The sequence below is a fragment of the Kitasatospora sp. NPDC088391 genome, from assembly GCF_044753345.1.
Classification (GTDB): Bacteria; Actinomycetota; Actinomycetes; order Streptomycetales; family Streptomycetaceae; genus Kitasatospora.
Map to the genome: position 1 here is coordinate 111332 of NZ_JBIVNB010000011.1, position 97635 is coordinate 208966.

At 74.0% G+C, this 97635-nt stretch carries 91 protein-coding genes and 1 tRNA gene; 36 read left to right on the forward strand and 56 right to left on the reverse strand.

The features are described 5' to 3' along the window. Positions 1 to 17: 17 nt before the first annotated feature. Together ACIQBJ_RS28290 and ACIQBJ_RS28295 are read right to left on the reverse strand one after the other, a co-directional pair. Positions 18 to 1325 carry an MFS transporter gene (locus ACIQBJ_RS28290; RefSeq protein ID WP_400716049.1) on the reverse strand — a complete coding sequence of 436 codons (1308 nt, stop codon included), beginning with the start codon at positions 1323 to 1325 and terminating at the stop codon, positions 18 to 20. Between the two features lie 6 nt (positions 1326 to 1331). After that, positions 1332 to 2225, reverse strand: coding sequence for an alkaline phosphatase family protein (locus tag ACIQBJ_RS28295; RefSeq protein WP_400716051.1), 894 nt, complete (start codon positions 2223 to 2225; stop codon positions 1332 to 1334). A 266-nt stretch (positions 2226 to 2491) separates the two neighbouring features. Between ACIQBJ_RS28295 and ACIQBJ_RS28300 the strand changes: the two genes are divergently transcribed. Both ACIQBJ_RS28300 and cobC read left to right on the forward strand, forming a co-directional pair. Continuing rightward, positions 2492 to 2923, forward strand: coding sequence for a cobalamin biosynthesis protein (locus ACIQBJ_RS28300; RefSeq protein WP_400716053.1), 432 nt, complete (start codon positions 2492 to 2494; stop codon positions 2921 to 2923). A 134-nt stretch (positions 2924 to 3057) separates the two neighbouring features. Continuing rightward, positions 3058 to 4080, forward strand: a complete 1023-nt coding sequence (cobC, locus tag ACIQBJ_RS28305) for an Rv2231c family pyridoxal phosphate-dependent protein CobC (protein WP_400716325.1) — start codon at positions 3058 to 3060, stop codon at positions 4078 to 4080. 160 nt (positions 4081 to 4240) lie between these two features. On the opposite strand, the gene ACIQBJ_RS28310 is transcribed toward cobC, so the two are convergent. The 5 genes from ACIQBJ_RS28310 to ACIQBJ_RS28330 form a co-directional block, all read right to left on the reverse strand. Then, a complete protein-coding gene (locus tag ACIQBJ_RS28310; RefSeq protein ID WP_400716055.1) occupies positions 4241 to 5023 on the reverse strand; it encodes an MOSC domain-containing protein in 783 nt (260 codons plus the stop codon). Next, positions 5020 to 5427: a hypothetical protein gene (locus ACIQBJ_RS28315; protein WP_400716057.1), complete on the reverse strand. Its 408-nt coding sequence runs from the start codon at positions 5425 to 5427 to the stop codon at positions 5020 to 5022. The genes ACIQBJ_RS28310 and ACIQBJ_RS28315 overlap by 4 nt, the downstream gene beginning before the upstream one ends. A gap of 79 nt (positions 5428 to 5506) precedes the next feature. Next, the gene (locus ACIQBJ_RS28320) at positions 5507 to 6022 is read right to left on the reverse strand and encodes a hypothetical protein (protein WP_400716326.1); all 516 of its coding nucleotides are present in this window, start codon (positions 6020 to 6022) and stop codon (positions 5507 to 5509) included. A 17-nt stretch (positions 6023 to 6039) separates the two neighbouring features. After that, positions 6040 to 7188, reverse strand: coding sequence for a M48 family metalloprotease (locus ACIQBJ_RS28325; RefSeq protein ID WP_400716059.1), 1149 nt, complete (start codon positions 7186 to 7188; stop codon positions 6040 to 6042). A gap of 111 nt (positions 7189 to 7299) precedes the next feature. After that, complete coding sequence (locus tag ACIQBJ_RS28330; protein WP_400716061.1) at positions 7300 to 8241, reverse strand: MerR family transcriptional regulator; 942 nt, start codon at positions 8239 to 8241, stop codon at positions 7300 to 7302. A 126-nt stretch (positions 8242 to 8367) separates the two neighbouring features. Here ACIQBJ_RS28330 and ACIQBJ_RS28335 point away from each other — a divergent pair, with 126 nt between their 5' ends. Further along, a complete protein-coding gene (locus ACIQBJ_RS28335) occupies positions 8368 to 9129 on the forward strand; it encodes a GNAT family N-acetyltransferase (RefSeq protein WP_400716063.1) in 762 nt (253 codons plus the stop codon). A 94-nt stretch (positions 9130 to 9223) separates the two neighbouring features. On the opposite strand, the gene glnII is transcribed toward ACIQBJ_RS28335, so the two are convergent. The 5 genes from glnII to ACIQBJ_RS28360 all read right to left on the reverse strand — a co-directional run bounded on the left by glnII (position 9224) and on the right by ACIQBJ_RS28360 (position 14262). Further along, positions 9224 to 10246: a glutamine synthetase gene (glnII, locus tag ACIQBJ_RS28340; protein WP_400716328.1), complete on the reverse strand. Its 1023-nt coding sequence runs from the start codon at positions 10244 to 10246 to the stop codon at positions 9224 to 9226. A 228-nt stretch (positions 10247 to 10474) separates the two neighbouring features. Further along, positions 10475 to 11425, reverse strand: coding sequence for an SCO1860 family LAETG-anchored protein (locus tag ACIQBJ_RS28345; RefSeq protein ID WP_400716065.1), 951 nt, complete (start codon positions 11423 to 11425; stop codon positions 10475 to 10477). Positions 11426 to 11718: 293 nt separating this feature from the next. Further along, positions 11719 to 12261 carry a GNAT family N-acetyltransferase gene (locus ACIQBJ_RS28350; protein ID WP_400716067.1) on the reverse strand — a complete coding sequence of 181 codons (543 nt, stop codon included), beginning with the start codon at positions 12259 to 12261 and terminating at the stop codon, positions 11719 to 11721. Positions 12262 to 12417: 156 nt separating this feature from the next. Further along, on the reverse strand, positions 12418 to 13098 hold the full coding sequence (locus ACIQBJ_RS28355; RefSeq protein WP_400716069.1) for a uracil-DNA glycosylase: 681 nt from the start codon (positions 13096 to 13098) through the stop codon (positions 12418 to 12420). Positions 13099 to 13173: 75 nt separating this feature from the next. Beyond that, entirely contained in the window at positions 13174 to 14262 is a 1089-nt protein-coding gene (locus ACIQBJ_RS28360) for an amidohydrolase family protein (protein WP_400716071.1), read from the reverse strand. 94 nt (positions 14263 to 14356) lie between these two features. Here ACIQBJ_RS28360 and ACIQBJ_RS28365 point away from each other — a divergent pair, with 94 nt between their 5' ends. After that, a complete protein-coding gene (locus ACIQBJ_RS28365; protein ID WP_400716073.1) occupies positions 14357 to 15448 on the forward strand; it encodes a pyridoxal-phosphate-dependent aminotransferase family protein in 1092 nt (363 codons plus the stop codon). 7 nt (positions 15449 to 15455) lie between these two features. Here ACIQBJ_RS28365 and ACIQBJ_RS28370 read toward each other — a convergent pair whose 3' ends face one another. After that, positions 15456 to 16130 (reverse strand): SMI1/KNR4 family protein, encoded by a 675-nt coding sequence (locus ACIQBJ_RS28370; protein WP_400716075.1) that lies wholly within the window; start codon positions 16128 to 16130, stop codon positions 15456 to 15458. A gap of 139 nt (positions 16131 to 16269) precedes the next feature. Here ACIQBJ_RS28370 and ACIQBJ_RS28375 point away from each other — a divergent pair, with 139 nt between their 5' ends. From ACIQBJ_RS28375 to ACIQBJ_RS28390, 4 genes are all read left to right on the forward strand, one after another. Further along, complete coding sequence (locus ACIQBJ_RS28375) at positions 16270 to 17847, forward strand: TauD/TfdA family dioxygenase (RefSeq protein ID WP_400716077.1); 1578 nt, start codon at positions 16270 to 16272, stop codon at positions 17845 to 17847. Positions 17848 to 17942: 95 nt separating this feature from the next. Then, positions 17943 to 18013 (forward strand) — tRNA-Gly (locus ACIQBJ_RS28380). A 204-nt stretch (positions 18014 to 18217) separates the two neighbouring features. Then, entirely contained in the window at positions 18218 to 19357 is a 1140-nt protein-coding gene (locus ACIQBJ_RS28385) for an NUDIX hydrolase (protein ID WP_400716080.1), read from the forward strand. A 64-nt stretch (positions 19358 to 19421) separates the two neighbouring features. Then, positions 19422 to 19925, forward strand: a complete 504-nt coding sequence (locus ACIQBJ_RS28390) for a hypothetical protein (RefSeq protein ID WP_400716082.1) — start codon at positions 19422 to 19424, stop codon at positions 19923 to 19925. Between the two features lie 14 nt (positions 19926 to 19939). Here ACIQBJ_RS28390 and ACIQBJ_RS28395 read toward each other — a convergent pair whose 3' ends face one another. After that, on the reverse strand, positions 19940 to 20707 hold the full coding sequence (locus tag ACIQBJ_RS28395; RefSeq protein WP_400716084.1) for a GntR family transcriptional regulator: 768 nt from the start codon (positions 20705 to 20707) through the stop codon (positions 19940 to 19942). Between the two features lie 289 nt (positions 20708 to 20996). Between ACIQBJ_RS28395 and ACIQBJ_RS28400 the strand changes: the two genes are divergently transcribed. From ACIQBJ_RS28400 to ACIQBJ_RS28430, 7 genes are all read left to right on the forward strand, one after another. Beyond that, the gene (locus tag ACIQBJ_RS28400; RefSeq protein ID WP_400716086.1) at positions 20997 to 22163 is read left to right on the forward strand and encodes an ABC transporter substrate-binding protein; all 1167 of its coding nucleotides are present in this window, start codon (positions 20997 to 20999) and stop codon (positions 22161 to 22163) included. Positions 22164 to 22171: 8 nt separating this feature from the next. After that, positions 22172 to 23149 carry an ABC transporter permease gene (locus tag ACIQBJ_RS28405; protein WP_400716088.1) on the forward strand — a complete coding sequence of 326 codons (978 nt, stop codon included), beginning with the start codon at positions 22172 to 22174 and terminating at the stop codon, positions 23147 to 23149. Then, on the forward strand, positions 23137 to 23964 hold the full coding sequence (locus ACIQBJ_RS28410) for an ABC transporter permease (RefSeq protein ID WP_400716090.1): 828 nt from the start codon (positions 23137 to 23139) through the stop codon (positions 23962 to 23964). Before ACIQBJ_RS28405 ends, ACIQBJ_RS28410 begins: the two co-directional genes overlap by 13 nt. Positions 23965 to 23985: 21 nt before the next feature. After that, the gene (locus ACIQBJ_RS28415; RefSeq protein ID WP_400716092.1) at positions 23986 to 25080 is read left to right on the forward strand and encodes an ABC transporter ATP-binding protein; all 1095 of its coding nucleotides are present in this window, start codon (positions 23986 to 23988) and stop codon (positions 25078 to 25080) included. Positions 25081 to 25237: 157 nt separating this feature from the next. Continuing rightward, positions 25238 to 25900: an HAD family hydrolase gene (locus ACIQBJ_RS28420; protein ID WP_400716094.1), complete on the forward strand. Its 663-nt coding sequence runs from the start codon at positions 25238 to 25240 to the stop codon at positions 25898 to 25900. Next, a complete protein-coding gene (locus tag ACIQBJ_RS28425; RefSeq protein WP_400716096.1) occupies positions 25900 to 26220 on the forward strand; it encodes a DMT family transporter in 321 nt (106 codons plus the stop codon). Before ACIQBJ_RS28420 ends, ACIQBJ_RS28425 begins: the two co-directional genes overlap by 1 nt. A 55-nt stretch (positions 26221 to 26275) precedes the next feature. After that, complete coding sequence (locus tag ACIQBJ_RS28430) at positions 26276 to 26896, forward strand: DUF6584 family protein (protein WP_400716098.1); 621 nt, start codon at positions 26276 to 26278, stop codon at positions 26894 to 26896. Positions 26897 to 26921: 25 nt separating this feature from the next. On the opposite strand, the gene ACIQBJ_RS28435 is transcribed toward ACIQBJ_RS28430, so the two are convergent. The 5 genes from ACIQBJ_RS28435 to ACIQBJ_RS28455 all read right to left on the reverse strand — a co-directional run bounded on the left by ACIQBJ_RS28435 (position 26922) and on the right by ACIQBJ_RS28455 (position 31821). Then, positions 26922 to 28178: a glycoside hydrolase family 3 N-terminal domain-containing protein gene (locus ACIQBJ_RS28435; protein WP_400716100.1), complete on the reverse strand. Its 1257-nt coding sequence runs from the start codon at positions 28176 to 28178 to the stop codon at positions 26922 to 26924. Positions 28179 to 28269: 91 nt separating this feature from the next. Beyond that, the gene (locus ACIQBJ_RS28440; RefSeq protein WP_400716102.1) at positions 28270 to 28953 is read right to left on the reverse strand and encodes a phosphonatase-like hydrolase; all 684 of its coding nucleotides are present in this window, start codon (positions 28951 to 28953) and stop codon (positions 28270 to 28272) included. 345 nt (positions 28954 to 29298) lie between these two features. After that, complete coding sequence (locus ACIQBJ_RS28445) at positions 29299 to 30420, reverse strand: TIGR03364 family FAD-dependent oxidoreductase (protein WP_400716104.1); 1122 nt, start codon at positions 30418 to 30420, stop codon at positions 29299 to 29301. 111 nt (positions 30421 to 30531) lie between these two features. Beyond that, on the reverse strand, positions 30532 to 31044 hold the full coding sequence (locus tag ACIQBJ_RS28450; protein WP_400716106.1) for a pyridoxamine 5'-phosphate oxidase family protein: 513 nt from the start codon (positions 31042 to 31044) through the stop codon (positions 30532 to 30534). A gap of 129 nt (positions 31045 to 31173) precedes the next feature. Next, positions 31174 to 31821 carry a phosphatase PAP2 family protein gene (locus ACIQBJ_RS28455; RefSeq protein WP_400716108.1) on the reverse strand — a complete coding sequence of 216 codons (648 nt, stop codon included), beginning with the start codon at positions 31819 to 31821 and terminating at the stop codon, positions 31174 to 31176. Positions 31822 to 32003: 182 nt separating this feature from the next. Between ACIQBJ_RS28455 and ACIQBJ_RS28460 the strand changes: the two genes are divergently transcribed. From ACIQBJ_RS28460 to ACIQBJ_RS28470, 3 genes are all read left to right on the forward strand, one after another. Beyond that, positions 32004 to 32426: a BlaI/MecI/CopY family transcriptional regulator gene (locus ACIQBJ_RS28460; protein WP_400716110.1), complete on the forward strand. Its 423-nt coding sequence runs from the start codon at positions 32004 to 32006 to the stop codon at positions 32424 to 32426. After that, complete coding sequence (locus tag ACIQBJ_RS28465; RefSeq protein ID WP_400716112.1) at positions 32423 to 33412, forward strand: M56 family metallopeptidase; 990 nt, start codon at positions 32423 to 32425, stop codon at positions 33410 to 33412. Before ACIQBJ_RS28460 ends, ACIQBJ_RS28465 begins: the two co-directional genes overlap by 4 nt. A 180-nt stretch (positions 33413 to 33592) precedes the next feature. Continuing rightward, positions 33593 to 35038, forward strand: a complete 1446-nt coding sequence (locus tag ACIQBJ_RS28470; RefSeq protein ID WP_400716114.1) for a GAF domain-containing protein — start codon at positions 33593 to 33595, stop codon at positions 35036 to 35038. Here ACIQBJ_RS28470 and ACIQBJ_RS28475 read toward each other — a convergent pair. Then, complete coding sequence (locus tag ACIQBJ_RS28475; protein WP_400716116.1) at positions 34957 to 35460, reverse strand: SsgA family sporulation/cell division regulator; 504 nt, start codon at positions 35458 to 35460, stop codon at positions 34957 to 34959. The genes ACIQBJ_RS28470 and ACIQBJ_RS28475 overlap by 82 nt on opposite strands. A gap of 256 nt (positions 35461 to 35716) precedes the next feature. Here ACIQBJ_RS28475 and ACIQBJ_RS28480 point away from each other — a divergent pair, with 256 nt between their 5' ends. Beyond that, entirely contained in the window at positions 35717 to 36640 is a 924-nt protein-coding gene (locus ACIQBJ_RS28480) for a hypothetical protein (protein WP_400716118.1), read from the forward strand. A gap of 98 nt (positions 36641 to 36738) precedes the next feature. Here the strand turns inward: ACIQBJ_RS28480 and pepN are convergent, their stop codons facing one another. Further along, the gene (gene pepN / locus ACIQBJ_RS28485; protein ID WP_400716120.1) at positions 36739 to 39234 is read right to left on the reverse strand and encodes an aminopeptidase N; all 2496 of its coding nucleotides are present in this window, start codon (positions 39232 to 39234) and stop codon (positions 36739 to 36741) included. 147 nt (positions 39235 to 39381) lie between these two features. Here pepN and ACIQBJ_RS28490 point away from each other — a divergent pair, with 147 nt between their 5' ends. After that, a complete protein-coding gene (locus ACIQBJ_RS28490) occupies positions 39382 to 40587 on the forward strand; it encodes a TerD family protein (RefSeq protein WP_400716330.1) in 1206 nt (401 codons plus the stop codon). Positions 40588 to 40657: 70 nt separating this feature from the next. On the opposite strand, the gene ACIQBJ_RS28495 is transcribed toward ACIQBJ_RS28490, so the two are convergent. Together ACIQBJ_RS28495 and pruA are read right to left on the reverse strand one after the other, a co-directional pair. Next, a complete protein-coding gene (locus ACIQBJ_RS28495) occupies positions 40658 to 41587 on the reverse strand; it encodes a proline dehydrogenase family protein (protein ID WP_400716122.1) in 930 nt (309 codons plus the stop codon). A 97-nt stretch (positions 41588 to 41684) separates the two neighbouring features. After that, on the reverse strand, positions 41685 to 43313 hold the full coding sequence (gene pruA / locus ACIQBJ_RS28500) for an L-glutamate gamma-semialdehyde dehydrogenase (protein ID WP_400716124.1): 1629 nt from the start codon (positions 43311 to 43313) through the stop codon (positions 41685 to 41687). 390 nt (positions 43314 to 43703) lie between these two features. Here pruA and ACIQBJ_RS28505 point away from each other — a divergent pair, with 390 nt between their 5' ends. Continuing rightward, entirely contained in the window at positions 43704 to 45299 is a 1596-nt protein-coding gene (locus tag ACIQBJ_RS28505) for a PucR family transcriptional regulator (protein WP_400716125.1), read from the forward strand. Between the two features lie 63 nt (positions 45300 to 45362). On the opposite strand, the gene ACIQBJ_RS28510 is transcribed toward ACIQBJ_RS28505, so the two are convergent. From ACIQBJ_RS28510 to ACIQBJ_RS28520, 3 genes are all read right to left on the reverse strand, one after another. Then, the gene (locus ACIQBJ_RS28510) at positions 45363 to 46862 is read right to left on the reverse strand and encodes an alkaline phosphatase PhoX (RefSeq protein ID WP_400716127.1); all 1500 of its coding nucleotides are present in this window, start codon (positions 46860 to 46862) and stop codon (positions 45363 to 45365) included. A gap of 132 nt (positions 46863 to 46994) precedes the next feature. Next, positions 46995 to 48086, reverse strand: a complete 1092-nt coding sequence (locus ACIQBJ_RS28515) for a hypothetical protein (protein ID WP_400716129.1) — start codon at positions 48084 to 48086, stop codon at positions 46995 to 46997. Positions 48087 to 48233: 147 nt separating this feature from the next. Then, positions 48234 to 49811 carry a hypothetical protein gene (locus ACIQBJ_RS28520; protein WP_400716131.1) on the reverse strand — a complete coding sequence of 526 codons (1578 nt, stop codon included), beginning with the start codon at positions 49809 to 49811 and terminating at the stop codon, positions 48234 to 48236. A 380-nt stretch (positions 49812 to 50191) separates the two neighbouring features. Here ACIQBJ_RS28520 and ACIQBJ_RS28525 point away from each other — a divergent pair, with 380 nt between their 5' ends. Further along, positions 50192 to 51517, forward strand: a complete 1326-nt coding sequence (locus tag ACIQBJ_RS28525; protein ID WP_400716133.1) for an MFS transporter — start codon at positions 50192 to 50194, stop codon at positions 51515 to 51517. Between the two features lie 117 nt (positions 51518 to 51634). On the opposite strand, the gene ACIQBJ_RS28530 is transcribed toward ACIQBJ_RS28525, so the two are convergent. From ACIQBJ_RS28530 to ACIQBJ_RS28570, 9 genes are all read right to left on the reverse strand, one after another. Continuing rightward, positions 51635 to 52114: a hypothetical protein gene (locus tag ACIQBJ_RS28530; RefSeq protein ID WP_400716135.1), complete on the reverse strand. Its 480-nt coding sequence runs from the start codon at positions 52112 to 52114 to the stop codon at positions 51635 to 51637. Between the two features lie 81 nt (positions 52115 to 52195). Next, positions 52196 to 52483 carry a metal-sulfur cluster assembly factor gene (locus ACIQBJ_RS28535; RefSeq protein ID WP_400716332.1) on the reverse strand — a complete coding sequence of 96 codons (288 nt, stop codon included), beginning with the start codon at positions 52481 to 52483 and terminating at the stop codon, positions 52196 to 52198. A 166-nt stretch (positions 52484 to 52649) separates the two neighbouring features. After that, positions 52650 to 53102, reverse strand: coding sequence for a Fe-S cluster assembly sulfur transfer protein SufU (sufU, locus tag ACIQBJ_RS28540; protein ID WP_285735340.1), 453 nt, complete (start codon positions 53100 to 53102; stop codon positions 52650 to 52652). Between the two features lie 12 nt (positions 53103 to 53114). Then, positions 53115 to 54377: a cysteine desulfurase gene (locus tag ACIQBJ_RS28545; protein WP_400716334.1), complete on the reverse strand. Its 1263-nt coding sequence runs from the start codon at positions 54375 to 54377 to the stop codon at positions 53115 to 53117. A gap of 11 nt (positions 54378 to 54388) precedes the next feature. After that, a complete protein-coding gene (gene sufC / locus ACIQBJ_RS28550) occupies positions 54389 to 55153 on the reverse strand; it encodes a Fe-S cluster assembly ATPase SufC (protein ID WP_400716138.1) in 765 nt (254 codons plus the stop codon). 6 nt (positions 55154 to 55159) lie between these two features. Beyond that, positions 55160 to 55477, reverse strand: a complete 318-nt coding sequence (locus ACIQBJ_RS28555) for a non-heme iron oxygenase ferredoxin subunit (RefSeq protein WP_111552928.1) — start codon at positions 55475 to 55477, stop codon at positions 55160 to 55162. Continuing rightward, the gene (gene sufD / locus ACIQBJ_RS28560; protein WP_400716140.1) at positions 55474 to 56706 is read right to left on the reverse strand and encodes a Fe-S cluster assembly protein SufD; all 1233 of its coding nucleotides are present in this window, start codon (positions 56704 to 56706) and stop codon (positions 55474 to 55476) included. The genes ACIQBJ_RS28555 and sufD overlap by 4 nt, the downstream gene beginning before the upstream one ends. 59 nt (positions 56707 to 56765) lie before the next feature. Beyond that, entirely contained in the window at positions 56766 to 58178 is a 1413-nt protein-coding gene (sufB, locus tag ACIQBJ_RS28565; protein WP_400716142.1) for a Fe-S cluster assembly protein SufB, read from the reverse strand. After that, a complete protein-coding gene (locus tag ACIQBJ_RS28570; RefSeq protein WP_400716144.1) occupies positions 58175 to 59032 on the reverse strand; it encodes a helix-turn-helix transcriptional regulator in 858 nt (285 codons plus the stop codon). Before ACIQBJ_RS28570 ends, sufB begins: the two co-directional genes overlap by 4 nt. Positions 59033 to 59156: 124 nt before the next feature. Between ACIQBJ_RS28570 and ACIQBJ_RS28575 the strand changes: the two genes are divergently transcribed. Further along, on the forward strand, positions 59157 to 60074 hold the full coding sequence (locus ACIQBJ_RS28575) for an ABC transporter ATP-binding protein (protein WP_400716146.1): 918 nt from the start codon (positions 59157 to 59159) through the stop codon (positions 60072 to 60074). Continuing rightward, positions 60071 to 60841, forward strand: coding sequence for an ABC transporter permease (locus tag ACIQBJ_RS28580; RefSeq protein WP_400716148.1), 771 nt, complete (start codon positions 60071 to 60073; stop codon positions 60839 to 60841). Before ACIQBJ_RS28575 ends, ACIQBJ_RS28580 begins: the two co-directional genes overlap by 4 nt. Before the next feature lie 36 nt (positions 60842 to 60877). Here ACIQBJ_RS28580 and ACIQBJ_RS28585 read toward each other — a convergent pair whose 3' ends face one another. After that, on the reverse strand, positions 60878 to 62176 hold the full coding sequence (locus ACIQBJ_RS28585; RefSeq protein WP_400716150.1) for a choice-of-anchor A family protein: 1299 nt from the start codon (positions 62174 to 62176) through the stop codon (positions 60878 to 60880). 266 nt (positions 62177 to 62442) lie between these two features. On the opposite strand from ACIQBJ_RS28585, the gene ACIQBJ_RS28590 reads away from it, so the two are divergent. Then, positions 62443 to 63408 carry a heme A synthase gene (locus tag ACIQBJ_RS28590; protein ID WP_400716152.1) on the forward strand — a complete coding sequence of 322 codons (966 nt, stop codon included), beginning with the start codon at positions 62443 to 62445 and terminating at the stop codon, positions 63406 to 63408. Positions 63409 to 63484: 76 nt separating this feature from the next. Here ACIQBJ_RS28590 and ACIQBJ_RS28595 read toward each other — a convergent pair whose 3' ends face one another. Genes ACIQBJ_RS28595 through ACIQBJ_RS28605 form a run of 3 tightly spaced genes read right to left on the reverse strand, consistent with a single transcriptional unit; the run spans position 63485 to position 65706 of the window. Next, positions 63485 to 63817 carry a hypothetical protein gene (locus ACIQBJ_RS28595; RefSeq protein WP_400716154.1) on the reverse strand — a complete coding sequence of 111 codons (333 nt, stop codon included), beginning with the start codon at positions 63815 to 63817 and terminating at the stop codon, positions 63485 to 63487. 9 nt (positions 63818 to 63826) lie between these two features. Next, positions 63827 to 65119, reverse strand: coding sequence for an FAD-dependent monooxygenase (locus tag ACIQBJ_RS28600; RefSeq protein WP_400716156.1), 1293 nt, complete (start codon positions 65117 to 65119; stop codon positions 63827 to 63829). Beyond that, positions 65116 to 65706, reverse strand: a complete 591-nt coding sequence (locus tag ACIQBJ_RS28605) for a chorismate pyruvate-lyase family protein (protein ID WP_400716158.1) — start codon at positions 65704 to 65706, stop codon at positions 65116 to 65118. Before ACIQBJ_RS28605 ends, ACIQBJ_RS28600 begins: the two co-directional genes overlap by 4 nt. A gap of 143 nt (positions 65707 to 65849) precedes the next feature. Between ACIQBJ_RS28605 and ACIQBJ_RS28610 the strand changes: the two genes are divergently transcribed. Beyond that, a complete protein-coding gene (locus ACIQBJ_RS28610; RefSeq protein WP_400716160.1) occupies positions 65850 to 66494 on the forward strand; it encodes a DUF2461 domain-containing protein in 645 nt (214 codons plus the stop codon). A 36-nt stretch (positions 66495 to 66530) separates the two neighbouring features. On the opposite strand, the gene ACIQBJ_RS28615 is transcribed toward ACIQBJ_RS28610, so the two are convergent. Beyond that, positions 66531 to 67475 carry a heme o synthase gene (locus ACIQBJ_RS28615; protein ID WP_400716336.1) on the reverse strand — a complete coding sequence of 315 codons (945 nt, stop codon included), beginning with the start codon at positions 67473 to 67475 and terminating at the stop codon, positions 66531 to 66533. Between the two features lie 399 nt (positions 67476 to 67874). On the opposite strand from ACIQBJ_RS28615, the gene tkt reads away from it, so the two are divergent. The 5 genes from tkt (at position 67875) to pgl (ending at position 74696) form a co-directional block, all read left to right on the forward strand. Then, positions 67875 to 69971: a transketolase gene (gene tkt, locus ACIQBJ_RS28620; protein WP_400716162.1), complete on the forward strand. Its 2097-nt coding sequence runs from the start codon at positions 67875 to 67877 to the stop codon at positions 69969 to 69971. A gap of 97 nt (positions 69972 to 70068) precedes the next feature. Next, positions 70069 to 71208, forward strand: a complete 1140-nt coding sequence (gene tal, locus ACIQBJ_RS28625) for a transaldolase (RefSeq protein WP_400716164.1) — start codon at positions 70069 to 70071, stop codon at positions 71206 to 71208. Positions 71209 to 71296: 88 nt separating this feature from the next. Further along, on the forward strand, positions 71297 to 72838 hold the full coding sequence (zwf, locus tag ACIQBJ_RS28630) for a glucose-6-phosphate dehydrogenase (protein ID WP_400716338.1): 1542 nt from the start codon (positions 71297 to 71299) through the stop codon (positions 72836 to 72838). Further along, positions 72835 to 73962, forward strand: a complete 1128-nt coding sequence (opcA, locus tag ACIQBJ_RS28635) for a glucose-6-phosphate dehydrogenase assembly protein OpcA (RefSeq protein ID WP_400716166.1) — start codon at positions 72835 to 72837, stop codon at positions 73960 to 73962. Before zwf ends, opcA begins: the two co-directional genes overlap by 4 nt. Then, a complete protein-coding gene (pgl, locus tag ACIQBJ_RS28640) occupies positions 73959 to 74696 on the forward strand; it encodes a 6-phosphogluconolactonase (protein ID WP_400716168.1) in 738 nt (245 codons plus the stop codon). The genes opcA and pgl overlap by 4 nt, the downstream gene beginning before the upstream one ends. Positions 74697 to 74762: 66 nt before the next feature. On the opposite strand, the gene ACIQBJ_RS28645 is transcribed toward pgl, so the two are convergent. The 12 genes from ACIQBJ_RS28645 to uvrA all read right to left on the reverse strand — a co-directional run bounded on the left by ACIQBJ_RS28645 (position 74763) and on the right by uvrA (position 88609). After that, complete coding sequence (locus ACIQBJ_RS28645; protein WP_014138616.1) at positions 74763 to 75050, reverse strand: RNA polymerase-binding protein RbpA; 288 nt, start codon at positions 75048 to 75050, stop codon at positions 74763 to 74765. Positions 75051 to 75212: 162 nt separating this feature from the next. Then, the gene (gene secG / locus ACIQBJ_RS28650) at positions 75213 to 75446 is read right to left on the reverse strand and encodes a preprotein translocase subunit SecG (RefSeq protein WP_400716170.1); all 234 of its coding nucleotides are present in this window, start codon (positions 75444 to 75446) and stop codon (positions 75213 to 75215) included. A gap of 88 nt (positions 75447 to 75534) precedes the next feature. Then, positions 75535 to 76320: a triose-phosphate isomerase gene (tpiA, locus tag ACIQBJ_RS28655; RefSeq protein ID WP_400716172.1), complete on the reverse strand. Its 786-nt coding sequence runs from the start codon at positions 76318 to 76320 to the stop codon at positions 75535 to 75537. Positions 76321 to 76327: 7 nt separating this feature from the next. Further along, the gene (locus tag ACIQBJ_RS28660; RefSeq protein WP_400716174.1) at positions 76328 to 77533 is read right to left on the reverse strand and encodes a phosphoglycerate kinase; all 1206 of its coding nucleotides are present in this window, start codon (positions 77531 to 77533) and stop codon (positions 76328 to 76330) included. Between the two features lie 161 nt (positions 77534 to 77694). After that, entirely contained in the window at positions 77695 to 78702 is a 1008-nt protein-coding gene (gene gap, locus ACIQBJ_RS28665; protein WP_400716176.1) for a type I glyceraldehyde-3-phosphate dehydrogenase, read from the reverse strand. A gap of 218 nt (positions 78703 to 78920) precedes the next feature. Next, positions 78921 to 79901, reverse strand: coding sequence for a DNA-binding protein WhiA (gene whiA, locus ACIQBJ_RS28670; RefSeq protein WP_400716178.1), 981 nt, complete (start codon positions 79899 to 79901; stop codon positions 78921 to 78923). Next, positions 79892 to 80938 (reverse strand): uridine diphosphate-N-acetylglucosamine-binding protein YvcK, encoded by a 1047-nt coding sequence (yvcK, locus tag ACIQBJ_RS28675; RefSeq protein WP_400716180.1) that lies wholly within the window; start codon positions 80936 to 80938, stop codon positions 79892 to 79894. The genes whiA and yvcK overlap by 10 nt, the downstream gene beginning before the upstream one ends. Positions 80939 to 81005: 67 nt before the next feature. Further along, a complete protein-coding gene (gene rapZ, locus ACIQBJ_RS28680; protein WP_400716340.1) occupies positions 81006 to 81884 on the reverse strand; it encodes an RNase adapter RapZ in 879 nt (292 codons plus the stop codon). Between the two features lie 2 nt (positions 81885 to 81886). After that, the gene (uvrC, locus tag ACIQBJ_RS28685) at positions 81887 to 83890 is read right to left on the reverse strand and encodes an excinuclease ABC subunit UvrC (RefSeq protein WP_400716182.1); all 2004 of its coding nucleotides are present in this window, start codon (positions 83888 to 83890) and stop codon (positions 81887 to 81889) included. 74 nt (positions 83891 to 83964) lie between these two features. Next, the gene (locus ACIQBJ_RS28690; RefSeq protein ID WP_400716184.1) at positions 83965 to 84966 is read right to left on the reverse strand and encodes an ArsR/SmtB family transcription factor; all 1002 of its coding nucleotides are present in this window, start codon (positions 84964 to 84966) and stop codon (positions 83965 to 83967) included. 201 nt (positions 84967 to 85167) lie between these two features. Beyond that, the gene (locus tag ACIQBJ_RS28695) at positions 85168 to 85626 is read right to left on the reverse strand and encodes a Rieske (2Fe-2S) protein (protein WP_400716186.1); all 459 of its coding nucleotides are present in this window, start codon (positions 85624 to 85626) and stop codon (positions 85168 to 85170) included. A gap of 103 nt (positions 85627 to 85729) precedes the next feature. Next, positions 85730 to 88609: an excinuclease ABC subunit UvrA gene (gene uvrA, locus ACIQBJ_RS28700; RefSeq protein WP_400716188.1), complete on the reverse strand. Its 2880-nt coding sequence runs from the start codon at positions 88607 to 88609 to the stop codon at positions 85730 to 85732. Between the two features lie 230 nt (positions 88610 to 88839). On the opposite strand from uvrA, the gene ACIQBJ_RS28705 reads away from it, so the two are divergent. Then, positions 88840 to 89595, forward strand: coding sequence for a maleylpyruvate isomerase family mycothiol-dependent enzyme (locus ACIQBJ_RS28705; protein ID WP_400716190.1), 756 nt, complete (start codon positions 88840 to 88842; stop codon positions 89593 to 89595). Positions 89596 to 89645: 50 nt separating this feature from the next. Beyond that, the gene (locus ACIQBJ_RS28710; protein WP_400716192.1) at positions 89646 to 90299 is read left to right on the forward strand and encodes an MBL fold metallo-hydrolase; all 654 of its coding nucleotides are present in this window, start codon (positions 89646 to 89648) and stop codon (positions 90297 to 90299) included. Positions 90300 to 90372: 73 nt separating this feature from the next. Here ACIQBJ_RS28710 and ACIQBJ_RS28715 read toward each other — a convergent pair whose 3' ends face one another. The 3 genes from ACIQBJ_RS28715 to uvrB all read right to left on the reverse strand — a co-directional run bounded on the left by ACIQBJ_RS28715 (position 90373) and on the right by uvrB (position 94436). Continuing rightward, positions 90373 to 91347: a TerC family protein gene (locus ACIQBJ_RS28715; protein ID WP_400716194.1), complete on the reverse strand. Its 975-nt coding sequence runs from the start codon at positions 91345 to 91347 to the stop codon at positions 90373 to 90375. Between the two features lie 226 nt (positions 91348 to 91573). After that, entirely contained in the window at positions 91574 to 92155 is a 582-nt protein-coding gene (locus ACIQBJ_RS28720; protein ID WP_400716196.1) for a TerD family protein, read from the reverse strand. A gap of 190 nt (positions 92156 to 92345) precedes the next feature. Further along, complete coding sequence (uvrB, locus tag ACIQBJ_RS28725) at positions 92346 to 94436, reverse strand: excinuclease ABC subunit UvrB (protein ID WP_400716198.1); 2091 nt, start codon at positions 94434 to 94436, stop codon at positions 92346 to 92348. Positions 94437 to 94513: 77 nt separating this feature from the next. Between uvrB and ACIQBJ_RS28730 the strand changes: the two genes are divergently transcribed. Next, positions 94514 to 94936, forward strand: a complete 423-nt coding sequence (locus ACIQBJ_RS28730; RefSeq protein WP_400716200.1) for a hypothetical protein — start codon at positions 94514 to 94516, stop codon at positions 94934 to 94936. A 10-nt stretch (positions 94937 to 94946) separates the two neighbouring features. Here the strand turns inward: ACIQBJ_RS28730 and zapE are convergent, their stop codons facing one another. Beyond that, positions 94947 to 95903, reverse strand: a complete 957-nt coding sequence (gene zapE / locus ACIQBJ_RS28735; RefSeq protein ID WP_400716342.1) for a cell division protein ZapE — start codon at positions 95901 to 95903, stop codon at positions 94947 to 94949. A gap of 207 nt (positions 95904 to 96110) precedes the next feature. Here zapE and ACIQBJ_RS28740 point away from each other — a divergent pair, with 207 nt between their 5' ends. Continuing rightward, positions 96111 to 96917: a pyrimidine reductase family protein gene (locus tag ACIQBJ_RS28740; protein WP_400716344.1), complete on the forward strand. Its 807-nt coding sequence runs from the start codon at positions 96111 to 96113 to the stop codon at positions 96915 to 96917. Between the two features lie 120 nt (positions 96918 to 97037). Beyond that, the gene (locus ACIQBJ_RS28745) at positions 97038 to 97499 is read left to right on the forward strand and encodes an indole-3-glycerol phosphate synthase (RefSeq protein ID WP_400716202.1); all 462 of its coding nucleotides are present in this window, start codon (positions 97038 to 97040) and stop codon (positions 97497 to 97499) included. Positions 97500 to 97635 lie beyond the last annotated feature (136 nt).

Genomic DNA, 97635 nt, shown 5'->3' on the forward strand with positions numbered 1-97635 from the left:
CGGGTGGTGACGGTGGGTCAGTCGGCGTCCGGGGCGGGCGCCGGGAGGGCGGGGCGGAGCAGGAGGGTGGCGGCGACGGCGGTGGCGGTCAGGGCGACGGCGGTGGCGGCGAGGGCGGTGCGGCCGCCCCACAGGGACCAGGCGGCGCCGAAGGCGAGGGAGCAGGCGAACCGGGCCAGCGCCTGGCCGGTGCCCACCAGGGCCTGTCCGGCGCCCTGCTGGCCGTCGGGGACGGTCGCGGCGGTGGCGGCGGCCAGCACCCCGTCGGTCGCGGCGTAGAAGGTGCCGTGCAGCAGCAGGACCAGGACGGCCGCCCCGGCGCCGCGCAGCGGGGAGAGCAGCACCGCGTAGCCGCCGAGCAGGACGGCGTGGCCGAGCAGGAACAGCGCCCGGCGGCCGATCCGGTCGGCGACCATGCCGAGCGGGACGGCGAGGGTCAGGAAGACCGCGGCGGTGCCGAGCGGCAGCAGCGGGAACAGGTGCGCGGGCAGGGCGAGTTCGCGCTGCAGCAGCAGGTAGAGGAAGGAGTCGCTGACGGTGGTCAGGCCGAGCAGCACGGCGGCCAGGGTCAGCCGGCGCAGCGCGGGCCGGGCCAGCAGGGCGAGCGCGTCCCGGAGCGTGGGGCGGGGGCCCGCGGGCGTCCCGGCGGCGGCCCCGGGGCGGGCGGCCCGGGCCGGGACGAACAGCACCAGCAGCAGCACGCCGAGCACGGCGACGCAGCCGGAGACGGTGAACACCGCGCCGTAGGAGGTGCGTTCGGAGCGGTCGTCGGCGAACCGGAGGACCGCGAAGGCGAGCAGCGGGCCGATCAGCGCGCCGGTGGTGTCCATGGCGCGGTGCACGCCGAAGGCGCGGCCGCGGTGCTCGGGCTCGGTGGCCAGCGAGATCATCGCGTCCCGGGGGGCGGTGCGCAGGCCCTTGCCGGTGCGGTCGACGGCCAGCACGGCGCCGATCAGCGGCACGGTGTGGACGAGCAGCAGCAGCGGCTTGCAGAGCGCGGACAGGCCGTACCCGATCCCGGCGACGAGCTTGTGGCCGCGGCCGCCCCGGTCGGCGAGGTGGCCGCCGAGCAGCCGGACCAGGGCGCCGACGCCGTTGTTGATGCCGTCGAGCACGCCGAAGCCGAGCGGGGACAGGCCCAGCGCGGCGACCACGTACAGCGGCAGGACCGCGCTGACCATCTCGGAGGAGACGTCGGTGACCAGGCTGACCGCGCCGAGCGCGAGCACGGTGCCGGGGACGGCGGCGCGCCGCCCCGGGCGGGTGCCCGGGACGACGGCCGCGGCGCGGTCACTCTTGGTGGAGCGGGCGTCCGCGAGGTACATCGGGCGTCAGTTCCAGATGCCGGTGATGTCGGTGGCGGAGGCGGCGTTGCCGGCGTGCGTGGTGAGGCCCGCCAGGTCCTCCAGGGTGCGCAGCACGTTGTAGTGGTTGTAGGTGGTGGCGGTGCTGGAGCCCGGGACGACGTGCTGGCCGTAGACCAGGGTCGGGATCCGGTTGCCGGACAGGCTGTTGTCCTCGTCGAAGGTGACGACGAGCAGGCTGTTGTGGGTCTGGGCCCAGGTGGCGTACGCGCCGAGGTTGTTCTTGATCCAGGTGTCGCCGGTGGAGACCGAGCAGTCGTGCATGTCGCTGCACAGGTTCGGCACCACGAAGGAGACCTTCGGCAGCGTGGTGTAGTCGGTGGGGAACTGGGCGAAGGTGTACGCGGTGTTGGTCGGCACGTTGGAGAAGCCGAACCACGGGTTGTGCTTCTGCGCGTACTTCCCGGCGGAGTTGGAGCAGACGGTGGAGCCCTGGCTGGGCAGGCCCTCGTTGTAGGAGCCCCAGGTCTTGCCGGCCGCGATCAGCTCGGAGGCCAGGTTGGGCGCGGTCTTCGAGCCGACGCCGACGCAGCTGTCGTCCGTGCGGCCCTGGTTGGAGCCGGAGAACAGCATGTAGTAGTTCGGCTCGGACGGGTGGGTCAGGCCGTAGGACTGGGTGAGGTTGGCACCGCCGGCCTTGATGGTGTTGTTCAGGTACGGGGCGCTGGAGCTGCCGATCACCTGGCTGTAGGCGTGGTTCTCCATCACGACGACGATCACGTGGTCGGGGGTCGGCAGACCGGCGGCCTGCGCGGTGGAACCGGTGGCGGCCCACAGGCCGAGCGAGGCGGCGGTGAGGGCGACGGTGCTGCCGATCGCGGTCAGGCGACGCTTGGCGCGGCGGCCGAGCTGGGCGGTCATGACAGTCCTCCGGGGCAAGGAATGTACGGACAAGGGGTGGTGGAGCGCCGGAAACCCTAGGGCCGGGCCGTGGCCGACGAAGCTTTTGACAGGTGAAGACCAAGCGAACGGTTGGCTGTGCAACTCGGGCCCCGGACCGCTTTTCGGCCAACCGCGCGACGCGTCTCACAGCTGTCCCGATTGACCCGGCTCGAACCGACATGGTGGGATCTCGGAGGCCCGGCGCGCACGACCGGCGCGGTGGACGGCGAACGGGAGGGCCGGGGGTGACGGTCCGCTCCGACCCGCCGTCGGCGGCCGCCCGGGTGGTGCTCGGCGTCGGCCTGCGGCGCGGCGTCCCGGCCGCCGAACTGCTCCGCACCGCGGACGCGGCCCTCGCCGCGCTCGGCCTCGACCGGGCCCGGGTGGTGCTGCTCGCCACCCTGGACGGCAAGCTGTCCGACCCCGAACTGCACCAGGCAGCGGCCGAGTTGGGCGTCCCGCTGGCCGGTTTCCCGGCCGCCGCGCTGGCCGCCGTCCCGGTGCCGACCCGCTCCGCGCGGGTGGCCGCCGCGGTCGGCACCCCGAGCGTCGCCGAGGCCGCCGCGCTGCTGGCGGCCGGTCCGGGCGGGCGGCTGCTGGCCCCCCGGACGGCCTCGGCCGCCGCCACCGTCGCGGTCGCCGCGCCCGCCGACCCGCCCCAGGAGGACAACAGGTGAACCCGGTGCCCGATCCGAACCGTCCCGGCGGCGCCGGGGTTTGCCCCGCCGACGCCGACGCCGACGCGGGAGCCCCGGCCGACGCGCCGCGCCCCGGCCCGCCGGAGGCCGCCCCGGGCCCGTCGGAGCCCGACCTGCGGCACCACGGCGACGCCGAGGTGCGCTCCGCCGGGCTGGTCGACCTGGCGGTGAACGTCCGCACCGGCACGCCGCCGCCGTGGCTGCGGGACCGGCTCGCCGCGACCCTGGACGGCCTGGCCGCCTACCCGGACGGCACCGCCGCCCGGGCCGCCGTCGCCGCCCGGCACGGCCGGCCGGTCGCCGAGGTGCTGCTGACCTCCGGCGCCGCCGAGGCGTTCGTGCTGCTGGCCCGGGTGCTGCGGCCGCGCCGGGCGGTGGTGGTGCACCCGCAGTTCACCGAGCCGGAGGCCGCGCTGCGGGACGCCGGGCACGCCGTCCACCGGGTGCTGCTGACCGCCGACCGGGGCTTCCGGCTGCGGGCCGGGGACGTCCCCGCGGACGCCGACCTGGTGGTGGTCGGCAACCCGACCAACCCCACCTCGGTGCTGCACCCGGCCGGGACGCTGGCCGCACTCGCCCGCCCCGGGCGGACCCTGGTGGTCGACGAGGCGTTCATGGACACCGACCCGGGCGAGACCCAGTCGCTGGCCGGGGTCCGCGACCTGCCCGGCCGGGTGGTGGTGCTGCGCAGCCTCACCAAGACCTGGGGCCTGGCCGGGCTGCGGATCGGCTACCTGCTGGCCCCGGCCGCGCTGGTCGCCGAACTCGCCGCCGCCCAGCCGCTCTGGCCGGTCTCCACTCCCGCCCTGACCGCCGCCGAACTGTGCTCCGCGCCCGCCGCGCTGGCCGAGGCCGAGCAGGCCGCCCGGACCACCGCCGAGCACCGCGCCCACCTGCTGAAGGGCCTGGCCGAACTGCCCGCCGTCCGGGTGCACGGCGAACCCGTCGCGTCCTTCGTGCTGGTCGAACTCCCGGACGCCGCCGCCGTCCGCGAACGCCTGCGCGCTGCGGGCTTCGCCGTCCGGCGCGGCGACACCTTCCCCGGCCTGGGCCCCGACTGGCTGCGGCTGGCGGTCCGCGACCCGGACACCACCGACCGCTTCCTGGCGGCGCTGGCGGCGGCGATCGAGCACTGACGTGGCGTCAGCTCCCCTGCGCACGGAGACCTTGCCGCCGGGCTCCACGACGCCGGGCGAGGAGCCGGACACGGGCACCGGGACAGGGCGGCGGCCCGGGCCGGGCAGCGCGGGGCGACGGCGCCGATCGGGAACCGACGGACCGTCGGCCCCGCCTCCCTCAGTGCACGGTGACCTGGTCGCCGGGCTCCACCGTGCCCGGGGTCAGGACCCGGGCGTAGACGCCGAGGCAGGGCAGCGGGTCCATGCCGGGCAGCGGGACGACCCGGTTCTGCCGGGCCGGGCGGCGCAGCGCCTCCGGGTCGGCGGGCAGGTCGCCGTGCGCGAGGGTGGGGACGGCGCAGCGCGGGGTGGCCGCGACGATCTGCAGCCGCAGCTCCGGGCCGATCGCCAACTCCCTTCCCTGCCAGGCGTTCTCGCCGAACGGCTCGGTGTCCGGCCCGGCGTCCAGCACCAGGTTGGGCCGGTAGCGGGCGGCGGACGCCCCGGCCAGGGTGGCGGTGGTGACCAGGTGCAGCGGGGCGAAGTCGAAGAGGCTGCCGGGCTCCGCGGCCCGGCCGAACTCCTGGACGGTGTACTCGACCTCGGCGTCGATGCCGTCGGCCAGCACCTGTTCGGGCACCGAGCGCAGCAGGGTCGCGCCGTCCGGCCGGCCGTCGATCAGCCGGACCTGCCGTCCGAGCAGCGCGCCGAGCCCGGCCTCGTCCAGCTCGGCCCCGTCGGGCCCGGAGATCCGCACCCCGTCGTCCTTGCCCTCGGCCCGCAGCGTGAGCAACCGCCGCCAGTCGCGCGGCTGTTTGGCGCTGGCCACCCGCCCGCTGGCCACGTCCAGCAGGGCCCGCCGCCGGTCCCCGTCCAGGCCGTACCGGTCGATCCGGGCCCGCGGCACCTCCTCGCCGAGCATCGACTTCACCGGGTACCGGTACAGCGCGAGGACCTTCACCGTGCGTTCCCTCCGGACTTCTTCGGCTGCTCGCGCCCCCGCCGCAGGTGCGGGGGCACGACGAACTCGGGGCGGCCGAAGGCGGACACGCAGACGTAGCAGCCCATCGCGCCGACGAACAGCACGAGCAGCACGAGCAGCGCCCAGGCCACCGCGGCCTGGGACAGGCCGTCGGACAGCAGGGCCCCGGCCGGGAAGAACACGCCCATCGCCGTCAGCGCGACCCCGATCGGGAGGTACGCCCGGGGGCCGGACACCTTCGGGTTGGTGCGCAGGGCGCGCCGGAACCAGCCCTCCGGGCCGGTCGGCGGCTCGTTCCGCCAGGTGCGCACCCCCAGCAGCACGTACCCCACGCCGACGGCCGAGGGCAACGCCCCCAGCACCGTCATCAGCAACAGGATCATCCCGCCCCGCCCCCGTCCGCTCCCCCGGCAGCCGGATCATAGCTCCGTGCACGGACGCCCCGTCAACTGTCCGGCGGGCTCAACCGAGCGCGGCCGCCCAGGCGGTGAGGGCGGCGAAGTCGGCGGGCCGCAGGCCGATCCGGTGGTCGACCGGCAGGGTGAGCGCGGGCCCCGGGTGGTGGGCGGCGATCCAGGCGGTGTCGGCCGGTTCGAGCTCGTCGTCCACCCAGGCGAACGGCCGCCCGGCGGCCCACTCGACCAGGTGCCGGGTCTTCCAGTGCAGGCCGTCCGGGTCGCCGTGGTGCATGGACGGCCAGTCCACGTACGGGAGTTCGGGCAGTCCGAGGAGCGGCGCCAGGTGCTCGTCGGCCTCGCCCTTCCAGGTGGTCGCCCAGACCAGCTCGAACGGCAGCGCGCGCAGCGCCGGGCCGTGCTCCGGGTGCAGCCAGACCCGCAGCGGCTTCGGGTTGCGCACGCCACTGGCCCGCTGCCGCTCCCGCCAGGTCCGCGAGGCGACCCGGTGCGTCAGGTAGCCCTCGGGGCGGCGGTACGGGGAGCCGACGTACGGGGCCAGCGGGCCGTCGACGTCCAGCATCAGCAGCGGACGGCCCGTCACCCGGCGCTCCAGGCGCGGGCGGCGGCGATCCGGCGGCCGCCGCTGGGGTGGGTGGCGAGCAGCAGTTCCAGAGCGCGCGGCGGGTACGGGTCGGCGACGTTGGCCACCACCAGGCGGCGCTGCATGGCGATGAACTGCTCGGCGTCGCCGGTCAGTTCGAGGGCGTGCCGGTCGGCGCGGGCCTCGATCCGGCGGCTGGCGGCGCACTGCGCGGGCAGGCTCGCCGCGCCGAGCAGCGCGGCCAGGGCGGCCAGCAGCGGCAGCGAGCGCGGGTCCTGGGCGGAGGCCGCGCCGGCCGCGTCCAGCAGCGGCCGCCAGGCCAGCAGGGCCGCCAGCACCGGCACCACGACGGCGGCGCCGAGCGCGCCCAGCACGGTGCCGGTGAGCACGTCCCGGTGCTTGACGTGGCCGAGTTCGTGCGCGGCGACCAGTTCGATCTCGCGCGGCTCGGCGGTGGTCAGCAGGGTGTCGTACACCACGATCCGCCGGGTCGGGCCGAACCCGGAGACGTACGCGTTCAGCGCGGTGGTGCGGCGGGAGGCGTCGGCGACCAGCACGTCGCGCACCGCGATGCCGTCCCGGTCGGCCAACTCCAGCAGCGCGGTGCGCAGTTCGCCCTCCGGCAGCGGCTCGAACCGGTTGAACATCGGCTCGAACACCAGCGGGTGCAGGAAGGACAGCGCCACCGTCAGCAGCGCCGCCGCGGCCGCGCCCGCCACCCACCAGTGCTCGGGCGAGCGGCCGATCAGCGCGTACAGGCCGAGCGCGAGCGGCAGGAACAGCCCCAGCGCCACGGCGGTGCCGCGCAGCGCGTCCACCGCCCAGCCGGCCCAGCCCTGGGTGACCAGGCCGAACCGGGCCGAGGCCGTCCGCACCCGCGCCGAGAACGGCAGCGCCACCAGCCGCCCCAGCAGCACCAGCGCCGCGCTCCCGCCCAGCACCCGGGCCGCCCAGCTCCCGCCGAACAGGTCGCCGGCGGCGGAGACCAGCCCCGCCCCGGCCCCGGTGAACCCGAGCGCCGCCGCCAGCAGCAGCGCGGCCGCCTGCCCGCCCAGCAGCCACGGCAGCCGGGCCCGCCGCAGCGCGCGCCCGCGCGCCAGTTCCTCCGCGGTGAAGTCGGCCCCGGCGCTCGCGGTCTCGGTCATGCCCCCAGCGTAGTGACCCCCGGCCGTCCCCGCGCCGGGCCGTTCGGCGCCGGGCCGCCCCGGGCCCTACTGCCCCGCGCCGTGCTGTCCCGGGCCCTACTGCCCCGGGCCCTACTGCCCCGCGCCGTGCCGCCGCAGCGCCGCGGCGAACCAGCCCAGCACCGGGGCCAGCACCGGCGGCCGCGGCCAGCCGTTGATCCGGGCCACCAGCTCCCAGTACCGCTCCACCCGCGGGTCCGCCGCCACCTCCAGGCGCTCCAGGATCCAGCGCCGCAGCTCCGGGTCGTCCGGCCGGTCGAAGGTCAGCGCGTAACGGGCCGTCAGCCCCGCCACCACCTCCCCCGCCGCCGGGCTGCCGGGCTCGGTCCCGGCGGCCAGCGCGCCGTTCACCGCCGCCACCACCTGCTCGGTCAGCTCGTGGTGCAGCCCCGTGCGGTCGCCCTCGGCGCGCTGCGCGGCCTGGTAGGCCGCCATCCGGCGGACCGAGGCCCGGAAGTCCCGGTCCGCGGTCAGGGCGGCCAGTTCGGCCCACGCCGCCACCTGCCCGGGGTCCGGGTCCTCCGGCAGCTCCGGCGTCACCGTCCGGACCAGGGCGACCAGTTCGGGGTTGGCGTCCGCCGTCCCGAACGTGTCGGCCACGAACTCCTCGATCATCAGCCGCCGTTCCTCGGCGGACAGCCGTACCAGTCGGTGCATCGTCGCGGTCTCCTTCGGGTCGGTTCCTCGTTCGGCCACCGCGCGCAGGACCGCGCGGCGCGAGCGCAGCGCCCGGATCTGCACGTCCAGTGCCTCCGCGTGCGTCCGGGCCACCTCCGGAAGGCTCCCCTCCCGTTCCAGCACCTGCCGGACCACCGCCAGCTCCAGCCCCAACTCGCGCAGTGTCCGCACCAGTTCGAGCCGCGCCAGGGCCTCCGTCCGGTACTTGCGGTACCCGGCCGCACTGCGCTCCGCGGACGGCACCAGACCGAGGTCGGAGTAGTACCTGACGGTCTTCACCGTCACCCCGGCCCGCCGCGCCAGCTCCCCGATCCCCATCAGCCCGTCGCCGTCCATGCCCCCACCCTCCGGTCTCCCCCGACGGGAGAGTCAAGCAGTTGCCGGAGCGGCCCGGCCGGGGGCCGTTCCCCGGGCGGCGGGAAATCCTGCGGAACCGGCGGAGGGGCGGCCTACGATGGCGGGATGTTCGAGGAGAGTCTGCAGGTGGCGCTGGAGTTCCGGCGCGGGTTCGCCCGGCGGCAGGCCGCCGAGGTGGTGGAGGTGCCGGGCGGGTTCGCGGTGCTGCACGAGCGGTTCGAGTATTCGCACGAGCACAACCAGCTGGTGCTGGACGTCCCGCCGGGCGGGCTGGACGTGGCGGAGCTGGCGGAGGACGTGCTCGGGCACCTGGGGCACCGGCGGATCTCGGTGTTCGACGACGCCGCGGGCCGGGCGCTGGTGCCCGGGCTGGTCGCGGCGGGGTACCGGCACGAGACCGAGGTGGTGATGGCGCACCGCGGGGAGGTGCCGCTCGGCGGCGGGGCCCGGGTGGTCGGGCTGGCGGAGGTCGCCCCGGCGCTGGAACGGCAGTGGCGGTGCTGGCTGCCGTGGGCCTCGGAGGACTCGATCGCGCAGCTGGTGGGCCGCCGGACGGCCCGGGAGGCGGGCGCGGACCGGGTGTTGACGGTGGCGGCGCACGACGCCGACGGCACGGTCGGCGCCTGGGCCGACCTGTACCAGGACGCCGCGGGCACCGCGCAGATCGAGGACCTGGCGACCGCCGAGGACCGGCAGCGCCGCGGCCTGGCCGACGCGGTGCTGGCGACCGCCCTGCGGCTGGCCGCCGACCGCGCGCCGGACGCCCTGCGCTTCCTGGTCGCGGACGCCGAGGACTGGCCGCAGCACTGGTACGCCCGGCGCGGGTTCGTCACGGTCGGCCGCACCCACGGCTTCGTCCGGATGTGAACCGGCTTCCCCGGCAGGGGAGTTCACGCGACGGCGCCCGCCGTTCCCCTCGCGGGGAGCGGCGGGCGCCGTCGTGCCGTGCCGGTGGGGCGGATCAGACCTGGCCGGCCTTCTCCAGGGCCTCGCAGCAGGTGTTGACCAGCAGGCGGGTGACCACGTACGGGTCGACGTTCGCGTTCGGGCGGCGGTCCTCGATGTAGCCCTTCTGCTCCACCTCGACCTGCCACGGGATGCGGACCGAGGCACCGCGGTTCGAGACGCCGTAGGAGTAGACGTTCCACGGGGCGGTCTCGTGCTTGCCGGTCAGGCGGGACTCGATGTCGTCGCCGTACTGGGTGACGTGCTCCAGCACCTTCTCCTGGGAGGCGCCGAGCGACTCGCAGGCGGTGATGATCGCGTCGTAGCCCTCGCGCATCGCCTTGGTGGAGAAGTTGGTGTGCGCACCCGCGCCGTTCCAGTCACCGCGGGCCGGCTTGGCGTCCAGGGTGGCGTCGATGCCGAACTCCTCGGCGGTGCGGTAGAGCAGGTAGCGGGCGATCCACAGGTCGTCCGAGACGGTCAGCGCGTCGACCGGGCCGATCTGGAACTCCCACTGGCCGGGCATGACCTCGGCGTTGATGCCGCAGATCGCCAGGCCGGCGTCGATGCAGCGGTCGAGGTGCAGCTCGACGATCTCGCGGCCGAAGACCTCCTCGGCACCCACGCCGCAGTAGTAGCCGCCCTGCGGGGCCGGGTAGCCGCCCTCGGGGAAGCCGAGCGGACGGGAGCCCTTGAAGAAGGTGTACTCCTGCTCGATGCCGAAGATCGCCTCCTGCGCGGCGTAGCGCTCGGCGACCTCGCGCAGCGCGGCACGGGTGTTGGACTCGTGCGCGTCGCCGTTGGTCTCCAGCACCTCGCACAGCACCAGGATGTTGTCACCGCCGCGGATCGGGTCCTTGACGACCTTCACCGGCTCCAGCACGCGGTCCGAGGCGTGGCCCTCGGCCTGGTTGGTCGACGAGCCGTCGAAGCCCCAGGTGGGGATCTTGTCCGCGTTCGGAAGCACCCGGGTCTTGGAGCGGAGCTTGGCGGTCGGCTTGGTGCCGTCGATCCAGATGTACTCGGCCTTGATCGCCACTGCGGTGATCCTCACTGCTTGGGTGGTGGGTGCCCGCGTAGCGTCGCAAGCCGCCGTTTCCCGGTTGTTCCTCCTATGTAACGCCCATGTGAACCAACGGTCCGCAGTGGCACGCTCACTGTTGGAGAGTGCCTGTCTCGGGATGCGAGCGCGCCACCGGGACGGAAGGGGCAGAACGGACGCCGTTCGGAACGGAACCGACGCCGCCCGGGACGGAACGGACGCCGCTCAGTGGCGCCGGGCGTGCGCGGCGCGGCGGCGGCGGGTCATCCAGACCGCGGCGCCGCCGGTGACCAGCAGCGTGACGGCGCCCGCGGCGAGCGCCGTCGTCCCGGCCGCGCCGGTGGCGGCCAGCTCCTCCCCCGCCGCCTTGGGCACCGGCCGGTTCTGCGCGGTGCCGGCGGTCGACGGGGCCGCGGCCGGGGCGCTGCCCGCGACGGCGGCGGGCACCGGCTTCTCGCAGGACACCGCGGCGACCGTCACCCGGCCCTCGACGGTGGCGACGTTCAGGTTCAGCGGGTTCAGCTTGACCTGCAGCTCCAGCGCGGAGGCCGCGGCGGTGGCGGAGGCGACCGTCTTCCTGGTGAACTCGACGTCGACGGTGCCGACGGCCGGCACGGCCACGTGGGTGGGCGAGTTGAGGCCGACGGCGACGGACCTGCCCAGCACGGTGACCCGCGCGGGCGCGACCACGTCGGCGGTCGGCTGCCCGTCGACCGGGCAGGTCACCTCGGCGCTCATCGCCTCCAGGCCGACCAGCGTGGTCAGCGGCAGGCCGGGCGCGTGCACGTCGGCGGCGACCAGTTTCACGGAGGCGGTGGCCTGTTTGTCGTCCACCTTGGTCACCGACTTGCCGACCTCGGCCTTCACCAGGGTGACCGGCCGCCCGCCGTCGACCCCGTCGACGGTGGCGGTGAGCATCGCGCCGTTGCGCTGGGCGGGCGACTCCACCTTGTTCAGCGCCACCGCGACCGGGACCTTCACCTTGTTCAACAGCGTGACGTCCAGCGCGAGTTCGGCCGTCACGGCGCTGGCCCGGCCGGGCTTGGCGACGGCGGGCGCGGCGGGCGCGGCGTCGGCCGCGGCGGCGTTCGGGAGCGGCAGCGCGACGGCGAGCGCGGACGCCGCCAGGGCGGACGCGGCGACGGCACGCAGGGTGCGCACGGGCAGAGCGGACATGGCAGGAACCCCCACACGACGGTGCTTGGCGGAGCGCGCCCGCGACCTCGCCCGGCGCACGGCGCTGCGGTGCCTCGCAGCTGCCTCGCTCGGGGAGGGGACTCGCGCTCCCGGCTGCCGCCAGTCTTCTCGAACAGTGCGTCACTTCAGCAACACAGAGCGTCATTTCACCCTTTGGGGTGGTGTTGACGCTCCACGTTGACCGTTCGGGGGTTCGACCTGACGGATTCCCGTCGGGATCTGCCCGCCCGCCGGGGGTCGGCGGGCGGGCACCGGCCCGGTCGGCCGATCCGTCAGCCGGTCAGGCCGAAGGCCAACATGCCGTCGATGTCCGGGAGTCGGGAGAATCCGGCGCGCTCCATGACCCGCTGCGAGGGGACGTTGTCGGGCGTGGTGGTGGCGATCACCTGCTCCACCCCGGGGCGGGACAGCGCCCAGCGGGCGAGCGCGCCGAGCGCCTCGGTGGCGTAGCCCCGGCCGCGGGCCGGCTCGACCAGGTCGAAGCCGATCTCCACCCGGCCGCCGTCCGGCCCGCCGTGGAAGCCCATGCCGCCGACGGCCAGGCCGTCCTCGACCCGGACCAGGGCGTAGTTGCCCCAACCCGCCTGCCACAGACCGGCCGCGGCGGCGCCGGCCATCATCCGGGCGCCCACCCGGGTGCCGTCGCCCGGCTCCCCGCCGAGCCACTCCAGGTCGGCCGTGCCGCCGTCCCGCAGCGACTCGGCCTCGGCCGGCAGGATCTCCCGCAGCCGGACCCGGTCGGCCGGGATCTCCGTCCGCTCCTGGGTCCCGGCGGCGGGCTGCTGGTCGGCGGGCGGGGTGGTGAGGTCGGTCACGTGCGCTCCATCATTGCGGTGGTACTGGTCAGTACCCCCGCAGCCTGCCGTAACTTCGTCCCCGAATCGAGGGTTTTTCGCAAGCCTCTTCGGGGCGTTCGGGGCGCTCGACCCGTCCGGGCCGCTCGGTGCGCTCCGGTGCTGCCGCGCCGGTGTTCAGGAGGGCAGTCGCCAGTCGACCGGGGAGCCGCCCTGCCGGACCAGCAGGTCGTTGGCCCGGCTGAACGGGCGGGAGCCGAAGAAGCCGCTCGCCGCGGAGTACGGGCTGGGGTGCGGGGACTCGATGCTGGGCACCTGGCCGAGCCACGGGCGCAGCTCGCGGGCGTCCCGGCCCCAGAGGATCGCGACCAGCGGGCCGCCGCGCGCCGCGAGGGCCTTGATGGCCTGCTCGGTGACGGCCTCCCAGCCCTTGCCGCGGTGGCCGTTGGTCTTGCGGGCCTGCGTGGTGAGCGCCCGGTTGAGCAGCAGCACGCCCTGCGCGGCCCACGGGGTGAGGTCGCCGTTGGCGGGCGGCGGGAACCCGAGGTCCTGGCTGTACTCCTGGTAGATGTTGACCAGGCTGGCCGGCACCGGCCGGACCTCCGGCGCCACCGAGAAGCTGAGCCCGACGGCGTGGCCGGGCGTGGGGTACGGGTCCTGGCCGACGATCAGCACCCGGACGTCCGCGAAGGGCTGCTGGAACGCCCGCAGCACCTGCGGGCCGGGCGGCAGGTACGTCCGCCCGGCGGTGAGTTCGGCGCGCAGGAAGTCGCCCATCGCGGCGACCTGCCCGGCCACCGGGGCGAGGGCCTGCGCCCAGCCGGATTCCACGAGTTCGTTCAGGGGTCGAGCAGCCATGGACGTCAGCCTATCGGCCGCGCCGACAACCGCAGTTCACCCGCCGTCGCCGCCCCGGCCGCCCCGCCCGCGGGGTCAGCCGACCACCCGGCCGTTCAGCACGATGTGCGCGGGGGCGGCCAGGACGCGCAGGTCGGCGCGCGGGTCCCGGGGGTAGAGGACCAGGTCGGCGGGGGCGCCCTCGGTGAGGCCGGGGCGGCCGAGCCATGCGCGGGCCGACCAGCTGGCGGCGGAGAGGGCCTGGAGCGGGGTGAGCCCGGCCTTCGTCAGCTCGATCGCCTCCTCGGCGACCAGGCCGTGGGCGAGCGAGCCGCCCGCGTCGGTGCCGACGTAGACGGGGACGCCCGCGTCGTGCGCGGCCGCGACCGTGTCGTAGCGGCGGGCGTGCAGCCGCCGCATGTGGGCGGACCAGGCCGGGAACTTGGCCTCGCCGCCGTCGGCGAGCTTCGGGAAGGTGGCGATGTTGACCAGGGTCGGGACGATCGCGACGCCGCGTTCGGCGAAGGCCGGGATCAGCTCCTCGGTGAGGCCGGTGGCGTGCTCGACGCAGTCGATGCCGGCGGCCAGCAGGTCGGGCAGCGACTCGGTGGCGAAGCAGTGCGCGGTGACCCGGGCCCCCTCGGCGTGCGCGGCGGCGATCGCCCCGGCCAGCGCGTCGCCCGGCCAGCACGCCTTCAGGTCGCCGGCGTCCCGGTCGATCCAGTCGCCGACCAGCTTGACCCAGCCGTCGCCGCGCCGGGCCTCGGCGACGACGTACGCGGCCAGGTCGCCGGGCTCGATCTCGTGCGCGTAGTTGCGGATGTAGCGGCGGGTGCGGGCGATGTGCCGCCCGGCCCGGATGATCTTCGGGAGGTCCTCGCGGTCGTCGATCCACCGGGTGTCGGCGGCCGAGCCGGCGTCCCGGATCAGCAGGGTGCCGGCGTCCCGGTCGGTGAGCGCCTGCTTCTCGGCGGTGTCGCGGTCGACGGCGCCGTGCGCGTCCAGTCCGACGTGGCAGTGCGCGTCCACCAGGCCGGGCAGCGCCCAGCCGGTGAGGACGGCGTCCGGCTCGGCGGCGGGGCGCTCGAAGGTCACCCGCCCGTCCACCGCCCAGAGTTCGTCCCGGACGTCCTCCGGGCCGACCAGCACCCGGCCCCTGATGTGCAGCACCCCGCGGTCCGTCATGCCCCGCACTGTACCCGCGGCGTCGCGGGTGCACCGGCGGCCGTGGGGCAGACTGGACGACGGTGTCGCTCCGCTCACGAAAGGCCCTTGCCGCATGCTGCTCGACCTGCCCCCGCTGACGGCCGACCGGTTCGCCGCGATCGAGGACCGGGTGGCGGCGCTGCTGCGCACCGCGTCCGACGTGATCGTCACCCAGGGCGAGGCGCTGCTGCCGCTGGAGGCCGCGATCAAGGGCGCGGCGCACCCCGGCTCCACCGCGCTGAACATCGTCACCGGCCCGTACGGGCAGACCTTCGGCGGCTGGCTGCGGGACGCCGGGGCGAAGGTCGTCGACCTGGCGGTGCCGTACGAGACGGCGGTCTCCGCCGAGCAGGTCGCGGCGGCGCTGGACGCGCACCCGGAGACCGGCTTCGTCTCGCTGGTGCACGCCGAGGCCGCCACCGGCAACACCAACCCGGTCGCGGCGATCGCCGAGGTGGTGCGGCGGCACGGCGCGCTGCTGATGCTGGACGCGGTGGCCTCGGTGGCCGCCGAGCCGCTGCTCACCGACGCGTGGGGCGTCGACCTGTGCGTGATCGGCGGGCAGAAGGCGATGGGCGGCCCGGCCGGCGTCTCGGCGGTCTCGGTCAGCGACCGGGCCTGGGAGCGGATCGCCGCCAACCCGGCCGCGCCGCGCCGCTCCTACCTCTCGCTGCTGGACTGGAAGGAGCGCTGGACGGACGCCGGGCGCACCCAGCTGCCGCACGCCCCGGCCCAGTTGGAGATGCTGGCGCTGGAGGAGTGCCTGGCCGCGATCGAGGCCGAGACGCTGGACGCGGTGATCGCCCGGCACCGCGCCGCGGCCGCCGCCACCCGCGCGGGCGTCCTCGCCCTCGGCCCGCTCACCCGCGGCGCCCTCACCCCGTACGTGACCCGCGCCGAGGACGCCGCCCCGGTCGCCACCACGGTGCGCACCACCGGCAACGCCACCGAACTCGCCGCCGAGATCCGCCGCCGGGCCCCGCACCTCCCCGTCCAGGCGGGCGGCGGCCTGCTCTCCTTCACCATGCTCCGGATCAACCACTACGGCCCGGCCGCCACCCCCGAGACCGTCCTCGCCGTCCTGGAGGCGCTGGCCCAGGCCACCGGCGTCCCCGCCGCCCCGGCGGTCACGGCAGCCACCGAGGCGTGGGAGCGGGCGGTCTGACGGTCCGTCAGATCAGCGGGAGCCGTTCGCAGAGTTCGTCGAGCGCCTCCTCGCTGTCCGCCCGGAGCGAGAACCAGGTGTCGCCGAGGGTGGCCAGCAGGGCGTGCGGGTGGGCGAAGAAGCGGGTGTCGACGCCGGGTTCGTGCAGACGGGGCAGGGCGGTCCAGCCTTCGAGCGCGGCGGTGTCGACCTCGCCGGCGTCGGTGTGGGCGTCCTCGTCGAAGAGCGGCTCCAGCAGGACCACGGCCAGGCACTCGACGGAGAGGCGGGCCGTCCAGGGGCTGGTCTCCGGCTCGACGGACGGGGCGGTGTCGGGCCAGCAGACGGTGGGCGGGTCGTCCCGGTCGAGGGTGTCGAGCGGGATGCCCCAGTAGGCGCAGGACTGGTTCTCCACCCGGTACACCAGGCAGCCGCGGTCGGTGTGGAGCTCGGCGGGCGGCAGCAGGGTGTCCTGGTTGCCGGTGAGGTCGGGGCGGTGGCCGAGCAGCGCGTACGCCTCGCGCAGGGCGGCGGGCAGCCGCAGGCCCAACCGGGCTTCGGCGGCGTCGAGTTCGGCGTCGGTGTGGCCCGCGCCGGGGACCAGCGGGGCGCCCCAGAAGGCGGCGAGGTCGGCGACCAGGCGCCAGGCGGCGGCGCGGTCGGTGAGCGCGGCGGGCAGGTCGCGGGGCAGGTCGAGCGTCATGCGGGCAGGGTAGGCGGTCCGGGTGACAGGGTTCGGCTGCCGGTGGTCCGCCGTTCACCGGGGCGGCGGCCGGTGTACCCGGAGGGCGGCTTGGCTGGGCAACCCCCGTCGAGTTGTCTGTACAACCGGAGGCTGCTCCATGTCCGTGCCCCACCCGTACTGGCTGCGGGACAACTGCCCGTGCGCCGACTGCCGCGACCCGCGCAGCGGGCAGAAGCGGTTCCGGATCGGCGACCTGCCCGAGGACCTGGCCGCCGTCGAGGCCGCCGAGGACGCGACCGGCCTGACGGTCCGCTGGTCCGACGGCCACCGCTCGCACTACCCGGCGGGCTGGAACGACCACGAGGAGCCCGACGACCGCACCGAGCGCGCCAAACGCCTGTGGCAGGCCGCCGACTTCGCCCGCGGCCTGCCCGAGGCCGACTGGGCGGCGTACCTGGCCGACCCGGAGGAGCGGATCGCGGTGCTCGCCGCCGTCCGCCGCTCCGGCTTCGCGCTGCTGCGCGGCGTCCCGGCCGAGCCGGGGCGGGTGCTGGAGGTGGCCCGCAGCTTCGGGTACGTCCGGGAGACCAACTACGGGGCGCTGTTCGACGTCCGGGTCGAGCCGGACGCCGCGAACCTGGCCTTCACCGACGCGGCGATCGCCCCGCACACCGACAACCCGTACCGCGACCCGGTCCCCACCCTGCAGCTGCTGCACTGCCTGCACAACGAGGCGGCCGGCGGCGACTCCGGCCTGGTCGACGGCTTCCGGGCCGCCGACCTGCTGCGGGCGGAGGACCCGGCGGCGTTCGCGCTGCTGGCCCGCACCCCGGTGCCGTTCCGCTACCGGGACCGCACCGCCGACCTGTCCGCCGAGCGGCCGATGATCGGCCTGGACCCGCGCGGCGCGATCCGCGAGGTGCGCTTCAACAACCGCTCCCTCGGCACCCTGCGCGGCCCGGACGGCGCCGCGCCGGACGCCTTCTACGCCGCCTACCGGGCGTTCGCCGCGATCACCCTGCGCCCCGAGCTGCAACTGGAGTTCCGGCTCGCCCCCGGCGACTGCCTGGTCTTCGACAACACCCGCCTGCTGCACGCCCGCACCGCCTTCGAGGGGGCGTCCGGCCGCCGCCACCTCCAGGGCTGCTACGCCGACCTGGACGGGCTCTCCTCCACCCTGGCCGTGCTGCGCCGCAACACCGCCGCGCTGGACGAACTGGAGGCGCTGTTCGAGGGCGAGGGGGCCAGCGAGTACCTCGGCGAGGCCGTCACGCTGGCCGAGCACATGCGGCAGGCCGGGGCGCTGGCCCGGGCGGCGGGCGCGCCGCCCGCGCTGGTGGCCGCCGCGCTGCTCCACGACATCGGCCACTTCCGGGGCTCCGGGCGGGAGTTGATGGCGGGCACCGACAACCGGCACGGCGAGACGGCGGCCGCCCGACTGTCCCGCTGGTTCCCGCCGGCCGTCACCGAGCCGGTCCGGCTGCACGTCGAGGCCAAGCGCTACCTGTGCACCGCCGAGCCCGGCTACTCCGACCGGCTCTCCCCCGCCTCCGTCCACACCCTGGCCGTGCAGGGCGGCCCGCACACCCCCGAGCAGGCCGCCGCCTTCGCCGCCCACCCCTTCGGCCCGGACGCGGTCGCCGTCCGCCGCTGGGACGAGGCCGCCAAGGACCCGGCCGCCACCGCCCCGCCCTTCGCCGAATTCCGCCCGCTGCTCCTGGAGTTGATGGGCTGACCGCCCCGCACCGCACCCCGATTACCCATCCGACCTGCGGATGTGCCATGATTCTTCTCGTTCGGCCGGAAGAGCGAAAAACCAAGGCCGATCATGCGTCGGTGGTGCAGCGGTAGCACACCTGTCTTCCTGGCAGGAGGGCTGGGTTCAATTCCTGGCCGGCGCTCGACAACAACGGAAGCCCCCGTCCTCCCGGACGGGGGCTTCCGCCGTTCCCGGACTCGTTCCCGGGCTGTCGCCCGCAGGCGGTTCTTTTCATTCTGACAGGTTGTCGGCACAGCGGTTCCGACCTGCGGCGAGGCACGCTTTTTTGTCACCGCCGCACTATCGGGAGCTCGGCCGGACGGCCCGTTCCTGGCACAGTCCCCTTATGTACACCACCGTCAAGGGCTCCGTCGCCCTCATCGGGAGCTTCCGGCAGCACTACGCCCAAGTCCTGGCGGCCGCGCGGGTCTTCCAGGCCTCCGGGCTGACCGTGACGAGTCCCCCGCTCGGTCCGATCCTCGACTCCGACCGCGAGTTCGTGCGTTTCGCGTCGGATCCCCCGGGCGCCTCGGACCAAGACCTCCAGGCCGCCACCATGGAGAAGATCTTCGCCGCGGACCTGGTCTTCGTCGTGGACCCGGACGGGTACATCGGCCGCACCACCGCCTACGAACTGGGACGGGTGCACGAGCGCGGCATGGCCGTGTACTACGCGGAGCCCCCGAAGGACCTGCCGATCTCCGTACCGCCGGGAACCGTTCTCGACGCCCGGCAGCTGGTGCAGATCCTCGGCGGGAACACTCCGGGCCCCGCACCGGTCAGACGGCCGCGGGTCTCGGCCCAACCCACCGCGGACATCGTGATCTTCACGATCCGCTCGGAGCAATTGCAGGTCCTGCTCGTCCGGCGTGGCAAGGATCCGTACCGAGGGAGGCTCGCGCTGCCCGGAGGCTTCGTCAGGCCCGGTGAGTCACTGGAGGACACCGCGAAGCGGGAGCTCCGGGAGGAGACCGGGTTGAGCGGACCAGGCATTCGGTTGAAGCAGTTGCACACCTACTCGCGTCCCGACCGGGACCCCCGGGGCCGGGTGGTGTCGACCGCCTTCCTCGCCATCGTGCCCGATCCCCCGCAGGTGGTCGGAGCGAGCGACGCCCGGGACGCCGACTGGGTCGAGGTCGAGGAGTCGCTGTGGGGGCCGAACAGCAGCCTCGCCTTCGACCACGGCGAGATCCTCCGGCACGGGCTGGAACACGCCAGGACGCTGCTGGAGCACACCACCGTCGCAACTGCCTTCTGCGAGGACTTGTTCACCATCACCGACCTGCGCAGGGTCTACGAGGCGGTCTGGGGCTGCGAACTGAACCCCGGGAACTTCCACCGCAAGGTCGTGGAGGAGACCACCGGCTTCGTGGTCAGGACCGGAAAGGTGCGCAGGGCGAGCCGGGGAAAGCCGCCGGCGCTGTTCCGTCAGGGGCCCGCCGAGTTGCTGCACCCGCCCATGATGCGCAGCCGCCGCAACCCCTGACGGTCTGCAACGGCTCTGGGCCGCACCGCCCCGGGCCGACCCCCGCTCCGGAAAGGACAACCTCGTGCTCCTGCTCCGCCACTGCGCCGCGTCTTCCGGTGCCGACGGCTTTCCGTCGTCCTGGACCTGGGGAGCCGTGATCGCGGTCGCCGCCCTGCTCGTCGGCACCTGGCTCACCGTCAGTCACCGCCGCCAGGACCGAACGGTCCGCTGGCTCGAGCCCGGATACGAGACCGCGGGGACCGTGCTGATCGTCCTGAACCGGCTGTCACTCACGATCGCTGTCGAGGGAGTCACCTCCGAACTGCCGGAGTTGGTCGACCTGGTCAGCAAACTCAGGATCGCCGAACAGCGCTCCCCCGACCTGCCGTTCGGCACGGTCATCGCCGCACTGGAGAAGTACCGGACGCACGCACTGCCACAGGACCATGTCGCCCGGCTCGCCGAGGACGGCGCCCTGCTGGCAGACCACTTGGCGCTGGCCCAGGCCCAGGGTGTCGTCCTGGAGGCGGCCCGCACCGCGACCGTGCAGGTCCAGCGGGCGATCGAGCGGCGCACGCGGCACTGACCCGGGCCAGGACCTCAGTCGTCGTCGCGGGCGTGCCGGGAGAGCGCGGACGAGGCCAGCGAGTTGTGGATGGAGAAGGCGACGGTGCCGGGCAGGTAGCGGTCCTGGGACCACTCGACGGGGGTGCCGGTGGGGTCGGTGGTGCGGCGCTTCTCGCGGAGCAGCGGGCTGCCGCGGCGGCAGGAGAGCAGGCGGGCGTCGTCGGCGTTGGCGGCGACCACGTCGATGGTGTGGTCGGCGTCGGTGAACAGGATGCCGTGCTCGCGCAGCGGTTCGGTGTGGGAGACCACGTCCGGGGGGAGCTGGGCGACCAACTCGCCGACCCGGGGCGGGTAGACGGTGCGCTCGACCATCACGGGCACGCCGGAGAGGGTGCGCAGCCGGAGCGTCACGTAGACCTCGGTGCCGGGCTCCAGGCGGAGCTGTTCGCGTTCGGCGGCGTCGGCGGGGCGGCGGATCAGCGATTCGAGCCGGCCGCCGGGCTCCTCGCCCATCGAGCGGGCCCAGTGGGTGAAGGAGAGCAGCTCGGAGAAGGACTGGACGCGGGCGCTGCCGAGGACGACCCGGCGGGTGCCGCGGCGGGAGGTGACCAGGCCGTCGGCGCGCAGCAGGGCGAGGGCCTGCCGGACCGTTCCGCGCGAGACGCCGTACTGCTCGGCGAGGGCGCCCTCCGCCGGCAGGCGTCCGGAGTCGCCGAACGAGCCGGAGGTGATCGCTTCGCGCAGGTCGGCGGCCACCTTGCGGTAGAGCGAGCCGGCGGCGCGGTCCTGGTCGAGTGCCACGTGCGTCGATGTCCCTTTGCTGGTACGGGGATTGGGCCGTGTCCGCACGGTGATCGCGCGTACACCACTGACTGTAGCCGCTGCTCCCGCCCCCTCCGGCTCCGGGCGCGACCGTTCCCGCAGCCGACCCCCGTACTGGGGCGTCCGTTCACTTTCCCGTCACCGGCCTCGGGCGTACTTGCTCTCGGCGACGGAAGTTGGCTGGCCAACTTGGCCGGTACCGGCCCGCGCCGCGCACCGAACACCTCCCGTGATCTCTCCAGCTCCACTTCCTCCAGGAGACCCTCCCGTGACCGTGCACCGCCACCGCGCCGCCGCCCTCGCGGCCGTGCTGACCGCTGCCGCGCTCTCCCTCACCGCCTGCGGCTCCGCCGGCTCGACCGCCAAGTCCGGCGACGCCGCCAAGGGCGGGAAGGACGCGAAGACCGCCACCTCGCTGGCCGACTTCGGCGGCATGGACGGCCTGGTGGCCGCGGCCAAGAAGGAGGGGAAGCTGCACGTCATCACCCTCCCCCGCGACTGGGCCAACTACGGCAAGCTGATGGACGACTTCAAGGCGAAGTACGGCATCGAGATCGAGGACGAGAACCCGGACGGCTCCAGCCAGGACGAGATCAACGCGATCAAGTCCCGCAAGGGCCAGGACCGCGCCCCCGACACCGTCGACCTGGGCTCGGCCTTCGCTCTGTCGGCCGCCAAGGAGGGCATCCTCGCCCCCTACAAGGTCGTCGCCTTCGACAAGATCCCGGACACCATGAAGGACCCGGCCGGCCTGCGGGTCAACGACTACGGCGGCTACATCTCGATCGGCTGCGACGCCAAGAAGGTCGCCAACTGCCCGAAGACCTTCGCCGACCTGCTGAAGCCCGAGTACAAGGGCCAGGTCGCGCTGAACGGCAACCCGACCAAGTCCGGCTCGGCGTTCGGCGGCGTGTACGCGGCCGCGCTGGCCAACGGCGGTTCGCTGGACAACATCCAGCCCGGCATCGACTTCTTCGCCAAGCTGAAGCAGTCCGGCAACTTCAACCCGGTCGAGTCCACCCCGGCGACCGTCGAGAAGGGCGAGACCCCGATCTCGATCGACTGGTCCTACCTGAACGCCGGCTACACCGACGAGTTCAAGGCCAAGGGCGTCGACTGGAAGGTGTCGATCCCCAGCGACGGCTCCTACGCCCAGTTCTACAACCAGGCCATCAACAAGGACGCCCCGCACCCGGCGGCCGCCCGCCTGTGGATGGAGTACCTGTACTCGGTCGAGGGCCAGAACGGCTTCATGGGCGGCTACGCCACCCCGGCGCTGTTCGACGCGATGAAGAAGGACGGCACCCTGGACGCCGCCGCGGCCGCCAAGCTGCCGGCCGTCGAGAAGCCCTTCACCACCTTCCCGGCCTCGGAGCAGATCGACGCGGCCAAGAAGGTCGTGACCGATAACTGGGCCAAGGCGATCGCGGGCTGATCACCGACATGACCACGGCTCCCACCCCGGTGCCGACCCCGGCCGCCGCTGACCCCAGCGGCGGCCCGGGGGCTCCCGGCCCCGTCACCGCATCCCCCACCCCCGCCACCACCCCGCCGCCCGCCGCCGCCCGGCGCCGGCTGCCGCGCGGCGGTTCCTGGCTGGCCACCGTGCCGCTGCTGGCGTTCTTCGCGATCGGCTTCGGCCTGCCCGCGATCGCCATCGTCACCGGCGCGTTCACCGTCTCCAGCGACTCGGACACCGACCCCGGGGCGTTCACCACCGCCAACCTCACCGACTCGGTGCAGGGCGCGTACTGGACGGCGCTGCTGTCCAGCATCAAGCTGTCCGCGCTGACCGCGCTGATCGGCACCGTGCTCGGCGTGCCGATCGCCCAGGCCGTGGTCACCTCCCGGTTCCGGATGCTGCGCGAGGCGGTGCTGACCGCCTCCGGCGTGCTCGCCAACTTCGGCGGCCTGCCGCTGGCCTTCGCCTTCGTCGCCACCCTCGGCAACGCCGGCGAGGTCACCAGGATGTTCCACCTGACCGACCACGGCTGGTCGCTGTACAGCTTCACCGGCCTGACCGTCACCTACCTGTACTTCCTGGTGCCGCTGATGGTCCTCACCATCACCCCGGCCCTGGAGGGCCTGCGGGTGCAGTGGCGCGAGGCCGCGCAGAACAACCGGGCCACCGCGCTGCAGTACTGGCGGCACGTCGCGCTGCCGATCCTGTTCCCCTCGCTGCTCGGCGGCTTCGTCCTGCTGTTCGGCTCGGCGTTCGCCGCGTACGCCACCGCCGCCGCGATGGTCGGCGCGACCGTCCCGCTGATCAGCCGTCAGATCGCCGACGCGCTCTCCGGCAACGTGCTGGTCGGCCAGGGCAACCTGGCGCTCGCGCTCAGCCTGGACATGATCATCGTCGCCGTCCTCGTGATGGCGGTCTACCTGCCCCTCCAGCGCCGGAGTGCCCGATGGCTCAGCTGATCTCCCGCCTGCGGATCTGGCGCGGAGCCGTCCTGCTGCTGGCCGGCCTGTACTTCCTGATCCCGATGGCGGCCTCGGTCTGGTTCTCGATCGACAACCCGGACGGGATCTCCTTCGAGGCGTACACCGGCCTGCTCTCGGCCCCCGGCTTCACCGACAGCCTGGTGCTGACCCTGGAGCTGGCCGCCGTCACCGTGGTGGTGCTGCTGCTCCTGCTGGTGCCCGCGATGATCGCGGTACGGCTCGGCTCGCCGCGGCTCCGGCCGGTGCTCGAAGTGGTCTGCACCCTGCCGCTGGTGGTGCCGCCGGTCGCGCTGACCGCCGGCCTGATCGGCGTGCTCCGCTGGGGCCCGGACTACCTGATGGACACCCCGTTCTTCCAGACCTTCGTGTTCGTCCAGCAGCCCGAGTTCCCGCTGGTCCTGGTCATCGCGTACGTGCTGATGGCGCTGCCGCTCGCCTACCGCGCCATCGACTCCGGCCTGCGCGCCGTGGACGTGCGCACCCTGGTCGAGGCCGCCCGCAACTGCGGGGCGAGCTGGCCGCGGGCCGTGCTCTCGGTGATCCTGCCGAACCTGCGCGGCGCGCTGCTGAACGCCTCCTTCCTGACCCTGGCCCTGGTCCTCGGCGAGTTCACCACCGCCTCGATCCTCGGCTACCAGCCCTTCGCCGTCTGGATCTACTCGGTCGGCAACAGCCAGGGCCAGATGTCCGTCGCGGTGTCCGTGCTCAGCCTGCTGATCACCTGGGTGCTGCTGCTCCTGCTGGCCGCGGCCGGCCGCGAGCGCCGCCACAAGACCGCCGCCACCTCCTGAGCCCCTGACCGGAGACCAGTCATGAGCACCGCCACCCTCGCCCCCGCCGGGTCCACCACCGCCAGCGCCACCGTCGAATTCCGTTCGCTGCGGCGGCAGTTCGGCACCACCACCGCCCTCGACGGGCTCGACCTGAAGGTCGAGCCGGGCGAACTCCTCGCCCTGCTCGGCCCGTCCGGCTGCGGCAAGACCACCGCGCTGCGCGTCCTCGCCGGGTTCGAGACCCACGACTCCGGCGAGGTCCTGGTCGACGGCGAGGACATCACCCGCATCCCCGCGCACAAGCGGGACGCCGGCATGGTGTTCCAGTCCTACAGCCTGTTCCCGCACCTCACCGCCGCCGACAACGTCGCCTTCGGCCTGCGGATGCGCGGCGCCGGCAAGGCCGAACGCCGCAAGCGGGCCCAGGAGCTGCTGGAACTCGTCGGCCTGCCGCAGCGCGCCGAGCACTACCCGCACCAGATGTCCGGCGGCCAGCAGCAGCGCATCGCGCTGGCCCGGGCGCTCGCCCTGCGGCCGCGGGTGCTGCTGCTCGACGAGCCGCTGTCCGCGCTGGACGCCAAGGTCCGGCTGTCGCTGCGCGAGGAGATCCGCCGCCTCCAGCAGGAACTCGGCATCACCACCCTGTTCGTGACGCACGACCAGGAGGAGGCCCTCTCGATGGCCGACCGGGTCGCCGTGCTCCGCGCCGGGAAGCTCGAACAGTGCGCCACGCCCTCGGAGCTGTACTCCCGCCCGGCCACCGCGTTCGTCGCCGAGTTCGTCGGCACGATGAGCCGCATCCCCTGCGCCCGGGCCGGCGCCGGCGAGGTCGAGGTGCTCGGCCGCCGCCACCCGGTGGACGGCGAGCTGCCCGCCGACGGCGAACTGCACGTGCTGGTCCGCCCCGAGAACGTCGAGCTGGCCCCGTCCGACGAGGGCCCGGCCCAGGTGGTCGCCGCCTCCTTCCTCGGCGCCGTCACCCGCCTCACCGTCCGGCTCGCCGACGGCACCGCGATCAAGGCCGACCTCCCCACCGAGGCCGCCGCCGCCCTCCCGGTCGGCACCCGCGCCGCCCTCACCCTCCCGGCCCGCCCGGTCCTGGTCGACCGCGCCGCCACCGCCGCCACCGCCTGACGGCCCGTCGGCTCCCGTCCCGCCGCCCCGCGCCCCGCCGAGGGGCGCGGGCGACCGCGCGGAGCGGGAGCCGACCGCCGGAACCCTTCCGCGGACAGGGGGCCGCACCCTCTCCACAACCCCCCTGTGCGCCCGAAATCCACCGTAAGGTACCGCCATGCCTGCATCCCGCCCCGCCGCCGTCCTCTTCGACATGGACGGCACCCTGGTCGACACCGAGCACCTGTGGTGGCAGGCCGCGGCCGAACTCGCCGCCGAACTGGACCTCACCCTCACCGACGCCGACCTCCCGGACGTCCTCGGCCAGGCCGTCGAGCACACCGCCGCCCACCTGCACCGCACCAGCCGGACCGCCCGCCCCGAGGCGGACCTCGCGGCCCGGCTGAACGAGAGCTTCGCCGCGAAGGTCGCCGCCGGGACCGTCCCCCGCCCGGGCGCGCTGGACCTGCTGGCCGCGCTGCACGCCGCCGGGGTGCCGACCGCGCTGGTCTCGGCCTCGCCGCGCCGGGTCGTCGACCTGGTGCTCGGCACGCTCGGCCCGCACTGGTTCACCACCACGCTCGCCGCCGAGGACACCCCGCGCACCAAGCCGCACCCCGACCCGTACCTGGCCGCCGCCGAGCGCCTCGCCCTCGCCCCGGCCGCCTGCGTCGCCGTCGAGGACACCCCGACCGGCGTGGCCTCCGCCCGGGCGGCCGGCTGCGCGGTGCTCGCGGTGCCCTCCACCGTCCCGATCCCGGCCGTCCCCGGCACCACCGTCCGCGACAGCCTGGCCGGCGTCGACCTCGGCTACCTCGCCGCGCTGACCCCGGCCGCCTGATGCCCTACCTGCTGCTGGCCCTGGCGATCGCCTCCGAGGTCTGCGCGACCAGCCTGCTGAAACTCACCGACGGCTTCTCCCGGCTCTGGCCGAGCCTCGCCGTCGCGGTCGGCTACGTGCTGTCCTTCGCCCTGCTCGGCCGCGCCCTCAAGCACATACCGGTCTCGATCGCCTACGCGGTCTGGTCCGGCGCGGGCACCGCGGCCGTCGCCGCGATCGGCGCGAGCTTCTTCGGCGAGTCCCTCGGCCGCCTCCAGTGGTGCGGCATCGCCCTGGTCATCGCCGGCGTGGTCCTGCTGAACCTGCGCTCCTCGCCCTGACCGCGCCCGGTAACCCGGTTGACGGGGCGTCGGGCGGGCGGCCACGATCCGGGCCATGAGCGTCCACTCCACCCTGGCCAGGGCCGCCGCCGAGCACCGGGACGGCCGGGTCGTCCCGGCCCGGCGGCGGCTGCACGGCCTGCTGTCGGGCGACCCGACCGACCTGGCGGTCCGGCACGCGCTGGCCCTGGCCTACGACAAGGCGGTGCCGGACGGGTGGCCGCCGCCCGGCGGCGCGGACCGGCGCTGGTGGGAGCGGCACCTGTCGGAGGTCGGGCGCTGGAACTACCTGGACGAGTCGCTGACCGCCGAGGAGCTGACCGCCTTCACCCACCGGTTCCGCACCCCGGCCCGGCAGTTGGCGGTGCTGCGCTGGCCCGACCCGGCCGGGAACCCGCCCGCGACCGCACTGGCCCGCCGCCGCCTCGCCGCCCTGCACCACCGGGCCACCGGCACCGCCCCCGACTGGCCGGAGCACCCGGAGGACGCCGCGACCACCGCCTTCCCGGGCCCGGCGCCGATCCCCCGCTTCCGGCCGCAGCCCGTCCCCCACCGCCCCGTCCCGCCGCCGCCCCCACCGCGCCCCGCCCGCCCGGCGTACCAGGCCCTCCTGCTGACCCTCACCGGCCTCGGCCCGCTCGTCCTCGCCCTGCTGGTCCTGGTGCTGCTCTTCTGAGCCCCTCCGGAGCCCGCGCCCCGGCTCAGCGCAGCGTGTCGCGCAGCGCGTCGACCCGGTCGGCGGAGGCGGTGAAGTCCTCCCGGTCGAGCCTGCCGGCGGCCAGCGCCGCGGCGAGCGCGGCGGCGGCCCGGTCGCCCTGGTCGACGTCCCGGGCGGAGCAGAGCAGCAGGTCGACGCCGGCCTGCGCGACGGCGAGGGCGCGCTGCCCGGTGTCGCCGACGGGCGCGAGGGCCTGGGCCTCCAGCGCGTCGGTGACGGTGACCCCCTGGTAGTGCAGGCGGTTGCGCAGTTCGTCCCGGACGATCGAGCCGGACATCCCGGCCGGACGGCCGGGGTCGAGCACGGGGTAGACCGCCCAGGAGAGCATCACCAGCTTCACCCCGGCCGCGACCGCGTCCCGGTAGGGGCGTTCGTCGACGGCGCGCAGCCGGTCCAGCGGGACGGGCAGGGTCACCGGCTCCTCGTCGGTGTTCGCCCCGGCGGGGGCGGTGCCCAGGCCGGGGAAGTGCTTGGCGGCAGCGGCGACCCCGGCGCCCTGCTGAGCGGTGACGAAGGCCGCGCCGAGCCGCCCGACCGCGGCCGGGTCGGTGCTGTACGAGCGCTGGGCGCTGTCGGCGAAGTCGCCGGGGGTGCGGTACACGTCCAGCACCGGCGCCAGGTTGAGGTTCAGCCCGTAGGCGGCCAGCGCGGCGGCGGCCTCCCGGCCGGTCCGGGCGGCGGCGGCCACCGGGTCGGCCGAACTCCCCACCGTCTTCGCCGAGTCGGCCGGTCCGCCGGGCAGCCGCCGGACCAGGCCGCCCTCCTGATCGGTCATCAGCAGCAGCGGACGCGGGTGCGCGCCCTGCCGCTCGGCGTCCCGCAACTGCTGGACGGCGCCGCGCAGCACGGCCGGGTCGCTGCCGACGTTCTCGGCGAAGAAGATCACCCCGGCCACCCGGCCCGCCCGGACCCGCTCCAGCAGCGCCTCGGGCACCGTGGTGCCGGGGTACGAGTAGACGATCCGCCGCCCGGCCAGCGCGGCCGCGGCCGCGGCGTCCACCGTGGGCGAGGGCGACGGGGCGGCCGTCGGACCCACCGCCGGGCTCGAACCCGGTTCACTGCTCGGGCTGCTGGGCACCGCGCTCCCACCCGGCCCGGCACTGCCGCTCGCGCCGCCGCTCGGACTCGTACTCGGGCTCGTACTCGGACTCGAACCGGTGGACGCGCCGTTCGACCCGCAGCCGGCGAGCAGCAGCAGGCCGAGGGCGAGCGCTCCGAGCGACCTCCGCGAAACCGGCATACCGCCAGCCAAGCACGCGAACGCGCCCCGGGCCAGCACCGCGCGCGCCCGGGGCGTCGCGCGGCACCGGCCCTCCGGCCCCGACGGGGCGTCAGCCCTTCAGCAGGGCGGGCAGCTCGGCGATCGAGGCGAGCACGTGGGTGGCCCCGTCCGCGCGCAGCCGGGCCTCGTCGTGCGCCCCGGTCAGCACGCCCGCCACCACCCGGGCCCCGGCCCGGGTGCCGGTCAGCATGTCGTAGCCGGTGTCACCGGCCACGGCGATCTCCCGCACCGAGTCGGTGCGGGTGCGCAGCAGCGCGGTCAGCACCATGTCGGGGTAGGGGCGGCCGCGGCCCGCGTCCGCCGGGCACAGCGTCAGGTCGGCGACGGACTGCCAGCCGAGCGCGGCCAGGATCCGGTCCTGCGTGGTCCGGGAGAACCCGGTGGTCAGCACGACCTTCCGCCCCTGCCCCCGCAGCTCGGCGATCGCCTCGGCCGCACCGGGCAGCGCCTCGCAGCGCCCCTCGTCCACCAGACCGTCGTACGCGGTCTCGAACGCCAGGTTCGCCCCCTGCGCCCGCTCCTCGTCCCCGGCGAACAGGTGCCGGAACACCGAGATCTTGGACTCCCCCATGGTGGCCCGGACATGCGCCAGCATCGTCGCGTGCTCGGGACTCCCGGTCTCCACCCCCTGCGAACGCGCGGCAGCCGCGAACGCGAGCTCCACCAGTCCGTCGTCGGCGACGGTGGTGCCCGCCATGTCGAGCACCACCAGGTTCACATCGTGCGTGGTCATGATCCTGCCCTTGCAGTCGAACGAAATATGACGATTCATCAGCCCCCGGCCCCGACCGAAGCCGAAAACCGGCCTCCGGCGACCGAGGCCCAACCTCCGGCCCCAGCCCCGAACTCCCGGGCTTCCCGGCCCCGGCCGGAGGCCATCGGCGACCGAGACCCGGCTTCCGACCCAAGCCCCGAACTCCCACAGCTCCGAGCCCCCGACCCGATCGCCCGGGCCCTTGGACACTCGAACCTGCGAGTGCCCGGCCGGAGGCCCGCAGCATCGGCGGCCGAGGCCCAACCTCCGGCCCCAGCCCCCGAACTCTTGAAGCTCCGGCACCCGGCCGGAGGCCGTGCGGGGTCAGAGGCCCGCGGTGTCGGCGGTGGTCTCGGCGATGGCCGGGGAGCAGGTCATGCCGCGGCCGCCGGGGCCGGTGACCAGCCAGGCGGCGGGGGTGAGTTGCTGGCGGTGGACGACGCGGGTGGTGTCGACGCACTGGGCGTAGACGCCGGCCCAGCGGCGGCGGATCTTCGGGAGCGGGCGGCCGAGGAGTTCCCCGGCGACCTCGGCGACGTGCTCGTAGGGGTCCTCGACCACGTCGAAGCCGAAGGGCTGGTCGTACTCGTGGGTGTCGCCGACGGTCAGGCCGCCGTCGGCGCGCTGGACCATGAGCAGCTGCATCTTGTGCTCGGCGGCGACCGGCGACTGCGGCTGTCCGGCTCGGAGGGCGTCCAGTTCGGGGCCGGCGAAGGCGGGGTAGTAGCGGAAGGAGTCGCCGTCGGCGACCGAGGTGGTGAGGGTCTCGCCGAGCGGGTCGGTCTGCATCATCTGCAGCCGGACCCGGCGGACCGGGAGTTCGGGGGCGAGTTCGCGGACCAGGCCGCCGAGCCAGGCGCCGGTGCAGAGGACGACGAGGTCGCCCTGGTGGAGCTGTCCGTGGTCGTCGCGGACGGCGCTGTCGCCGACGAGTTCGCGGACCTCGCGCCCGGGCAGGAAAGTGTACCGGCCGCTGGCCTCGAGCGCGGCGCGCAGCGCGGGCTGGGCGACCCGGGGTTCGACGGCGGCGTCCCGGGTGCAGTGCAGGGCGCCGAGGAAGCGGCCGCGCAGCGCGGGGTTGAGGGCGCGGGCCTCGGCCGGATCGAGCAGCCGGTAGCCCCGGGCCTCGGCGTCGGGGAGTTTCAACGCGGCTTCGGCGACGGCGAGTTCGGCCTCGGTGCGGGCCAGCGTGAGCGAGCCGTTGGGCCGGAACCACAGGCCGGGGACGCGTTCGCCGATCCGCTCCCACAGTTCGCGGGCGCGCAGGGCGGTGTCGAGTTCCTCCCCGGCGGCGCGTCCGCTGACCCAGACCAGGCCGAAGTTGCGGACGGAGGCACCGCGCGCCTCGGTCTCACGTTCCAGGTGGACGACCTCGTGGCCGCGCTCGACGGCCTGCCAGGCGTGCATGCTGCCGAGCACGCCTGCTCCTACGACGATGACTCTCATGCGGACAGGCTCCGGCGGCGAGGTGGCCGCAGTTCGTCCGGCTGCCGTCCGCGAGGTGAACCGACCGCAAGAGTTGTCCATACAGCTTGGCCGGTCCGGCCCGACGGTCCGTCAGCGCACCACCTTGGCGTGCAGGTAGTTGCGCCGCCCGAACCGGGGCTCGTCGACCGCGGTCAGCTCCTCCACCTGGAAGCGGTAGAGCGCGGCCGCGCCCCGCCCGGCCAGGAACTGTTCGCGCACCTCGGGGTCGGTGGCGAAGGTGGGGTAGCGGCCCTGGTAGGCGGCCAGCGCGGCCTCGGCCTGGTGGCCCCAGGCCTCGCCGGCGCTGCCGGTGAGCTGGATGCCGCGCAGCTGCTCGCCGAAGGCCGGCGGCGGCAGGTGGACGGTGCCGGCGGCCCGGGCGCAGTCGGCGAGCAGCCGGCTGTGCCGGGTGGAGCGCTCGCTGACGAAGTACAGCACCAGGTCGTCGTCGAAGGCGTAGAAGGCGAGGTTGGCGTGCGGCCCGCACTCGTGGCCCGTGGTGGCCAGGCTGAGCACCGTGCTGTCGGCGAGCAGCCCCGCCACCCCCGCCCCGAGCTCGTCCGCGGGCCAGCTTCCCTGGGTGACGTCGAGTCGGTACGGCATGGCGCGTCCCTTCGCAGAGCTGCGGAGCTGCAGAAAACACCGAGCCGGGCGGGGAGTTCACCCCCGGCCCGGCTCACATGCTCCCTCCGCCCGGCGCGGCCGCACAAGAGGCCGACCGGCCCGGATCGATCAGGCCGCCCCGACCGTCCCGGCGCCCAGCACGGGGGCCCAGCGGCCCGCCCGGAGGTGGTCGACCAGCGGCGCGGCGCGGGCGGCGAGCAGGGTGAGCGGGACGGCCACCAGGACGCCGACCAGGGCGCCGGCCAGCACGTCGTGCGGGTAGTGGGCGCCGACCCAGACCCGGGAGGCGCCCATCAGCACGGCGGCGAGGGCGGCGATCCGGCCGAGCCGGCGGTCGGCGATCCACAGCGCGGCGGCGGCCGCGAAGGCGATCACCGCGTGGTTGCTGGGGAAGGACCAGTCGGTGGCCCCGGGGCAGGTCTCCACCGTGACGGTGTCGGGGAGTTGGCGGCAGGGCCGGACCTCTTCGACCACCGACTTGAGCCCGGAGTTGACCAGGTAGGCGACCACCACGACGACCGGCGCGGCGAGCGCCCGCGCCATCGCCGCGGCCGCCTCGCCGCGGGCCCGCCACCAGGCCCACAGCATCAGCAGCGCGAACAGCGCCAGGCCGAACGCGGACCAGGTCTTGACCAGTTGGTCGAGCCAGTGCGGCGCGGCCTCGGCCCAGCCGTTGACCCGGGTGTAGAGGCCGCCGTCGATGCCGCTGCCGTCGTAGGCGAGCAGCCGGGCCGGGTGGGGGACATACGGAACCATGGCGACAATCTGTACCAGATCGGGCCTCGACAGTGGCGCAAGGGCCGCCGCGAGGGACGGGGTCCGGGGCCGCTCCGGCGGGCCTCCCGTTACGTTGGGGTGTCCGCAGGGGAAGCACCCCGACGTCTACAGCGATGTAGACGCAAGGTGGACTCTAGACGAACGTCGGAGGTTCGCGCGACATGACGGACACGCCCGCCCGTCGACCCGCCGGGGAACTGGAGGCCCAGGTGCTGACCGCCCTGTGGTCGGCCGGCACCCCGCTCACCCCGCAGCAGGTGCAGGAGGCGATCACCGCCGACCTGGCCCGCACCACCGTCGCCACCATCCTGGCCAGGCTGCACGAGAAAGGGACGCTGAGCCGCGACAAGACCGGCCGCGCCTTCGCCTACACCCCGACCGTCCAGGACGTCGACGGCCTCGCCGCCCGCCGGATGCGCACCGAACTCGACCGCGGCCGCGACCGCTCCACCGTGCTCGCCCGCTTCGTCTCCGACCTCTCCGACGAGGACGAGCGGCTGCTCCGCGACCTGCTCGGCGAACCGTCCGCCGACGCCCCCGCCGGACCGACCGCCGGACCGGGGCCGCACCGGGAGCGGCCGTGACCCTCGCCGTCTGGGCGCCGCTGCTGCTGCCGCTGCTGGCGGCGCCGCTGGCCCGGCGGCTCGCCGAACAGCTCGCCCCGCGCGCCGCCGCGCTCACCCTGGCGGCCACCGCCGTCGCCCTCGGCGCGGCCGCGCTCGCCTCGCTCGGCCTGCTCGCCGTCACCGGGCTGCTGCACCTGCCGTACGCCGCCGCGCTCGCCCACCTCTCCCCCGCGCACTGGCACCCCACCGCGCTCGCCGAGGTCGAGTGGGCGCCCACCGCGGGCGCGGCCGGCCTCGCCCTGCTGGTGATCGCCGCGCTCGCCGCCCGGACCGCCCACCGCCAGCGCGCCGACCTGCGGCGGGCCCGCGCCGCCACCGGCGACGCCCCGTCGGGACTCGCCGCGCTGCTGCGCCGGTCCGGGCCGGAGCCCGCGCTCACCGTGCTGGCCGACGAGCGCGCCGACGCGTACGCGCTGCCCGGCCGACCGCCCCGGGTGGTCGCCACCACCGGCATGCTGGCCGCGCTCAGCGGCCCCGAACGGGCCGCGCTGCTCGCCCACGAGCGCGCCCACCTGGCGGGCCGTCACCACCTGCTGCTGGCCGCCGCCGAGTACGCGGCCGCCTGCCACCCGGCGCTGCGGCCGCTGCGCGGGCCGCTCGGCTACCACGTGGAGCGCTGGGCCGACGAGTGTGCGGCCGCCGAGGTCGGCGACCGGGCGCTGACCGCCCGGGCGATCGGCCGGGCCGCCCTGGCCGCCGCCCGGAACCCGCCCGCCCCCCGCCCGCGGCTCGCCCCGGGCGCCACCACCGGCCCGGTCCCCCGCCGGGTCCGCGCCCTGCTCGCCCCGGCCCCGCCGCCGCGCCACCGCGCCCTGCGCGCCCTCGCCGCCCTCGCCCTGGCCGCCTGCCTCACCACCACCGCCGGCGCCGCCGCCGAAGCGGGCCACGACCTCCACGAGTCCGTCGAGACGGCCCGGTCCGACCTGCCCACCGACCGCGGCTGACCCCCCGTCACCCCACCCGCCCCGGGTCGTCCGCTTTTCTCCCCACCCGCTCCGTGCCCCGCGCGTCCACCTCCCGTCGTCCGGGTGTTCGACCGGCTCCGGCGGGGGAACAGATCACTCTGCACCGGCGCTCCGGGCGGCCTTACCCTGGCAGCCGAGCGGCGAGACGGGGGGACGCACATGCAGCGGAGCGCGGGCGGCGGGGCGCCGTCCGTCCGGCCGCCGGGGCGCCACGCGGCGGCCCGGGCGTACGAGCGGGCGATGGCCGGTGAGCGGACCGGTGAGCGGACCGGGGAGCGGGCCGGGGCCGGGGCCGGCGGCGGGGTGCGGCCGGAGATCGAGGACTCCTGGGCGCGCCTGCGCCGGCTCGGGCTGGACCCGGAGCGCTCCCGCGAGGTGCACCGGCTGCCGCCCGGCGAACTCGTCGAGCTGCGCCGCACCAGCGGCCTGGAGCAGGTGCTGCCGGTGCTCCGCTCGACCCTGTTCCTGCCGGGCGACCCGACCCCGGTGATCCTGGCCGTCGCCGACCCCAAGGGCCGGGTGCTGTGGATGGACGGCGAGCGCCGGCTCAAGCGCGAGGTCGACGCGATCGGCTTCGAGCAGGGCGCGCTCTGGTCCGAGGACGAGGTCGGCACCAACGGCATCGGCCTGGCCGCCCGCACCGCCCGCCCGACCGTGGTGCACTCCGCCGAGCACTACCTGCGCAGCCACCACAGCTGGACCTGCGTCGGCGTCCCGATCCGCGACCCGCGCACCGGCCGGCTGGCCGGCGTGGTGAACCTGAGCGGCCCCGCCGCCGGCATCCACCCGCACCTGCGGCAGCTCACGCTGACCGCGGCCCGGCTCGCCGAGACCGAGCTGCGGGCCGGCCACCTGGAGGCCCTGCACCGGCTGCGCACCGTCGCGGTGCCGCTGCTGGCCCGGTTCGGCGGCCCGGCCCTGGTGGTGGACGGCGCGGGCTGGACGGCGGCGGCCGTCGGCATGCCGGGACCGCCCCGGCTGGCCGCGCCGGAGGGCTGGGGCAGCGGCGGCCCGCAGTGGGTGCCGACGCTCGGCGAGTGCACGGTGGAGCCGCTGGCCGACGGCTGGCTGATCCGCCCGGCGGGGGCGCGCTCCGCCGAGCCGCCCGAACGCCCGGGGGCCGCGCTGCTGGAACTGGACCTGCGCCGCCCGGACCGCCCGGAGCTGCGGGTGGCCGGCAGCGCGGGCTCCTGGTCGCTGACGCCGAGTCCCCGGCACACCGAGCTGCTCCTGCTGCTGGCCCTGCACCGGGACGGCCTGAGCGCGGCCCGGCTCGCCGAGGCGCTGTTCGCCGACCCGGCCCGCACGGTCACCGTCCGGGCCGAACTGTCGCGGCTGCGAAGACACTTGGGGGCGCTGCTGGAGGCCAGGCCGTACCGGCTGTCGGCGGCCGCCGAGGTGGTGGTGCTGGGCCCGGACGAGCCGCACGACCTGCTGCCGGGCTCGGTCTCCCCGGCGGTGCGGGCGCTGCGGGCGGACCTGGCGCGCGGCCTGCTCCGGCTGCCGGGGCTGGCCGGGGGCGCTCAGCCGTCGGCCAGCAGCGCGGCCAACTCCTCGTCGCTGGGGAGCAGTTCGCCGTCCCACCCGTCGGGCACCACGGTGTAGGTGCGGGCCAGCCAGGCGGCGACCTGCGGCCGGGGGGCCTCCAGCAGGGCGCTGCCGTGCGGGGAGTCCAGCGCCAGGTGCACGGTCGCGCCGTGGCACGGGCAGGAGGCGGGCCAGAGCTTGATGTCCCCGTGCCCGCTGAGCGACAGCAGGCCGTCGCGCAGCAGGTCGCGGGAGAAGACCCAGTCCGCCTCGTCGGGTCGTCCCAGGTGGAAGGTGAGGCGCACCTCGTACGGCGCCGCGGCGTCGTAGCGGAAACGGGTGCGCACCTCACCGACCAGGTCCCGGTCCAGGGCGATCCGCAGGTCCAGTACTTCCTCCACCACCGACGGGGGCGCGGTGGTGGCTCCGTCCCGACCGTCGCCCGTGGGGGTGGCGGCGATCGGCTGGTCGGAAGGGGCGGACAGCGGGTCGCGCGGCATGACGGTCTCTCCGAGGCGGCTGGGTACCGGGCCCAGCCTGCTCCGGCGCCCGGCCGCCCGCAACGGTTGCAGGGGGTTGCACGGGCGGCGGGGCGGGGCCGCCGGGTTCCGATTCGGCCACACCGGCCGGTCCGGCATCTGGCGGTGCGTCAGACCGCTGGTAGGCTCGTCCCTCCCCGCCCCGTACGTCCGGGCCCGTCAGGGCCGCGCACGGGGCGCGGTGTCGCGTGCGGACCTGTCCAGGAAGGGGAGCCCGGTGGCGCTCCGCGAGCACTCCCGGTCCACCGGCCGGTCGGGACGGCACGGCCGCCCCGGTCCCTTCGGCGGGCGTCTGCGGCTGCCCACCATCCGGTTCTCCGGCGCGGCGATGGCGATGTCCACGGTGGTCGGCATCAGCCTGGCCACCACCTGGCTGCTGAACGAGCAGCAGCAGATCGGCCGCCGCCCGGGCGTCACCGTCGGCGGCCCGCCGGTGCCCAGCCCCGACCCGGCCCCGACCGGCGGCGGCAGCGTGCCCGACGCCGGTTCGGCCCGCGCCACCGCGGACGCGCTCACCGACGAGGCCGCGCACGAGACCGCGCCGACCCCGGTCGCCACCCGCACCGCGGCCCGGCCCGCCGCGGCCACCGCCCCGGCGCCGCCGGTCCGGGTCGCGGACACCCGCCCGTCGCCGGCCGCGGACACCCCGCCGACGACCGCCCCGACCGGGCCCGCCCCGAGCCCGACCGGCACGCCGCTCGCCCCGAGCGCCTCGCCCTCCTCCCCCGCCCCGTCCGGCTCGCCGCGCCCCGGCACGCCCACCGCCCCGGCGCTCACCATGTCCGGCCTGACCTGGGTGGACGCCCTCGGCCGGGCCGGCACCCGGCACAACCTGCGGCTGCGGCTGGACGAGACGATGACGGCGCTCCAGGTCGAGTTCCGGCTCAACCGCCCCGACGCCCTGCCCGGCACCGTCCCGGCCACCGACCTCCCGGGCGCGGTCGCCACCATCGCCCTGGACCGCGACACCCTGGTCTACCGCTTCACCACCCCGCCCGACCTCCCGCTCCCCCCGGGCACCTACACCTTCACCGTCACCGGCGCGATCGCCGCCCCGTCCCCCACCACCCCGGAGTCCTGGACCGCCTCCGCCTTCGCCCTCCCCACCTCCCGCGCGATGGCGGCCCGCGGCACCTTCTGACCCACCGTCGGCCCGCCACCGGCCCGCCCGCAACGCCGAGGGGCGGGGCACCGGATCCTCCCGGTGCCCCGCCCCTCCCGCTCTTGTTCCCCCCGGCGTCAGCCGCCGAAGGCCGCGCGGACGGCGCGGGTGCGGCGCAGGTCGTCGGTGGAGTCGGCGAGGTTGCGGCGCAGGGCCGGCGACAGGGCCGGGTCGGCGAGGGCGGTCTCGGCGGCGGCGATCACCTCGGGGGTGGCCTGGTCGACCGGGTAGAGCGCCTGGCCGAGCAACTGGGCGATGATGTCGCCGCGTTCGGCGGCCTCGCCGATCCGCTCGAAGAAGCGCAGCGCGTACCGGGCCCGGCCCGCGGGGTCGCCGGAGGCCCAGAAGCCGCGGGCGGTGGCCTCCAGCAGCCGGTTGGACACCGCGTCGGGGGTGAACAGCAGGTGCCAGGCGGCGGCCTTGGCCTCGTCGGCGGGGAGCGCGGCCCGGCAGCGGGCGGCCCCGTACTCGGCCTCGGTGCCGGGTGCGAGGGCGAGTTCGGCGGCGATCGCGTCCTCGTCGAGCGCGCCGAGCGCGGCCAGCCGGGCCAGTCCGGCCCAGCGCAGTTCCGCTCCGAGGGACAGTCCGGCGGGCAGGCCCTCGCCGGCCAGCCAGCCGTTCAGCTCGGCGAGTTGCTCGTCCCCGCCGCTGCTCTCGACGGCGGCGCGGAACGCGGCCAGCCGGATGCCCTGGCTGCCGCCGTCGGCGAGCAGCGCACGGGCGGTGCGGCTGACGGCGGCGAGTCCGGCGGTGCGGGCCGCGCCGGTGAGGTGGCGGCCGACGACGTGGGTCCGGGCGAAGCCGAGCACCGTCTCGACGATGACGTCGCAGCGTTCGGCGGGCAGGTGGCGCTCCATCAGGGCGAGGTACCCGGCGGGGTCGAGTTCGGCGTCCCGGACCAGGTCGCGGGCGTGTTCCCAGAGCACGGCCCGGGTGACGTCGTCCTGGACGGACGACAGCGACTCGGTGACGGCCCGCCAGGAGTCCGCGTCCAGCCGGATCTTGGCCCAGGCCAGGTCGCCGTCGTTGGGGACGGCCCACTGGGCGCCGGCCGCGACGAGTGCGGGGACGGCGACCCGCCGCCCGGGGCCGATCTCGACCTCGGCGGCGGCCACCGGCACGGCCCGGCCGTCGACGGTCCGGTAGCCGCCGATCCGGGCCAGGTGCGGCCGTTCGCCCTCGTTGACGACGGTGAGCGCGGTGAGGGTGCCGTCGGCGTCCCGTTCGGCCTCGGCCCGGAGGGTGTCGACGCCGCTGGTGCGCAGCCAGGCGTCGGCCCAGCTGTGCACGTCGCGGCCGCTGCTGGTCGCCAGCGCGCCGAGGAAGTCGGCGAGTTCGGCGTTGCCGTAGAGGTGGTCGGCGAAGTAGGCGTTCAGGCCGGCGAAGAAGGCGTCGTCGCCGAGCCAGGCGACGAGCTGGCGCAGGACCGAGGCGCCCTTGGCGTAGGAGATGCCGTCGAAGTTGACCATCGCCTCGGCGACCGAGCGGGTGCCGTTGCCGGCCACGGGGTGGGTGGAGCCGCGCTGGTCGGCGTCGTAGCCCCAGCCCTTGCGCTGGACGGAGAAGCCGGTCCAGGTGCCGGTGAAGCGGGTGGACTCGGCGGCGATCCGGTAGCCGAGCATCTCGGCGAAGGACTCGTTCAGCCACAGGTCGTCCCACCAGCGCATGGTGACCAGGTCGCCGAACCACATGTGGGCCATCTCGTGGCAGACCACCATGGCGCGGCGCTCGCGCTCGGCCTCGGTGGCGGCCGAGCGGAACAGCATCTCGTCGCGGAACACCACGCAGCCGGGGTTCTCCATCGCGCCCCAGTTGAACTCGGGCACGAAGGCCTGGTGGTAGTCGCCGAACGGGTAGCGCTCGTCGAAGAGTTCGTGCAGCCGGTCCAGCGAGGCCCGGGTGACCTCGAACAGCTCGGGGGCCTCGCGGTCGAGTTCGGCGGCCAGCGAGCGGCGGGCGTGCAGGCCGAGCGGGATGCCGTCGTGCTCGGCGAAGACCGAGTGCAGCGGGCCGGCCACCACCGTGAACAGGTAGGTGGAGATCGGCTTGGTGGCAGCGAACTCCCAGTGCCCGCCGTCGGACTTGACCCGGGTGCCGTTGGAGACCAGCGTCCAGTCCTCGGGGGCGGTGGCGGTGAGCGTGATCGGGGCCTTCAGGTCGGGCTGGTCGAAGCAGGCGAACACCTTGGCCGCCAGGTCGGGCCCGCAGGTGGCGTACAGGTAGACCGCGTCGTCGGCCGGGTCGGTGTAGCGGTGCAGGCCCTCGCCGGTGCGCGAGTAGCGCATCTCGGCCTCGACCAGCAGCTCGTTCTCGGCCCGCAGGCCGGGGAGGGCGAGCCGGTTGCCGTCCAGCGCGGACACGTCCAGCGGCTGCCCGTTCAGGACGGCGCGGCGCAGGGTCTCCGGTTCGAGGTCGACGAAGCTGTCGGCGCCGGGTTCGGCGCATCCGAACCGGATCAGGGTGGTGCTGCCGAACCGGTCCGGGCCGCGGGTCAGGTCGAGGTCGACGGTGTAGCCGCGGACCTCCAGGAGTCGGGCACGGACAGTGGCTTCGGATCGTTGCAGTGCTGGCATGACCGCATGCTCGCCGAGGCCGCCCGGCCCCGGCAAGCGCCCGGGCCCGGATTCGCTCGCGGCGTACCCCGCGGGGCGGGGGCCGTTGGCTAGGGTGAGCACGGCCGGGCACGGCGGTGAGACGAGGAGGAGCACGTGACGACGGATCTGGTGCAGGGCGGCAACGCCTCCCTGGGGACGGCCCGGGTGGTGGTGGAGGTCACCGCGCCCAAGCGGCTGGACGTCTCGGGGCTGCTGCTCACCCAGGCGGGCAAGGTCCGTTCGGACGCCGACTTCGTGTTCTTCAACGCCCCGCAGGGCCCGGGGGTGACGCACCGTCCGGCGTCCGGCAGCGCCCCCGACGCGATCGCGGTGGACACCGCGGCGGTGCCCGCCGACATCACCCGGATCGTGGTGACCGCCTCACTCGACGACCAGGGGGCCACCTTCGCGGGCACCGAGCCGACGGCGACCCTGCGGGACGCCGACAGCGGCCGCGAACTGTTCACCTTCACCCCGCCCCGGCTGTCCCGGGAGACCGCCCTGGTGGTGGTCGAGGTCTACCGGCGCGGGGCGGAGTGGAAGGTCCGCGCGGTCGGCCAGGGCTACGCGGACGGGCTGGCCGGCATCGCCACCGACTTCGGCGTCTCGGTCGAGGAGCCCGCCGCGAGCCCGGCCACCGTGCCCCCGGCGCCGCCCGCTCCCCCGGCGGCCCCGCCCGCCCCGCCGATGCCCGCCGCCGCCCCGCAGGGCGGCTCGGTGCCGCCGCCGATGCCGTCCGGCTCACCCGCCGTCGGCAAGATCACCCTGGACAAGGGCCGGGTCAACCTGGTCAAGGGCGGCTCGGTGTCGCTGGAGAAGGCCGGGCAGCCGTTCCTGTCCGCCGTCCGGATGGGCCTGGGCTGGGAGCCCGCCGGGCACGGCCGCAACATCGACCTGGACGCCTCCGTCATCGCCTTCGACGCCCAGCGCGGCAAGCTGGAGACGGCCTGGTTCATGAAGCTCCAGGTCTTCAACGGCGCGATCGCCCACTCCGGCGACAACCTGACCGGCCGGGGCGGCGGCGACGACGAGTCCATCACCGTCCACCTGGGCGGCCTGCCCCCCGAGGTCTGCGGCCTGGTCTTCGTCGTCAACTCCTTCTCCGGCCAGAAGTTCACCGACGTCAAGAACGCCTACTGCCGCCTGACCGACGCGGGCACCGGCGAGGAACTGGTCCGCTTCGACCTCACCCACGCCGAGCCCCGCACCGGCGTCGCCATGTGCAAGCTCGTCCGCCAGTTCTCCGGCGAGTGGGTGATGACCGCCCTCGGCGAGTACGTGGACGCCAAGACGGCCCGCTCCATGGTCAAGCCCGCCGCCGCCATGCTCTGACGCCCCCGCACGCCGAAGGGCCCGTGACGCGACGTCACGGGCCCTTCGGCGCCGAGGAGTCGACGGTGCGTCAGCCGCGGGTGGCCATCGCGCGCAGGAAGAAGGTCAGGTTGGCGGGGCGCTCCGCGAGGCGGCGCATGAAGTAGCCGTACCACTCCTGCCCGTACGGCAGGTAGACCCGCATGGTGTTGCCGGCCTCGGCGAGGCGGAGCTGCTCCTCGGGGCGGATGCCGTAGAGCATCTGGTACTCGAACGACGTGACGTCGCGCTTGTTCCACTCGGCGAGCTGCCCGGCGATCTTGATCATGTTGGGGTCGTGCGAGGCCACCATGGGGTAGCCCTCGCCGGCCATCAGGACCTTGAGCGCGCGGACGTAGGCGAGGTCGACCTCGCGCTTGCCCTGGAAGGCCACCGTCTCGGGCTCCTTGTAGGCGCCCTTGCAGATCCGCACCCGGGAGCCCTCGTGGGCCAGGTCGCGGCAGTCGGCCTCGGTGCGCCGCAGGTACGCCTGCAGGACGACGCCCAGCCACGGGAAGTCGGCGCGCAGTTCGCGGGCGATGGCCAAGGTGGAGTCGGTGGTGGTGTGGTCCTCCATGTCGAGGGTCACCGTGGTGCCGACCGCGGCCGCGGCCTCGCAGATCCGCCGGGCGTTCTCCAGCGCGATCTTCTCGCCGTCCACCGGCAGGAACTGGCCGACGGCGGAGAGCTTGACCGACACCTCGGCGTTCGCGGCCAGGCCGGTCTCGCCGAGCGCGGTCAGCAGGTGCTCGTAGGCGAGCGCGGTGCCGGCCGCCTGCTCGGCGTCCTTGGTGTCCTCGCCGAGGTGGTCGAGGGTGACCTTGCGACCGCTGGCGACCAGGGTCTCGGTCGCGGCGATGCCCTGGTCGAGCCGCTCGCCGGCGACGAAGCGCTCGACGATCGCGTGGGTGGGCGGGAACTTCTCGACCATGGTGCGCACCTGCGGGGAGCGCGAGGCGGCGAGGAGGGCGGAACGGAGCATCGTGGACTCCCGGCGAGGACGGATCGGCTGGCGGACCAACCGGCGGAGAAGGGGGACGGCCGGCCGGGGGTGGTGGCCGGCCGTCGGGCGGGCTCGGTCAGCCCATGTGCGGGTAGCGGTAGTCCGTCGGCGGGACGAACGTCTCCTTGATGGACCGGGTGGAGGTCCAGCGGGTCAGGTTCTGCTTGGCGCCGGCCTTGTCGTTGGTGCCGGAGGCCCGGCCGCCGCCGAAGGGCTGCTGGCCGACGACGGCGCCGGTCGGCTTGTCGTTGATGTAGAAGTTGCCGGCCGCGTTCCGCAGCACCCGCATCGCGTGCTCGACCGCGGTGCGGTCCTGGGCGATGATCGAGCCGGTCAGGCCGTAGGAGGAGACCGACTCCATCTGGGCCAGCGTCTCCTCGTACTTCTCGTCCTCGTACACGTGCACGGCGAGGATCGGGCCGAAGTACTCGTCGCGGAAGTACTCGGCCGCCGGGTCCTCGCAGACCAGCACGGTCGGGCGGACGAAGTAGCCGACCGAGTCGTCGTAGGTGCCGCCGGCCAGGATCTCGACCTTCGGGTCGGCGGCGGCGCGGTCGATCGCGGCCTTGTTCTTGGCGAAGGAGCGCTCGTCGATGACGGCGCCCATGAAGTTGGCGAGGTCGGTGACGTCGCCCATGGTCAGCCACTCGACCTCGTCGCGGAAGTCGTCCTTGATCTCGGCCCAGAGCGAGGCCGGGACGTAGGCGCGGGACAGCGCCGAGCACTTCTGGCCCTGGTACTCGAAGGCGCCGCGGGTCATCGCGGTCTTCAGCACGGCCTTGTCGGCGGACGGGTGGGCGACCAGGAAGTCCTTGCCGCCGGTCTCGCCGACGATCCGCGGGTAGGTGCGGTAGCCGGCGATGTTCTCGCCGACCGTGCGCCACAGGTGCTGGAAGGTCGGGGTGGAGCCGGTGAAGTGGATGCCGGCCAGCGCGGGGTGCTTCAGCGCGACCTCGGAGACGGCCAGGCCGTCGCCGGTCACCATGTTGATGACGCCCTTGGGCAGGCCCGCGGCCTCCAGCAGGCGCATCAGGTAGTGCGCGGCGAACTGCTGGGTGGGCGACGGCTTCCAGATCACCACGTTGCCCATCAGCGCGGGCGCGGTCGGCAGGTTGCCGGCGATCGCGGTGAAGTTGAACGGGGTGATCGCGTAGACGAAGCCCTCCAGCGGACGGTGGTCGGTGCGGTTCCACACGCCGTCCGAGGAGATCGGCTGCTCGGCCAGGATCTGCCGGGCGAAGTGCACGTTGAAGCGCAGGAAGTCGACCAGCTCGCAGGGGGTGTCGATCTCGGCCTGCTGGGCGGTCTTGGACTGGCCCAGCATGGTGGCCGCGGCGAGGGTCTCCCGCCACGGGCCGGCCAGCAGGTCCGCGGCGCGCAGGAAGATCGCGGCGCGGGAGTCGAAGGAGAGCGCCTGCCAGGCCGGGGCGGCGGCCAGCGCGGTGTCGACGGCCTCGCGGGCGTCGTCCTGGGTGGCGTTGCGCAGCGTGCCGAGCCGGGCCGCGTGGTTGTGCGGCTGCACGACGTGGATCTCGGAGCCGCCGCCGAGGCGCTGCTGCCCGTCGATCGTCATGGTGAGCTGGATCGGCCCCTGGCCGCCCAGTTCCTTCAGCTTGGCCTCCAGGCGGACCCGCTCGGGGCTGCCGGGGGCGTAGCTGTGGACCGGCTCGTTCACCGGCACGGGGACCTGGGTCACAGCATCCATGGCGCACGCTCTCCTTCTCGTCATGGGGCAGCGGCGGGGTCGCACGCCGGCCACGGAGAACGCTATTCCCCGTCCCGGGCCGCTTCTGTTGGCCGGGACGCCAAATTCCCCCGCACGCCGTTGTCCGGCCGGACGAAGGCCGTCACGCCCCGGTCACGGCCGCCCTTCCGCTGTCCGGTTCACCAGGACCGACCGGCACATGGAGGGCGGCGTCGCGGGCCGATGGCTGTCGCCCGGACGGCTTCTCCTCGGTCGCCGTGGCTCCGCCACGGCTCCCTCGTCGGCACCGCCCGGACTCGGCCCTCCCCCCGCTCCTTCTCCCACCCTCCATGTGCCGGTCGGTCTAAACTCGGCCCCCGGTTCCTGTCCGACCCGACGAAGGACCCCTCGATGACCGGCCTGCCCCTGCGCCAGCTGCTGATGTCGCTCGGCGAACCCCTGGTGGAGCTCCAGGCCGCCCCGGCCGGTCTCGACGTCCCGGTCCGGGACGTCGCGATCCTCGACCCGGAGGACCCGCCGACCGCCGCGCCGGGCGAGCTGGTCCTCGCCATCGGCGCCCGCGGCCGGGCCGCGCTGCCCGCGCTGCGCGCCGCCGGCCGGGCCCGGGCCGCCGCCGTCGCCGTCAAGCTCGACGGGCCCGGCCAGGCCGACGCGCTGCGCGAGGCCGCCACCGAGGCCGGGGTGGCGCTGCTCTCGGTGCGCCGGGAGACCCGCTGGGAGCACCTCGACTCGCTCGCCCGCACCCTGCTCACCGGGTCGGACGGCGCCGAGCCGGGCGAGTCCGCCAGCGGCGACCTGTTCTCGCTCGCCCAGACGGTGGCCGTCCTCACCGGCGGCATCGTCTCGATCGAGGACACCTCCAGCCGGGTGCTGGCGTACTCCCGGACCTCGGAGACCGACGAGGTCGACGACCTGCGCCGGCTCTCCATCCTCGGCCGCCAGGGCCCCGAGCCGTACCTGGCCAGGCTCCGCGAGTGGGGCGTCTTCTCGCACCTGCGCGGCTCCGAGGGCGCGATCGAGATCGCCGCCCACCCGGAGCTGGGCATCCGCCGCCGGCTGGCCATCGCGATCCGCTCCGGCGCGCAGCCGCTGGGCACCATCTGGGTGCAGGAGGGCTCCCGCCCGCTCACCGACACCGCCGAGCAGGCGCTGGTCGGCGCCGCCCGGGTCGCGGCCGCCCAACTGGTGCGCCGTCGCCGGGAGTTGTCGGCGGACGCCCGGCTCACCCAGACCCTGCTGACCGGCCTGCTGGAGGGCTCCACCGGCCCCCAGTCGCTGGCCACCCACCTCGGCCTGGACCTGCGCCGCCCCGCCACCGTGCTGGCCTACGCGCCCGCCGCCACCGACGGCCGGGACGCCGAGCTCTCCCGCGAGGAGGTCACCGGCCTGATCTCGGTGCACACCGCCGCCCGGCACCGCGGCGCGCTGCTCGCCCCGGTCGACTCCCGGGTCTACGTGCTGCTGCCCGACCTGCCGCCGAACCTGCCGCCCGCCACCCTGCGGGACTGGACCCAGGAGGCGGTGGACGCCGCCCGCGACCACCTCTCCATCCCGCTGCGGGCCGCGATCGGCCCCACCGTCCCGGGCCTGGCCGCGGTCCCCGAGTCCCGGGCCCAGGCCGACCGGATCCTCGACGCGATGGGCCGCGGCGGGGTCGTCCCGGACGTCGCCGCCCTCCAGGACGTCCAGGCCGAGGTGCTGGTCTCCGAGGTGCTGGCCCTGCTGCAGGACCGCCCCGCCCTGCGCGACCCCCGCCTGACCGCCCTGACCGCCTACGACGCCCGGCACCACACCCGCCTCGCCGAGTCCGTCCTCGCCTACCTGGACGCCCTCGGCGAGGTCCGGGCCGCCGCCGACGCCCTGCACATCCACCCCAACACGCTGCGGTACCGGGTCCGCCGGGCCGAGCAGCTGACCGGCCTCGACCTGGCCCAGCCCCGGCAGCGCCTGCTCGCCATGCTGCAGTTGCGGCTCGCCGAGTCCTGAACGCACCCGGGCCCCGCGCCCCTGTGCGGGGGGCGCGGGGCCCGGGCGGGTCTCGACGGCGCGTCACATGCGGTGCCACGGCCCGGTGATCGCGAGCATGATGCCGGGCTCCTGGATGTTCGCGAACAGCGTCCGCCCGTCGTGCGAGAAGGTCACGCCGGTGAACTCGCTGAACTCCGGCGCCTCCGCGGTGCCGAGGTTGAGCTCGTTGCGGGCCAGCGCGTAGGTGCGGCCGTCCGTGGTGGTGCCGAACAGGTGCTGCAGGCCGTTGCCGTCCTCGGCGATGATCAGGCCGCCGTGCGGCGAGACGGTGATGTTGTCCGGGCCGTCGAAGTTGCCCTTGTCGGCCCAGATGTCGTTGTTGACGCCGAGGATGACCTTCAGGGTCAGCGTGCGGCGGACCGGGTTGTAGAACCAGACCTGGCCGTCGTGCGGCAGCGGCGACTCCTCGCGGGCGAACGAGGAGACGAAGTAGATGCCGTTGTCACCCCACCACATGCCCTCCAGCTTGCGGGCCCGGGTGATCTCGCCGTCCTTGAACTGCTTGCGGATCGAAGTGGTCCGGGCGTCCCGGTCCTGCACCTTGACCCAGTCGGCGCCGTACGTGGTGCCGGGCTTGGTGGCCCGGGACAGGTCGTCGACCAGCTTGCCCTGGGAGTCGAACGCCTTGAGCGCCTCGAACGCGCCGGCGTCGGCGGCCAGCGTGCGCAGCTTGCCCTTGCCGTGGCGGAAGCCGGCCGGCGGGGTCCAGCGGTAGAGCAGGCCGTTCGGCTTGGAGGCGTCCTCGGTCAGGTAGGCGTGGCCGCGCTTCTCGTCGATGACGACGGCCTCGTGCGCGAACCGGCCGAAGGCCTTGATCGGCTGCGGGTTCCGGTTGGCGTCCTGGTCGCGCGGGTCGACCTCGAAGACGTAGCCGTGGTCCTTGGTGAAGCCGTTGGTGCCGGCCTTGTCCTCGGTCTCCTCGCAGGTCAGCCAGGTGTTCCACGGGGTGGCGCCGCCGGCGCAGTTGGTGGCGGTGCCGGCGATGCCGACCCACTCGCGGACCTGGCGCCCGCCGTGCCCGTGGCCCTTGCCGTGCTCGTCGTCGCGGCCGTGGCCGCGGCCGGAGACCTCGACGACGGTGCAGCCGCCGGCCGCGGCCGGGTCGTAGACGAAGCCGTCCAGCAGCGGCACCGGGTGCGGCCACTTGGACCGCGGACCGGCCAGCTCGTGGTTGTTGACCAGCAGGGTCGCGCCGTGGCGGCCCTCGAACGCGGCGGTGCCGTCGTGGTTGCTGGGCGTGGTCTCGCCGGTGACCAGCGTGGTCTTCCCGGAGTGCGTGATGATCTCGTACGAGAAGCCCTTGGGCAGCGCCAGGACGCCCGCCGGGTCGGACACCAGCCCGCCGTAGCCGACCGCGGTGTGCCCGCCCTTGGCGAGGGCGGCGTCGACGGGGGCCTCGCCGCCCGCGGGGGCGGCGATCGCGCCGGGCGCGGTGGCCAGCACCTCGGCGCTGCCGGCGATCAGCACGCCTGCCCCGAGCATGGTGGAACGGTTCACGAAGTCCCGGCGGGACAGCGACATGACGGTCACTCCTGGAGGAGGGGGTGTGCTTCGGTGTCCGTCAGAGTCCGGGCCCCGGATGAACCGGGCGTGAATCGGACACGTCCTCCGCGTGCCGATTTACCGACCATAAACACACCCATGACCAGGGCTTTACCGACGCGGCAGGTGCTGGGTACGCTCGACCCGCCACAGCTCCCAGGCCGTCAGCCAGGCCTCCTCGGTGCCCGACGGGAGCTCCGGCGTCCCGCCCGCCCACAGCCGCTCCCAGGCCCGCTGCGCGGGCAGGCTCGGTACCTCGCTGGCGAACGCCGTGAACCGGACGACCTCCTCGACGGCGGCCGCGCCCTCCGCCGTCCCGCTCAGCCAGTCGGCGTGGTGCGCCAGCCGGCTCAGGTGGTTGACCATCGAGGCGACCGCCCCGTCCGCCTCCTCCCGGGTCTCCGAGGCCAGCCGCATCTGCTGCCGCACCGCCGTCTCCCAGTGCTCCCGCCGCTCCTCGCCGCGCAGCCGCCGCGGCAGCCGGGGCGAGCGGCCCGCCCGCAGCCGGGCCTCCCGCGCCACCGCCCGCGCGATGCCCTGCTCCACCAGGGCGCGGTGCGCCTCCAGCCCCAGGACGGCGGGCTCCGGCGCGGGGCCCGGCCGGGCGGCCCGCCGCTCGGCGAGCTGCCGCAGCTGCGCGGTCCGGCCGAGCAGGTAGTGCTCGAAGTCCAGGATGCGGCGCAGCTCCACCGCGCCCGGCTCGACGCCGCGGCCGGTCACCGTCACGGTCGCGCCGTCCACCCGCAGCCGGCCGGCCCAGACCGTGCCGTGGCCGGCCGCGGTCCGCGAGTCCTCGTGCACCTGCACCGCGCGCGGCTCCCCGTCCACGGTGATCCACTCGCGCAACGCCCTTACCCGGACCGGGACTTCGCCCTCGTCGACGCCGAGGTGGTCGTAGACCCGGTCGCGCTCGTCCTCGACCACGTCCTCCAGGTCCGGCAGCGGGCCGCCCAGCTCCGCGCCCGCGCGGTGCGTGCGCACCGTGACGTACGGGCCGTGCTCCGCGCTCCAGTCGCCGGAGCGGATCTCCACCGCCTCCAGGACGCCGTTCCCGACCTGGTACTCGGCCAGCGCCCCGCCCGCGTCCCGCACCCAGCCGAACACCGGGAAGTCCGCGCCGGCCAGCACCTGCCGGCTGTACTCCTCCTGTGCGGAGTAGCCGGCCTCGACGTCGACCGGCCCGTTCGTGTGCTGCCTCTTCATCCCTCGACGCACCCCCGGCACTTCACCACCACGGTTCCCCGCCGGGCGGGCCCGGCGGTGGCCCCACCTTACGGCCCGGGGAACCTGTCGATCCATCAGGTCGCGCAAACCCCGGGAACGGACCGGGGCGGACCGGGGCCGGGCGGCTCAGCGCCCGGCGCGCAGCGAGCGGGCCTTGACCGCCGCCCGGCGGGCCTCCTTGGCGACCTTGCGGTCCAGGTGGAGCTCGCCGACGATCTCCAGGATCTCGGCCGTCATGGGGTGCGGCACCCGCCAGACCTCGCCGAAGTAGCTGGCCGGGTTGTCGGTGACCGGCAGGTCCGCGACCAGGGCCTGCAGCCGGCCGCCCTCGCCCGCGCTGATCAGCAGGACCGCCGCCATCGAGTCGATCATCCGCCAGAGCGCGACCCCGCGTTCGGCGGCGGCGACGTCCGCGCCGCGGGCCCGCAGCCACTCCCGGGCCAGGCCGCCCAGCTCGTCGTCGTCGACCACCTCCTCGACGGCGGGCGCGGCCTCCGCGCCGAGCTCGCCCAGGCCCGCCACGCACCAGTAGCGGCGCACCGGGGACTGCACGTCCCGGCCCCGGCCGCCGGCCAGCAGCTCGCGGGCCGCGTCCAGCGGTTCGCGGGCGGCGACCCACGCCTTCAGCTCGGCCTCGGCGAACACCTGGCCGTTCTCGGCGAGGGCGCGCAGCAGCGCCGGTCCGTCGCTGTCGGCGAGGTCGCCGATCAGCGGGGCGTCGTAGCCGTCGGCGAGCAGCCACTCGCGCACCGCGTACTGGCCGAGCGGGGTGAGCCGGACGGTGCCGAAGCGGGCCGCGTCCTCGTCGCTGAGCGGGCCGTCGCCGTCGGCGGCCCCGTCGCCCTCGGCCTCCTCGAACAGGTCGGGGTCGATCGGGGTGTGCTCGACCACGCCGAGTTCGGCGAGGTCGCCGAGCATCGGATCGAGGACCACCATCAGGTCGGTGATCTCGCCGAGCATCTCCTCGTCCGGCTCCTCGCCGTCGGGGACGACCAGCAGCGCGGCGAGCACGCCCAGCGGCACGGTCTCGGCGCCGGACTCGGCGAACGCGGTGGTCTCGTAGAGGACGTGCAGCGCCTCGTCGAGGATCTCGGCGGCCTGGTCGCGGGCGTCCTCGACCTCGGCCAGGCCCTCGGAGTCGTCGCTGTCGCCGCCCTCGACCAGCTCGGGGTCGACGGACTCGGCCTCGGCGGCGAGTTCGCGGACCAGCTCGGCGGCCTCGAACCAGAGGCCGAGCACGGCCGCCGGGTCGCCGGACTCGACGGCCTCCAGGTCGGGGCCGGGGATCGCCACGTGCGCGCCGTCGTCGGTGGTGCCGGTCTCGACCAGGTCGAGGTCGCAGGCCAGCGCCCAGGCCCGCATCGCCTCGACCACGTCGTCCTCGTCCGGGTCCGCGGCGCCGAGCAGCCGGGCCGCGCCCACCCGGTCCTCCTCGGCCAGGTCGCCGTGCTCGTCGACGGCCCGGTGCGGGGCGATCCACCGGGCCAGCGCGATCACCTGGGCGATCAGCGGGACGGCCAGCGCGGCGTCGGCCAGCTCGCGGTCGGACGGGAGGACGATCGGCGGGATGACCACGGCCGTGTCGTCGGGGTCCTCCTCGCCGGACTGCGCGCCGTACAGGTCGGCCAGCTCGTAGTCGGCGGGGAGCAGGCCCGCGGTCTCGGACGGCTGCTGGTCAGGGGTGAAACGGCTTCGTCCGGCCATCGCGCGCGGTCTCCGTTGTCGTGGCAGGGCACCGCGGTCCGACGGGCGGTCCTCGCGGGGGTGGGCGTCGGGCCCGGCGGCGCGGGCCGGATGCGTGGCGGCCCGTCAACCCAGCGTATCGGCCGCCACCACCATGTGCCTGAGCTGGGCCTGCGTCCGCCCGAACGAGTGGGGACGTGCGGCCGAACGAGTGTCCGCGACGCCGTATCCTTCGGGGGGCGCCGCGCACCATCCCCGCGCGCGCCCCCGGGACCGGGAGCGACGAAGCCCCGAAACCCTGTATCACGCGCACACCCGCGACGTCCGGGCCGCTCCGCCATGCCGCCACTCCTGGCCTGGCCGGGTCCGGCGGCGCCCGGCCACACCAGGAGACCCCTGCCATGGCGGACCTCTCCCCCGCCGGCCCCGGCCCGAGCACCGCTCGGTACACCGGCCGCCGACTGTCGGAGGCCCTGCTTCCACTGGAGCTCGCCCCCCGCAAGCAGCTCCAGCTCGCCGCGATCAGCCGCTGGAACGCGCTGCGCGGCATCCGCGTCGGCCTGGTCGCGGCGGCCCTGCTGCTGCTGCTGATCGGCGCGAACCTCGCCACCCCGCTCTACCCGGTGCTGCAGCAGCGGCTCGGACTGAGCCCGCTGGACACCACCGTCCTGTTCACCGTCTACGTGTTCGCCCTGGTCCCGGTGCTGGCCGCGGTCGGCCACTGGTCGGACCACCTGGGGCGGCGGGCGCTGATCCTGCCCGCGGTGGCGCTGGCCGCCGTCGGCGACACCGTGTTCGCCACCGCCGGGTCGTTCTGGCAGCTGGCCGCCGGACGGGCCGTGCAGGGCGTCGCGGTCGGCCTGTCCACCGGTGCGGCCGGCGCCGCCCTCGGCGACCTGCTGCCGGACCGGCCCTCGCTGGCCGCCAAGCTGACGCTGGCCTGCTCGGCGGGCGGCGTGGCGCTGGGGCCGCTGGTCGGCGCCGCGCTGGCCGACCAGGAGCGGCCGCTGCTCGGGCCGTTCCTGCCGCACGCCGTCGCGCTGCTGGCGCTGTGCGTGCCGCTCGCCCTGGTGCACCCCCGGATGCCCGGCCCGCACCGGCCGCCGGCCTCGCCGCCGCGCGTCACCACCCCGGCCCACCTGCGGCCGCGGCGGCTGCGGCTGCCGCGCACCGGGCGCCGCGAGTTCCTGCTCGCCGCGGCGGCGGGCTTCGTCTCGTACGCGGTCTTCGGCGTCTACCTGGCGCTCGCCCCGGCGTTCTCCGCCACCCTGCTGCACAGCGACTCCCGGATGGCGGGCGCGGCGGTGGCGGCCCTGCTGCTGGGCTCCTCGGCCGCGGCGCAGCTGCTGGTCCCGCCGACCTCGGACCGGATCGTGGTCGCGGCGGGCCTGGTCGGCCTGGCCGCGGGCCTCGGCCTGCTGACGGCCGCCGCCGCCACCGGCACCCCGGCCCTGCTGTTCATCGGCAGCGTGCTGGCCGGCGTCTCCCAGGGCATCGCCTTCCGCTCCCTGTTCACCGCCGCCGTCGCCGCCCTCGACCCGGCCCGCCGCGGCAGCGAGCTCTCCGCCCTCTGGATCATCGTCTACCTGGGCTCCTCCGCCCCGATCATCGCCGTCGGCGCCCTCACCCGCAGCTACGGCCTCCTCCCGGCCGTCACCGCCTTCGCCCTCACCGCCGCCACCGCCGCCCTCGCCCTGGCCGCGACCGTCCTGCGCCGCCGGTCCTGACCCCGGACGGGCCGGCGGGGCCACCGGGGCAGTGCCGCGGGCGCTGACCACGGGCGCCCCGGGAACACCCCCGCTCCACGGCGGGGCGGCGGGCAGGCGCGCCGTCGGGCCGGGGCCTCAGCGGGCCCCCGGCCCTCCCAGGAAGAGGCCGAGCGCGGAGTCGGCGATCTCCAGCGCCCTGCCGGGGTCCGTGCTCGTCGCCGTGCTGCCGGTGCGCGGGCCGGCGGTCGGGGCCGGACGGCGCGCCGGGGCGGTCGGGCCGGTCCTGGGCCGCTTCCCGGCCGGGGCCGTACTCGAAGCCGTACTCGGGGCCGGCGCGGTGGCCTCCGGGGCGGGCGGCGCCTCCGGCGTGGCCGGGCCCGGCGGGCTCGCGGAGCCGGTGGCCGTCGGGGCCCCGGTCGGGGCGGCCGCCACCGCCGGGTCGCCGTCCGCCCCGTCGCCCGGGCGGCCGCCGAGCAGGGCCGCGCCGCCGCCGACCAGGAGGAGCGCCGCCGCCCCGGCGATCCGCAGCCGCCGCCCGCGCCGCCGCCGCTCGCGCTCGTGCCGTTCGGCCATCGCGGCCCAGTCCGGCCGCCCGTCACCCGCCCCGACCCTCATGGTCACCCAGTGTAGTCGGACGTGCACGGAAGAAGGGGCGGGAACCCGGAGGTTCCCGCCCCTGCTCCGACCGCTGCCGGGTCAGACGTTGAAGCCGAGCGCGCGGAGCTGGTCGCGGCCCTCGTCGGTGATCTTGTCGGGGCCCCACGGCGGCATCCAGACCCAGTTGATCCGGAGGTCCTTGACCAGGCCGTCGGTGGCGGTCCGGGCCTGGTCCTCGATCACGTCGGTGAGGGGGCAGGCCGCCGAGGTCAGCGTCATGTCGACGGTGGCGGTGTCGTCCTCGTCGACGTGCAGGCCGTAGATCAGGCCGAGGTTGACGACGTCGATGCCCAGTTCGGGGTCGACGACGTCCATCAGGGCCTCCATGAGGTCCTCGGTGGAGACCGTCCCGACGCTGGTGAAGGCACCCGGGCTGTCGGCGGCCTCGGGGGCGGGAGCCTCTGCGGCGGCGGCCTCGGCGGCCTCCTCGGCCGGAGCCTTGACGGCCTCGGCCGTCTCGTTCTCGCTCATGTGTCCAGTGTCCTTACGGGCGTCAGTCGGTGAGAGGGGGCTGGCCGCCGAGCGCCTTGGCGGTGGCGTCCTTCCAGGCCATCCAGCTGAGCAGGGCGCACTTGACCCGGGCCGGGTACTTGGAGACCCCGGCGAACGCGACGGCGTCCTCCAGCAGGTCCTCGTCGCCCTCGGACTGGCCCTTGCTCTGCATCAGTTCCAGGAAGGCCTCCTGGATCTGCTGGGCCTCGCCGACCGGCTTGCCGACCACCAGGTCGTTGAGCACGGAGGCGGAGGCCTGGCTGATCGAGCAGCCCTGCGACTCGTAGGAGACGTCCGCGACGACCGCGCCGTCGAGCCGCACCCGCAGGGTGATCTCGTCGCCGCAGGTCGGGTTGACGTGGTGGACCTCGGCGTCGCCGTCCCGCAGCCCCTTGCCGTGGGGGTTGCGGTAGTGGTCCAGGATGATCTCCTGGTACATCGAGTCGAGCTTCATGGGGCAGCCACCTCAGCCGAAGAAGTTGCGGACGTGGTGGAGGCCGTCGATCAGCGCGTCCACCTCGCCGGGCGTGGAGTACAGGTAGAACGACGCCCTGGTGGTCGCCGGAATTCCGTACCGCAGGCAGACCGGCCGTGCGCAGTGGTGGCCGACCCGGACGGCGATGCCCTGCTCGTCGAGGACCTGGCCGACGTCGTGCGGGTGGATGTCGCCGAGCGTGAAGGAGATCGCCGCACCGCGGTCGACGGCCGTGCGCGGGCCGATGATCCGCAGGTCGGGGACCTCCAGCAGGCGCTCGATCGCGTACGCGGTGATGGTGTGCTCGTGCTCCGCGACCCGGTCCATGCCGATCGCCGTCAGGTAGTCGACGGCCGCGCCGAGGCCGACGGCCTGGGCGATCGGCGGGGTGCCGGCCTCGAACTTGTGCGGGGCCGGGGCGTAGGTGGACGAGCCCATGGTGACGGTCTCGATCATCTCGCCGCCGCCGAGGAACGGCGGGAGGTCCTCCAGCAGCTCCTGGCGGCCCCAGAGCACGCCGATGCCGGTCGGCGCCAGCATCTTGTGGCCGGTGAAGGCGACGAAGTCGGCCTCCAGCGCCTGCACGTCGAGGACGGCGTGCGGGGCGGCCTGCGAGGCGTCGACGCAGACCAGCGCGCCCACCGACTGCGCCTTGCGGACGATGGTGTCCACCGGGTTGACGGTGCCGAGCAGGTTGGACACCAGCGTGACGGAGACGATCTTCGTCTTCTCGGTGATCAGCTCGTCGATGTTCGACAGGTCGAGCCGGCCGTCCTCGGTCAGGCCGAACCACTTCAGCTTCGCGCCGGTGCGCTGCGCGAGCAGCTGCCACGGCACGATGTTGGAGTGGTGCTCCATCTCGGTGATCACGATCTCCGAGTCGGCGTCGACCTTGTACGGCTCCTCGGCCCAACCCAGCATGTTGGCCACGAGGTTGAGCGACTCGGAGGCGTTCTTGGTGAAGATCACCTCGTTCCGGCTGGGCGCGTTGACGAAGGCCGCGACCTTGTCCCGGGCACCCTCGTACAGCGCGGTGGCCTCCTCGGCCAGCACGTGCACGCCGCGGTGGACGTTGGCGTTGTGCTGCTCGTAGTAGGCGTTCAGCGCCTCCAGCACCTGGCGCGGCTTCTGCGAGGTCGCCGCGTTGTCCAGGTAGACCAGCGGCTTCCCGTCGTGCAGCTGCCGGGACAGGATCGGGAAGTCCTTGCGGACGGCGTCGCCGAACTCCTGTGCGGCGGCGAGCCTTCCGGTCAGCGGGGTCGAGGTCACTCGGAAGCGCCGCCCTTCACGTAGCTCTCGTAGCCCTCTTCCTCCAGCTTGTCGGCGAGCTCGGCGCCGCCGGACTCGACGATCTTGCCGCCCGCGAAGACGTGCACGTGGTCGGGCTTCACGTAGCGGAGGATGCGGGTGTAGTGGGTGACCAGCAGGGTGCCGACCTCGCCGGTCGAGCGGACCCGGTTGATGCCCTCGGAGACGATCCGCAGCGCGTCGACGTCCAGGCCGGAGTCGGTCTCGTCGAGGATCGCGATCTTCGGCTTGAGCAGCTCCAGCTGGAGGATCTCGTGGCGCTTCTTCTCGCCGCCGGAGAAGCCCTCGTTGACGTTGCGCTCGGCGAACGCCGGGTCCATCGAGAGGGCGGCCATCGCCTCCTTGACCTCCTTGACCCACAGCCGGAGCTTGGGGGCCTCGCCGCGGACGGCGGTGGCGGCGGTGCGCAGGAAGTTGGAGACCGAGACGCCGGGCACCTCGACCGGGTACTGCATGGCCAGGAAGACGCCGGCCCGGGCCCGCTCGTCGACGGACATCTCCAGCACGTCCTCGCCGTCCAGCAGCACCTGGCCGCCGGTGACGGTGTACTTCGGGTGGCCGGCCAGCGAGTAGGCCAGGGTGGACTTGCCGGAGCCGTTCGGACCCATGATCGCGTGGGTCTCGCCCTGCTTGACCGTCAGGTCGACGCCCTTGAGGATCTCCCGCGGGCCGCCCTCCGCGTCGACGGAGACGTGCAGGTCGCGGATTTCAAGCGTTGCCATGGGTACTCAGTTCTCCTGGTTGACGGAGACGAGCACATCGTCCCCTTCGATCTTTACGGGGTAGACGGCGACCGGCCGGGTCGCGGGCAGCCCGGACGGCTTTCCGGTGCGCAGGTCGAAGCTGGAGCCGTGCAGCCAGCACTCGATCATGCAGTCCTCGACCTCGCCCTCGGAGAGCGAGACGTTGGCGTGCGAGCAGGTGTCGTTGATCGCGAACACGCCCTCGTCGGTGCGGACGACCGCCACCGGGACGCCGTTCAGCTCCACCTTCTTGGGCACGTCCTCCTGGAGGACGCTCAGCGCGCAGGCCCGGACGTAGCTCATGCCACCGTCCCTTCCAGCTCCGCCTCGATCTTCTCCAGCAGCCGGTCCTGGACCTCGGCGACGCCGATCTGCTGGACCAGCTCGGCGAAGAAGCCGCGGACCACCAGGCGGCGGGCCTCGTCGGCCGGGATGCCGCGGGACTGCAGGTAGAACAGCTGCTCGTCGTCGAAGCGGCCGGTCGCCGAGGCGTGGCCGGCGCCGACGATCTCGCCGGTCTCGATCTCCAGGTTCGGGACCGAGTCGACCCGGGCACCGTCGGTGAGCACCAGGTTGCGGTTGAGCTCGTAGGTGTCGGTGCCGAGCGCGGCGGCCCGGATCAGCACGTCGCCGATCCACACCGCGTGCGCGTCCTGGCCCTGCAGCGCGCCCTTGTAGGCGACGTTGGAGCGGCAGTGCGGGGTGTCGTGGTCGATCACCAGGCGGTGCTCCAGGTGCTGCCCGGCGTCCGCGAAGTACAGGCCGAACAGCTCGGCCTCGCCGCCGGGGGCGGCGTAGTTGACCCGCGGGTGCAGGCGGACCACGTCGCCGCCGAAGGTGACGACGACCGACTTGAAGGAGGCGTCCCGGCCGACCAGCGCGTTCTGCTGGGCGACGTGCACGGCGTCCCGGTCCCAGTCCTGGACCGAGACGAAGGTCAGCTTGGCGCCGTCGCCGACCAGCAGGTCGACGTTGGCGGCCCGGACGCCGGTGCCGGTGTGGTTCAGCACCACGACGGCCTCGGCGAACGGCTTGACCTCGACCACCACGTGCGCGAAGGCGGTGCCGCCCTCGCCGTGGACGTCGATCCGGACCGGCTCGGTGAGCGCCGTCTCCTTGGGGACGGTCACCACCAGGGCCTGCTCGAAGGCGCTGAACGCCTGCGCGGCGACCCGGTCCACCGGGGTGCCGGCCTTGCCGACCCGGGCGTCGTCCCGGCCGACCAGCTCGGAGGTGACGCCCTCCGGCAGGCCCAGCTCGATCTTGTCGGTGCCCTTGGCGGCTTCCAGCGCCTTGCCGTCGTGCAGGCCGCCGAGGCGGTGCAGCGGGGTGAACCGCCAGTCCTCCTCGCGGCCGGTCGGCGCCGGGAAGTCGTTGACGTCGAAGGACGGCTTGACGGCGACCCGGGCGTCGATCGGCTGCCGGACGCTGTCGCGCCCGGTGCCCGGGCCGGCGAGCTGCGCGCCGGCGACGGCGGTGCCGACCTCGATCGAGCCGGCGGTGGTGGAGCCGGGGGTGTTCTGCTCAGCCATGGCTGTTCGTGTTGCTCTCTTTCGGAAACGGTCGACGGGGGGCGGGTACTGACGGCGCGTCAGCCGACCGCGCCCTCCATCTGCAGCTCGATCAGCCGGTTCAGCTCCAGCGCGTACTCCATCGGCAGCTCGCGGGCGATCGGCTCGACGAAGCCGCGCACGATCATCGCCATCGCCTCGGTCTCGCTCAGGCCGCGGCTCATCAGGTAGAAGAGCTGGTCCTCGGAGACCTTGGAGACGGTCGCCTCGTGGCCCATCGACACGTCGTCCTCGCGGACGTCCACGTACGGGTAGGTGTCCGAGCGGGAGACGGTGTCCACCAGCAGCGCGTCGCAGAGCACGTTCGACTTGGCGCCGTGCGAGCCCTCGCCGATCTCGATCAGGCCGCGGTAGGACGTCCGGCCGCCGCCGCGCGCCACCGACTTGGAGACGATGTGCGAGGAGGTGTTCGGCGCCATGTGGACCATCTTCGCGCCGGCGTCCTGGTGCTGGCCCTCGCCCGCGAAGGCGATCGACAGCGTCTCGCCCTTGGCGTGCTCGCCCATCAGGTAGACGGCCGGGTACTTCATGGTGACCTTGGAGCCGATGTTGCCGTCGATCCACTCCATGGTCGCGCCCTCGTACGCCACGGCGCGCTTGGTGACCAGGTTGTAGACGTTGTTCGACCAGTTCTGGATGGTCGTGTAGCGGCAGCGGCCGCCCTTCTTGACGATGATCTCGACCACCGCGGAGTGCAGCGAGTCCGAGGAGTAGATCGGCGCGGTGCAGCCCTCGACGTAGTGGACGTAGGCGTCCTCGTCGACGATGATCAGCGTCCGCTCGAACTGGCCCATGTTCTCGGTGTTGATCCGGAAGTAGGCCTGCAGCGGGATGTCCACCCGGACGCCCTTGGGCACGTAGATGAACGAGCCGCCGGACCACACCGCGGTGTTCAGCGCGGCGAACTTGTTGTCGCCGGCCGGGATGACGGTGCCGAAGTACTCCTTGAAGAGCTCCGGGTACTGCTTCAGCGCGGTGTCGGTGTCCAGGAAGATGACGCCCTGCTCCTCCAGGTCCTCGCGGATCTGGTGGTAGACGACCTCGGACTCGTACTGCGCGGCGACACCGGCGACCAGGCGCTGCTTCTCCGCCTCCGGGATGCCCAGCTTGTCGTACGTCGCCTTGATGTCGGCGGGCAGGTCCTCCCAGGACTCGGCCTGCTTCTCGGTCGAGCGCACGAAGTACTTGATGTTGTCGAAGTCGATGCCCGACAGGTCCGAGCCCCAGGTCGGCATGGGCTTCTTGCCGAACAGCTTGAGGCCCTTGAGGCGGAGGTCGAGCATCCACTCGGACTCGCTCTTCTTCGCCGAGATGTCGCGGACGACCTCCTCGCTCAGGCCGCGCTTGGCGGCGGCGCCGGCGGTGTCCGAGTCGGCCCAGCCGTACTCGTACGTGCCGAGGCCTTCGAGCTCGGGGTGTGCGATGTCAGTCATGCGAGGTTCCTCCGCGCGGACGAGCCGTTTTCGTTGGGGGACGTACCGGCAGTCGGCGCCGCACCGGGCGTCCGGGAGGACGACGGTGCGGCACCGGATGCCGGCACATACGTGGTGCAGACCCCGTCGCCGTGGGCGATCGTGGCCAGCCGTTGCACATGGGTGCCCAGGAGTTGCGAGAAGACCTCGGTCTCCGCCTCGCAGAGCTGCGGGAACTGCTCGGCGATGTGCGCGACCGGGCAGTGGTGCTGGCAGAGCTGCGCGCCGGCCGGTGCGGCGGGCGCAGCGGAGGCGGGCGGGACGCGCCGCACCGTGGCAGCGTACCCGTCCGCGCTCAAGGCTCGGGCGAGCGCCTCGGCGCGCTGTTCGGCGCCGGCCCGGCCGACCTCGTCCTGGTAGCGCTCGCCCTGCTTGGCGAGCCGGGCCCGGGCGAAGGCGGCGATCGCCTCCTCGCCGGCCCGGCCGCCGCCGGCGGCCTCCGAGATCCAGCGCAGCGCCTCGGCGGCGAGCTGGTCGTAGGCCTGGTAGAAGGCGCTGCGGCCGCTGTCGGTGAGGGCGAAGACCTTGGCGGGGCGGCCCCGGCCGCGGCTGCCGTGCACCCGCTGCTCGCGGGAGACGACCAGCCCGGCGGCGGCCAGGCCGTCCAGGTGGCGGCGGACCGCGGCGGCGGTCAGGCCGAGGCGGGCGGCCAGGTCGGCGGCCGAGGACGGCCCGTGGTCGAGGATCGAGCGGGCGACCCGGTCCCGGGTGGCCGGGTGGCCCTCCGCGAGCACGTCGGCCCCCGTCGCGGGCACGGCGCAGTCGGGGGCCTCGGGCTCCCCAAGCGGCGCGGTGTGCTCGCGGATGTTTTTCACAACACGATTGTTGCGTAATTCGTCCGCCGGAGACAAGCCGTGATCCCGGTCTCACCGGTGTCGTCCATCACGGAAGGCAAGCCTTACCTGAAAGGGGGTGCGAGCGGCTCCTACACTCGCCGGTATGCATGCAGAACCCGCCGTCCTGGTGACCGGACTGGTCAAGCGGTACGGCGCCAAGACGGCCGTGGACGGGCTCGACCTGGCCATCGCGCCCGGCACCGTCACCGCGGTGCTCGGCCCCAACGGCGCGGGCAAGACCACCACGATCGAGACCTGCGAGGGCTACCGCCGCCCGGACGCGGGCACCGTCCGGGTGCTCGGGCTCGACCCGGTGGCGCAGGCCGCGGCGCTCCGGCCGCGGGTCGGCGTGATGCTGCAGTCCGGGGGCGTGTACGCCAGTGCGCGCGCCCTCGAAATGCTCCAGCACACCGCCAAGCTGTACGCCCACCCGCTGCCGGTCGGCCCGCTGGCCGAGCGCCTCGGCCTCGACTCCTGCGGTCGCACCCCCTACCGCCGGCTCTCCGGCGGCCAGCAGCAGCGCCTCGCCCTGGCGATGGCCGTGGTCGGCCGCCCCGAGCTGGTCTTCCTGGACGAGCCCACCGCGGGCCTCGACCCGCAGGCCCGCCGCGCCACCTGGGAGCTGGTCGCCGAGCTGCGCGCCGCGGGCGTCACCGTCGTCCTCAGCACCCACCGGATGGACGAGGCCGAGCAGCTCGCCGACGACGTCGCGGTCGTCGACCGGGGCCGGGTGATCGCCCAGGGCTCCCCCGACGAGCTGCGCGGCACCGACGCCCGGCTGTGCTTCGACGGGCCGCCCGGGCTCGACCTGGCCGGCCTGCGCAAGGTGCTGCCCGACCGGGCCGCCGTCACCGAGGCCGCCCCCGGCTCCTACCGGGTCGAGGCCGCGCTCGACGCCGCCCTGCTGGCCGCCGTCACCGGCTGGTGCGCCGAGGCCGGGGTGATGCCCGACAAGCTCGCGGTGCAGCGCCGCAGCCTCGAAGACGTCTTCCTCGACCTGACCGGACGGGACCTGCGATGACCGCCACCGACCTCACCCCCCGCCCGGGCGCCGCCCCGGTCGGCCGGATGCTGCTCGCGCAGACCGCCCTGGAGACCAGGATGCTGCTGCGCAACGGCGAGCAGCTGCTGCTCACCGTGGTCATCCCGACCGTGCTGCTGGTGCTGTTCTCCACCGTCGACGTGGTCACGGTGGACGGCCCGGGCAAGCGGGTCGACTTCCTCGCCCCCGGCCTGCTGGCGCTCGCGGTGATGTCCACCGCGTTCACCGGGCAGGCCATCGCCACCGGCTTCGAGCGGCGCTACGGCGTGCTCAAGCGGCTCGGCGCCACGCCGCTGCCGCGCTGGGCGCTGCTGACCGCGAAGACCGGCTGCGTGCTGGTCACCGAGCTGCTCCAGGTGCTGCTGCTGTCCGGCATCGCGCTGGCGCTGGGCTGGTCGCCGCACGGCAACCCGCTGGCCGTGCTGCTCCTGCTGGTGCTGGGCACCGCCGCGTTCTCCGGCCTGGGCCTGCTGATGGCGGGCACCCTGCGGGCCGAGGCCACGCTGGCCGGGGCCAACCTGGTGTTCGTCCTGCTGCTGCTGGCGGGCGGCGTGGTCGTCCCGCTGGCGAAGTTCCCGGCCGCGGTGCGCCCGGTGCTGGAGCTGCTGCCGATCTCGGCGCTCTCCGACGGCCTGCGCTCGGTGCTCCAGCTCGGCGGCGGCGTCCCGTGGGCCGACCTCGGCGTCCTCGCGGCCTGGTCGGTGCTCGGCCTGGCCGCCGCGGCCCGCTTCTTCCGCTGGGAGTAGTCCCGGGGCGGGCGCCCCGGGACCGCCGATGCCTCGTCAGGAGGCGTTCGCCTTCCGCTTCCGGGCCGCGTACACCAGCCCGCCGCCGGCGGCCAGCACCACCGCGCCGCCGATCGTCAGCGGCAGCACGGCGTCCGCGCCGGTGAACGCCAGGCCGCCCTCCTTCGTGCCGCCGGAGCCGCCCGCCCCGCCGCTGCCGCCGGTGCCGCCCTGCGGGGCGGAGGGGCTGCCGGAGGGCGCCGGTCCGCCGGAGGACGGGCCGCCGGGCGTCGGGGTGCCCGAACCACCGGGGGTGGGCGACCGGGTGCCGGGCGGGGTACTGGCGCTGCCGGACGGCGCGGGCCCGCCGGTGGACGGCGAGCCGGAGGGCTGCGGGGTGCCGCCCCCGCCGGGCAGGCAGCCCGCGAACGGGTAGTGGTGGGTCTCCGCGCCGCCGCTGCCGGTCAGCGACTTCGCCCACACCGAGCCGTTGACGGGGCCGCCGGTGCCCAGGTCGAAGGCCGCGTTCGGGGCCAGCACGCCGCCGGGCCAGGCGTTGCCGCTGCGCTTGGTGACCGAGGTCGCGGTCGGCAGGTTCCACAGCAGCCGGGCGCGCTCGGCGCCGCCGTCCGCGGACTGCAGCTTGTCGTCCTGGACGTACTTCGCCTTGGCGTTGTCCCAGATCCAGAAGCCGGTGGTCGGGCCCTTGTTCTGGTCGTAGGAGCCGCCGGTGACGTTGACGACGGTGGTGGAGCCCGCCGGGACCTTGAGGTAGACGTCGCCGGCCTTCTGCAGCACCTCGGCGGTGACGGTGAACACGTTGGCGACCGGGTCGGCGCCGGTGAAGGTGAGGTTCCGGCCCTGGGCGACCGGGGCGCCGCCGACGGTCTTCGCCAGCTCGGTCGAGACCTGCCGCAGGTGGGCGAACTCCTTGCCGAAGTCGATCGGCGAGGCGCCCTTCTGCACGCCCTCCAGTTGGCCGCCGCCGATCCGGTCGCCCGCGTAGACGCCCTTGCCCTTCATCACCTGGACGTGCGCGCCGCCCTGGATCAGGTTGCCGCCCACCACCAGCGCGTACCCGCCGGGCAGCGCGGCGACCTCGGCCGGGGTGAGCTCGTTGCCGACGGTGAAGCCGGACCGGCTGAAGTCGGCGTTCCCGCCGATCGCCACCGCGCCCTCGGCGTCGGGGCTGTGGGTGTCGTCGCCCTCGATGAACTCGCCGTACTTCCCGGCGACCCCGAGGTCGAAGCAGTTGCTGCCGGCGGGGGCCGCGGTCGCGGCGGTCGGGAGGGCCAGGGCGGCGAGGGCGAGCGAGCCTCCGAGCGCCACGGCGGCGGCGGATATGGACGTGCGCATGTGCGGACTCCGCGAGTGGGTGCGGGCAGGTGGGATCGGTCCAACCGGGAAGAGGTATGGACCAATCGCACTCTTCCGGCCAATTGTGTGACTGGTCAAGACCTTTGACCGACACGCGCCGATCCGCCCGATTCGTCCGCGCGTCCCCGATCCGTCCCCGACGCGTCCCCACCCCGTCCCCGGCAGCCGCCGCGGTGCGGGCCGCGGCGGCCCGCCGGGGCGGGTCCGGGGCCGGGGCACGGCATAAGCCCGCCTACGATGGTCCGGTGACCAACCCGTTCTCCCTCCTCGCCGACCGCTGGCACCCGAGCGCGCAGCACGTCCGGCGGGCCGCCCTGGCCGCGCTGGTGATGAGCGTGGTCATCGTCGTCACCGGCGGCGCCGTCCGGCTGACCGCCTCCGGCCTCGGCTGCCCGACCTGGCCGCGCTGCACCGCCGACAGCCTGACGCCGACGCCCGCGATGGGCGTCAACGGCGTCATCGAGTTCGGCAACCGGATGCTGACCTACGTGCTGTGCGCGGCGGTCGGCTGGTTCATCCTGGCCGCGCGCTGCGCCAAGCCGTGGCGGCACTCGCTGACCAAGCTCGGCTGGGCCCAGTTCTGGCTGGTGATGAGCAACTCGGTGCTGGGCGGCATCACCGTGCTGACCGGCCTGAACCCGTACATCGTGGCGGCCCACATGGTGGCCGCGATGGGCCTGCTCTGGGTCGCGCTGCTGTCCTGGGAGCGCACCCGGGAGGGCGACGGCCCGCCGCGCGCGCTGGTCGCCGAGCCGATCCGGCGGCTGGCCCAGGTGCTGGTGACGGTGATCGGCCTGCTGCTGCTGGCCGGCACCCTGGTCACCGGCGCGGGCCACCACCCGGGCGCCTCCTCCAAGGACGGCAAGCCGGTGTACCGGATCCCGGTCGACTACGACCGCCTGGTCCAGGTCCACGCCGACCTGGTGTTCCTCTCGGTCGGCCTGACGCTGGCCGCGCTGCTGGTGTTCGCCGCCGTGAAGGCCCCGCCGGCCGCCCGGGCCCGGGTCCGCGAGCTGTTCGCGCTGCTGCTGCTGCAGGGCCTGCTGGGCTTCGTCCAGTACTTCACCGACGCCCCGGAGCTGATGGTCGGCCTGCACATGCTCGGCGCCGCGCTGGTCTGGGGCGCCGCGCTGCGGGTCCCGCTGGCGCTGCGCAGCCGCGCCGAGATCCCGGCCCAGGCGTCGGCGCCGTCCGCCGAACTGGTCGCCTGAGCCGCCCGCCCGCGGACACGACGAAGGCCCGCCGTTCACCGGCGGGCCTTCGTCGTACCCCTGGGATGACGGGCGGTCAGATCTGGATGCCCGCCATCCGCTTCCACTCGTACGGGCCGGTCCGCACCTTCAGGCCCAGCTCGCCCTCGAAGTCGTCGTGCAGGGTGAGCCCGGCCAGTTCGGCGGCCCGGCGGCCGATCGCGTACGTCGGGGCGACCTGGTCGCCCCAGGCGCCGTCGGCGCCGACCACGACGATCCGGGTCGCGGTCCGGCCGATGTACTCGACCACCCCGTCCGCGCTGCCGCCGTGCTGGGCGGCGAAGCTGCTGAGGTGCTTGGCGATGCGCTTGGCACGGCGCTCGGCGCGGGCGTCCGGCGCGGCGGTGGTGGCGGTCTCTGCGCTGCTCATGCCCGCATGCTACCGACCGGTAGTCCGGCTGGCGACGCCGCCGCCCTGTGCCGACGGCCACACGGCGTCCCCCGCCGGCCGCGCGGGCGGCACCGCCGGGCCCGCCGGGGCGGCGGGCAGCTCGCCCGCGCCCGCGTAGGCCCGGGCGAACGCCTCGGCCGCCGGGCCCGGCCGGGCGATCCGGTGGGCCCGCCGCAGCCGCAGCCGGAGCGCGAACTCGCGCTGCTCCGGCGGGAGTCCGGCGGGCAGGTGGAGCAGTTCGAGCAGTTGGTCGGAGAACTCCTGGGTCTCCCAGGCGGCCTCCAGCCGGCGCTCCTGGTAGCCGTCCAGTGCGCGCCCGTCCCCGTCCCGGACGGCGGCGACCAGCGCCCCGGCCAGGTCGGCGACGTCGGCGACCGCCGAGTTGAGGCCCTTGGCGCCGGACGGGGTGACGGTGTGCGCGGCGTCCCCGGCCAGCAGCAGCCGCCCGGCCCGCATCCGGTGGGCGACCCGGCCGCGCATCCGCAGCATGCCGGTCTCCAGCAGGGCGCCGATCGCGGGGTCGCCCGCGTCCAGCGCGAGCCGGCGCTCCAACTCGGCCCGGACCCGCGGCCCGTCCCAGCCGGACAGCTCCTCCCCCGCCGGGACCTCCAGGTAGAACCGGCCGACGTCGGCGGTGCGCGGCATCATCCCGGCGAACCCGTCGGCGTGCACCGCGTAGCGGATCTGCCCGACCGGGCGGGAGATCCGGGCCAGCACCGTCAGCCAGTCGTACGGGTAGCGCCGGGCGGGCCCGTCCGCGCCGCCGGGCGCGCCGGGGAACGCGGCGGCGACGGTGCTGCGCGCGCCGTCGCAGCCGACCGCCCAGTCGGCGCGCAGCTCGCCGTCGGCGGTGCGCAGGACGGGGCGGCCGTCGCCGTCGAGGGCGACCGACTCGACGGGCTGCCCGAAGGCGATGGCGCCGCCGTCCTTCTCGTAGGCGGCGATCAGGTCGCGGACCAGCAGCTGCTGCGGGTAGACCCAGTGCCGGACGCCGCCGGAGAGCGCGCCGTAGTCGACCAGGACCTTCTCGCCGAGGCAGACGACCTCGCACTCGCCGTGCCGCTCGCCCTCGGCGGTCAGCCGGTCGGCGAGGCCGAGGGCGCGCAGGTACTCGACCACCCGGTGCTCCAGCACCCCGGCCCGGGCGGTGCGCTCCAGCTCGGCGCGGGAGAGCCGCTCGTGGACGGTGACCCGGACCCCGGCCCGGCGCAGCACGTGGGCCAGGACGAGTCCGGCGGGTCCGGCGCCGACCACGGCGACGTCGGTGGTGCGGGCGGTCATCGGCTGCCTCCGGCGGCGAGCAGTTCGGCGCCGAGCGCGGCGGGCACCACGGCGGGGTTGAAGGTCTCGGTGACGGCGGCCAGCGGCCGGCGGTCGTGCCAGAGCAGGTAGGTCTTGTAGGCGGCGGGCGCGCCGTCCCAGTCCCGGACCCCGGCGTCCAGCACGGTGCGCCGGTGGGCGGTGCCGCTGGCCTGCAGGGCGGCGCCGATCGGCGCGTCGGTGTCGGTCAGGCAGCGGTCGGCGCCGGCGTCCAGCGCGGGCCGGGCGACCACCACGTTCCGGGAGAGTTCGGCGCCGTCGCGGCCGGTCAGCACCGAGCGGCGGACGATCAGCTGCTCCTCGGGCCCGGCGCCGAGCAGCGCGGCGGTCCCGGCGGGGGCCGCGGCGGCGGGCAGCCGGCGGTGGTCGGCCCCGCCGATCCGGGCGGGCGCCCCGGTCCAGGCTTCCAGCAGGGTGGTGGTGAGCCCGTCGGTGCTGAGCAGCATCCGGGTGGGCGGGGCGGCGAAGCGCCCTATCCGGACGGCCGTCTCGGCCGGTTTCCGGGTGGCGAAGGCGTGTGCGGACACGTCGATGGACTGCAGCGGCATCGGTTCCCCCGAGGATGTCGTCGGCGTTCGGCGTGCCGAACGGTGGCCGACCCTACTCGACAACTGTTTCCGCTGACGAAACGTCACCCCGTCCCCGGGCGGGACCGTTCGGCGGACCGCCCCGGGGCGTGAATACTGTCCGGGTGAGCGATTTCCGTGGCTGGCCGGCCGAGGCGCTGGAGTTCTACGAGCACCTGGAGGCCGACAACTCGAAGACCTTCTGGGCCGCGCACCGCGCGGTGTACGACGGGACCGTCCGGGCCCCGATGGAGGCGCTGCTGGCCCGGCTGGAGCCGGAGTTCGGCCCGGGGAAGATCTTCCGCCCGAACCGGGACGTCCGGTTCTCGGCCGACAAGTCGCCGTACAAGACGCACCTCGGCGGGTACCTGGAGTCCGGCGGCTACGTGCAGCTGTCCGCCGACGGCCTGGCCTGCGGGCTGGGCTACTACCGGTTCGCGAGCGACCAGCTGGCCCGCTACCGGACGGCGGTGGCGGAGGACGTGCCGGGCGCCGAGCTGGAGCGGGTGGCGGCGGCGGTCCGGGCGGCCGGGCCGCAGGTGGTGGGCCAGGACAGCCTGAGGACCGCGCCGCGCGGCGTCCCGAAGGACCACCCGCGGATCGAGCTGCTCCGCCACAAGGGCCTGATCGCCTGGCAGGAGTGGGAGCCCGCGGCCTGGCTGGGCACCGCGGAGGCGTACGGGCGGATCACCGGCTTCCTGCGCGCGGCGGCCCCGCTGCACGAGTGGCTGGAGAACCACGTCGGCCCCAGCGAGCTTCCGCCGCGCTGAGGCCGATGAGGACGAGGAGGGGTGGAGCCGGGGGCGTCAGCCCACGAACGGGTCGATCGCGACGACGAGGAACAGCAGCGTCAGGTAGGTGATCGACCAGTGGAACAGCCGCATCTCCTTGAGCTTGGGCCCGACCACGCCGGCCTTGGCGCGCGACTGGAGCGCGTACGCCTCCTTCATCCACAGCGCGCCGAGGACGGCGGCCGCGGTCGGGTACAGCCAGCTGGTGTGCGCCGCGGGCCAGAGCAGCAGCGAGGTCGCCACCATCACCCAGGAGTAGACGACGACCTGCTTGGCGACGCCGATGTTGCCGCGGATCACCGGCAGCATCGGCACGCCGGCCTTGGCGTAGTCCTCGCGGACCTTCATCATCAGCACCCAGGTGTGCGGCGGCGTCCAGAAGAACACCACCAGGAACAGCACCAGGGCCGCCCAGGACAGCGAGTTCGTGACGGAGGACCAGCCGACCAGCACCGGCATGCAGCCGGCGATGCCGCCCCAGACCACGTTCTGCGAGGTGCGGCGCTTCAGGCCCAGCGTGTAGACGAAGACGTAGAACAGCAGGGCGCCCAGCGCGAGCGCCGAGGACAGCCAGTTGACCAGGACGCCCAACCAGAGGGTGGAGACCACGGCCAGCGTGATGCCGAAGACCAGCGCCTCCCGGGGGGAGACCATGCCGGTGACGATCGGGCGCCGCTCGGTGCGGGACATCACCGCGTCGATGTCGCGGTCGATGTACATGTTGAGGGCGTTGGCGCCGCCCGCCGAGAGGTAGCCGCCGACCACCACCGCGAGCACCCGCCACAGGTTCGGCACGCCGCCCTGGGCGAGGAACATCACCGGCACCGTGGAGATCAGCAGCAGCTCGATGATGCGGGGCTTGGTGAGGGCGACGAATGCGCCGACCCGGGCCCCGAACGGCCGGGGCGCGGTCCTCGTCCCTACCACCACCCCTGCGGGGCGGGATTCGACGGCGGTCACGGACACCTCAACAGTCGATGAACTTCCACAGGCGACCCGGAGACCCGCAGGGTGCCCGCCGTCCGCTCTGCGCGTACCACGCCACCATAGACGTTCCATATCTCCCGATCCGCCCCGGGGTCCTCCGGCGAGCCGCGCCCGTTCCCGTCTTGCCCATCGGACGGGCATGACCTCCCCGGACGGGTGAAGGTAGGACAGAGCAGTTGACGGATCGCCGGCGGAATGCGACGCCTGGCGCTCACGTTGCCCGGCACAGAGGGTGAGGTGCCCAGCAAACGGTAGGCTCGCACAGAGAAGCGGGATCAACCCTCCGTGATCGGCACCACCACAGCGACGTGGCCGACCGGTCCCCTTCACGGGGTCACACTTCACAAAATCCGGAAGGAGCCCTGAGTCAGGGTGAGCACGACGCCGAACGTTTTCGAGTGGAGCGAGTTGGACCAGCGGGCCGTCGACACGGCCCGGGTACTGGCGATGGACGCCGTGCAGAAGGTGGGGAACGGGCACCCCGGCACCGCCATGTCCCTCGCCCCCGCGGCGTATCTGATCTTCCAGCGCTTCCTGCGCCACGACCCGACCGACCCGTCCTGGGTCGGCCGCGACCGCTTCGTGCTCTCCCCCGGGCACACCTCCCTCACGCTCTACACCCAGCTGTTCCTGTCCGGCTACGGACTCTCGCTGGACGACCTGAAGGCCTTCCGGGTCGCGGGCAGCCGCACCCCGGGCCACCCCGAGCACGGCCACACCGCCGGCGTCGAGACCACCACCGGCCCGCTCGGCCAGGGCATCGGCAACGCGGTCGGCATGGCGATGGCGGCCCGCTACGAGCGCGGCCTGTTCGACCCGGACGCGGCGCCCGGCACCTCGCCGTTCGACCACACCGTCTGGGCGATCGTCTCCGACGGCGACCTGGAGGAGGGCATCTCCGCCGAGGCGTCCTCGCTGGCCGGCCACCAGAAGCTGGGCAACCTGGTCGCGCTGTACGACGACAACCACATCTCGATCGAGGGCGACACCGCCACCGCCTTCTCCGAGGACGTGCTGGCCCGCTACGAGGCGTACGGCTGGCACGTCCAGCGGGTCGCCCCGAAGGCCGACGGCGACATCGACGTGGCCGCGCTCGCCGCCGCGCTGGAGACCGCGAAGGCCGAGACCGGCAAGCCGTCGATCATCGCGATGCGCACCATCATCGCCTGGCCCGCGCCGAACGCCCAGGACACCGCCAAGGCGCACGGCTCGGCCCTCGGCGACGCCGAGATCGCCGCCACCAAGAAGGTGCTGGGCTTCGACCCGGCGAAGACCTTCGAGGTCTCCGACGCGGTCGTGGCGCACGCCCGCGAGGTCGTCACCCGCGGCCAGGCCGCCCGCTCCGCCTGGGACGGCGAGCTCGCCGACTGGCGGGCCGCCCACCCGCAGCGCGCCGCCGAGTTCGACCGGATCCAGATCGGCGAGCTGCCGGACGACTGGGAGAAGGCGATCCCGGTCTTCCCGGCCGGCAAGGACGTCGCCACCCGCAAGGCGTCCGGCGACACCCTGAAGGCCGTCGGCAAGCTCGTCCCCGAACTCTGGGGCGGCTCCGCGGACCTCGCCGAGTCCAACCTGACCACCATCGACGAGGAGTCCTCCTTCCTCCCGGAGGGCAACGCGCTCAAGAGCGCCTCGCCGTACGGCCGCACCATCCACTACGGCATCCGCGAGCACGCCATGGGCTCCGTGATGAACGGCATCGCGCTGCACGGCCGGACCCGCGTCTACGGCGGCACCTTCCTGGTGTTCTCCGACTACATGCGCCCCGCGGTCCGGCTCGCCGCGCTGATGAAGCTGCCAGTGGTCTACGTCTGGACGCACGACTCGATCGGCCTCGGCGAGGACGGCCCGACCCACCAGCCGGTCGAGCACCTGGCCGCGCTGCGCGCCATCCCCGGCCTCGCCGTGGTCCGCCCGGCGGACGCCAACGAGACCGCCGTGGTGTGGCGGACGGTGCTGGAGCGGCAGACCAGCCACCCCGGCCCGGTCGGCCTGGCGCTGACCCGCCAGGGCGTGCCGACCTACGACCGCGAGGTGTTCGGCTCCGCCGAGGGCGCGGCCAGGGGCGGCTACGTGCTGGCCGAGGCCGAGGGCGGCGAGCCCAAGGTGATCCTGATCGGCACCGGCTCCGAGGTGCAGCTCGCCGTGCAGGCCCGCGAGGCGCTGCAGGCCGAGGGCGTCCCGACCCGGGTGGTCTCGCTGCCGTCGGTCGAGTGGTTCAACGAGCAGGACCAGGCGTACCGGGACAGCGTGCTGCCGCCGAACGTCCGGGCCCGGGTCTCGGTCGAGGCGGGCATCGCCCAGGGCTGGCGCGAGCTGGTCGGCGACGCCGGCCGGATCATCAGCCTGGACCACTTCGGCGCCTCCGCCGACTACCAGGTGCTGTACCAGGAGTTCGGCATCACCGCCGAGGCGGTCGCCAACGCCGCCCGCGCCTCGCTGCGCACGGTCGAGGCCGTCTCCCGCTGACGCGCTGATCCGCCCGGTCCGGGGTATCCGCACTGCCCCGGACCGGCTCCCCGGACTCCACCTGACGCACGCAAAAGAAGAAGAGGGACTGAGTACCATGACCGACGCTTTGAACCGCCTCAGCGAAGAAGGCGTGGCGATCTGGCTCGACGACCTGAGCCGGGACCGGCTGAACTCCGGCAACCTGGCCGAGCTGGTGCAGGAGAAGCACGTCGTCGGCGTCACCACCAACCCGACCATCTTCCAGAAGGCCATCGGCGGCGGCAGCGCCGCCTACGACGGCCAGCTGACCGACCTCGCGGTGCGCAAGGTCACCACCGACGAGGCGATCCGCATGATCACCACCTCGGACGTGCGCGACGCCGCCGACGTGCTGCGCCCCGTCTATGACGCCTCCAACGGCCGCGACGGCCGGGTCTCCATCGAGGTCGACCCGCGCCTCGCGCACGAGACCGCGGCCACCGTCGCCGAGGCCAAGCAGCTGTGGTGGCTGGTCGACCGCCCGAACGTGCTGATCAAGATCCCCGCCACGCTGGCCGGCCTGCCCGCGATCAGCGAGGTGCTCGGCCGGGGCATCAGCGTCAACGTCACGCTGATCTTCTCGCTGGAGCGCTACAAGGCCGTCATCGACGCCCACCTGACCGGCCTGGAGACCGCCAAGGCCGCCGGCCTCGACCTCTCGCAGATCGAGTCGGTCGCCTCGTTCTTCGTCTCCCGCGTGGACACCGAGATCGACAAGCGCCTGGACGCGGTCGGCACCCCCGAGGCCAAGGAGCTGCGCTCGAAGGCCGCCGTGGCCAACGCCCGCCTCGCCTACCGGGCCTACGAGGAGGTCTACGGCTCGGTCGACGGCGCCAAGCCCGCCTCGGCCCGCTGGGCGGCCCTGGAGGCGGCCGGCGCCAAGCCGCAGCGCCCGCTCTGGGCGTCCACCGGCGTCAAGGACCCGAACCTGCCGGACACCCTGTACGTGACCGAGCTGGTCGCCCCGGGCACCGTCAACACCATGCCCGAGGCCACCCTCGACGCCACCGACGACCACGGCCCGGTCACCGGCGACACCATCACCCCGAACTACGACGACGCGCAGGCCGTGCTCGACGCGGTCGCCGCCGCGGGCGTGGACTACGACGACGTGGTCCAGGTCCTGGAGGACGAGGGCGTCTCCAAGTTCGAGGTCTCCTGGACCGAACTGCTCGACACCGTCGCCGCGGCGCTCGACGCGCACGGCAAGAACTGACTCCTGCTCACGAACTGAAGCGACGAAAGCGGAGCACACCACAGTGAGCAACACCCAGCCGTACCCGGACGTGGAGGGGACGGAGCCGATCGCGGGAGACACCCCGGAACGCCCCGTCAATCCGCTGCGCGACCCCGCCGACCGGCGGCTGCCGCAGATCGCCGGCCCGTCCGGGCTGGTGATCTTCGGCGTCACCGGCGACCTGTCCCGCAAGAAGCTGATGCCGGCCGTCTACGACCTCGCCAACCGCGGCCTGCTGCCGCCGGGCTTCTCGCTGGTCGGGTTCGCCCGCCGCGAGTGGGAGGACGAGGACTTCGCCAACGAGGTCCACGACGCCGTCAAGGAGCACGCCCGCACCCCCTTCCGCGAGGAGGTCTGGCAGCAGCTCGCCAAGGGCATGCGCTTCGTCCAGGGCGACTTCGGCGACGACGAGGCGTTCGACACCCTGCGCCGCACCATCGAGGACCTCGACCGGGCGCAGGGCACCGGCGGCAACTTCGCCTTCTACCTGTCGGTCCCGCCGAAGTTCTTCCCGACGGTGGTCCAGCAGCTGAAGAAGCACGGCCTGACCGACCCGCCGAAGGGCTCCTGGCGGCGCGCGGTGATCGAGAAGCCGTTCGGCCACGACCTGGAGAGCGCCCAGGAGTTGAACCGGATCGTCCACGAGGTCTTCCCGCGGGACGAGGTCTTCCGGATCGACCACTACCTGGGCAAGGAGACCGTCCAGAACATCCTGGCGCTGCGCTTCGCCAACCAGATGTTCGAGCCGATCTGGAACCGGTCGTACGTCGACCACGTGCAGATCACCATGGCCGAGGACATCGGCATCGGCGGCCGGGCCGGCTACTACGACGGCATCGGCTCCGCCCGCGACGTGATCCAGAACCACCTGCTCCAGCTGATGGCGCTGACCGCGATCGAGGAGCCCGCGTCCTTCCACCCGAAGGCGCTGGTGGCCGAGAAGCTGAAGGTGCTCAGCGCCGTCAAGCTCCCCGCCGACCTGGGCGCGCACACCGTGCGCGGCCAGTACGCGGCGGGCTGGCAGGGCGGCGAGGAGGTGGTCGGGTACCTCGACGAGGACGGCATCAACCCCGAGTCGAAGACCGACACCTACGCCGCCATCAAGCTGGAGATCAACAACCGGCGCTGGGCGGGCGTCCCGTTCTACCTGCGCACCGGCAAGCGGCTGGGCCGCCGGGTCACCGAGATCGCGGTGGTCTTCCAGCGCGCCCCGTACCTGCCGTTCGACTCCTACGCCACCGAGGAGCTGGGGCAGAACGCCCTGGTGATCCGCGTCCAGCCGGACGAGGGCGTCACCGTGCGGTTCGGCTCGAAGGTCCCCGGCACCGCGCTGGAGGTCCGCGACGTCACGATGGACTTCGCCTACGGCGAGTCCTTCACCGAGTCCAGCCCCGAGGCGTACGAGCGCCTCATCCTGGACGTGCTGCTCGGCGACGCGAACCTCTTCCCGCGGCACCAGGAGGTCGAGCTGTCCTGGCAGATCCTCGACCCGATCGAGCAGTACTGGGACGCCCACGGCAAGCCCGCGCAGTACCCGGCCGGCACCTGGGGCCCGGTCGAGGCGGACGAGATGCTCGCACGAGACGGCAGGAGCTGGCGCCGGCCATGAAGATCGACCTGACGAACACCACGTCCAGCAAGATCAACGCTGCCCTGATGGACGCCCGCCGGGCCAGCGGCTCCACCGCGGCCGGCATGGTGCTGACCCTGGTCATCGTGACCGACGAGGGCAGCGCCTACGACGCCCTGAAGGCCGCCAACGACGCGTCCCGCGAGCACCCCTCGCGCACCCTCGCGGTCATCAAGCGGGCCGGGCGCTCGCCCCGCGCCCGGGCCGAGACCCGGCTGGACGCGGAGATCCTGGTCGGCACCGACGCGGGCAGCGGCGAGACCGTCGTGCTCCGGATGCACGGCGAACTCGCCGCGCACGCCCAGTCGGTGGTGCTGCCGCTGCTGCTGCCGGACGCCCCCGTGGTGGTCTGGTGGCCGGACAACGCGCCGCTCAACCCGGCCCAGGACCCGCTGGGCGCGCTCGCCCAGCGCCGGATCACCGACGCCGTCACCGCGGAGTCCCCGGTCGGCCAGCTCGCCCAGCGGGCGGCCGGCTACACCCCCGGCGACACCGACCTGGCCTGGACCCGGATCACCGGCTGGCGCTCGATGCTCGCCGCCGCGCTCGACCAGCGCGCCGTCGAGATCGTCGGCGCCGTGGTCGAGGGCGAGTCGTACAACCCCAGCGTCGAACTGCTCGGCCTGTGGCTGCACAACCGCCTGCGGGTGCCGGTCGAGCGGGTCGTCACCGGCGGCCCCGGCATCACCGCGGTCCGGCTGCGCACCCAGGACGGCGACATCACGCTCGACCGCCCCGACGGCCTGCTCGGCACGCTCTGCATGCCCGGCGCGCCGGACCGGATGGTCGCGCTGAAGCGCCGCGACACCGCGGAGCTGATCGCCGAGGAGCTGCGCCGCCTCGACCCCGACGACATCTACGCGACCGCCGTCCGGACCCCCGTGGACCGGCTGCGCGAGCGGATCGCCGGTGTCGAGCACGCGGGCCCGGGCGGCACCGTCGAGGGCCAGGCGCGCGCGGCGGAGCCGGCGGCCGCGGCGGCCCCGGCCGAGGAGGCTGCGGAGACCGAGGAGGCTGCGGAGACCGAGGAGGCCCCGGAGGCCGCCCCGGCGAAGAAGTCCGCCGCCAAGAAGTCCGCCGCCCGCAAGCGGAGCGGTCGGTGAGCGGCCGTCAGGTCCTGGTGCACGCGGACGCCGCGCTGCTCGCCCAGGCCGCGGCCGCCCGGCTGATCACCGCCCTGGTCGACGCGCAGTCCGCCCGCGGCACCGCCCACGCGGTGCTCACCGGCGGCCGCAACGGCAACGCCCTGCTGGCCGCGCTCGCCGCCCACCCGGCGCGCGACGCGGTCGACTGGGCGCACGTCCACCTGTGGTGGGGCGACGAGCGGTACCTGCCGGCCGGCGACCCGGAGCGCAACGCCGTCCAGGCGGCCGCGTTCCTGGCCGCCGTCCGGCCGCTCGGCGCCCGCGTCCACGCGATGCCGGCCGACGACGGCTCCTCCGCCGAGGAGGGCGCCGTCCGGTACGCCGCCGAGCTGGCCGCGGCCGCCGGACCGGGCGAACCGCTGCCGGTCTTCGACGTGCTGCTGCTCGGCGTCGGCCCGGACGCCCACGTCGCCTCGCTGTTCCCCGGCCACCCCGGGGTGCGGCAGTCCGGCGGAACGGTCCTGCCGGTGCACGACTCCCCGAAGCCGCCGCCGACCCGGCTCTCGCTCACCCTGCCCGCCCTCAACACCGCCCGCCAGGCGTGGCTGCTGGCGGCCGGGGCGGACAAGGCCGACGCCGTCGCCCTGGCCCTCACCGACCCGGGCCCGGACACCGCCCCGGCGAGCGCCGTGGCCGGCACCGAACGCACCCTCTGGTTCCTCGACGAGGCCGCCGCGGGCAAGCTCGCCTGACGCACCGTCGCACCGGAACGCCGGAAGGCCCGGCCCCCTCGGGGGCCGGGCCTTCCGTTTCGACGCTCAGATCTCGCCGCGCAGCTTGGCCAGCGCCTCGGCCAGGATCGCCTCGCCGTCGGCGTCGGTGCGCCGCTCGCGGACGTAGGCGAGGTGGGTCTTGTAGGGCTCGTTGCGGGCCGGGGCGGGCGGGTTGTGCTCGTCCTGGCCGGCCGGGAAGCCGCAGCGGGGGCAGTCCCAGGTGTCCGGGATGGCGGCCTCCGCCGCGAAGCTGGGGCGCGTCTCGTGCTTGTTCGCGCACCAGAAGGAGATCCGGTTGCGGGGGGCGGACTCGCCGCGCTCCGCCTCGCCCATCGGGCCGGCGCCCACTCTGCTGCCTCGGATCGCGTTGCCACTTGCCACGGTCTGACTCCCTGCGTGCTGGTGCCGTCCGGCCGCGGCTGGGCGGACGGTGGCGAAGTCGTCCTAGTGTAAGCGGCGGTTAAGCCTGCGCCACCACCGCCCGACGACTTCGGGTCAGTTGTTCTTGAGCAGCAGTCCGAGCACCACGATGCACGCGAACCAGGCGAGGCCGAGGATGACGGTGATGCGGTCGAGGTTGCGCTCGGCCACCGCGGAACCGCCGCCGGTGGAGGACGCGCCGCCACCGAACATGTCGGACAGACCGCCGCCCTTGCCCTTGTGGAGCAGCACCATCAGGATCATCAGCACACTGAGGATGATCAGAGCAATCTCGAACCCGAGAACCACGACGGGACCAACTCTCTCGAATCTGCGGCGAAGGGGCCGGGCCCGCTCCTCGCGGTCCGGCCCCAAAGCCTACGTTGCTGCGGCGGCGTTAGCCTACTGCCTGCTCACGGTAGCGCACGATCTTGACGAACTCCTCGGCGTCCAGCGAGGCCCCGCCGATCAGCGCGCCGTCCACGTCGGGCTTGGCCATCAGGCCGGCCGCGGACGAGGACTTCACCGAACCGCCGTACAGGACGCGGACCTTGCCGGCCAGCTCGGCCCCGTACAGCTCGGCGAGGCGGGCCCGGATCGCGCCGCAGACCTCCTGCGCGTCCTCGGGGGTGGCGACCTCACCGGTGCCGATCGCCCAGACCGGCTCGTACGCGACGACGATGCTCTCGGCGTCGGACGCCGGGACGCCGTCCAGGGCGCCGTCGAGCTGGGCGAGGGTGTGCGCGACGTGGGTGCCGGCCTTGCGGACCTCCAGCGGCTCGCCGATGCACAGGATCGGGGTGATCCCGTGCCGGTAGGCGGCCTTCACCTTGGCGTTGACGATCTCCTCGTCCTCGCCGTGGTACTGGCGGCGCTCGGAGTGGCCGATCACCGCGTAGGCGCAGTTCAGCTTCGCCAGCATCGGGCCGGACACCTCGCCGGTGTACGCGCCGCCGTCGTGCTGCGAGATGTCCTGCGAGCCGTACTTGAGCTTCAGCTTGTCGCCGTCGACCAGGGTCTGCACCGACCGCAGGTCGGTGAACGGGGTCAGGACCGCGACCTCCACGGCCGCGAAGTCCTTGTCCGTCAGCGAGAACGCCAGCGCCTGGGTGTGGCGCAGGGCCTCGAAGTGGTCGAGGTTCATCTTCCAGTTGCCCGCCATCAGCGGGAGACGCTCAGTCATGTCTTTCTCAGTCCTCCAGGGCGGCGAGACCGGGAAGGGTCTTGCCCTCCAGGTACTCGAGGCTCGCGCCACCGCCGGTCGAGATGTGTCCGAACTTCGTCTCGTCGAACCCCAGGGTGCGGACCGCCGCCGCCGAGTCGCCGCCGCCGACCACGGTGAACGCGTCGGAGTCGAGCAGCGCCTGGGCGACCGCCCGGGTGCCGTCGGCGAACGCCGGGTGCTCGAAGACGCCCATCGGGCCGTTCCAGAACACCGTCTTCGCGTCGGCGATCTTCTCGGCGAACAGCTGCGCGGTCCTCGGGCCGATGTCCAGGCCGAGCGCGCCGTCCGGGATCGCGTCCACGTCGACGACCGCGTAGTCCGCCACCGGGGCGCCGGTCTTGACGTCCGGGAAGCTGCCGGACACCGCGGTGTCCAGCGGGATCACGAACTCCACGCCCTGCTCCGCGCCGCGCTTCAGGTAGTCCTGGACGACCGGGATCTGGTCCTCCTGGAGCAGCGAGGCGCCGACGCCGTGGCCCTGGGCCGCGATGAAGGTGTACATCATGCCGCCGCCGATCAGGATCCGGTCGGCCTTGCCGAGCAGGTTCTCGATCACGCCGACCTTGTCGGAGACCTTGGAGCCGCCGAGCACCACCACGTACGGGCGGGCCACGTCCTCGGTGAGGCGCTTGAGCACGCCCACCTCGGTGGCGATCAGGTCGCCGACGGCGTGCGGCAGCCGGGCCGGCAGGTCGTAGACGGAGGCGTGCTTGCGGTGCACCGCGCCGAAGCCGTCGCCCACGTACAGGTCCGCCAGGGCGGCCAGTTCGTCGGCGAAGGCGCCGCGCTCGGCGTCGTCCTTGGACGTCTCGCCCGCGTTGAACCGCAGGTTCTCCAGCAGCGTGACCTCGCCGTCGCCGAGGGCGGCGACGGTGGCCTTCGCGCTGTCCCCGACCGTGTCGGTGGCGAAGGCCACCGGGCGGCCCAGGATCTCGCCGAGGCGGACCGCCACCGGCGCGAGGGAGAACGTCGGGTCGGGCTCGCCCTTCGGGCGGCCCAGGTGCGAGGCGACGACGACCCGGGCGCCGCGCTCGACGAGCTTGGCGATGGTCGGCGCGACGGCGCGGATCCGGCCGTCGTCGGTGATGGTGTCACCCGACAGCGGCACGTTGAGGTCGGCGCGGACGAACACCCGCTTGCCGGAGACCTCCAGGTCTTCGATCGTCTTCACGGTCTTGCTCCTCAGGGGTGGAACGGTGCGCAGACGGCGACACGACGGCGGGCCACCGGTAAGAGGGGTAGGACGGACGAGGGTGGGCGCAGCGGCAGGGCCCGGCGGCGGTGACCGCCGTCCGGGCCCTGCCCCTTACCGCACGTCAGCTACCGCTGGGATCAGAGCTGGTCGCCCACCAGGGAGACCAGGTTGACGAGGCGGTTCGAGTAGCCGAACTCGTTGTCGTACCAGCCGAGCACCTTGACCTGGTTGCCCTGAACCATCGTCAGCTGCGAGTCGAAGATGCAGGAGTGCGGGTCGTTCACGATGTCCGAGGAGACGATCGGGTCCTCGGTGTACGCCAGGTAGCCCTTGAGCGGGCCCTCCTGGGCGGCCTTCTGGAACGCGGCGTTGACCTCGTCCTTGGTGACCTCGCGCTCCAGGGTGACCACCAGGTCGGTGATCGAGCCGGTCGGGACCGGGACGCGCAGCGAGGTGCCGTCCAGCTTGCCCTTGAGCTCCGGCAGGACCAGGGCGGTGGCCTTGGCGGCGCCCGTCGAGGTCGGGATGATGTTCTGCGAGGCGGCGCGGGCGCGACGCAGGTCCTTGTGCGGGAAGTCCAGGGTGACCTGGTCGTTGGTGAAGGCGTGCACGGTCGTCATCAGGCCCTTGACGATGCCGAAGTTCTCGTGCAGGACCTTCGCCATCGGCGCCACGCAGTTGGTGGTGCAGGAGGCGTTGGAGATGATGTCGTGCGCCGCCGCGTCGTACTTGTCCTCGTTGACGCCGAGGACGATGGTGATGTCCTCGTCGCTGGCGGGCGCGGAGATGATGACCTTCTTCGCACCGGCGGTGATGTGCTTCTTCGCAGCATCGGCCTTGGTGAAGATGCCGGTGGACTCGACGACGATGTCGGCGCCCAGCTCGGCCCAGGGAAGGTTGGCGGGGTCGCGCTCGGCGGTGACCTTGAAGGTGTGACCGTCGACGGTGATGCTGTCCTCGGTGTGCGAGACCTCGCCGGGGAAGGTACCGAGAGTGGTGTCGTACTTGAGCAGGTGCGCGAGGGTCTTGGTGTCCGTCAGGTCGTTGACACCGACGATCTCGATGTCCGCGCCCTGGGCCTTGACCGCGCGGAAGAAGTTGCGGCCGATGCGGCCGAACCCGTTGATGCCTACCCGGATCGTCACGAACCGATCTCCTCTTAGGTACGCCGGGCCGGAGCCCGACGGGGGTGAAATTTTGGGTTTTCCCCGACCACTGCTGACCCTACCTCCCCCAAGTGTGGCAAGGCACATCGCCTCACCGGTAGGGCGCAACGGTCCCTACGGCGGAAAGGGGCGGGCGGCCCCGTCGCGGACGGGGACCGCACGCCCCTTCCGGGTGTGTACGGACGGTTGACGAACCGTCAGCTCAGGGCCATCTCCTCGGTCAGGTTGGCCTCGGTGTTGGGCAGGCCGAGCTCGCCGGCCCGCTTGTCCGCCATCGCCAGCAGGCGGCGGATCCGGCCGGCCACCGCGTCCTTGGTCAGCGGCGGGTCGGCGAGCGCGCCCAGCTCCTCCAGCGAGGCCTGCTTGTGCTGCATCCGCAGCGCGCCGGCCGCGGCCAGGTGCTCGGGCACCTCCTCGCCGAGGATCTCCAGGGCGCGCTGCACCCGGGCGCCGGCCGCGACCGCGGCGCGGGCCGAGCGGCGCAGGTTGGCGTCGTCGAAGTTGGCCAGCCGGTTGGCGGTGGCCCGGACCTCGCGGCGCATCCGGCGCTCCTCCCAGGCCAGCACCGACTCGTGCGCGCCGAGGCGGGTGAGCAGCGCGCCGATCGCGTCGCCGTCGCGGATCACCACCCGGTCGACGCCGCGCACCTCGCGGGCCTTGGCCGGGATGCCGAGCCGGCGGGCCGCGCCGACCAGGGCGAGGGCCGCCTCCGAGCCGGGGCAGGTGATCTCCAGCGAGGAGGAGCGCCCGGGCTCGGTGAGCGAGCCGTGCGCCAGGAACGCGCCCCGCCAGGCGGCCTCCGCGTCGCAGGTCGCGCCGGAGACCACCGCCGGGGGCAGGCCCCGGATCGGCCGTCCGCGTCCGTCCACCAGCCCGGTCTGCCGGGCCAGCAGCTCGCCGTCCTTCACCACCCGCACCACGTACCGGCTGCCGCGTCGCAGCCCGCCGGGGGCCATCACCACCAGATCCGAGGAGTGTCCGAAGATCTCCAGGAGGTCCTTGCGCAGCCGCCGTGCCGCAATGCCGGTGTCCAGCTCCGCCTCGATCACGATGCGGCCGCTCACAATGTGCAGTCCGCCCGCGAAGCGCAGGATCGCCGAGACCTCCGCCTTGCGGCAGCAGGCACGGGTGACGGGAAGCCGGGAGATCTCGTCTTTCACCGCTGCCGTCATCGCCATGGGCCGATCCTTCCATGAGTCCGGAAAATCCGGTCGTACGCGGCGGCCAAGAGCTCCGCGTCGTGTCGCGGGGTGCCGTCGTCGCGGGCCACCCGGTCGAGCACCAGTGCGGCTCCCATCCGGGCGGCGGCCTGTTCCAGGCCGGCCAGGTCGGCGACGCCGAAGGCGCCGCCGCTGACCGCGCGCTCGTCCACCAGGATCGCGTCCACCGCCAGGCCGGGGGCGTGGTCGGCGATCACCTCCAGGTGGCGCTGCGGGGTGAAGCCCTCGGTCTCGCCGGGCTGCGGGGCCAGGTTGAGGGTCAGCAGCCGGCGGGCCCGGGTGCCGGTGAGCGCCTTGGCCAGCTCCGGGACCAGCAGGTGCGGCAGCACGCTGGTGAACCAGGAGCCGGGGCCGAGCACCACCCAGTCCGCCTCCAGCACGGCCGCGACCGCCTCCGGGACGGCCGGCGGCTCGTCCGGCAGCAGCCGGATCGACTGCACGGTGCCGGGCGTGACCGCCACCGCGGCCTGGCCGCGCACCGCCGTCACCTCGGCGGGGCGCAGCGGGTCGTGGCCGCGGACCCGGGCCTCGATGTCGAGCGGGACGGCGGACATCGGCAGCACCCGGCCCTGGACGTTCAGCAGCCGGCCGACCCAGTTCAGCGCCTCGACCGGGTCGCCGAGCTTCTCCCAGAGCGCCACGATCAGCAGGTTGCCGACGGCGTGGCCGCCCAGCTCGCCGGTGCCGGCGAAGCGCTGCTGGATCACCTCGGACCAGGTGCGGCCCCAGTCGTCGTCGCCGCACAGCGCGGCCAGCGCCTTGCGCAGGTCGCCGGGCGGCAGCACGCCGAGCTCGGCGCGCAGCCGCCCGCTGGAGCCGCCGTCGTCGGCGACGGTGACCACCGCGGTGAGCTCGTTGGTGAGCCGGCGCAGCGCGGACAGCGAGGCGGACAGGCCCTGGCCGCCGCCGAGCGCGGTGATGCGTGGTGCCCGACGGGGTGGCCGCTCGGCAGTCCGGTGCTGGAGCTGCTGCCGCGGTGGCCCGTATACCGTCACGCCGACCCCATGTTCCTGTCTCGTGCCCGGCCGGCGGTGGTGGCGGGGACCGGTGGGTCCCCGGCCGTCACTCCCGGCCCATGTCGCGGTGGACCAGCACCGTTTCGACGCCGTCCGCGATCAGTCGCTTGGTCAGCTGCTCGGACATCGCCACGCTGCGGTGCTTGCCCCCGGTGCAGCCTACGGCAAGCGTCATGTAGCGCTTGCCCTCGCGGCGGTAGCCCTCGGCGATGATCCGGAGCAGGTCGGCGTAGCCGTCCAGGAACGGCTGCGCCCCGGGCTGCTGGAACACGTACTCTGCCACGTCGGGGTCGGTTCCGGTACGGGCCCGCAGCTCCGGCACCCAGTGCGGGTTGGGCAGGAAGCGGCAGTCCACCACCAGGTCGGCGTCGACCGGCAGGCCGTACTTGAAGCCGAAGGACATCACGGTGGCGCGCAGTTCGGGCTCGTCCTGGCCGGCGAACTGGGCGTCCATCTTGGCGCGCAGCTGGTGCACGTTGAGGTTGGAGGTGTCGACCACCAGGTCGGCCTCGCCGCGCAGTTCGCGCAGCAGTTCGCGCTCCTGGGCGATGCCGTCGACGATCCGGCCGTCGCCCTGCAGCGGGTGCGGGCGGCGGACGTTCTCGAAGCGGCGCACCAGCGCGTCGTCGGAGGAGTCCAGGAAGACCACCCGGAGCCGGACGCCGCGCTTCTCCAGCTCCTCCAGCGAGGTCAGCAGGTCGTCGAAGAACGTCCGGCCGCGGACGTCGACCACCACGCCGATCCGCGGGACCGCGCCCTGCGAGCGCGCGCCCAGGTCGACCATGGTCGGGATCAGCGCGGGCGGCAGGTTGTCCACCACGAACCAGCCGAGGTCCTCCAGGCACTTCGCGGCGGTGGACCGCCCCGCCCCGGACATGCCGGAGATGATCACCAGCTCGGGGGTGTCTTCTCCCCCGTTGGACACAGTCACGTCTCTTCCCCGCTTCTCGGTACTGCTGTGGCGGTGCTGTCTTCGATGATCTCGCCGGTCGCGGTGTTGACCGCGAAAGCGGCGGGTGTACGGGAGGCCAAGGCCGCGGCAACAGTCTCCGCGGTGCGGCGCCCGATCCCGGGGACCTCGCACAGCTCGTCGACCGTGGCCGCCCGCAGCTTCTTCAGCGAACCGAAGTGCTTGAGCAGGGCCCGGCGGCGAGTCTCGCCGAGGCCGGGGACGGAGTCCAGCTCCCCCGCCGTGAGCCGCTTGGCGCGCTTGGCGCGCTGGTAGGTGATGGCGAAGCGGTGCGCCTCGTCGCGGACCCGCTGGAGCAGGTACAGGCCCTCGCTGGAGCGCGGCAGCACCACCGGGTCGTCCTGCCCGGGCAGCCACACCTCCTCCAGCCGCTTGGCCAGGCCGCAGACCGCGACGTCGTCGATGCCCAGTTCGGCCAGCGCGCGGGCGGCGGCGGCGACCTGCGGCTGCCCGCCGTCGACGACCAGCAGCTGCGGCGGGTAGGCGAAGCGCTTGGGGCGGCCGTTCTCGTCGGTGAGCGCGTCCCCGTCCTCGGGCGCCTCCTCGGGGACCGCCCACTCGCCGGTCCGCTCGCGCTCCTGCAGGTAGCGGCGGAACCGGCGGGTGATCACCTCGTGCATCGAGCGGACGTCGTCCTGGCCCTCGAAGGACTTGACCTGGAAGCGCCGGTACTCGCTCTTGCGGGCCAGGCCGTCCTCGAACACCACCATCGAGGCGACCACGTCCTCGCCCTGCAGGTGCGAGATGTCGAAGCACTCGATCCGCAGCGGCGCCGAGTCCAGCTCCAGCGCGTCGGCGATCTCCTGGAGGGCGCGGCTGCGGGTGGTCAGGTCGGAGGCGCGGCGGGTCTTGTGCAGCGCCAGCGCCTGCTGGGCGTTCCGCCGGACCGTCTCCATCAGGTCCTTCTTGTCGCCGCGCTGCGGGACCCGCAGGTCGACCTGGGCGCCGCGCAGGCCGGTCAGCCAGGCGTGCACGGCCTCCTCGGGCAGCACCGGGACCAGCACCTCGCGCGGGACCTGCCCGGTGCCCGCGCCGTACAGCTGCTGGAGTGCGTGCTCGACCAGGCCGGCGGTGTCGACGTCCTCGACCTTGTCGGTGACCCAGCCGCGCTGGCCGCGGACCCGGCCGCCGCGGACGTGGAAGATCTGCACGGCCGCTTCGAACTCGTCCTCGGCGACGGCCAGCAGGTCGGCGTCGGTGCCGTCGCCCAGCACCACCGCGTTCTTCTCCATCGCGCGCCGCAGCGCGCCCAGGTCGTCGCGCAGCCGGGCGGCCTTCTCGTACTCCATGTCCTCGGCGGCCTGCTGCATCTGCTGCTCCAGCCGGCGCAGCTGCCCGCCCGTCCGGCCGGCCATGAAGTCGCAGAACTCCTCGGCGAGTTCGCGGTGCTCGGCGGCGGTCACCCGGCCCACGCAGGGCGCCGCGCACTTGCCGATGTAGCCCAGCAGGCAGGGGCGGCCGACCTGGCGGGCGCGCTGGAAGACGCCGTTGGAGCACGTCCGGACCGGGAACACCCGGAGCATCAGGTCGACCGTCTCGCGGATCGCCCAGGCGTGCCCGTACGGCCCGAAGTAGCGCACGCCCTTCTTGTGCGCCCCGCGCATCACCTGGACCCGGGGGTACTCCTCGTTCAGGGTGACGGCCAGCTCCGGGTAGCTCTTGTCGTCCCGGTACTTGACGTTGAACCGCGGGTCGAACTCCTTGATCCAGGAGTACTCCAGCTGGAGCGCCTCGACCTCGGTGGACACCACCGTCCACTCCACGGACGCCGCGGTGGTCACCATCGTCGCGGTGCGCGGGTGCAGGTTGGCCACGTCCTGGAAGTACGAGGCGAGCCGCTGGCGCAGGCTCTTCGCCTTCCCGACGTAGATGACCCGCCCGTGCGCGTCACGGAACTTGTACACCCCGGGCGAGGGCGGGATCGCGCCCGGCGCCGGACGGTAGGTGGACGGGTCAGCCATGTCCCTACCGTACCGACTCGCAGTGACGGTCCGTGGCCGGTTCCGCGGCTCGGACGATCAACGCGCCGCGCGGGTCACCCGGCGGCGCCGCTCCGGGCCAGCAGGTCGGTGCCGAGCGGGGTGATGGTGTGCAGCACCGCGCCGCCGCGGCGGCGGGTGGTGATCAGCCGGGCGTTGCGCAGCACGGTGGCGTGCTGGCTGGCGGCGGCCGGGGAGACGTCGAGGCGGCGGGCCAGCTCGGTGGTGCTGCAGCCGTCGGTGACCAGCTCCAGGGCGGCCGCCCTGGTCCGGCCGAGCAGCGCCGCCAGGGACGCGCCGCCCCCGCGCTCGCCGCCCCACAGCGCGGCCGCGGCCAGCGGGTCGCGGACGGTGGGCACCGCCAGGACCGGCGCGGCGGCCTCGTCGGCGACGTCGGTGAGCAGCTGGGGGCGGCCGGTCAGGAAGACCATCGGGGCGATCACCAGGCCGCGCCCGTCGAGGTGCACCTCGACCGGGCGGTAGGAGCCGACCTCCAGCACCGGGGGGCTCCAGCGGACCACCGGCGGGCAGAGGGTCTCCAGCAGGCGCTCCACCCCGCCGTCCAGGACGGTGCGGGCGCAGTCCGTCCGGAAGGCGTCCAGGTGCGCCCGCATCCGGCCCCAGTGCGGGGCGATCAGGTCCCGGTGGGCGGCGGCGAGCGAGTCGGCGAGCACCCGGCGGGCCGCCAGGTCGCCGTCCATCAGCTCGCCCAACCAGACCCGGTCGGCCGCCGGGGCGTCGATGTGCAGCAGTTCGAGCCGGAGCACCTCGTCGGCGACGCCGAGCAGCGCCTCCAGCCCGGCCTCGGCGGACGGGTCGGTGCCGGCCAGGCCGATCAGGTCCAGCGAGGGGCCGCTCTGCGGCAGCAGCGACCACAGCGGGCGGCACGCCCCGTCGAGCCGGCCGGGCAGTGCGGCGCGCCAGGGCCGGAACGGCAGGGCGGTGCCGCAGTGGGCCAGGATCTCCAGGCCGTGGAACGCCTCGGCGAGCGGCCCGGCGGTCGGCGCGACCCGGACCCGGGCGAGGTCCTGCGCCGTGAAGTGGATGCGCAGCGCCACCCGTCCCGCTCCCCCCGTCGTGCCCGCCTCCGGCGGTGCCGATTCTGGCCTGCGGGGGCGGGCGCGGTCCAGCGACCCTTAAGGCAGGGCTGAATGCTCTTGGTGGCGGGGCGGCCGGGCCGCGATGCTGGGCGGGGAGCGCGGGGCGCCCGGTCCCCTGCCCGGCACGGGGGTGCGGGCAGGGGCCGGGCCCCGTGCCGGTCAGCCCTTGGTGACCTGCAGGTTGCCGTTCTGCACGGCGACCTTGTACGCGGGCAGCGGCTTCGGCGCGGGGCCGTCCTGGACGGCGCCGTCGGTGATGCCGAACCGGCTGCCGTGGCAGAGGCACTGGATCTGCTGCTTCTCCACGCCGTTGACCAGGCAGCCCGCGTGGGTGCACTTGGCGCCGAACGCCTTGTACTCGCCGGCGGTCGGCTGGGTCACCACGACGGCCTGTTCCCGGTACACCTTGCCGCCGCCGACCGGGACGTCCGCGGCGGGCCCGAGGTCGACCGGGGCGGCCTGGGTGGCCGGCTTGCCGGTGTCCTTGGGCTCCCCGGCGCCGTTGGAGGAGGACCCGGTGGTGGACGCGGCGGAGGAGCAGCCGGCCGCCGTGGCGCCGGCCAGCGCGACGGCGGCGCAGCACAGGACGGTACGGCGAGAGGCGACGGGCTCGGTCACGTGGACTCCTCGGAAGCGGGGAACGGCCGCAGCAACCTAGCACGCGGGAATGAGTCCGCCCGGGGAGCGCGCTGGTGGCTCCCCGGGCGGAACTGCCGTGCCGCTACTGCTTCTTCCGGCGCTTCGCGGGCGTCGCGTCGGAGACGTTCGGCAGGATGTCGCGGAGGAACTTGCCGGTGTGGCTGGCGGTGCAGGCCGCGACCTCCTCCGGGGTGCCCTCGATCACGACCGAGCCGCCGCCGGAGCCGCCCTCGGGGCCCATGTCGACCAGCCAGTCGGCGGTCTTGATGACGTCGAGGTTGTGCTCGATGACGATGACGGTGTTGCCCTTGTCGACCAGGCCCTCCAGCACCTTGATCAGCTTGCTGATGTCCTCGAAGTGCAGGCCGGTGGTGGGCTCGTCGAGGACGTAGACCGTCCGCCCGGTGGAGCGCTTCTGGAGTTCGGCGGAGAGCTTGACGCGCTGGGCCTCGCCGCCGGAGAGCGTGGTGGCGGGCTGGCCGAGCCGGACGTAGCCGAGGCCGACCTCCTTGAGGGTCTTCAGGTGCCGGGCGATGGCGGGGACGGCCTCGAAGAAGTCGAGCGCCTCCTCGATCGGCATGTTCAGCACCTCGGCGATGGACTTGCCCTTGTAGTGGACCTCCAGCGTCTCCCGGTTGTAGCGGTCGCCGTGGCAGACCTCGCAGGGGACGTAGACGTCCGGCAGGAAGTTCATCTCGATCTTGATGGTGCCGTCGCCGGAGCAGTTCTCGCAGCGGCCGCCCTTGACGTTGAACGAGAACCGGCCGGGCAGGTAGCCGCGGACCTTGGCCTCCTGGGTCTCCGCGAACAGCTTGCGCACGTGGTCGAAGACGCCGGTGTAGGTGGCCGGGTTGGAGCGCGGGGTGCGGCCGATCGGTGACTGGTCGACGTGCACCACCTTGTCGACCTGGTCGGTGCCGGTGATCCGGGTGTGCCGGCCGGGGACGCTGCGGGCGCCGTTCAGCTCGCGGGCCAGGTGCGCGTACAGGATGTCGTTGACCAGCGTGGACTTGCCGGAGCCGGAGACGCCCGTGACGGCGGTGAAGGTGCCGAGCGGGAAGGCGACCGAGACGTCCTTGAGGTTGTGCTCGCGGGCGCCGTGCACCACGATCTGGCGCTTCTTGTCGCGCGGGCGGCGGGTCGCCGGGATCGGGATGCTGCGCTTGCCGGACAGGTACTGGCCGGTCAGCGACTCGTCGTTGCCGAGCAGTTCCTGCAGCGAGCCGGAGTGCACCACCTTGCCGCCGTGCTCGCCGGCGCCGGGGCCGATGTCGACGATCCAGTCGGCGGTCTTGATGGTGTCCTCGTCGTGCTCGACGACGATCAGGGTGTTGCCGATGTCCCGCAGCCGGACCAGGGTCTCGATCAGGCGGTGGTTGTCGCGCTGGTGCAGGCCGATGGACGGCTCGTCCAGCACGTACAGCACGCCGACCAGGCCGGAGCCGATCTGGGTGGCCAGCCGGATGCGCTGGGCCTCGCCGCCGGACAGGGTGCCGGCCGCGCGGTTCAGCGACAGGTAGTCCAGGCCGACGTCGACCAGGAAGCGCAGCCGCTCCAGCACCTCCTTCAGCACCCGCTCGGCGATCTGCTTGTCGCGGCGGTCGAGCCGCAGCGCGCCCAGGAAGTCCGCGCAGTCGTTGATCGACATCGCCGAGACCTCGGCGATGGACTTCTCCATCACCGTGACGGCGAGCACCACCGGCTTGAGCCGGTTGCCCTTGCAGGTCGGGCAGGGCACCTCGCGCATGTAGCCCTCGAAGCGCTCGCGGCCCGCGTCGCTCTCCGACTCGGAGTGCCGGCGCGTCACGAACGGGACGGCGCCCTCGAAGGCGGTGGTGTACGAGCGCTCCCGGCCGTAGCGGTTGCGGTAGCGGACCTCGACCTGCGTCTTGTGCCCGTACAGCAGGGCCTTCTTCGCCCGGACCGGCAGCCCGGCCCACGGGATGTCGGTGCGGAAGCCCAGCTCGCCGGCGAGCGCGTCGACCAGCCGCTGGAAGTACTCCTTGGTGGCGCCCTGCGACCAGGGGTGGATGGCGCCCTCGTCGAGCGTCTTCTCCTCGTCGGGGACGATCAGCTCCGGGTCGACCTCCATCCGGTTGCCCAGGCCCGAGCAGTCCGGGCAGGCGCCGAACGGGGAGTTGAAGGAGAACGAGCGCGGCTCCAGCTCCTCGAACGACACGTCGTCGTACGGGCAGTAGAGGTGCTCGGAGTACATCCGCTCGCGCTCGGGGTCGTCCTCCGGGAGGTCGACGAAGTCGAGCACCACCATGCCGCCGGCCAGCTTGAGCGCGGTCTCCACCGAGTCGGTGAGCCGGCGCTTGGCCGAGGACTTCACGGCGAGGCGGTCGACGACCACCTCGATGGTGTGCTTCTCCTGCTTCTTGAGCGTCGGCGGCTCGGTCAGCTGGACGGTCTGCCCGTCCACCCGGGCCCGGGCGTAGCCCTTGGACTGCAGGTCGGCGAAGAGGTCGACGAACTCGCCCTTGCGCTCCCGGACCACCGGGCTGAGCACCTGGAACCGGGTGCCCTCGGGCAGCTCCAGCACCTTGTCGACGATCGCCTGCGGCGACTGCCGGGCGATCGGGCGCCCGCAGTGCGGGCAGTGCGGCTTGCCGATCCGGGCGAACAGCAGGCGCAGGTAGTCGTACACCTCGGTGATGGTGCCGACGGTGGAGCGCGGGTTGCGGTTGGTGGACTTCTGGTCGATCGAGACGGCCGGGGAGAGGCCCTCGATGAAGTCGACGTCGGGCTTGTCCATCTGCCCGAGGAACTGCCGGGCGTAGGAGGACAGCGACTCGACGTAGCGCCGCTGGCCCTCCGCGAAGATCGTGTCGAAGGCCAGCGAGGACTTGCCGGACCCGGAGAGGCCCGTGAAGACGATGAGGGAATCCCGGGGCAGGTCGAGCGAGACGTTCTTGAGGTTGTGCTCGCGTGCACCACGGACGACGAGGCGGTCTGCCACTGCTTCTGGCGCCTTTCTCCGGGTCGAAGGGGAGAGTGGATGTGCTTCTTCCAGGATGCGCCCGCCAGCGTACTGACTCATTCGTTCGAATCATGAGCTGTCCACCGGGGAGCACCCGGACGGGTGAACGGCACCCGCGCCCGACGGTAGCGTCAACGACTGACAACCGGCCCGGGCAACGCCCGGGCCGGGACCGGACCCGCTCCACCGAACCTCGGGAAAGGCCTCCGATGAGCGACTCCAGCACCGCAGCGGCCCAGCTGCGGGCCACCGCCGAGAGCACCGACCTGCTCCTGCACACCCTCCGCGAGCTGCGCCCGGAGGAGGTGCCCGCCCCCTCCGGCCTGCCCGGCTGGACCCGCGGCCACGTGCTCACGCATCTCGCCCGCAACGCCGACTCGCTGGTCAACCTGCTGAACGGCGCCCGCACCGGGCAGGACATCCCGCAGTACCCGAGCGCCGAGGCCCGGGACGCCGACATCGAGGCCGGCGCCGGTCGGCCGCTCGCCGAGCAGCTCGCCGACGTCCGGGACAGCCAGCAGCGCTTCCTGGACGCCGCCGCGCTGCTCGACCCGGCGGACTGGAGCGCCGAGGTCAAGCACCGCTCCGGCTACGTCTTCCCGGCCTGGCAGCTGCCGGTGAAGCGGCTGGCCGAGCTGGAGTACCACCACGTCGACCTGAACGCCGGCTACACCCCGGCGCACTGGCCGGAGGACTTCGCCACCGCCGAGTTCCGCCGCCTGGGCGGGCACTTCGGCGCGCTGGACGGCCTCCCGGCCGTCCGCCTGGTCGCCGAGGACGCCGGCCTGGAGGCCCGGCTCGGCGCCCCGGACGCCGAGCCGGAGCTGACCGTCGAGGGCCCGGTGCGGGCGCTCACCGGCTGGCTCTCCGGCCGCTCCGACGGCGACGGCCTCCAGGTCCACCGGGCCGGCGAGGGCCTGGTCGACCCGCGCAGCGCGCTGCCGCGGCTCCCCCCGATGGGATGATGGCCGGGATCGACGGAGACCCGACGGCAGCGGCAGCGAGGAGCGGCGTGATGACGTACCACGGAGCGGTGAAGGTCGGCGGCGCGCCGGACGTGCGGGAGCTGGCGCACCTGATCGTCACCAAGGTCGCGGTCGGCCCGTACGACAACAACGCCTACCTGCTGCGCTGCCGGGCCACCGACGAGCAGTTGCTGATCGACGCGGCCGCGGACGCGCCGGTGCTGCTGGAGACGGTCGGCAACCGGCTGGCGATGGTGGTGACCACGCACCGGCACCGCGACCACTGGGAGGCGCTGGGCGAGGTGGTCGCCGCCACCGGGGCCCGGACGGCGGCCGGGCGGATCGACGCCGAGGGCATCGAGGTGCCCACCGACGTCCCGCTGGAGGACGGCTCGGTGCTCCGGATCGGGCGGATCGAGCTGACGGTCCGCCACCTGGTCGGCCACACCCCGGGCGCGATCGTGCTGGTCTACGACGACCCGCAGGGCCACCCGCACGTGTTCACCGGCGACTGCCTCTTCCCGGGCGGCGTGGGCAACACCTGGAACGACCCGGCGGCCTTCGACTCACTCTTCCGGGACGTCAACGAGAAGCTGTTCGACGTCCTCCCGGACGAGACCTGGGTCTACCCGGGCCACGGCAACGACACCACGCTGGGCGCCGAGCGCCCGCACCTGGCGGAGTGGCGCGAGCGCGGCTGGTGACCCGCCGCGGCGCGCGGCCGCGGCACGTGCGAGGGCCCCGCCGGACGGTTCCGGCGGGGCCCTCGCGGGCGGGTCAGGCGTCGATCTTCTCCGGCTGCTCGGCGGCCTGCTTCTTCGCCGCGACCAGGCTGGTGACGGTGGTGACCGCGAGGGTCAGCAGGATGAAGCCGAGCGAGAACGGGATGCCGATCTCCGGGACGTGCACGCCGCTCTCGTGCAGGGCGTGCAGCACCAGCTTGACGCCGATGAAGCCGAGGATCACCGACAGGCCGTAGGAGAGGTGGACCAGCTTCTTCAGCAGGCCGCCGATCAGGAAGTACAGCTGGCGCAGGCCCATCAGCGCGAAGGCGTTGGCGGTGAAGACGATGTACGGGTCCTGGGTGAGGCCGAAGATCGCCGGGATCGAGTCGAGCGCGAACAGCACGTCGGTGGTGCCGATGGCGAGCATCACGATCAGCATCGGGGTCATCAGCCGACGGCCGTTCTCCCGGACGATCAGCTTGGTGCCGTGGTAGCGGTCGGTGGAGGGGAAGCGCTTCTCGATCGACTTGAGCAGGCGGTTCTCCTCGAACTCCTCCTCCTCCTCGTCGGCCCGGGCCTCCTTGATCAGCTTCCAGGCCGTCCAGACCAGGAAGGCGCCGAAGATGTAGAACACCCAGGAGAACTGGCTGACCAGGGCCGCGCCGCCGGCGATGAAGACCGCCCGCAGCACCAGGGCGATGATCACGCCGAACATCAGTACGCGCTGCTGGTAGATCCGGGGCACCGCGAACTTGCCCATGATCAGGATGAAGACGAACAGGTTGTCGACGCTGAGCGACTTCTCGGTGATGTAGCCCGCGAAGAACTCGCCGGCCGGCTTCCCGCCGCCGTACCACCAGAGGAATCCGCCGAACAGCGCGGCGAGCACGATCCAGACGGCCGTCCAGATCCCGGCCTCCTTGACGGAGACCTCGTGCGGTTTGCGACCGCCGATGAAGAAATCAGCCACGATCAGGGCGACCAGCACCGCGATGGTGCCGGTCCACAGGCCCACGGAAACGTCCACTACTGCTCCTCCGGCAGGTAGGCGAACAACATCGTCACTTGCCGGAGGTCTCTTCCGCCGCGCGACACTCCCCGGTGCCGCACGACCAGCGCCCCGGGACGCCGCTGGGGGCGCCCGTGATGACGGGGACACTGAACGGGGAATACTCCCCTCCGCTCCCTGAAGGTTAACAGGAAGCCCAAGGTTTGGTAAAGAAGGTAAAGAACTTCCTTTGCTCGACGGCCCTTTACAGGAAGGGCTCGATGAACGGCAGCATGTCGCGGAAGGTGCGGCCGGTGGCGGGGGCGCCGATCGCGGTCATCTTCCAGCCGTCGCCGTCCCGTTCGACCTTGGCCATGATCTGGCCGGTGTGGGCGCCGCCGCCGGTCAGCTCGTAGCGGGCCAGCTCCTTGCCGGTGGTCTCGTCGACCAGCCGGCAGTGCGCGTTCTGCACCTCCAGGAAGTTCTGGCCGGTGTACGAGCTGACGGTGAAGACGATCTGGGTGACCCGGCGGGGCACCTTGGTCAGGTCGACCACGATGCTCTCGTCGTCCTCGCCCGCGCCCGCGCCGCCGACCAGGTTGTCGCCGGTGTGCTGGACCGACCCGTCGTTGCTGACCAGGTGGGAGAAGAACACCACGTCGCTCATCACCTTGCCGTCGTACAGCAGGGCGGACGCGTCGAGGTCGATCTCCTTGGGGCGGCGGCTGAAGAAGCCGCGCTTGCCGGGGGCGGACTTCCACCCGAGGCCCATCCGGACCACGGTCAGAGTCTCGCCGGTGGACTTCAACAGGCTCACGCTCTGGCCCTTGGCCAGGTTCACGGACACGCTGCCGACCTCTGCTTCCTCCGGGTGCTTCCCCGGAACTCACCGCGCCCCGGTCGGGCCGGGAACGCCGGACGGCCGCACTCCGACCGCGCCCCAGCCTACGCCGCCGCCCCGCCGCCCCGGCCCGGGACGGCGGGACTGTGGCAGAACCACGACACAACGGCGGTTTCCGGCGCCGCCCGGCGCCGGATCAGGCCATTCCGGCCTCGCGCATCTGGCGCAGCTCGCGCTTGAGCTCCTTCACCTCGTCCCGCAGCCGGGCCGCCACCTCGAACTGCAGCTCGGCCGCGGCGGCGTGCATCCGGTCCGTCATGTCCTGCACCAGCTGGGCGAGTTCGGCCGCGGGCAGGCTCTTGGCCGGCTTGCGCTCGATGCCCAGCGCCGGGACGGGGGCCCGGCCCTTGCCCTGCTGCCGGTAGCCGGTGGCGAGCAGCTCCTCGGTGTCGACGTCCTCCGCCGTCATGGTGGAGAGCAGGTCGCCGATCTTCTTCCGGAGCGGCTGCGGGTCGATCCCGTGCTCCTCGTTGTACGCCTGCTGGACGACGCGCCGGCGGTTGGTCTCGCCGATCGCCAGGTCCATCGCCGGGGTGATCCGGTCGGCGTACATGTGCACCTGGCCGGAGACGTTGCGCGCCGCGCGGCCGATGGTCTGGATCAGCGAGGTGCCGGAGCGCAGGAAGCCCTCCTTGTCGGCGTCCAGGATCGCGACCAGCGAGACCTCGGGCAGGTCCAGGCCCTCGCGGAGCAGGTTGATGCCGACCAGCACGTCGTACTCGCCGGCCCGCAGCTCGCGCAGCAGCTCGATCCGGCGCAGCGTGTCGACGTCGCTGTGCAGGTAGCGGACCCGGATGTCGAGGCCGAGGAAGTAGTCGGTGAGGTCCTCGGCCATCTTCTTGGTGAGGGTGGTGACCAGGACCCGCTCGTCCTTCTCCACCCGCTGCCGGATCTCGTGCACCAGGTCGTCGATCTGGCCCTCGGTGGGCTTGACGATCACCTCGGGGTCGATCAGGCCGGTCGGGCGGATGATCTGCTCCACCTGGCCGTCGCCGCGGGCGAGTTCGTACTTGCCGGGGGTGGCCGACAGGTAGACGGTCTGGTCGATCCGCTGCTGGAACTCCTCCCACTTCAGCGGGCGGTTGTCCATCGCCGAGGGCAGCCGGAAGCCGTGCTCGACCAGGGTGCGCTTGCGCGAGGCGTCGCCCTCGTACATCGCGCCGATCTGCGGGACCGTCACGTGCGACTCGTCGATGACGAGCAGGAAGTCCTCGGGGAAGTAGTCGAGCAGGGTGTTCGGCGGCGAGCCGGGCTCGCGGCCGTCGAAGTGCATCGAGTAGTTCTCCACGCCGGAGCAGGTGCCGATCTGGCGGAGCATCTCGATGTCGTAGGTGGTGCGCATCCGCAGCCGCTGGGCCTCCAGCAGCTTGCCCTGCTTCTCCATCCGGGCCAGCGACTGCTCCAGCTCGGCCTCGATGCCGTTGATCGCCCGTTCCATCCGCTCCGGGCCGGCCACGTAGTGCGAGGCGGGGAAGACGTGGATCGACTCGTCCTGGCTGATCACCTCGCCGGTCAGCGGGTGCAGCGTGTACAGCGCCTCGATCTCGTCGCCGAACATCTCGATCCGGATCGCGAGTTCCTCGTACACCGGGAAGATCTCGACGGTGTCGCCGCGGACCCGGAAGGTGCCGCGGGTGAAGGCCAGGTCGTTGCGGGTGTACTGGATGTCCACGAAGCGGCGGAGCAGCGCGTCCCGGTCGACCTCCTCGCCGACCTTCAGCCGGACCATCCGGTCGACGTACTCCTGCGGGGTGCCGAGGCCGTAGATGCAGGAGACCGAGGCGACCACCACGACGTCCCGCCGGGTGAGCAGGCTGTTGGTGGCGGAGTGGCGCAGCCGCTCGACCTCCTCGTTGATCGAGGAGTCCTTCTCGATGTAGGTGTCCGTCTGCGGGACGTACGCCTCGGGCTGGTAGTAGTCGTAGTACGAGACGAAGTACTCGACCGCGTTGTTCGGCAGCAGCTCGCGGAACTCGTTGGCCAGCTGGGCCGCCAGCGTCTTGTTCGGCGCCATCACCAGGGTGGGGCGCTGGAGCTTCTCGATCATCCAGGCCGTGGTGGCCGACTTGCCGGTGCCGGTCGCGCCGAGCAGGACGACGTCCTTCTCGCCGGCGCGGATGCGGCGCTCCAGCTCGGCGATGGCCGCCGGCTGGTCGCCACTGGGCTGGAAGGGACTGACGACCTCGAAGGGCGCCACGGACCGCTCAATACTCGTGTGGGGACGCACGCCCCCACCGTACGGCGGAGCACCGACACTCCGCGGCCGATCCGGCCCTGTCGGCGGGCCTTGCTAGCGTCCCCGGCATGACAGAGCTGGCAGAACTGGTCCTCACCGCCGCCGAGCGGGCCGCCGGGGCGGACGTCGACGCGGTGCTCCTCGTGCTGGACTGGAGCGGCGAGGACGAGCCCGGCCAGCTGGCCGCCTTCGCCGCCGGGCGGGCCCGGGCCCTCGGGGCAGACCCGTCCGCCGTCGACGACACCGCCGTCCGGCGCGCCGCCGCGGACGACCCGGCGCCGGCGCGCGGCGACCTGCTGGTCCGCCGACTCGACCACCTGTCCGGCGTGCTGACCGGCCTCGGCTGCGCGCTGCTGACGGTGTTCAGCGGGACCGACAGCTACGAACTGCTGATCGCCCGGACCGACGGGCGGGCGCCGGACGGGCTGACGCACGGGGGCTGCCCGGTACTGCCCTGGGGCACCGAGCCGGACCCGGCCCTGTACGGCTGAGCCTGCGGCACTACTTGGCGGAGTCGCGGGCCAGCGCGACCAGGCGGGAGACCGCGCGCAGGTACTTCTTGCGGTAGCCGCCGCGCAGCATCTCCTCGGTGAACACCTGGTCGAACGGCACGCCGGAGGCGGTGATCGGCAGCTCCCGGTCGTACATCCGGTCGGCCAGCACCACCAGGCGCAGCGCGGTCGCCTGGTCGTCGACCTGCCGGACCCCGCGCAGGAATACCGCGCCGACCTCGTCCAGCAGGGCGCCGTAGCGGCTCGGGTGCACCTCCTTGAGGTGCTCCAGCAGGGCGCCGAAGTCGTCCAGCGAGGCGCCCGGGGTGCCCGCCGCGCGGGCGGTGACCTCGGCGTCGGTGTACGGCGGCGGGGCGTCGGGCAGGCCGCGGTGGCGGTAGTCCTGGCCGTCGATCCGGATCGGGCGGAAGTGCGCGGACAGGCCCTGGATCTCGCGCATGAAGTCGGCGGCGGCGAACCGGCCCTCGCCGAGCTTCTCGGGCAGCGTGTTGGAGGTGGCGCAGAGCTTGACGCCGTTCTCCACCAGCTTGCCGAGCAGGGTGGAGACCAGCACGGTGTCGCCCGGGTCGTCGAGCTCGAACTCGTCGATGCACAGCAGCCGGTGCGAGGAGAGCGTGCGGACCGCGCCCTGGAAGGTCAGCGCGCCGACCAGGTTGGTCAGTTCGACGAAGGTGCCGAACGCCTTCGGGCCCGGGACGGCGTGCCAGAGCGAGGCCAGCAGGTGGGTCTTGCCGACGCCGTAGCCGCCGTCCAGGTAGACCCCGGCCGGGCCGGCGGGCACCGGTGCGGCGCGCCGGAACCAGCCGCGCTTCGGCGGTTCGGCGGCGCCGTTCAGGGTGGCCGCGAAGGACTCCAGGACCTGGACGGCCTCGTACTGGCTGGGCTGCGCGGGGTCGGGCAGGTAGCTGCCGAAACTCACCCCGGCGAAGCGGGGGGGCGGCACCATCTCGGCCACCAGCCGCTCGGCCGGGACCACCGGACGCCGATCGGTCAGGGCTATCGCGGTGTGAATATCGGACTCCGAGGCAGCAGCAGACACGGAACAACAGGGTACGCGAGCGGGTGGCCCGGAGCTGCGAGGCGGGTCCGGGCTCCCCGGACGGCCCGGCCGGCCGGGCTGACAGACTCTGGAGGCATGGAGCAGCTGAGCGGCATGCGGCAACTGATCGGCGGGACCCCCGACCTTCCCGGCGCCCCCGGCACCCCCGGCACCTTGGAGTGGCTGGCCGAGGCGTACGCCTACCCGGACGGGGGGCGGTGGCTGCGGGCGAACATGGTGACCTCGCTGGACGGGGCGGCCCGGCTGGACGGCCTCTCCGAGGGTCTGTCCAGCGAGGCGGACAAGCGGATCTTCGGGGTGCTGCGGGCGCTCTGCGACGTGGTCCTGGTGGGCGCGGAGACCGTCCGGGCCGAGGGCTACCGGCCGGGGCGGGCCCGGGCCGATTTCGCGGAGCGCCGGGCCGCGGCGGGCCAGCTGCCGGCCCCGGTGATCGCGGTGGTGACCCGCAGCCTGGACCTGGACCTGTCGGCCCCGCTGTTCACCGAGCCGCTGGTGCCCACCGTGGTGGTCACCACGGTCGACGCGCCGCCCGACAAGCTCGCCAGGACCGCCGAACGAGCCGATGTGATCACCGCAGGAACGGGGTCGGTGGACCTCCCCCGCGCGGTGGCCGCGCTCACGGAGCGTGGTTGGCGCCGACAGCTCTCGGAGGGCGGCCCCCGCCTGCTCGGCCAGCTCGCGGCGGAGGGCCTGCTCGACGAATTGTGCCTGTCGGTGGCCCCCCTGGTGACTGCGGGTGATTCACCGAGGATCGTGAACGGCCCGCAAATTGCCCACGTCCGCCCGATGCGGCTGGTGTCATTGATCGAGCAGAAAGGTTTCCTCTTCACCCGCTATCTGCGAGCGACCGATCCGGACCGATCCCCGAACGACCACGACCTCACCGGAGACGCATCCTGACCGATGTGGATCATGTGATCCGTGTGGCGCGTGTGCAGCGTGAGGAATCCTTCCTCCGGGCACTATGGACCAAGGGGATCTGAGCCGGACCCGGGGGCCCGTACCAGCGAAGGGACTCACGTGTTCAAGACCGTACTGATGATCGAGAAGGCACTCTCCGACGCCGACGTGGAGCTGGTCACGACACTCCACGGCGAGGAGAAGGTCTCCTTCGTCGTCCTGATGCAACCCCGCGGCAAGCAGGACGAACTGCTCCGCGCCCTGGACGACGTGGCCCTCGGCCATCTGGACCGGGCCGTGCACGAGCACGACGAGGACGACGACGCGCCCACCCTGGCGGGCGAATCCCTGGAGCACAGCCTGCGCCACCTGCAGCGCGCCGGGGCCGAGGCGGTCGGCGAGGTGGTGGAGGCGCACCCGCTGGTCCGGCTGCGCGAGGTGGTCGAGGAGAACCGGGCCGACGAGGTGCTGGTGCTCACCTCGCCGCACTTCGTCGAGGAGTTCTTCCACCGCGACTGGGCCTCCCGGGCCCGGCACGAGGTGGGCGTCCCGGTGCTCAAGCTGTTCGCCAGCGATTCCTGACCGGCCTGCCGATTAGGGCAGAATCGTGCCGGGGGGTGGTTTTTGGGGGCCGCGCACACCCCGGCGCCCCCCCCCCCCCCCCCCCCCCCCCCCGCCCCCCCGCCCCACCCCCCCCCCCCCCCCCCCCCCCCCCACC

Coding starts and splice junctions, on each gene's coding strand:
- ACIQBJ_RS28290 (WP_400716049.1), bottom strand. CDS start 1,325: ATGTACCTCGCGGACGCCCGCTCCACCAAGAGTGACCGCGCCGCGGCC.
- ACIQBJ_RS28295 (WP_400716051.1), bottom strand. CDS start 2,225: ATGACCGCCCAGCTCGGCCGCCGCGCCAAGCGTCGCCTGACCGCGATC.
- ACIQBJ_RS28315 (WP_400716057.1), bottom strand. CDS start 5,427: ATGATCCTGTTGCTGATGACGGTGCTGGGGGCGTTGCCCTCGGCCGTC.
- ACIQBJ_RS28320 (WP_400716326.1), bottom strand. CDS start 6,022: ATGCTGGACGTCGACGGCCCGCTGGCCCCGTACGTCGGCTCCCCGTAC.
- ACIQBJ_RS28325 (WP_400716059.1), bottom strand. CDS start 7,188: ATGACCGAGACCGCGAGCGCCGGGGCCGACTTCACCGCGGAGGAACTG.
- ACIQBJ_RS28330 (WP_400716061.1), bottom strand. CDS start 8,241: ATGGACGGCGACGGGCTGATGGGGATCGGGGAGCTGGCGCGGCGGGCC.
- ACIQBJ_RS28335 (WP_400716063.1), top strand. CDS start 8,368: ATGTTCGAGGAGAGTCTGCAGGTGGCGCTGGAGTTCCGGCGCGGGTTC.
- ACIQBJ_RS28345 (WP_400716065.1), bottom strand. CDS start 11,425: ATGTCCGCTCTGCCCGTGCGCACCCTGCGTGCCGTCGCCGCGTCCGCC.
- ACIQBJ_RS28355 (WP_400716069.1), bottom strand. CDS start 13,098: ATGGCTGCTCGACCCCTGAACGAACTCGTGGAATCCGGCTGGGCGCAG.
- ACIQBJ_RS28360 (WP_400716071.1), bottom strand. CDS start 14,262: ATGACGGACCGCGGGGTGCTGCACATCAGGGGCCGGGTGCTGGTCGGC.
- ACIQBJ_RS28365 (WP_400716073.1), top strand. CDS start 14,357: ATGCTGCTCGACCTGCCCCCGCTGACGGCCGACCGGTTCGCCGCGATC.
- ACIQBJ_RS28370 (WP_400716075.1), bottom strand. CDS start 16,130: ATGACGCTCGACCTGCCCCGCGACCTGCCCGCCGCGCTCACCGACCGC.
- ACIQBJ_RS28375 (WP_400716077.1), top strand. CDS start 16,270: ATGTCCGTGCCCCACCCGTACTGGCTGCGGGACAACTGCCCGTGCGCC.
- ACIQBJ_RS28385 (WP_400716080.1), top strand. CDS start 18,218: ATGTACACCACCGTCAAGGGCTCCGTCGCCCTCATCGGGAGCTTCCGG.
- ACIQBJ_RS28405 (WP_400716088.1), top strand. CDS start 22,172: ATGACCACGGCTCCCACCCCGGTGCCGACCCCGGCCGCCGCTGACCCC.
- ACIQBJ_RS28410 (WP_400716090.1), top strand. CDS start 23,137: ATGGCTCAGCTGATCTCCCGCCTGCGGATCTGGCGCGGAGCCGTCCTG.
- ACIQBJ_RS28415 (WP_400716092.1), top strand. CDS start 23,986: ATGAGCACCGCCACCCTCGCCCCCGCCGGGTCCACCACCGCCAGCGCC.
- ACIQBJ_RS28420 (WP_400716094.1), top strand. CDS start 25,238: ATGCCTGCATCCCGCCCCGCCGCCGTCCTCTTCGACATGGACGGCACC.
- ACIQBJ_RS28425 (WP_400716096.1), top strand. CDS start 25,900: ATGCCCTACCTGCTGCTGGCCCTGGCGATCGCCTCCGAGGTCTGCGCG.
- ACIQBJ_RS28430 (WP_400716098.1), top strand. CDS start 26,276: ATGAGCGTCCACTCCACCCTGGCCAGGGCCGCCGCCGAGCACCGGGAC.
- ACIQBJ_RS28435 (WP_400716100.1), bottom strand. CDS start 28,178: ATGCCGGTTTCGCGGAGGTCGCTCGGAGCGCTCGCCCTCGGCCTGCTG.
- ACIQBJ_RS28440 (WP_400716102.1), bottom strand. CDS start 28,953: ATGACCACGCACGATGTGAACCTGGTGGTGCTCGACATGGCGGGCACC.
- ACIQBJ_RS28445 (WP_400716104.1), bottom strand. CDS start 30,420: ATGAGAGTCATCGTCGTAGGAGCAGGCGTGCTCGGCAGCATGCACGCC.
- ACIQBJ_RS28450 (WP_400716106.1), bottom strand. CDS start 31,044: ATGCCGTACCGACTCGACGTCACCCAGGGAAGCTGGCCCGCGGACGAG.
- ACIQBJ_RS28455 (WP_400716108.1), bottom strand. CDS start 31,821: ATGGTTCCGTATGTCCCCCACCCGGCCCGGCTGCTCGCCTACGACGGC.
- ACIQBJ_RS28460 (WP_400716110.1), top strand. CDS start 32,004: ATGACGGACACGCCCGCCCGTCGACCCGCCGGGGAACTGGAGGCCCAG.
- ACIQBJ_RS28470 (WP_400716114.1), top strand. CDS start 33,593: ATGCAGCGGAGCGCGGGCGGCGGGGCGCCGTCCGTCCGGCCGCCGGGG.
- ACIQBJ_RS28475 (WP_400716116.1), bottom strand. CDS start 35,460: ATGCCGCGCGACCCGCTGTCCGCCCCTTCCGACCAGCCGATCGCCGCC.
- pepN (WP_400716120.1), bottom strand. CDS start 39,234: ATGCCAGCACTGCAACGATCCGAAGCCACTGTCCGTGCCCGACTCCTG.
- ACIQBJ_RS28495 (WP_400716122.1), bottom strand. CDS start 41,587: ATGCTCCGTTCCGCCCTCCTCGCCGCCTCGCGCTCCCCGCAGGTGCGC.
- pruA (WP_400716124.1), bottom strand. CDS start 43,313: ATGGATGCTGTGACCCAGGTCCCCGTGCCGGTGAACGAGCCGGTCCAC.
- ACIQBJ_RS28505 (WP_400716125.1), top strand. CDS start 43,704: ATGACCGGCCTGCCCCTGCGCCAGCTGCTGATGTCGCTCGGCGAACCC.
- ACIQBJ_RS28510 (WP_400716127.1), bottom strand. CDS start 46,862: ATGTCGCTGTCCCGCCGGGACTTCGTGAACCGTTCCACCATGCTCGGG.
- ACIQBJ_RS28515 (WP_400716129.1), bottom strand. CDS start 48,086: ATGAAGAGGCAGCACACGAACGGGCCGGTCGACGTCGAGGCCGGCTAC.
- ACIQBJ_RS28520 (WP_400716131.1), bottom strand. CDS start 49,811: ATGGCCGGACGAAGCCGTTTCACCCCTGACCAGCAGCCGTCCGAGACC.
- ACIQBJ_RS28525 (WP_400716133.1), top strand. CDS start 50,192: ATGGCGGACCTCTCCCCCGCCGGCCCCGGCCCGAGCACCGCTCGGTAC.
- ACIQBJ_RS28530 (WP_400716135.1), bottom strand. CDS start 52,114: ATGAGGGTCGGGGCGGGTGACGGGCGGCCGGACTGGGCCGCGATGGCC.
- ACIQBJ_RS28535 (WP_400716332.1), bottom strand. CDS start 52,483: ATGGAGGCCCTGATGGACGTCGTCGACCCCGAACTGGGCATCGACGTC.
- sufU (WP_285735340.1), bottom strand. CDS start 53,102: ATGAAGCTCGACTCGATGTACCAGGAGATCATCCTGGACCACTACCGC.
- sufC (WP_400716138.1), bottom strand. CDS start 55,153: ATGGCAACGCTTGAAATCCGCGACCTGCACGTCTCCGTCGACGCGGAG.
- ACIQBJ_RS28555 (WP_111552928.1), bottom strand. CDS start 55,477: ATGAGCTACGTCCGGGCCTGCGCGCTGAGCGTCCTCCAGGAGGACGTG.
- sufD (WP_400716140.1), bottom strand. CDS start 56,706: ATGGCTGAGCAGAACACCCCCGGCTCCACCACCGCCGGCTCGATCGAG.
- sufB (WP_400716142.1), bottom strand. CDS start 58,178: ATGACTGACATCGCACACCCCGAGCTCGAAGGCCTCGGCACGTACGAG.
- ACIQBJ_RS28575 (WP_400716146.1), top strand. CDS start 59,157: ATGCATGCAGAACCCGCCGTCCTGGTGACCGGACTGGTCAAGCGGTAC.
- ACIQBJ_RS28580 (WP_400716148.1), top strand. CDS start 60,071: ATGACCGCCACCGACCTCACCCCCCGCCCGGGCGCCGCCCCGGTCGGC.
- ACIQBJ_RS28585 (WP_400716150.1), bottom strand. CDS start 62,176: ATGCGCACGTCCATATCCGCCGCCGCCGTGGCGCTCGGAGGCTCGCTC.
- ACIQBJ_RS28595 (WP_400716154.1), bottom strand. CDS start 63,817: ATGAGCAGCGCAGAGACCGCCACCACCGCCGCGCCGGACGCCCGCGCC.
- ACIQBJ_RS28600 (WP_400716156.1), bottom strand. CDS start 65,119: ATGACCGCCCGCACCACCGACGTCGCCGTGGTCGGCGCCGGACCCGCC.
- ACIQBJ_RS28605 (WP_400716158.1), bottom strand. CDS start 65,706: ATGCCGCTGCAGTCCATCGACGTGTCCGCACACGCCTTCGCCACCCGG.
- tal (WP_400716164.1), top strand. CDS start 70,069: ATGACCGACGCTTTGAACCGCCTCAGCGAAGAAGGCGTGGCGATCTGG.
- opcA (WP_400716166.1), top strand. CDS start 72,835: ATGAAGATCGACCTGACGAACACCACGTCCAGCAAGATCAACGCTGCC.
- ACIQBJ_RS28645 (WP_014138616.1), bottom strand. CDS start 75,050: ATGGGCGAGGCGGAGCGCGGCGAGTCCGCCCCCCGCAACCGGATCTCC.
- tpiA (WP_400716172.1), bottom strand. CDS start 76,320: ATGACTGAGCGTCTCCCGCTGATGGCGGGCAACTGGAAGATGAACCTC.
- whiA (WP_400716178.1), bottom strand. CDS start 79,901: ATGGCGATGACGGCAGCGGTGAAAGACGAGATCTCCCGGCTTCCCGTC.
- uvrC (WP_400716182.1), bottom strand. CDS start 83,890: ATGGCTGACCCGTCCACCTACCGTCCGGCGCCGGGCGCGATCCCGCCC.
- ACIQBJ_RS28705 (WP_400716190.1), top strand. CDS start 88,840: ATGAGCGACTCCAGCACCGCAGCGGCCCAGCTGCGGGCCACCGCCGAG.
- ACIQBJ_RS28710 (WP_400716192.1), top strand. CDS start 89,646: ATGACGTACCACGGAGCGGTGAAGGTCGGCGGCGCGCCGGACGTGCGG.
- ACIQBJ_RS28730 (WP_400716200.1), top strand. CDS start 94,514: ATGACAGAGCTGGCAGAACTGGTCCTCACCGCCGCCGAGCGGGCCGCC.
- zapE (WP_400716342.1), bottom strand. CDS start 95,903: ATGGTGCCGCCCCCCCGCTTCGCCGGGGTGAGTTTCGGCAGCTACCTG.
- ACIQBJ_RS28740 (WP_400716344.1), top strand. CDS start 96,111: ATGCGGCAACTGATCGGCGGGACCCCCGACCTTCCCGGCGCCCCCGGC.